The organism is Paenibacillus paludis, from assembly GCF_042610515.1.
Lineage (GTDB): Bacteria > Bacillota > Bacilli > Paenibacillales > Paenibacillaceae > Paenibacillus_AQ.
In genome coordinates this window covers 173,015-288,357 of sequence record NZ_JBGJZP010000007.1, presented here as the reverse complement: position 1 = coordinate 288,357, position 115,343 = coordinate 173,015, and the positions used below count along the sequence as shown (strand labels likewise).

98 protein-coding genes and 1 riboswitch (2 of these 99 running past the window's edge) are annotated in these 115,343 nt (G+C 50.1%); of the genes, 17 read left to right on the top strand and 81 right to left on the bottom strand.

Features of this window, described 5'->3' with window-relative positions:
* From modA to ACAN56_RS16215, 9 genes are all read right to left on the bottom strand, one after another.
* On the bottom strand, positions 1-421 hold the 5' portion of the coding sequence (gene modA / locus ACAN56_RS16255; RefSeq protein WP_379144134.1) for a molybdate ABC transporter substrate-binding protein. 362 nt of this gene lie to the left of the window's left edge; 421 of the gene's 783 nt are visible here — the first part of the coding sequence; it begins with the start codon at positions 419-421; its stop codon lies off the left edge, out of view.
* 211 nt (positions 422-632) lie between these two features.
* Entirely contained in the window at positions 633-1,526 is an 894-nt protein-coding gene (gene nikC / locus ACAN56_RS16250) for a nickel transporter permease (RefSeq protein ID WP_038586603.1), read from the bottom strand.
* An 11-nt stretch (positions 1,527-1,537) separates the two neighbouring features.
* Entirely contained in the window at positions 1,538-2,542 is a 1,005-nt protein-coding gene (locus ACAN56_RS16245) for an ABC transporter permease (RefSeq protein ID WP_038586600.1), read from the bottom strand.
* Between the two features lie 13 nt (positions 2,543-2,555).
* Positions 2,556-4,223 (bottom strand): ABC transporter substrate-binding protein, encoded by a 1,668-nt coding sequence (locus ACAN56_RS16240; protein WP_379144131.1) that lies wholly within the window; start codon positions 4,221-4,223, stop codon positions 2,556-2,558.
* A 265-nt stretch (positions 4,224-4,488) separates the two neighbouring features.
* Positions 4,489-5,478, bottom strand: coding sequence for an ABC transporter ATP-binding protein (locus ACAN56_RS16235; RefSeq protein WP_038586594.1), 990 nt, complete (start codon positions 5,476-5,478; stop codon positions 4,489-4,491).
* On the bottom strand, positions 5,475-6,464 hold the full coding sequence (locus ACAN56_RS16230; protein ID WP_379144128.1) for an ABC transporter ATP-binding protein: 990 nt from the start codon (positions 6,462-6,464) through the stop codon (positions 5,475-5,477). The genes ACAN56_RS16235 and ACAN56_RS16230 overlap by 4 nt, the downstream gene beginning before the upstream one ends.
* 247 nt (positions 6,465-6,711) lie before the next feature.
* Complete coding sequence (locus tag ACAN56_RS16225; RefSeq protein WP_038586590.1) at positions 6,712-7,677, bottom strand: helix-turn-helix transcriptional regulator; 966 nt, start codon at positions 7,675-7,677, stop codon at positions 6,712-6,714.
* Positions 7,678-7,919: 242 nt separating this feature from the next.
* Positions 7,920-8,585, bottom strand: coding sequence for a hypothetical protein (locus tag ACAN56_RS16220; RefSeq protein WP_038586588.1), 666 nt, complete (start codon positions 8,583-8,585; stop codon positions 7,920-7,922).
* Positions 8,586-8,771: 186 nt separating this feature from the next.
* Positions 8,772-9,458: a M50 family metallopeptidase gene (locus ACAN56_RS16215; protein WP_379144125.1), complete on the bottom strand. Its 687-nt coding sequence runs from the start codon at positions 9,456-9,458 to the stop codon at positions 8,772-8,774.
* A gap of 272 nt (positions 9,459-9,730) precedes the next feature.
* Between ACAN56_RS16215 and ACAN56_RS16210 the strand changes: the two genes are divergently transcribed.
* Entirely contained in the window at positions 9,731-10,219 is a 489-nt protein-coding gene (locus ACAN56_RS16210) for a hypothetical protein (RefSeq protein WP_038586583.1), read from the top strand.
* A gap of 60 nt (positions 10,220-10,279) precedes the next feature.
* Positions 10,280-10,984, top strand: coding sequence for an AIM24 family protein (locus ACAN56_RS16205; RefSeq protein WP_038586581.1), 705 nt, complete (start codon positions 10,280-10,282; stop codon positions 10,982-10,984).
* A 160-nt stretch (positions 10,985-11,144) separates the two neighbouring features.
* Here the strand turns inward: ACAN56_RS16205 and ACAN56_RS16200 are convergent, their stop codons facing one another.
* The 21 genes from ACAN56_RS16200 to galU (ACAN56_RS16100) all read right to left on the bottom strand — a co-directional run bounded on the left by ACAN56_RS16200 (position 11,145) and on the right by galU (ACAN56_RS16100) (position 36,550).
* Complete coding sequence (locus ACAN56_RS16200) at positions 11,145-11,600, bottom strand: Dps family protein (RefSeq protein ID WP_038586577.1); 456 nt, start codon at positions 11,598-11,600, stop codon at positions 11,145-11,147.
* 241 nt (positions 11,601-11,841) lie between these two features.
* Positions 11,842-13,314, bottom strand: coding sequence for a potassium/proton antiporter (locus ACAN56_RS16195; protein WP_038586574.1), 1,473 nt, complete (start codon positions 13,312-13,314; stop codon positions 11,842-11,844).
* A gap of 256 nt (positions 13,315-13,570) precedes the next feature.
* Positions 13,571-15,844 (bottom strand): copper amine oxidase N-terminal domain-containing protein, encoded by a 2,274-nt coding sequence (locus tag ACAN56_RS16190; RefSeq protein ID WP_379144121.1) that lies wholly within the window; start codon positions 15,842-15,844, stop codon positions 13,571-13,573.
* Between the two features lie 217 nt (positions 15,845-16,061).
* Entirely contained in the window at positions 16,062-17,390 is a 1,329-nt protein-coding gene (locus ACAN56_RS16185; protein WP_076109976.1) for a UDP-glucose dehydrogenase family protein, read from the bottom strand.
* 44 nt (positions 17,391-17,434) lie between these two features.
* Complete coding sequence (locus tag ACAN56_RS16180; RefSeq protein WP_379144118.1) at positions 17,435-18,778, bottom strand: lipopolysaccharide biosynthesis protein; 1,344 nt, start codon at positions 18,776-18,778, stop codon at positions 17,435-17,437.
* Between the two features lie 28 nt (positions 18,779-18,806).
* Complete coding sequence (locus ACAN56_RS16175) at positions 18,807-19,355, bottom strand: WcaF family extracellular polysaccharide biosynthesis acetyltransferase (RefSeq protein WP_038586568.1); 549 nt, start codon at positions 19,353-19,355, stop codon at positions 18,807-18,809.
* A gap of 3 nt (positions 19,356-19,358) precedes the next feature.
* Positions 19,359-20,423, bottom strand: a complete 1,065-nt coding sequence (locus ACAN56_RS16170) for a glycosyltransferase family 4 protein (RefSeq protein ID WP_379144115.1) — start codon at positions 20,421-20,423, stop codon at positions 19,359-19,361.
* Between the two features lie 17 nt (positions 20,424-20,440).
* Positions 20,441-21,814: an O-antigen ligase family protein gene (locus tag ACAN56_RS16165; RefSeq protein ID WP_379144113.1), complete on the bottom strand. Its 1,374-nt coding sequence runs from the start codon at positions 21,812-21,814 to the stop codon at positions 20,441-20,443.
* Positions 21,815-21,837: 23 nt separating this feature from the next.
* Positions 21,838-22,506 carry a CpsD/CapB family tyrosine-protein kinase gene (locus tag ACAN56_RS16160; protein WP_038586561.1) on the bottom strand — a complete coding sequence of 223 codons (669 nt, stop codon included), beginning with the start codon at positions 22,504-22,506 and terminating at the stop codon, positions 21,838-21,840.
* Positions 22,487-23,236, bottom strand: coding sequence for a YveK family protein (locus ACAN56_RS16155; RefSeq protein WP_379144110.1), 750 nt, complete (start codon positions 23,234-23,236; stop codon positions 22,487-22,489). Before ACAN56_RS16155 ends, ACAN56_RS16160 begins: the two co-directional genes overlap by 20 nt.
* Positions 23,237-23,475: 239 nt before the next feature.
* On the bottom strand, positions 23,476-25,215 hold the full coding sequence (locus tag ACAN56_RS16150; RefSeq protein WP_379144108.1) for a phosphohexomutase domain-containing protein: 1,740 nt from the start codon (positions 25,213-25,215) through the stop codon (positions 23,476-23,478).
* 36 nt (positions 25,216-25,251) lie between these two features.
* Positions 25,252-26,625: a sugar phosphate nucleotidyltransferase gene (locus tag ACAN56_RS16145; RefSeq protein ID WP_038586552.1), complete on the bottom strand. Its 1,374-nt coding sequence runs from the start codon at positions 26,623-26,625 to the stop codon at positions 25,252-25,254.
* A 15-nt stretch (positions 26,626-26,640) separates the two neighbouring features.
* Positions 26,641-27,885 (bottom strand): glycosyltransferase family 4 protein, encoded by a 1,245-nt coding sequence (locus tag ACAN56_RS16140; protein ID WP_038586549.1) that lies wholly within the window; start codon positions 27,883-27,885, stop codon positions 26,641-26,643.
* 40 nt (positions 27,886-27,925) lie between these two features.
* On the bottom strand, positions 27,926-29,053 hold the full coding sequence (locus ACAN56_RS16135; protein WP_038586547.1) for a glycosyltransferase family 4 protein: 1,128 nt from the start codon (positions 29,051-29,053) through the stop codon (positions 27,926-27,928).
* 22 nt (positions 29,054-29,075) lie between these two features.
* Positions 29,076-30,284 carry a hypothetical protein gene (locus tag ACAN56_RS16130; RefSeq protein ID WP_379144105.1) on the bottom strand — a complete coding sequence of 403 codons (1,209 nt, stop codon included), beginning with the start codon at positions 30,282-30,284 and terminating at the stop codon, positions 29,076-29,078.
* Positions 30,285-30,301: 17 nt separating this feature from the next.
* Complete coding sequence (locus ACAN56_RS16125; protein ID WP_052091834.1) at positions 30,302-31,471, bottom strand: glycosyltransferase family 4 protein; 1,170 nt, start codon at positions 31,469-31,471, stop codon at positions 30,302-30,304.
* Positions 31,446-32,789 carry an oligosaccharide flippase family protein gene (locus tag ACAN56_RS16120; RefSeq protein ID WP_379144102.1) on the bottom strand — a complete coding sequence of 448 codons (1,344 nt, stop codon included), beginning with the start codon at positions 32,787-32,789 and terminating at the stop codon, positions 31,446-31,448. The genes ACAN56_RS16125 and ACAN56_RS16120 overlap by 26 nt, the downstream gene beginning before the upstream one ends.
* A gap of 180 nt (positions 32,790-32,969) precedes the next feature.
* The gene (gmd, locus tag ACAN56_RS16115) at positions 32,970-33,965 is read right to left on the bottom strand and encodes a GDP-mannose 4,6-dehydratase (protein ID WP_038586541.1); all 996 of its coding nucleotides are present in this window, start codon (positions 33,963-33,965) and stop codon (positions 32,970-32,972) included.
* A gap of 20 nt (positions 33,966-33,985) precedes the next feature.
* The gene (locus ACAN56_RS16110) at positions 33,986-34,924 is read right to left on the bottom strand and encodes a GDP-L-fucose synthase family protein (protein ID WP_379144100.1); all 939 of its coding nucleotides are present in this window, start codon (positions 34,922-34,924) and stop codon (positions 33,986-33,988) included.
* A gap of 24 nt (positions 34,925-34,948) precedes the next feature.
* Positions 34,949-35,644, bottom strand: a complete 696-nt coding sequence (locus ACAN56_RS16105; RefSeq protein WP_038586535.1) for a sugar transferase — start codon at positions 35,642-35,644, stop codon at positions 34,949-34,951.
* A gap of 3 nt (positions 35,645-35,647) precedes the next feature.
* Complete coding sequence (gene galU, locus ACAN56_RS16100) at positions 35,648-36,550, bottom strand: UTP--glucose-1-phosphate uridylyltransferase GalU (protein ID WP_038586533.1); 903 nt, start codon at positions 36,548-36,550, stop codon at positions 35,648-35,650.
* A gap of 710 nt (positions 36,551-37,260) precedes the next feature.
* Between galU (ACAN56_RS16100) and ACAN56_RS16095 the strand changes: the two genes are divergently transcribed.
* Both ACAN56_RS16095 and ACAN56_RS16090 read left to right on the top strand, forming a co-directional pair.
* Positions 37,261-38,343 carry a glycosyl hydrolase family 28-related protein gene (locus ACAN56_RS16095; protein WP_038586530.1) on the top strand — a complete coding sequence of 361 codons (1,083 nt, stop codon included), beginning with the start codon at positions 37,261-37,263 and terminating at the stop codon, positions 38,341-38,343.
* A 177-nt stretch (positions 38,344-38,520) separates the two neighbouring features.
* Complete coding sequence (locus tag ACAN56_RS16090) at positions 38,521-38,889, top strand: helix-turn-helix domain-containing protein (protein ID WP_076109989.1); 369 nt, start codon at positions 38,521-38,523, stop codon at positions 38,887-38,889.
* A gap of 535 nt (positions 38,890-39,424) precedes the next feature.
* Here the strand turns inward: ACAN56_RS16090 and ACAN56_RS16085 are convergent.
* The 20 genes from ACAN56_RS16085 to ACAN56_RS15990 form a co-directional block, all read right to left on the bottom strand.
* Entirely contained in the window at positions 39,425-41,971 is a 2,547-nt protein-coding gene (locus ACAN56_RS16085; RefSeq protein WP_379144096.1) for a discoidin domain-containing protein, read from the bottom strand.
* Between the two features lie 198 nt (positions 41,972-42,169).
* Positions 42,170-43,684 carry a glycosyl hydrolase gene (locus ACAN56_RS16080; protein ID WP_379144094.1) on the bottom strand — a complete coding sequence of 505 codons (1,515 nt, stop codon included), beginning with the start codon at positions 43,682-43,684 and terminating at the stop codon, positions 42,170-42,172.
* A 208-nt stretch (positions 43,685-43,892) separates the two neighbouring features.
* The gene (locus ACAN56_RS16075; RefSeq protein WP_379144092.1) at positions 43,893-46,226 is read right to left on the bottom strand and encodes a PA14 domain-containing protein; all 2,334 of its coding nucleotides are present in this window, start codon (positions 46,224-46,226) and stop codon (positions 43,893-43,895) included.
* A gap of 12 nt (positions 46,227-46,238) precedes the next feature.
* Positions 46,239-46,319: riboswitch (cyclic di-GMP riboswitch) on the bottom strand.
* Positions 46,320-46,456: 137 nt separating this feature from the next.
* Positions 46,457-47,830 carry a sugar phosphate nucleotidyltransferase gene (locus ACAN56_RS16070; protein ID WP_038586519.1) on the bottom strand — a complete coding sequence of 458 codons (1,374 nt, stop codon included), beginning with the start codon at positions 47,828-47,830 and terminating at the stop codon, positions 46,457-46,459.
* Between the two features lie 428 nt (positions 47,831-48,258).
* Complete coding sequence (locus ACAN56_RS16065; protein ID WP_379144088.1) at positions 48,259-49,599, bottom strand: UDP-glucose dehydrogenase family protein; 1,341 nt, start codon at positions 49,597-49,599, stop codon at positions 48,259-48,261.
* 4 nt (positions 49,600-49,603) lie between these two features.
* Complete coding sequence (locus tag ACAN56_RS16060; protein ID WP_038586514.1) at positions 49,604-50,704, bottom strand: glycosyltransferase; 1,101 nt, start codon at positions 50,702-50,704, stop codon at positions 49,604-49,606.
* A 98-nt stretch (positions 50,705-50,802) separates the two neighbouring features.
* Positions 50,803-51,942 carry a glycosyltransferase family 4 protein gene (locus ACAN56_RS16055; RefSeq protein ID WP_038586511.1) on the bottom strand — a complete coding sequence of 380 codons (1,140 nt, stop codon included), beginning with the start codon at positions 51,940-51,942 and terminating at the stop codon, positions 50,803-50,805.
* Complete coding sequence (locus tag ACAN56_RS16050; protein ID WP_038586508.1) at positions 51,936-53,129, bottom strand: glycosyltransferase family 4 protein; 1,194 nt, start codon at positions 53,127-53,129, stop codon at positions 51,936-51,938. The genes ACAN56_RS16055 and ACAN56_RS16050 overlap by 7 nt, the downstream gene beginning before the upstream one ends.
* Positions 53,116-53,970, bottom strand: a complete 855-nt coding sequence (locus ACAN56_RS16045) for a glycosyltransferase family 2 protein (protein WP_038586505.1) — start codon at positions 53,968-53,970, stop codon at positions 53,116-53,118. Before ACAN56_RS16045 ends, ACAN56_RS16050 begins: the two co-directional genes overlap by 14 nt.
* Before the next feature lie 273 nt (positions 53,971-54,243).
* Positions 54,244-55,629 carry an oligosaccharide flippase family protein gene (locus tag ACAN56_RS16040; protein WP_038586502.1) on the bottom strand — a complete coding sequence of 462 codons (1,386 nt, stop codon included), beginning with the start codon at positions 55,627-55,629 and terminating at the stop codon, positions 54,244-54,246.
* Positions 55,595-57,094, bottom strand: a complete 1,500-nt coding sequence (locus tag ACAN56_RS16035) for an O-antigen ligase family protein (protein WP_038586499.1) — start codon at positions 57,092-57,094, stop codon at positions 55,595-55,597. Before ACAN56_RS16035 ends, ACAN56_RS16040 begins: the two co-directional genes overlap by 35 nt.
* A gap of 40 nt (positions 57,095-57,134) precedes the next feature.
* Positions 57,135-57,908 (bottom strand): WecB/TagA/CpsF family glycosyltransferase, encoded by a 774-nt coding sequence (locus ACAN56_RS16030; RefSeq protein ID WP_038586496.1) that lies wholly within the window; start codon positions 57,906-57,908, stop codon positions 57,135-57,137.
* Positions 57,905-59,251 carry an O-antigen ligase family protein gene (locus ACAN56_RS16025; protein ID WP_038586493.1) on the bottom strand — a complete coding sequence of 449 codons (1,347 nt, stop codon included), beginning with the start codon at positions 59,249-59,251 and terminating at the stop codon, positions 57,905-57,907. Before ACAN56_RS16025 ends, ACAN56_RS16030 begins: the two co-directional genes overlap by 4 nt.
* A gap of 9 nt (positions 59,252-59,260) precedes the next feature.
* Positions 59,261-60,202 carry a glycosyltransferase gene (locus ACAN56_RS16020; RefSeq protein ID WP_256718070.1) on the bottom strand — a complete coding sequence of 314 codons (942 nt, stop codon included), beginning with the start codon at positions 60,200-60,202 and terminating at the stop codon, positions 59,261-59,263.
* A gap of 19 nt (positions 60,203-60,221) precedes the next feature.
* Complete coding sequence (locus ACAN56_RS16015; protein WP_038586491.1) at positions 60,222-60,914, bottom strand: sugar transferase; 693 nt, start codon at positions 60,912-60,914, stop codon at positions 60,222-60,224.
* Positions 60,915-60,956: 42 nt separating this feature from the next.
* On the bottom strand, positions 60,957-61,844 hold the full coding sequence (gene galU, locus ACAN56_RS16010) for a UTP--glucose-1-phosphate uridylyltransferase GalU (protein ID WP_038586488.1): 888 nt from the start codon (positions 61,842-61,844) through the stop codon (positions 60,957-60,959).
* A 29-nt stretch (positions 61,845-61,873) separates the two neighbouring features.
* On the bottom strand, positions 61,874-62,515 hold the full coding sequence (locus ACAN56_RS16005; RefSeq protein WP_038586485.1) for a CpsD/CapB family tyrosine-protein kinase: 642 nt from the start codon (positions 62,513-62,515) through the stop codon (positions 61,874-61,876).
* Complete coding sequence (locus tag ACAN56_RS16000) at positions 62,499-63,239, bottom strand: YveK family protein (protein WP_038586482.1); 741 nt, start codon at positions 63,237-63,239, stop codon at positions 62,499-62,501. Before ACAN56_RS16000 ends, ACAN56_RS16005 begins: the two co-directional genes overlap by 17 nt.
* Before the next feature lie 409 nt (positions 63,240-63,648).
* A complete protein-coding gene (locus ACAN56_RS15995; RefSeq protein ID WP_038586479.1) occupies positions 63,649-64,284 on the bottom strand; it encodes a response regulator in 636 nt (211 codons plus the stop codon).
* A gap of 23 nt (positions 64,285-64,307) precedes the next feature.
* Positions 64,308-65,732, bottom strand: a complete 1,425-nt coding sequence (locus ACAN56_RS15990; RefSeq protein ID WP_231578377.1) for a sensor histidine kinase — start codon at positions 65,730-65,732, stop codon at positions 64,308-64,310.
* Between the two features lie 1,138 nt (positions 65,733-66,870).
* Here ACAN56_RS15990 and ACAN56_RS15985 point away from each other — a divergent pair.
* On the top strand, positions 66,871-68,802 hold the full coding sequence (locus ACAN56_RS15985) for a beta-N-acetylhexosaminidase (RefSeq protein ID WP_379144080.1): 1,932 nt from the start codon (positions 66,871-66,873) through the stop codon (positions 68,800-68,802).
* Positions 68,803-68,882: 80 nt separating this feature from the next.
* On the opposite strand, the gene ACAN56_RS15980 is transcribed toward ACAN56_RS15985, so the two are convergent.
* Positions 68,883-69,962 carry a Gfo/Idh/MocA family protein gene (locus tag ACAN56_RS15980; RefSeq protein WP_379144077.1) on the bottom strand — a complete coding sequence of 360 codons (1,080 nt, stop codon included), beginning with the start codon at positions 69,960-69,962 and terminating at the stop codon, positions 68,883-68,885.
* A 169-nt stretch (positions 69,963-70,131) separates the two neighbouring features.
* Between ACAN56_RS15980 and ACAN56_RS15975 the strand changes: the two genes are divergently transcribed.
* Both ACAN56_RS15975 and ACAN56_RS15970 read left to right on the top strand, forming a co-directional pair.
* Positions 70,132-71,067: a hypothetical protein gene (locus tag ACAN56_RS15975; RefSeq protein ID WP_038586471.1), complete on the top strand. Its 936-nt coding sequence runs from the start codon at positions 70,132-70,134 to the stop codon at positions 71,065-71,067.
* Positions 71,068-71,171: 104 nt separating this feature from the next.
* Positions 71,172-71,414 carry an NHLP leader peptide family RiPP precursor gene (locus tag ACAN56_RS15970; RefSeq protein ID WP_038598665.1) on the top strand — a complete coding sequence of 81 codons (243 nt, stop codon included), beginning with the start codon at positions 71,172-71,174 and terminating at the stop codon, positions 71,412-71,414.
* An 18-nt stretch (positions 71,415-71,432) separates the two neighbouring features.
* Here ACAN56_RS15970 and ACAN56_RS15965 read toward each other — a convergent pair whose 3' ends face one another.
* The gene (locus ACAN56_RS15965; protein ID WP_379144074.1) at positions 71,433-73,343 is read right to left on the bottom strand and encodes an ATP-binding protein; all 1,911 of its coding nucleotides are present in this window, start codon (positions 73,341-73,343) and stop codon (positions 71,433-71,435) included.
* 113 nt (positions 73,344-73,456) lie between these two features.
* Positions 73,457-75,349, bottom strand: coding sequence for a sensor histidine kinase (locus tag ACAN56_RS15960; RefSeq protein ID WP_197073652.1), 1,893 nt, complete (start codon positions 75,347-75,349; stop codon positions 73,457-73,459).
* 291 nt (positions 75,350-75,640) lie between these two features.
* Between ACAN56_RS15960 and ACAN56_RS15955 the strand changes: the two genes are divergently transcribed.
* Together ACAN56_RS15955 and ACAN56_RS15950 are read left to right on the top strand one after the other, a co-directional pair.
* Positions 75,641-75,820 carry a hypothetical protein gene (locus ACAN56_RS15955; protein ID WP_038586461.1) on the top strand — a complete coding sequence of 60 codons (180 nt, stop codon included), beginning with the start codon at positions 75,641-75,643 and terminating at the stop codon, positions 75,818-75,820.
* Between the two features lie 19 nt (positions 75,821-75,839).
* Positions 75,840-76,451, top strand: coding sequence for a hypothetical protein (locus ACAN56_RS15950; RefSeq protein ID WP_038586459.1), 612 nt, complete (start codon positions 75,840-75,842; stop codon positions 76,449-76,451).
* Positions 76,452-76,568: 117 nt separating this feature from the next.
* On the opposite strand, the gene ACAN56_RS15945 is transcribed toward ACAN56_RS15950, so the two are convergent.
* Positions 76,569-77,795: an MFS transporter gene (locus tag ACAN56_RS15945; protein WP_038586456.1), complete on the bottom strand. Its 1,227-nt coding sequence runs from the start codon at positions 77,793-77,795 to the stop codon at positions 76,569-76,571.
* 140 nt (positions 77,796-77,935) lie between these two features.
* Between ACAN56_RS15945 and ACAN56_RS15940 the strand changes: the two genes are divergently transcribed.
* A complete protein-coding gene (locus ACAN56_RS15940) occupies positions 77,936-78,700 on the top strand; it encodes a peptidylprolyl isomerase (RefSeq protein ID WP_052092445.1) in 765 nt (254 codons plus the stop codon).
* Positions 78,701-78,787: 87 nt separating this feature from the next.
* Here the strand turns inward: ACAN56_RS15940 and ACAN56_RS15935 are convergent, their stop codons facing one another.
* From ACAN56_RS15935 to ACAN56_RS15880, 12 genes are all read right to left on the bottom strand, one after another.
* Positions 78,788-79,882, bottom strand: coding sequence for a Glu/Leu/Phe/Val family dehydrogenase (locus tag ACAN56_RS15935; RefSeq protein ID WP_038586452.1), 1,095 nt, complete (start codon positions 79,880-79,882; stop codon positions 78,788-78,790).
* A 185-nt stretch (positions 79,883-80,067) separates the two neighbouring features.
* Positions 80,068-80,397: a hypothetical protein gene (locus ACAN56_RS15930; RefSeq protein WP_038586450.1), complete on the bottom strand. Its 330-nt coding sequence runs from the start codon at positions 80,395-80,397 to the stop codon at positions 80,068-80,070.
* A gap of 36 nt (positions 80,398-80,433) precedes the next feature.
* Positions 80,434-81,135: a pirin family protein gene (locus ACAN56_RS15925; protein ID WP_379144069.1), complete on the bottom strand. Its 702-nt coding sequence runs from the start codon at positions 81,133-81,135 to the stop codon at positions 80,434-80,436.
* A gap of 167 nt (positions 81,136-81,302) precedes the next feature.
* A complete protein-coding gene (locus ACAN56_RS15920) occupies positions 81,303-81,950 on the bottom strand; it encodes a nitroreductase family protein (protein ID WP_379144067.1) in 648 nt (215 codons plus the stop codon).
* 153 nt (positions 81,951-82,103) lie between these two features.
* On the bottom strand, positions 82,104-82,541 hold the full coding sequence (locus tag ACAN56_RS15915; protein ID WP_038586441.1) for an RrF2 family transcriptional regulator: 438 nt from the start codon (positions 82,539-82,541) through the stop codon (positions 82,104-82,106).
* 153 nt (positions 82,542-82,694) lie between these two features.
* Positions 82,695-83,267: a hypothetical protein gene (locus tag ACAN56_RS15910; RefSeq protein WP_081965693.1), complete on the bottom strand. Its 573-nt coding sequence runs from the start codon at positions 83,265-83,267 to the stop codon at positions 82,695-82,697.
* Positions 83,268-83,489: 222 nt separating this feature from the next.
* On the bottom strand, positions 83,490-84,422 hold the full coding sequence (locus tag ACAN56_RS15905; RefSeq protein WP_038586438.1) for a manganese-dependent inorganic pyrophosphatase: 933 nt from the start codon (positions 84,420-84,422) through the stop codon (positions 83,490-83,492).
* A 208-nt stretch (positions 84,423-84,630) separates the two neighbouring features.
* Positions 84,631-85,746: a slipin family protein gene (locus ACAN56_RS15900; RefSeq protein ID WP_379144063.1), complete on the bottom strand. Its 1,116-nt coding sequence runs from the start codon at positions 85,744-85,746 to the stop codon at positions 84,631-84,633.
* A gap of 499 nt (positions 85,747-86,245) precedes the next feature.
* Complete coding sequence (locus ACAN56_RS15895; RefSeq protein ID WP_038586431.1) at positions 86,246-87,664, bottom strand: RtcB family protein; 1,419 nt, start codon at positions 87,662-87,664, stop codon at positions 86,246-86,248.
* A 129-nt stretch (positions 87,665-87,793) separates the two neighbouring features.
* Positions 87,794-88,045 carry a hypothetical protein gene (locus ACAN56_RS15890; protein ID WP_038586429.1) on the bottom strand — a complete coding sequence of 84 codons (252 nt, stop codon included), beginning with the start codon at positions 88,043-88,045 and terminating at the stop codon, positions 87,794-87,796.
* A 280-nt stretch (positions 88,046-88,325) separates the two neighbouring features.
* Positions 88,326-88,472 (bottom strand): hypothetical protein, encoded by a 147-nt coding sequence (locus ACAN56_RS15885; RefSeq protein WP_156130815.1) that lies wholly within the window; start codon positions 88,470-88,472, stop codon positions 88,326-88,328.
* Positions 88,473-88,621: 149 nt separating this feature from the next.
* Positions 88,622-89,428, bottom strand: a complete 807-nt coding sequence (locus ACAN56_RS15880; protein WP_379144060.1) for an AAC(3) family N-acetyltransferase — start codon at positions 89,426-89,428, stop codon at positions 88,622-88,624.
* 200 nt (positions 89,429-89,628) lie between these two features.
* Between ACAN56_RS15880 and ACAN56_RS15875 the strand changes: the two genes are divergently transcribed.
* The gene (locus ACAN56_RS15875; RefSeq protein WP_379144058.1) at positions 89,629-90,612 is read left to right on the top strand and encodes a ring-cleaving dioxygenase; all 984 of its coding nucleotides are present in this window, start codon (positions 89,629-89,631) and stop codon (positions 90,610-90,612) included.
* 109 nt (positions 90,613-90,721) lie between these two features.
* Here ACAN56_RS15875 and ACAN56_RS15870 read toward each other — a convergent pair whose 3' ends face one another.
* A complete protein-coding gene (locus tag ACAN56_RS15870) occupies positions 90,722-91,426 on the bottom strand; it encodes a stalk domain-containing protein (protein ID WP_379144055.1) in 705 nt (234 codons plus the stop codon).
* Positions 91,427-91,526: 100 nt separating this feature from the next.
* Positions 91,527-92,210 carry a YjjG family noncanonical pyrimidine nucleotidase gene (locus tag ACAN56_RS15865; RefSeq protein WP_379144053.1) on the bottom strand — a complete coding sequence of 228 codons (684 nt, stop codon included), beginning with the start codon at positions 92,208-92,210 and terminating at the stop codon, positions 91,527-91,529.
* A 96-nt stretch (positions 92,211-92,306) separates the two neighbouring features.
* Here ACAN56_RS15865 and ACAN56_RS15860 point away from each other — a divergent pair, with 96 nt between their 5' ends.
* Positions 92,307-93,266: an MraY family glycosyltransferase gene (locus ACAN56_RS15860; RefSeq protein ID WP_179091714.1), complete on the top strand. Its 960-nt coding sequence runs from the start codon at positions 92,307-92,309 to the stop codon at positions 93,264-93,266.
* Positions 93,267-93,409: 143 nt separating this feature from the next.
* Here ACAN56_RS15860 and ACAN56_RS15855 read toward each other — a convergent pair whose 3' ends face one another.
* The 11 genes from ACAN56_RS15855 to ACAN56_RS15805 all read right to left on the bottom strand — a co-directional run bounded on the left by ACAN56_RS15855 (position 93,410) and on the right by ACAN56_RS15805 (position 107,499).
* Entirely contained in the window at positions 93,410-94,645 is a 1,236-nt protein-coding gene (locus ACAN56_RS15855; protein ID WP_379144050.1) for an MFS transporter, read from the bottom strand.
* A 154-nt stretch (positions 94,646-94,799) separates the two neighbouring features.
* A complete protein-coding gene (locus ACAN56_RS15850) occupies positions 94,800-95,273 on the bottom strand; it encodes a MarR family transcriptional regulator (protein WP_038586414.1) in 474 nt (157 codons plus the stop codon).
* Between the two features lie 649 nt (positions 95,274-95,922).
* On the bottom strand, positions 95,923-96,441 hold the full coding sequence (locus tag ACAN56_RS15845; protein ID WP_379144046.1) for a mismatch-specific DNA-glycosylase: 519 nt from the start codon (positions 96,439-96,441) through the stop codon (positions 95,923-95,925).
* Between the two features lie 31 nt (positions 96,442-96,472).
* Entirely contained in the window at positions 96,473-97,039 is a 567-nt protein-coding gene (locus ACAN56_RS15840; protein WP_379144044.1) for an RNA 2'-phosphotransferase, read from the bottom strand.
* 63 nt (positions 97,040-97,102) lie between these two features.
* On the bottom strand, positions 97,103-99,718 hold the full coding sequence (locus ACAN56_RS15835; RefSeq protein WP_379144042.1) for a polynucleotide kinase-phosphatase: 2,616 nt from the start codon (positions 99,716-99,718) through the stop codon (positions 97,103-97,105).
* Entirely contained in the window at positions 99,715-101,175 is a 1,461-nt protein-coding gene (locus tag ACAN56_RS15830) for a 3' terminal RNA ribose 2'-O-methyltransferase Hen1 (RefSeq protein ID WP_379144040.1), read from the bottom strand. The genes ACAN56_RS15835 and ACAN56_RS15830 overlap by 4 nt, the downstream gene beginning before the upstream one ends.
* 15 nt (positions 101,176-101,190) lie before the next feature.
* Positions 101,191-102,018, bottom strand: coding sequence for a nucleotidyltransferase domain-containing protein (locus tag ACAN56_RS15825; protein ID WP_379144037.1), 828 nt, complete (start codon positions 102,016-102,018; stop codon positions 101,191-101,193).
* Between the two features lie 328 nt (positions 102,019-102,346).
* Positions 102,347-104,371: a DUF6449 domain-containing protein gene (locus ACAN56_RS15820; RefSeq protein WP_379144035.1), complete on the bottom strand. Its 2,025-nt coding sequence runs from the start codon at positions 104,369-104,371 to the stop codon at positions 102,347-102,349.
* Entirely contained in the window at positions 104,346-105,248 is a 903-nt protein-coding gene (locus tag ACAN56_RS15815) for an ABC transporter ATP-binding protein (protein ID WP_379144033.1), read from the bottom strand. The genes ACAN56_RS15820 and ACAN56_RS15815 overlap by 26 nt, the downstream gene beginning before the upstream one ends.
* Entirely contained in the window at positions 105,241-105,627 is a 387-nt protein-coding gene (locus ACAN56_RS15810; protein WP_038586399.1) for a GntR family transcriptional regulator, read from the bottom strand. The genes ACAN56_RS15815 and ACAN56_RS15810 overlap by 8 nt, the downstream gene beginning before the upstream one ends.
* 195 nt (positions 105,628-105,822) lie before the next feature.
* A complete protein-coding gene (locus ACAN56_RS15805) occupies positions 105,823-107,499 on the bottom strand; it encodes an MFS transporter (protein ID WP_379144030.1) in 1,677 nt (558 codons plus the stop codon).
* Positions 107,500-107,654: 155 nt separating this feature from the next.
* On the opposite strand from ACAN56_RS15805, the gene ACAN56_RS15800 reads away from it, so the two are divergent.
* Positions 107,655-108,272, top strand: a complete 618-nt coding sequence (locus tag ACAN56_RS15800; protein ID WP_379144028.1) for a TetR/AcrR family transcriptional regulator — start codon at positions 107,655-107,657, stop codon at positions 108,270-108,272.
* 135 nt (positions 108,273-108,407) lie between these two features.
* Here the strand turns inward: ACAN56_RS15800 and ACAN56_RS15795 are convergent, their stop codons facing one another.
* Positions 108,408-109,538, bottom strand: coding sequence for a polysaccharide deacetylase family protein (locus ACAN56_RS15795; RefSeq protein WP_379144314.1), 1,131 nt, complete (start codon positions 109,536-109,538; stop codon positions 108,408-108,410).
* 505 nt (positions 109,539-110,043) lie between these two features.
* On the opposite strand from ACAN56_RS15795, the gene qoxA reads away from it, so the two are divergent.
* The 4 genes from qoxA to qoxD are packed head-to-tail and all read left to right on the top strand — an operon-like array spanning position 110,044 to position 113,935.
* A complete protein-coding gene (gene qoxA, locus ACAN56_RS15790; protein ID WP_379144025.1) occupies positions 110,044-111,060 on the top strand; it encodes a cytochrome aa3 quinol oxidase subunit II in 1,017 nt (338 codons plus the stop codon).
* Positions 111,061-111,103: 43 nt separating this feature from the next.
* Positions 111,104-113,047 carry a cytochrome aa3 quinol oxidase subunit I gene (gene qoxB / locus ACAN56_RS15785; protein WP_038586390.1) on the top strand — a complete coding sequence of 648 codons (1,944 nt, stop codon included), beginning with the start codon at positions 111,104-111,106 and terminating at the stop codon, positions 113,045-113,047.
* Entirely contained in the window at positions 113,044-113,640 is a 597-nt protein-coding gene (gene qoxC, locus ACAN56_RS15780) for a cytochrome aa3 quinol oxidase subunit III (protein ID WP_038586387.1), read from the top strand. Before qoxB ends, qoxC begins: the two co-directional genes overlap by 4 nt.
* 1 nt (position 113,641) lies before the next feature.
* Positions 113,642-113,935, top strand: a complete 294-nt coding sequence (qoxD, locus tag ACAN56_RS15775; protein ID WP_081965692.1) for a cytochrome aa3 quinol oxidase subunit IV — start codon at positions 113,642-113,644, stop codon at positions 113,933-113,935.
* Positions 113,936-114,187: 252 nt separating this feature from the next.
* Here qoxD and ACAN56_RS15770 read toward each other — a convergent pair whose 3' ends face one another.
* On the bottom strand, positions 114,188-115,343 hold the 3' portion of the coding sequence (locus ACAN56_RS15770; RefSeq protein ID WP_038586384.1) for a methyl-accepting chemotaxis protein. Its footprint extends 554 nt past the window's final position; only the last 1,156 of its 1,710 coding nucleotides appear in the window; its start codon lies off the right edge, out of view; it ends in the stop codon at positions 114,188-114,190.

Genomic DNA, 115,343 nt, shown 5'->3' with positions numbered 1-115,343 from the left:
CAACCTTCTTGAACGTTTTATCTGTAAGCTGTGTGATTGTTGTAATCTTGGCTTTGGAATCCGAAGGCACAATGAGAACCAGCCGATTCTTTAGAAGTTCCGTATGGTCTGAAATGAGTTTGCCATCCACCAGCGCTGTCATTTGCTTATCTCCTGCTGAGAAGAACAGATCGGCCGGAGCGCCTTGTTCAATCTGCTTCTGCAATGTACCGGAAGCGCCATAGTTAAAGACGAGGTCGATATCAGGATGCTGCTTCTCATAAAGAACGGCAATCTTGTCAAGACTGTCCTGCAGGCTGGCTGCGGCAGATACAATAATTTCGGTTTTCTTCTTCGCCGCCTCTGCCTGTCTCTCAGGTATTGCCGACAAGCCCACAGCAAGCATTACAGTCATGACAACCAACGCTAATTTCTTGAACATTTCCATTCCTCCCATTTATATATCTTGTATATTTAGATGATATTCTAGCATACCTTTTTTCGTTTTTCTATACGTTTGGTTATGTTTGCTTATATTTAGTTATGATTGATACAGATTACACCTTAACATACATTTTTATTTATAATGGGCTTCATAGCAAAAAAGCCCCCAGGCGTGTAAACGCCTAAGGGCTTCCCTGGACTTCGTTATTTTAACTCTTCATCCGCGGATCAAGCACATCGCGCAGTCCGTCTCCCATCAGGTTGAATCCGAGTACAGTCAACATGATTGACATCCCCGGAAAAATGACCGTCCATGGCGCTTTCTGAATGAACTGGCGCGAATCGGAGAGCATCTTGCCCCATTCCGGATCAGGCGGCTGCGCACCAAGGCCAAGGAAGCCGAGGGCTGCCGCTTCGATAATGGCCGTTGCGATGCCCAGCGTCCCCTGTACAATGATCGGCGTCAGGCTGTTCGGCAGAATATGAGTCAGCAGAATACGCGTATTCGTCATCCCGATCGCTCTTGCCGCCGTGATGTATTCCTCCGACTTCAAGCTGAGCACCTTGGCCCGCACGAGTCTTCCATAGGTCGGGATATTAACAATCGCAATGGCGAGCAGCGCATTCCGCAGAGAGGGTCCGAGTATGGCCACAATTGCAATCGCGAGCAGAATACTCGGAAAAGCCAAGAGGATATCAAACATTCTGGAGATCAGCATGTCTACCCACTTGCCATAGAATCCGGCTAGAACCCCCAGAAACGTGCCGACAATAATAGAACCGATCACTGAAGAGAACCCGACCCAAAGCGAGATACGGGCACCGTACAGGACCCGGCTGAACAGATCTCTTCCCAGATCGTCCGTGCCGAACCAATGGTCAGCCGACGGTGCCTTCAGCCGGTTCACCAGCTCCTGCTCCTTGAAGCTATACGGCGCGATAAGCGGAGCAAACAGCGCAATCAGCACGAAAAACAAAATAATACAGAGCCCGAGCATAGCCGTCTTGTTCTTGCGGAATGCCCTCCACGCATCATGCCAAGGTCCGGAGCCCTTTTCGGCAGGCACCTTCGGGGGCGTTACGTTAACTGTTGCCTGTGCCACAGATTCACCCCTCACTTGTAATTGATGCGTGGATCAACGACGGCATAGAGCAGATCCACAAGCAGATTAATGATTACGAAAATAAAAGCAATAATCAGAATGCCAGTCTGAATGACAGGATAGTCACGCGAGCTGATCGCCTCAAATATATATCTTCCCACACCCGGCCATGCAAAGATCGTCTCTGTCAGCACCGCCCCGCCGAGCAGAGCGCCTGTCTGCAGCCCCACCACAGTCAATACAGGAATCAGCGAATTTTTGAGCGCATGCTTGTATACTACGAGAAATTGCGATAACCCTTTGGCTTTTGCCGTACGGATGTAGTCCGAATTCATTACCTCCAGCATGCTGGAGCGGGTCATCCGGGCGATAATCGCCATCGGAATCGTGCCCAGTGCAATGCTTGGCAGGATCAGATGTTTAACAACCGTCCACAACTGGTCCCAGCGGCCTGCCAGTATCGTATCAATCACGTAGAGATTGGTGATGCTCTCCACCGGATTGCGCTGGTCCATCCTGCCTATGGAGGGCAGCCAGTGTAATTTCAGCGAGAATAACAGCTGCTCCATCAGACCAAGCCAGAAAATCGGCATGGACACACCAATGAGCGCTATAATCATTGCGGTATAATCAAACCATGAATTTTGCCGCCAGGCGCTTAGAATACCGGCATTGACTCCCACAACAGTGGCGAACAGCATACTCGCCGCCGTAAGTTCCAGGGTAGCGGCCAGATAAGGCATAATTTCTTTGGCGATTGGCGTTTTGGTACGGATCGAGGTACCCAAATCGCCTTGCAGCAAATCGCCCATATAATTGAAATACTGCTGCAGCCATGGCTTGTCGAGACCCAGTTGTTCCCGCAGCGCCTGCTTGGACTGCTCCGTTGCCTTTTGTCCCAGAATCGTCTCTGCCGGATCTCCCGGAATCGCATGGATAATAGAGAAGACAATGATTGTCATCCCAATCAGCACCGGGATTAAAACCATTACACGTTTTAATAGGTAGGAGTTCAAATCAGCTCACCTACTATTCGAAGTAGATTGCGCTGTAATATTCCGTACCTGTCGGACCTGGAACAAAACCCTTGAGATTGGCTTTGGCAGCCAGCAGCGGAGTCGTGTGCACAAGCGGAATCCAAGGCGCATCCGCTTTGATGATTTCCTGAGCCTGCTTGTACAGGTCGGAGCGTTTGGCTTGGTCCGTTTCCTTCTGTGCATTGATCAGAACCGTATGCAATTCTTCATTAATATAGAAGGAACGGTTGTTGCCCGGAATCGCATCTTTATCAAGGAGCGTATACAGGAAGTTATCCGGGTCACCGTTATCACCGGTCCAGCCGAGCATGTAGATGTCATCTTTTTCTCCGACTTTTGTGTCGTCAAGGTAAGTAGCCCATTCAGGGGACTCGATTACCGTCTTCACGCCAATTTTTTCCCAATCGGCTTGAATCGCCTCAGCAACCTTCTTGCCGTCAGGCATATAAGGACGGGAGACTGGCATAGCATACAAGGTTACCGGATCCGGCAGACCTTCAGGATATCCAGCCTCAGCCAGCAGCGCTTTTGCCTTCTCCAGATCATATTCATAATCCTTCACGGCATCGTTATAGCCCCATAGTGATGGCGGCATCGGGTTAACGGCAGCCGTTGCCTGACCTGAGAAGAACGCTTCGATAATGGCCTGCTTATTCACTGCATGGTTCAGCGCTTGTCTTACTTTCACGTTGTCAAAAGGTTTCTTATTGAAGTTGAAGCCGAGGTACGAGACATTAAACGGCGGGCGTTCAATCTTCTGCAGCCCGGTGTTGCCTTCCAGTGTGGACAGATCATCAGGGCTAAGGTCTTCCATCAGGTCGATTTCACCGTTCTGCAGAGCTGTGAAGCGCGCAGAGTTATCCGGAATGGAGCGGACGATAACTTTGTTCAGCTTAGGAAGCCCTTCTTTCCAGTAGCCCGGATTCTTGTCCAGCGTAATGGAATCATTGTGCTTCCATTCGGTGAACACAAACGGTCCTGTGCCTACCGGCTCATTCTTGAAGTTTTCCTTCTTCTCCTTAATCGCTGTAGGGCTGGCAATCCCGAAGGAGGTCATGGCGATATTCTGCAGGAAAGGGGCCTGCGGCTGATTAAGCACAAATTGCACGGTTGTGGCATCAACAGCCTTCACCTCTTTAATGACACGGCTTCCGTCCGGACCGAACATGGAGTCATAGTAGTCAAAGGAATCGCCTTCGAATTTGTATTCACTTGCCGGATCACTCCAGCGCGTGAAGTTAAACACGACAGCCTCGGCATCAAAGTCTGATCCATCATGGAACTTCACACCCGGATGCAGCTTGAAGGTGTAGATTAAGCCGTCGGCTGAGACTTCCCAGCTGTCTGCAAGTGAAGCCTGCACCTCAGAGGTCCCCGGTTTGTATTCCAGCAGAGAGTCAAATACCTGATGGGCAATCTTCAAAGATTCACCATCGGTTACGATTGCCGGGTCCAGCGAAGCCGAGTCACCGCCGCGCCCCAATATCAGTGTATCCTGTGACGTTGCCGCAGAATCAGGAGAGCTTTCCGGTGCGGCAGTTGCCGCTGTATTGCCCCCCGCAGTTGATTCCGTGCTTGCGTTATTGTTGCCTCCGCAGCCGCTTAACGTTAATACCGCCCCCAGCGTCACTGCCAGTGCAAGACTACTCCATTTCTTCATCTCTAGAAAACTCCCTTCCTTCATTAAAAGTATTAAAGCGTCTATATGGAGCTGCGCCAAAGCGCTGCCATATACCAAGTCCACTAATTGCATTCATGAATGGTTGCTCGCTCTGAATACCAAGTGGAAACGGCTTTGCCGTCCTTTTTAAGGACGGTACCGTTTCAGCGAGAAATAGAAGGATAAGTTATCATGTGAAACATATAATTTCTTATATTTTAAGATAACTCCTGCCGGAGTCTTTCTAAGATGTCGTCAAGTCTTGTTAAGCCAGCCGGGTGTCAGCATCATCATATAAATGGCATGCGGTTAGATGCCCTGGCCCGGTCTCGATCAACGGTGGTCTTACATTGCGGCATACGTCCATCACCCGGGGACAACGGGTATTAAAGGCACAACCGACAGGCGCATTGGCCGGACTCGGCACTTCCCCCTGCAGAATAACCCGTTTCTTGCGGATATCGGGATCGGGTTCGGGAACAGCCGACAGCAGCGCCTGTGTATACGGGTGCTGCGGCTCGGCATAAAGCTTGTACTTATCGGTAATCTCTACAATCCGTCCCAGGTACATTACGGCGACACGGTCACAGATATGCTTCACCACACTGAGATCATGGGCTATAAATATGTAGGTAAGTCCAAATTCCTTCTGTAAATCCTGCATCAGATTAATGACCTGAGACTGGATGGATACATCCAGTGCGGACACAGGCTCATCCGCTATAATCAGCTTCGGCTGCAGGGCAAGCGCCCGGGCGATTCCAATCCGCTGCCGTTGTCCGCCGGAGAACTGATGCGGGTAACGCTGGAGATGTGCCTTCGCCAAGCCGACTACATCAGCCAGCCGCTCGACAGTATCCCTCCGCTGCCTGGCATCGCCAACACCATGTACAATCATCGGCTCTTCCAGAATACGCTGCACCGTATTCCGCGGGTCAAGGGAAGAGAACGGGTCCTGAAAGACAATCTGCATCTCCCGCCGGCGCTTGCGCATTTCTTCCAGAGTGAGCCTGGTGATATCCTGGCCTTCGAACCAGACCTCCCCTGCTGTAGGCTCGATCAGCCGCAGCAGCGAACGCCCGGTTGTCGATTTGCCGCAGCCGCTTTCCCCCACCAGTCCAAAGGTCTCGCCTTTGTTTACGGAGAAGGAAATATCGTCCACCGCTTTGACAGCCCCTTGCACCTTGTTGAAGAAACCTTTATGAATCGGATAATACTTCTTGAGGCCAATAACCTCGAGCAGGTTCTCGCTCATACAGCATCCTCCTGTTGGCTGTCATGCAGCCAGCATCTGCAGCTGTGCCGGTCTTCCTGCAGTGACAGCTCAGGAAGCGACTCGCGGCAGATGTCCATCATATCCGGACAGCGGGGTGCAAACCGGCAGCCCTGCATATCTTTATTGAGAATCGGCACATTGCCGGGAATGGAATACAGCCGTTCCCGGACCTCGTTCATTCTTGGCACAGACTGTATAAGCCCCCTCGTGTAGGGATGAAGCGGATTTTTAAAAATATCGCGCACACAGCCTTCCTCTACGATCTTGCCGGCATACATAACAGCAACCCGGTGGCACATCTCCGCCACTACTCCAAGATCATGGGTAATCAGCATGACCGCAGTGCCTTGTTCTTCATTCAACCGCCGGATCAAATCCAGAATCTGCGCCTGAATCGTTACATCCAGCGCCGTTGTGGGTTCATCGGCAATGAGCAGCTCCGGACTGCAGGAGATCGACATCGCGATCATCACCCGCTGGCGCATGCCGCCCGACAACTGGTGAGGATACTCATCAATGATCGCTTCCGGCCGCGGTATTCCTACTTTGCGGAGCATCTCGACCGCATGCTCCCGTGCTTCTCTTTTCGATAAGCCGCGGTGAAGCCGCACAGTTTCGATAATCTGCTGACCTACCGTAAACAGCGGGTTAAGCGAAGTCATTGGCTCCTGGAAGATCATCGATACCGAGTCTCCGCGGATCTTTCGCATTTCTTTTTCCCTAAGCGGCACAAGATCCTGCCCTTTTAATAGAATGCGGCCGCCTACAATCCGGCCGGGAGGATTCGGAACCAGCTTTAGGATGGACAATGAAGTGACGCTCTTGCCGCAGCCCGATTCACCAACCACTCCAAGAACCTCGCCCGGATCAATATACAAATCGACGCCGTCCACAGCAGGAACCTCTCCACGATCCGTAAAAAAATGAGTATGCAAATCCTCAATTTCCAGAATTGGCTGGATCAAAATGAACCCTCTCTTCTATTAAAAATTGAACAAAGGTCAAATGACTGACAAGAAAATCTCTCTAAAAGAGAGATTCAACCGCGAATACCTTACATAATAAGTTAGTTTTTAGCATTAATTCGACATAGTTGTTATTTAATGTATAACATTACTATATAAAATCATGGTAGACAAGAAAAATTTACAAGATTAACTAACCTCATAGGGTTTAAGGGTATAATTAATGACAAAACAAAAAGATCCTGCTCTATTTGTAGACCAATAGCCACCTTTCCAGTTGAACCCTCATCATATCCCTATAGTAAAACGGCTCCACAATCTCCGCTTCCTCCTCGAATTTCATGATCCAACGAACAAATCCAATATCCTGTTCAACAGCTACCTTAAAGTGGAGAAAGCGGCTCTGGCGGTCCACCTTGCTCGGTTTTACAAACAACTCCTCATATTTGATCCAATCCATCATCCGTTCCGAAAATTTCACCTTGAATTCGATCTCCAGACTGTCTTGGTCCAAACGCCACTTCTGCTTCATAAAAGACTGCAGATCAAATTGCTCCTTGGAAAAAAAACGGTTCAACGGCCTGACACTCGAGAACCCGTTGATGTGAAAAGCCCGGATCATGCCAAAGCGGTGGCAGAAACCAATTAAATGATAGCGGTTCTCCAGCGGAACCAGGCAGTACGGATCGATCTGTATCTCCTTCTCTTCATAGGCATTTTCACTGTAATCCGCCTGAAAGCTTCGCTGTTTCATTATAGCCAGCAGAATTTCCGTCAGAAAAGGCGAAGGCTCCCCCTGCGAAGTCCCCCTCTCTGTCCAATGCTGCCCGGCTTCTTTTTTTACGCTTTCCATCTTCTCTTCCCTTTCCGCCTTCTGCTTATATTCCGCAGCCATGATTTTTTCATAGGCGTCTTCAAAATGCGCAGGCAGCAGTGGCTTAATGTCATTCATAATGCCGCGGAGCTGTGAAAATGCGGCCGATTCTTCTTCCGACAAATCTAAAGGATAGAGTGCAAAGTTCCCGATAAAAGCATATCCCTTCCCGTGCCCCAGGTGGGTAATAGGGATATGCATGGCACTTAGCGCATCCATATCCCGGTATATCGTTCTCTCACTGTTGCCGCAGCGTTCCGCCAGCTCACGGGCTAAAATTCCGGGTTTGGCCTGAACTAGCGTAATGATGCGCATCAGCCGGATTAATCGGTCTGTCATTTTCAGTTCCCCTTGATTTATGGTAAAATAGACCCATTATTTTAAATAAATTAGTTATATATATCTAAAAACAGGGAATTAATAACCTCGTTACAAAAATATAATAGAACTATTTTACTATATTACCACATTAATATATCGCTCTATCTGTCAGCTATTCTGGTTTGCACTCAGCGAAATAGTGCAGTTATGTATATGCCCTAGTTACCGGTTGTTGGATCTTAAACTGTGTATTCCTAGAGTCACCAGACCTGAATCCCAACGTCCAACTGCTTGTACAAAGCCTCCGCCTCTTTAACCAGCTGCATGTCTCCAGACTGGGTTGCCAGCAGCAGCAGATCATCCGCCTGTCTGCGCAACTTATCATAGGAAGCTGGGTCGGATGTCTTAGAACTTAAGGCCACTGCTTCTTCCATCACCATCGCTGTCTTGAGCAGCTCCAAATGCTTGGCTACATGAAAGCAACTGACCGTGCCGAGCACATCGGTATGGTGGGTATACTCTAGGCTTAGCTTATGCAAGGGCAGCTCGCGGATGCGTTCCACCGGGGGTTGTTTATATTGCCACTGCAGCCAGAGTGCTTCATGGTTTCCGGCTGGCATCGCCGCCATAGTGAATTCCAGCGCTATATATTTCCTCCCTCCCGCATGTATTTTACCAAGCTTAAGCAGCAGCGATCTGCCTTCCCCTGCCTCCACTACACATCCATAACATGCCTTCAGACTTACATGCGCTTCAAGCCATACTCTCAGTTCAATTTCACGGGCAACGACTTTGCGGCTTTTCTTGCGGGTTTCCACACCTTGGACCATGCCTTCCCACTCGACTAGCAAAACTACATCTCGAGCAGCTCCTGCAAAAATCCGGTTTTGACTCCATGTAAATATGGGCTGGATACTTGCTTGCATATTTCCACCTCTTTCTTTTTTTGGATCTTCTATTAATGTACCAATAATGGCGGACAACTCCTTGTCATGGAATATATGTTCGGACCTAGAATATCGACAAAAAAAGAGCCACTCCACTAAAAAGTGGATTGCCTCTTTGCGAAAGATCGTTCTTTTGTCTAAAGATGACGAAAAATTCGTGTAATTTCACCTATTCCCCAGTTTGCCGTTCCGGCGCTCTTCCTTGAACAAGAAACCCAGTGCCCCTTTGGCGCATAGCAATGAAAATAGAAGAAACAGCACTGCCCAAAAGATGGCCGGCAAAGGAGTCAACCTCGCCAGATTGGCCGCATCCCCTGCACGGGAGGGTGTAAATGCCGCAGACGATACCAGAAAAAGTGTGCCCACTACGGATTCCTCAAGCGTGAGAAACGCCAGAAACAAGTAATAATATTTGCTGATCTTAGGCCAGAGAAACATCATTGCCAGATTCAGCGCAATAAAGCCGGTCAGCCACATCATGCCGAATCCGCCCCGCACATATAAAATCAGCATAATGAGTGCTATGGCGGTGGACAGCATCAGCCCCCATTGCAGCCGGTTTCTTCTATATAAATAGAACAGCAGCAAAGAGAATAACGAAGCCAGCGGATATCCGGCCAGCGACAACAGTATCGCTTGTGCTCCCGCACCAATGGCCGAATAGGTGACCCCGCTGTGATCGGCGTACAGCTCAATGCGCAGCACACTTCCCGAGAGCAGCAGGGTCATGAGCGCATGGCCGAACTCGTGAACCATCGTATCCAGATTGCGGAACAAGGAAGAGAACGGGATTAACCGCGTCAAAAAGGCAGAACCTGCCAGAAACAATAGCGTCTTGAGCCATTTATTCATCACATCAGCCCCTTTCCGTTCAAAGTATACGATAATTTGTACACCTGTGGTAGCAAAACCGAAACCTGAGTGTCTTTAATGCTGTATTACTTTTATGGTTATAGCCGCAAGCCCCAGGGTAAAAAAGCTTAAGTCCCTTTATATCCAAAACTCGGGACAAAAATGTGCTTTATCCGCCAAATGATGCCAGACTTCCCCTGTAAGGTACCCGGAAGTTGTCCGGCTATGTTAAAATAAAAGTAATATTAGCCTATACCAGGTGGTGATATGTAATGAAAAAACATGTAATGAGCAAATTGATCAAGCTGTTAAGTTCGGCCCTGCTGCTGCTTGGGATAACGGCAGCCCTGCCGGCTCCTGCGGCTCAGGCCAATTACTTCAGCGATATATATAAAGGATTGCAGAATTTCTCGGAATTGCCCGGTGAAGTTAATCAATTGCAGGAAAGCTACCAGCAAACGGTGGATGAGCTCCAGCAGACCAAAAATGAGCTGGGCGAAACAACCCAAGCCTTGGGACAGACGCTGCAGGAGATGGAGACGTACCGTACCCAGAATGAGGCTCTTCAGGAGCAGAACCGCCAATTAAGCCTGGTGGTAGATGAATTGAAAAACGATCGTACGGCCCGGGAAAACTACTATAACCGGATTAAAGTTACGGTCATTACCGGGGTTGCCCTTATATTCGGTTATTTCCTGCTCACCCGGCTGCTTCGCTTCGCGATGCGCTACCGGTCCAGAAGAAGCGACCGGCTGCGGTAGTCCGCAAGGAGAGCGCTACCCGCAGAAACAAGAAGTCACAGGAACAAGGAAGTGTAAGCTATGAACGTTGATGTCCAGGATGAAGGCGACAGCGGCAGCGGACAAGCCGTTGCCTTTACTGTTGGAGAGAACGAAGAGGTTCATGTGCTGCACCCGCAGCAGATTATTGCTTATCAAGGTCCCTCTTCAGGCCGGGCGGACCGGCTGATGGATGTCAAGGGCATGTACCGCAAGCGCAAGCTGATCCGCTCGGATCTGTCCGGGCCCTGTCGGTTCGTTGCCGCACTTCCTCCCGGTTATCGGATCAAAACGCTGCAGCTCGACGGAAAAAGCGATCTGCTCTATGATTTCAGGCATCTCTTCTTCTATAGTAAAGGGGTTACGATGCAGACCCGGGTGCTCAGCATGAAGAATATGCTCGTGACACGCGATGTCATTAAGGTGAAGTTCTCCGGCAGGGGCAGCATCGGCATCTTAACTGAGGGAACGGTATGCGAAGCGGAGCTGCATCCCTTCGATCCGCTGTATGTGGATGCCGGAAGCGTCATTGCCTACCCCGAGAATGCCAAGCTTGAGCTGACCGTCTACGGCAATCATCTGGCCAGCCAGCATATGAGCTATCATTGGAAGATGACAGGCCACGGGCCCGTGCTGTTCCAAGCCGGTCGCCAGAGCCGGCGCTTTGAACGCGACAACAATGAGGACGGGATTATCAAACGGTTTCTCCGTGAGGCTCTGCCATTCGGGGGAGTATTTATTAAGTAGGGATAAATACAAACCTTAATTAGCAAAAAGAGTGCCCGTGCGTATCACGCAAGGGCACTCTTTAATTTACAGACAATGCACACAACCCATAAACCCGGCCACAGCTTCTATACCGGGAATCACAGGCGGTTCCTGATTGTTGCTACTTGGTCACTTGGTCTTATGCCAGGTAGGCATTCAGCATCCAGGCGCTCTTCTCAACACTGCTTCTGATACCAATCAGCAGATCAGCAGTCGGTTGATCGCTCAGCTCTTCTGCTGCCGCGATGGAATGCTTCAGCTCTTCTGCAACAAGGGCAAAATCTTTTACGAGTTGGGTAACCATTTCTTTGGCGCTTTCGCCGCCGACAGCTTCCTTGAGCTCGGAGAGGGCCAGATATTGGGTCATAGTAGAGGCCGGTTGTCCGCCGATAGCTAGCAGGCGTTCAGCCAGCTCATCCACATAACCTGCAGCTTCATTGTACAGTTCTTCGAATTTGGCATGCAGCGTGAAGAATTGCGATCCGCTCACATACCAGTGGTAATGATGCAGTTTCACTCCGAGCAGGGTCCAGTTCGCAGTTTGGCGATTCAAAGCAGCGTGCAGTTCAGTCTGGCTCTTTACTTGTGTACTCATTCTAATAGCCTCCTATGGTTTGTATATATGTTATTGTATTTAGACTTGTTCTAAATATATATACAATATAACATGAAGTTATACTTTTTGCAACGATTACGACGATTTTGTTGCTGCAAATTCTAGCATAACTTTCTGTTATACTCCTATTATTTGTGTCACATTGGAGCATAAGCACCTATATTGACACAAATCACATCATTGCGGCATAAAAAATTACATGAAATACAAGGATCTAAACCTAGGTAGTTTCCGCTTGAGCCGCCTTGCCTTTTCCGCTCCGGAAGATCGCCCGCATCTCGTCGCGTTTAGACTTCGGACTAAGCACATAGACTGTATCTCCTGCCTGAATGACGGTATTGCCATGCGGAGTGACAATATTCTTATCCCGTATGATCGCCGTGAAGAGAATATCATCAGGCAGCCCCAGCTCTGCAATCTGCATCCCGGCAATCGGCATAGAAGGCTGTATTCCAATATGATTGAATTCCGAGTCCGTCTTGCCAAGGGCCACAAGCTCCATGAGGGAAGGCTGCCCCGCTTCTTCCCGCCCGACCAGCTTCAGTCTGGAAGCAAGCGGTGAAATCGTCGTCCCCTGAATAACAGCCGAAGTAAGGACGACGAAGAAAACGACATTAAAGAACAGCCGTCCCTGCGGAAGACCCGCCAGCAGCGGATAGGTGGCCAGTACAATCGGCACGGCGCCGCGCAGGCCAGCCCATGAAATCAGTGTTTTTTCCCGGAAAGAGAATTTGGCAAAGAGCAGGCTTATAAATACCCCGGCCGGCCGGGCAATTACCATTAGGATGACGGATAGCAGCAGCCCGTCCCAAGCGATATTTGCAAGCTCCTGCGGGAACACCAGCAGCCCCAGAAGAATGAACATAGCAATCTGCATCATCCAGGCAAAGCCGTGATTGAAATTCATGATGGTGCGGTGATACATCAGTTCGGAATTCCCCAGCGTCAGGCCAATCACATAGACGGCAAGCAGTCCGCTGCCGTGTACCATGGCTGTAAGGCCATAGGTCAGTACGGCAAACCCTATAGCCATTACCGGATACAGACCGGTGGAATCCAGGTTGATTCTGTTGATCAGATATACGGCCACCTTGCCGATAATGATCCCCAGCAGCAGGCCAATCCCCATTTCCCATACAAAGGACAGCAGCAGGCTCCAGATGGCAGTATCGGGATGCTGGATCCATTCAATCAGCGATACGGTCAGAAATACGGCCATCGGATCATTGCTTCCAGACTCAGCCTCCAGTGTGGAGGTCAACCTTTTGTCGATGTTTTTGCCGCCCAGAACAGAGAATACGGCGGCTGCGTCCGTTGAACCGACAATCGCTCCGAACAGCAGGCTTTCCGCCCAAGGCACTCCCAGTATGAATTTGGCGAAAACGCCTACTATGGCTGTAGTCAGCAGCACGCCCACCGTGGCCAAGGACAACGCCGGCGCCATAATCGGCCGGATATCCTTCATGCTGGTCTGCATCCCGCCTTCAAACAGAATCACGACCAGTGCAAAAATCCCGGCAATCTGGGTCAGGGATGCATTGTTAAAATAGACAAAGTGGCTGAGTACCATCCCCACCGCAATAAATAATACGAGCGCCGGCATGCCGAACCGTGTAGAGAATTTTGTGGAAAGCACTCCTACAAGCAGCAGCACCGCCAGCAGCATAATAATCTGATCTGCAAGATGAGTCATCGTTTACTTCGCACCCTTCTGGTATGAAATCAAGCAGACGTTACCGCTCCTTGTGTTATTTACGTTATTAACCTCAAAAGTCTTTTCTTGAGTCAGCTGCGGTAAAGACTGCCGGGTGCCCTGCTCTGGTCATCTACACTTCCATACTGAATTTATAATGCTCAAACGGCCGTACATCATACATCTCTTCTATTAACTACATAACAAAAGCCTGACCTTGGAAGGTCAGGCTTACGGACTCATTTAACATTGACTATTATAATTCAAACTCCTCCGTTGAATCTGAAAGGCCGCCATTCTGCGTCCCCTTGTTATTTGCCACGGCAAGAATATACAGTTTATATTTTTTGCCTTTAATAATTGGACTACCGTTGACATCTATTGTTGATGCTGTAATTACCGGATTCGTTCCGTTAGGAATGATCGACTTGTAAGAGGAAGCTGTCACCCCAAGCGCATCACCTAAGCCAAAACCCTGCTTGGCCGGAACTACTAATACCCGGTATTCAGAAATATTGGTCTCATTGGACGATTTGGTGAAGCGGGCCAGTATTCTGCTGTCGTTCACTTGATACGTGACGTTGGTTACAGAAACCACAGGGGTTTTGGAAGACAACGTAATGTCCGTGGATGCCTGGGACAAGACATTAGAACCTGAATAATTCCCACTACCAACAGATAATACATACACTTTGTAAGTGGTTCCCTCTTTGATCCAATTGCCGCGCACATCTCTGGAGGATGAATTTAATATTTGACTGGTGCTATTCTCTGATGTGCTCACCGCTGTATAGTTGGAGCTGGATATACGATTGGCTTCAGATACGCTGAAGTTGCTGTAATATGAGGTTGGCACCACCATGATCAGATATTTGCTGATGTACCTTTCGTCCGCAGCATGAGTAAAGGATACTTTCAAATCCCGTCCATCACCATTGTCGCTAACGTCGCTTACTGTTAGATTAGAAACGGCTCCCATACTGAAGTCAGTCAGCAGCGTAATAACCGATGAAGCGCTGGAAAGCACATTTGCACTTGAATTGCTTCCAACCGATAACACGTACACTTGATAACCAGTTCCATTTTTGATCAAATTACCCCGTACGTCTCTGGTTGATGAGGTCAGGATTTGATTGGTGCTGCTTCCTGATGTACTCACCGCTGTATAATTGGAGTTGGATACATTATTCGCTTCAGATACGCTGAAGCCGCTGTAATAAGCTGTAGGTACGACCATAATCCGATACTGGTTAATATTAGCTTCGGCTGTGGGATGGACAAAGGACACTTTCATATCCCGGCCGTCTCCATAGTCATTAACATCACTAACGATGAAGCTTGAGATTCCTGTAGTGGACAACGTAATCGCGGATGACGCAGGAGACAGTACTTGATTGGCCGAATTCCTGCTATCTACCGCCATAACAAACACCCGGTAGCTCACACCCGACTTTATAAGCGCTCCATCGACATCCCTGGATCCTGAAGCCAAGACCTGAGAAAGATTATTTCCCGTCTTGCTGACTTGGGTGTAGTTAGAGCTGGAAACTGCGTTTGCTGCCGCCACATTGAAATTTGTATAGTTCGCTGCTTTAACTACAAATATCCGGTAAGAATTGACCTTCGATTCATCCGGCAACTTGTTGAAGCTGACGGACAAATCCCGTCCATCGCCATTATCCCCGACATCATTCACTTGTATATTGGTTGGTGCGGATACAATATTATTCACCAACGTAAGCGTTGCAGAACTATTCGAAAGGGCACTGGTATTATTCCCTTTGCCTACCGCCAAAACATAAGCAATATACGGCTGATTGACTTTAATTAATTCACCGCTGATATCCCTCGACCCAGCGTTCAGTTTAAACGTAGGATTAGCTCCGATAGACAATACAGTAGAATAATTGGACGGTGCGATCTGTTGGGCGGATGACAAGTTTAATGTGTTCCCCGCTTTCACAATCAATACCCTGTAATGATCAACAATGGACTCATCTGCCGCCCGGACGAAGCTGACCTGCAGATCACGTCCGTCACCGCTGTCACTCACATCCTGCAGGACTACATTGGATGCCGGACTTACGCTTCCACCTTTACCTCCGGAAGTCGTTATGGACACTGTTCTCGCTTTGGAATTCCATACCACTTCCTGACCCAGAGCTTCGCTGACGAACCGTGTCGGAACCAGCGTTCTGCCCTTCAAACTTTGACCAGGCACATCGAGGATAACAGGCTTATTGTTAATCGTGGCAAGTGTGGAGCCAAGCTTCAATATAATCGTTGTATCCTCTTTTGTTGCTGTTACTGTTTTTGTCTGCTTATTCCACGTGGTGGTGGCATCAAAGGCTTCAAAAATGGCCCGTAACGGCACCAGCGTTCGTCCACGCACCGATATGGGGGGTTGATCAGTAGGTAAGGGAACACCGTCAATCACAATTTTGATAGGTGCATCTGCCTGAGCCGGGGACTGCAGCAGCATCGGGAACACCAGCAACCCCGCTAAAATCGAAATAAATAACTTCTTCACAAGCTCACCCTCCTGGATAATAAATAATTCCAATTTCTTGACTATCCCTTTGACGCATCAACCGGTCTAAAAGTTTCTCGATTTATAGGTTAAAATAAATTAATCTAATTTCCATTCCCAGGCTAAGGAATCAGGGATATGGAAACGCAAAAAAAATCCCCGCCACACTTACGGCAGGGATTGATTTCGCGATCCGGCTGGATCGCCCCTTGCAAAGCTACACGACTTCCGGAATTTCAAACGGCTCCTGGAGCGAAGGCCGCCCTACCGGGTAATACCCGAAGCCCAATCCGCTTACCTGCTGCTCCGAGAAGGCGTTTCTGCCATCAATGAGGACGGTGCCGCTCATGGCTGCTTTTACCTCGGCCAGATTGATCTCTTTAAACTGCCTCCACTCTGTCAGCAGGCACAACGCGTCGCTGTCCTTCGCAGCTTCCAGCGCCGAGCTGCACCACTGGATCCCGGGATGATTCCGCAGCCGCCGGAAATTATCCATGGCCACCGGGTCGTATACCTTAGGAGTAGCGCCAAGCTGAATGAGCCTGTCTACGATCTCCAGTGCAGGAGCCTCCCGGACATCATCGGTTTCCGGCTTGAAGGCCAGCCCCCACAGTGCAATGGTTCTGCCTTCCAGGCTGCCCAGTGCCTGATGTAGCTTGCTGATGACACTATAGCGCTGTTCTTTGTTGACTTCCACTACTGATTTCAGCAGCTTGAAATCATAATGTACATTGCCTGCGATTTGGATCAGCGCTGTTGTATCCTTGGGGAAGCAGGAGCCGCCATAGCCAATACCCGCTCCCAGAAACGAGGGCCCGATTCGTGTATCCAGTCCCATTCCCTTGGCTACCTCCGTGACATCGGCCTTTACCTTCTCGCAAATGTTGGCGATCTCGTTGATAAATGAAATTTTGGTAGCCAGAAAAGCATTGGAGGCGTATTTAATCATCTCCGCACTGCGGATGTCTGTGATCAATATTCTGGTGTTCAGCGGCTCATGCAGTCCGCTCAGCAGCTTGGAAGCACGCTGGCTGTCCGTCCCGATGATAATGCGGTCCGGAGCCAGCGTATCCCGGATAGCCGTTCCTTCACGCAGGAATTCCGGAAGCGAAGCAATATCGAACGGCCCTTCGTATAACTCGCTCAGCAGCTCACGGACTCTGTCATTGGTGCCTACCGGCACGGTGCTTTTCACGCAGACTACTTTATAACCGTTCATGGCCGCACCGATCTCCCTTACGGCTGCATCGACGAACCGCAGATCTGCTTCACCGCTCGGCAGCGAAGGCGTTCCTACCGCTATAATCACCAGCTCTGCATCCGCCACTGCACCAGACAGGTCTGTCGTGAAGCGGAGCCGGCCCGCCTCCATATTTGTGCAGGACATCTCCCCAAGCCCCGGCTCATAAATCGGAATGCCGCCACTTAGAAGCAGCTCAATTTTCTCCGCATCCTTATCGACACAATACACCTGATGGCCAAGCTCTGCATAGCATACACCTGACACCAAACCGACATACCCTGTTCCTATCACAGTAATGTTCATGTCTCTGCTCCTCATCAAAGTTTTGTGAGCTTAAATAGAAGAACTTATCCCCTGGCGATATCACCGAGAGCGATCCTCGCCTCCCGCTGCTCCGCCTGTTTGGCAAGTGCCGCCTGCCTGGACAAGGCATGAAGAACCAGCGCAAAGCTGCAGACAAATCTTGTCCCCATCCCGATGCAAATGCTCCACGCGGCGCCGGTTGCCCCATAGACCGGGATCAGCAGGAAGGAGCTTGCGATAATGGATAAGCAGGTCAGCAGAAATACCGGAATTTGCAGCTTAATATAACGGGAGACGGTTAAAGCTGCACTGAGGCAGCCTGTCATATACCAGATCGTACTTGCCAGCATGATAATAATGAAGACATTGTTGTACGCGGCATAATCGGGACTGTAGAGCAGGCTGAGCAGAAACTCACCCATGAAATAGGCAGCGGAAAGACCCGCTAGTCCGAGCAGCAGGCATAGGCCCATGATCTGCAGGAGCAGCCGTTTGAACCGCTGCAGGTTGTCCCGGTAGTAGCGCGACAGCCTCGGACTCGACGCCTGCGTCATTGCATTGACAAAGGTGCCTCCCGCCATCATGATGTAGGCGATCGCAGAATAGTAGCCGAGCGCTTCCTCACCGCCGATATGCTGGAGAAAATAACGCGGAATGCTGCTGTTCAGGGAATCCAGCGTAGCGGTAATACCCAGTGGCAATACAAGCAGGAGCAGCCCCTTGAGCGTAGACCGCTCCCCTTCCCCGAAATCCTTCCAGAGACTCATCAGGCGGCCCTTCTTCAGTCTCCCTTCCGCCGAACCGCTGTGCAGCATGGCAGCCCCGTTCTTCATGTCATAGAACAAGAGAATCCCTAGCCAGGCAAGCGCAAGCGCTAAAGCTCCGGCGGCAATGCTTTGGGTCAGATAGACACTTATCCCAAGCACAAGGACAGAGGACAAGCCTTTTAGAATCATGGATTTCCCGACATACTCCATCCTTTCATTCCGCTGAAATAATCCGAAATAAATATCCGAGACGGATTCGACCATTTTGGCTGCGCAGACGAACCAGACCACAAGAAGCGTATTCAGGGATAGCGGAATGAATGCAGTAACAGCGAGAATGAGGAGGAATACGGCCGTCATCGACAGCAGTCTGAGTGTTAAATATTGCTGGAATGAATACTGGTTGCTGGCATCGGTAGCCTGGAAATCACGAAGCTGGAAATTTGCAAACAGAATGACCGGAGCCGTAATTGACAGAGCCAGCACATACTGGCCGACCATGGCCGGGCTTCCGAGCTTCGCCAGCAAAACCACCATCCCCCATTGGGATAACGAATAAATTAAATTTCCGGTGAACAGCCACGAAAAGTTTTTGCCGGAGGCCTTCTTCATCATTCTCATTGCTACTCTCCTTTAATGGTGCAGCCTTTCAGCTCGTGAATCGTTCTTTGAAATACACGGCGGGAAATCCGACATGAACCTGGTTCGCGGGAATATCTTTCATCACGGTGCTCCTTGCCCCTGCAACCCCCATTTCATAGATTGTTACTCCGGGGTATACAAAGACATGGCTAGCCACCCATGCTCCGTCTTTCAGCTCTATCGGTTTCGTAATGAGACCGAAATGGGGATCATTCAGCTTATGGCTGCCTGTACACAAATAGGCGTTCTGGGATATCACACAATGGTCGCCGATCACGATGCTGTCCAGACTGTACAGCTCCGCATGGTCTCCAATCCATGAATAATCACCGATCTTGACCTTCCAGGGATACGTGAACTTCGCCGAAGGCCTTATCCTTACCCCTTTGCCTACCTGTGCGCCGAACAGACGCAGCAAAGCGCTGCGGAAGCCATGCATATTGTGCAGCGACACTCTGAACACGGTTGCCTGTATCAGCCACCACAGCATTACTACAGCGCCGCTTCTCCCTCTAACGAACCAGGATTGATCATACTTCGCTAAGTTCATCTTCATTGTTCAGACCTCATCCATAATTAGTTCCAACCGCTTTAGATAGTCCGCTTCCTTATACCTGCGTAGAATCTTACTCCGGTTCTCATCAGCCATTTGCTTCATTCCGCTCCGGTCCTGAAGCAGTCCGGCGATGACTCCGGCAATAGCCTCCGGCGACTGCGGTTCGATCAGAAAGCCGTTCTCCTCGGATACGATGTCGGGAATGCCGGCATGTTTCGTCGAGATAATGGCCAGTCCGTTGCCCATTGCTTCAATTATGGAGATCGGCTGCCCTTCATTGGGATAATAGGTCGGAAGCGCAAAGATATCGCAGCGCTCCAGCAGCCGTTTCTTGCGCTCCCCGGTTACCACGCCATGATAAGACACTTTATCCTGCAGCCCATTCTGCTGAATGTAGGCCAGGAACTCCTCCTCATCCTCCCGATTGAAGAAGCTGCCGGCAAAATGAAAATGAATGTCCCGGTCCTTGAGCCGTTCCGCTGCCATCAACAGATCGAAGTATCCCTTGCTCTTAATGAAATTGCTCAGGTATACCACCTCAAGCGGCTTTCCGGTTTCCATCAGCCTGAAGATTTTGCTCTCATATTCCCATGAGGTTAAGAGCTGGCTGTCCTCAATGCAGTTCTCGCAAATTCTGATTTTCCCGGCATCGACAATCCCGGCAAACAGGCATTCCAGACTTTTGCTGAGGACAATCATCACATCCACTTTCGCGAGCAGTTTCTTGTTGATAGCCCGCTGCAGGGGATTAAACTGGCTGTACAGCTGTCTGAAGTAGCCGCCGTGATAATGAATGACCACTTTTTTACCCTTCCTGAACAGATTGGCCAGAATAAGCATATCCCGTAGATTGCCCCACTTGGATTGTGAAATGGTAAAGTAAAAAATATCTGTGTCCTGGCGGTTGATCATGCTCATATGAGCAGCAACCTTCTTATTGTCCTTAATATCCACATGGGTAAGTTCGTATTTTTCGTTAAAAAGCCGGGAATTCAGAAGTGTCTCGAGTGCTTTGGACAATCCGTGCACAGGCGGGGGAAATTGGCCGATAATGCAGATTTTCTTCATTATGATCACCTTCATTGTCACTTGGGATAATGTTCTGACCTCCGCAGCTGGACCCACGGGCCCGAATGCATCTTAGCCATCTTTCTTTTATTCTCTGTGCTCTCCGCCTTGCCAATCCGCAGCCGGGACACCTCCTCGCTCTGCAGAATAGCCACCCAAAAGAGCACCTGGATGAAGGCAAAAGAATCAAATTGCAGAAGCGAATACAACAGCAGGACGACCATCAGCTTCGGGAAATTGCCCTTGTGGCTGAGCCTTACTAAAGAGAGCAATAATAAAATCAGCATAATCCCCAGCAGGCCGAATTCCGACAGCAGCCGGGTGTACATGTTATATTGCGGTAGGGTCAGATTGTATTTAGCGTCCCTAAGCTCCTCGTTCTCTTCAAGGGTGTCAGCGGGAATATGGTCCAAATTATGCATAAAGCCGTAATAGTAATTCCCCATTCCATACCCGAACCACGGCTTATCGAGAAAGGATCGAAAACCCAGGCTGGAGTAAGTGCTCCTGATGCTGAATGAATTATCTTCCGTAATACTGGCAGGATCCTCGTAGATATGCAGAATACGGTAGTAATGATCGGATTTTAATTGAAAGAGATTGTTAACAAACACGATATTCAGCAGAACAGCAGCAGCCGCAAGGTACATCATAAACTTCATGAATAACATCAGGAACTTTTCGGGCTTGCTGGTAACAATGACATACACGACCACAAAAAACAGCAGATCCAGATAGTAACGGATAGACAAGGAGAGCAGCGATAACGGGATAAATATCCATAACAGCACTTTGTCGGATTTCGTTAAATAATTGTATTTCTTCAGGATAAGATAGGCCGGGAACAGCAGCAGATTGGTATGAAGTCCGATGTAGGATGGCTCCGAGAATGTAAAATGCAGCCGTCCTGCGGTGACGTAAGAATCCCTCTGGACGAAAAAACCGATTACACTGCTTAGCGCGCCGCTATGAAAGGCATACATATATACAAGCTGGAGCAGACCGATTATGACGGCCAGCCAATATCCTCTGAACATCCAGCGGAACAAGGTCAGGAATGAATCCTTGCGGTGTTCGCTCGAATGCACATATATTCTGAAGCTCAGATAGATGATAATGCCGGCGGCCAGAGAAACCACTGCATCCTGAAGCCCCGCAAAGGAGTAATTGTTCTGCAGGCCCAGGATTGCGGAGATCAGGACTGCCGATACCAGAACGATAAAGATCCAGATCTCCTTTCTCTGGAACTTCATCCGGATCAGTACCGGAATCTTGAGTACACAATACAGTACGATAAAAATCAGAGAAACCGGCTTGTATGCTCCGCCGAACATATAGGGGAAATTGTCCAGCGGGAGCAATGCAAAAGCGAGATAAATGAAAGCATTCATAGCTATTCTCCTGTACTCTTCTTCTAGTAGATAAAACGGCCGGCATTTTTGCGGTTGACGTTGCTCAGGACGGCCCCAAGCACCCGTGCCTTAACCAGCGCCAGACTCTCTCTGGCCTTAAGCGCGGCGCCATTCTTCACCTTGCCCGGCTTGACTACCAGCAGGACGCCGTCACACTGGGCCGCGATGATCTGGGCATCGCTGTAGGTCAGCAGTGCGGGGGTATCAATCAGGATAAGATCGAACTTCCCGCTAAGCTCAGCCAGCAAATCTTTCATCCGCGGCGAGGTCAGCAGCTCCGCAGGGTTGCCGGAGAGGGGTCCAGCCGGAAGCAGCGTCAATGTTCCGTCAAGCACAGGCACAAGCACTTCCTCCAGCAGAGCCTGGCCATTTAGAACCGCGCTGATTCCCGGGTTTTGCTCTACATTAAATATGGAGTGCTGGGACGGGCTGCGCAGGTCCGCATCAATCAGCAGCACTTTTTTCCGGCACTGCGCGTAAGCCATCGACAGGTTGGCAGCAGTCGTGCTTTTGCCCTCGCCGCTTAATGCCGAAGTAATCATGAGCGTCCGGATGCCTTCATCCTGGTGCGAATAATCAAGAGTAGTCCGCAGCTTGCGGTAGGCCTCGGCAGCCGGGGAATCCAGACTGGGATCCGCAATCAGATAATGCTTAGACTTCGAACGTGACATTCTTCTTCCTCCTCGTCGGCTTGGCTGTATTTCTCGGGGCTGCCACCCGGTCCCGCTGTGTAATCGCCGGGACTGCCGAATACGTAGAGAGACCCAGCACATCGCGGATATCCGCTTCCGTCTTGATCGTATCGTCCAGGTAATCGAGCAAGAACATAAGTCCCGTTCCGATCATCAGGGACAGAACGAGTCCGATAATCATATTGAGCAGCGGCTGCGGTGATGTGGGATCTGGAGTATCAGCCGGATTGGCTTCGCTGAGGACGCTGATATTATCTATTTTCATCACCTTGGGCACTTCTGACTGGAATATGGCAGCCACTGCATTCACAATTGCAGCTGCCTGAGCGTAAGAAGTATCCACTGTCTCCAGGGACATCACCTGGGATTCCTCGACGGCGGATACAGTTACCTTCTTCAGCATTTCATCGGATGTGAGGCCAAGCTGAGGATACTGCTGGACGACCAGATTCATGATCCTCGGCGACATGATGATCTCCTTGTAGGTCGCTATCAGCCGGATGTTGGAGTTGATGGTGCTTAGATCCAGCTTGCCGCCAAGCAGTTCAACCTCCTGCTTGGGGGTTACAATAAGCTTCGTTGACGCCGTATACTGCTTCTCGGTGTATTCAAACGTGTATATTCCCGTGGCGGTAGTAATCACAACAACAAGCAGGACCAGCAGCCATAATCGCTTTCGGATTACGGTCCAATACTGTTTTAACTCCACTCAAATTCCTCCATTCGAATTATTAGAACGAATAAACAAATAATAATTATTCAATACGCGACCTACAAGACATAAACTATTGCTTTAACCCGTTTCCATGCCTCTTTACATACCCGTTTTCAACATTCCGCAATTTCAGACAGTCTCTAAGGGTTTCAAAAAATACCTCGATAAGAGTATTTGTCGACTCAATTATATTCGTTTCGAATAACATTGTAAACAAATAAAAATTTTCAGTTTCACAGCATGCTTTCCAGCATGAACAGCACGTCGGATCGTATAGCTGCAAGCTTCCGCCTGCTGGCAAGGCTGTCAGAAGCATGGCTGCCGAGGAACAGCTGAATGCCCGGCTGTGCAGATACCGGCCGCAGACCATACCAGGACCCGTCCTCCATTATAAATTTGAGCGCGTCATACCGCGGCATATCCAGCGCCAAATGTTTGCCTTTGGCCAGTTGGATATGCTCCCGGGCCCGGAAGTCATACAACTGCTCAACCTTTAATCCGCCCACTACTCTTAACGCATCCTTGCTCAGCCGCCCCATGATAAAGCTCACCCTCTGCCGGCCTTCAAGTCCGCGGTATGTAAGCTCTATCCTGTCATCTGCGAACCAGCCGTGCTCCGCATACAAGTCCAGCAGCTCTTTGCCAAGTGTTCTGCCCCTGGACTTAAAATAGGCTGACATCTCGGCAATCAGCACAGCATACTGAATGGCGTCACTGCCAGCAATGGAGCCCCCGACCGCAAATCCGCCGTCCTCATCGTAACCGAACAGAAAAGGGAGATTGCCCGAGCGGCAAAATTTCCCCAGCGATGCCCCTCCGCCAAAACCTCCGGTAACATTGATCGTCTTAATCCCCTCTTTTCGGGCAATAGACGAGGCAAGATCACTTGTAAAAAAAGACTTAAGCAGCACTCCACCGGCAGTGCTTCCCCCTCTGTTGTTCTTTTGCCGCAAAAGATAGTGGAGAAGCAGCGCCGCCGTTTCACTGTGGCTTAATACAAGATACTTGCCCATTTCCGTCTTAATGGACAAGGCCAGCTCACTATACTGCGGGTTGAACGCCAGAATCAGATCGGCATTCATCTCCGCAGCCGCCTCATTCGCCAGCCGCCAATCGTACAGCTCAAAGTATTGGGAGGACGACTTCGCGCTCTGCAGCTTCGGGTCCTGAACGACATGTACCGAGGTAAAGCCGGAACGCAGAAGCGTGCTGCGCAGCAGTCCTGCCTCCCCCTGCCCCGGCTGGATATAAAGGATACGCACAGAAGCGCCCATGATTTGATTGATTTCCCTGGAGACCGGAATCCGGTCCACATCCTCCAGATAGGCGCTGGCGACTTCCTCCCCGGTAAAGACAAGCCGGCCTGTACGGGCCGCCTCCTCTACATTCATCAATCCGATATGAAGCCCATCTTCCCACTGCTCCATGTAACGGGCCAAGCGCAGGTTGGTCTCCGTCTCTACCGGCATTCCATGCTCATCATAAAGGGTGCAGCCGCTGTAGCCGGAGGCCTCCCCCCCGCTCGACATGAGCAGCCCTCCGGCAGCATGTAAATACCGTACGGCAAATGCCAGTTCACCTGCGGGAGAAGGCTGGCGGAACAGATAACATTTCACCTCATGATTCGCCAGAACAAGCGCCGCCTGCTCCGCAAGCCCTTTGGAAAAGGACGTTGAATCATAGCCGATGGCTATGCCTCTCTGCCCGGCGGCAAAGCCGCGGCTCTTAATCTCCTCAGCCAGTCCCCGGCAGACGCGGCGGATCGTAAATATATTCATCCGGTTCGTTCCAACCCCGGTAATCCCGTAAATGCCATGATCCTCAAGCTGCAAATCCTGATAGAAGCGGTCGATAATTTCCGCAGACTTCAGCTCATTCAGCTCTTTGCTGAGATAAGCGGGCAGCTCTGCATTTTTCCAGCGGTTATAACGCCTCTGAACGATTTCCTCCAGCTGATCGGCGATTGCATGCATGTGTTGGCCTCCTTTGGGTTAGGATGATTCGGCTATTCAGGAGGTTTTGAAGCAATGCTGTGACATCTCATCCCATGTAGGGTACAGCTCAAGCATCCGGTTAGGTTCCCGTACCTGCCCGCTTTGGACCACTATCATCTCCAGGTCGGCAGAAGCTCTGAGCGTATGCAATGTCTTCATCGGAATATGCAGGACATTGCCCGGGCCGATAAGCATGAAATTCCCGTTCTGCACAAACTCTGCCTCTCCCTTAATAATGGTCCAAACCTCTTCCCGGCTGGTGTGCATCCGGTAACTGAGGCTTTTGCCGCCAAGAATGCATACCCGTTTAGTAACGGCACAGCGTCCGTCCTCATACGACTGGTCATCCAGTATTCTTACCCAGCCCCATTGACGCTCTTCATACATCGGTCCCTGATTATAATCAATGTAGTCCTTGATTCTCGGGCTTTCGCTCTTGTCTGTGACTAGAATCCCGTCCGGGCTCACCGCCACGACAATATCGGATAAACCGATAATGGACACGGGGATATCAATCTCATTGATCAGGTGGGTGTTGCTGCAATCCCCGCTGATCGTTCCTCTGCCGATTTGATTGTTTTTCATCTCTTCTGTAAGAGTGTTCCACGTCCCGAGATCCTTCCAATAACCTTCATAGGGAACCACAGTGATATGGGCTGCCTTCTCAACCACTTCATAATCAAAGCTGATCTTGGGCAGCTGGTCATATTGCTCCGACAGCTCCTCGTAGTTCACAGGCAAGCCTTGCCCGCTCAATATATCGATAAGATAGCCGAGCCTAAAGGCAAACACTCCGCAGTTCCACAGGGCGCCCTGGGCAATCAGGTTTTTGGCCTCCTCTTCCTGCGGTTTCTCACGGAAATGGCTGACTTTCAGGCTGCCGCCGGAGGAATCCGCACCGCTTTCAGGGATGATATAGCCGTACTTGGAAGAGGGATACGTGGGCTGTACGCCGATCAGTGCGAGATCCGCTCTCGTTGCCGACACAACCTCCTCCAGCTGCTTGACGGTATCAAAAAAGCGGTTTTCCACAAACGGGTCCACCGGCAGAATGGCGATCACTTCATCCGGATCCACTCCAATAAAGGAATACAGATAGGCCGCTGTAAGCGCGATGGCCGGGAAGGTATCCCTGCGTTCCGGCTCGATGATCAGAGGCACATGCGGGCCGAGCTGGCTGTGCATCATTTCAATCTGCGATTTCCCCGTAGCTACAAACGTGGATGCACCCAGTCCGCTGCGCTCAATCTGCCCCCATACCCTCTGGACCATAGAGACCATTTCCTTCTCTTCGTTCTCCAGTACTTTGAGAAACTGCTTGGAGCGGGAATCGTTGGATAACGGCCACAATCTTTTTCCGGAACCCCCGGACAATAACACCAGCTTCATGAATTCCCCCACCTTTTATGAGATTTTTAAAGACAGCAGCAGCTCTCTATAACGTTCAAGAGACAGTTCCCTTCTTAAATACTGTTCCAAATAGGCTCTTCCCCGCATCCCGCAGGCCTCCAGCTCTTCACTATCCCATTCATAAAAAGCCAGCACGCTGCGGACAACCTCCTCATAACTGTGAGGCTCGACGAGAAGACCGCAGTTGCTTTCCCGAATCAGCCGGTACGCCTCACTTCCGTTCTCAAGGACACCAAGCACCGGCTTGCCTGCAGCCATGACCCCGTAGATTTTACTGGGAACGGAGACACCCTTGATTCCCTTCTGATTAACTACCAGATGTACATGGGCAGCGTTCAGGGAGTACACCAGATCCTCTTTCGGCTGGTAAGGCAGAAAATAGACCTGCGAGAGTTCGTGCTCCGCCACATATTCCTGCATTTTGGCTTTCACTGCTCCCTCTCCGATAAAGACGAAGGCGAGATTATCGAGATGACGGAAGGCTGCCGTCTGCTTGACCAGGTTCTCCAGATCGTAATAGAGTCCGAGGTTTCCGGAATACATCACAATGAATTTATTCTGCAGGCCATGCTTCTCGAGGAAGCCCTGGACCTGTGGATGCTCCCTGCTTAAGGGAATAATCTCCTGTTCATTGGTCCAATTGTTAATGACGGTATTCTCTGTCACCTTCTTGTTGGCAAACCGTCTCAGCAGGGTCTCCTGCATATCCTGGCCTACCGTAATAATGTGATCCGCCAGCTTGCAGTTCAGGGTGTCCACCCATTGGGCAAGCTTCATCAGCCTGGCATTCTGCATGAAGCCGACCGCCTTCGCCTGCTCCGGGTTGAAATCCTGGATATTATAAATATGCTTCGACCGTTTCAGCAGCTTGCCGATCGTTCCGATCAGCCCCCCGAGGATCGGCGGCTGTGAGATCGTATAGATAAAATCCACGTTTCTTTGCTTCAGCACGGCAACAATGGCATAAAAAAAGTAGGTTACGATATATCGCAGCCTACTCCATTTATTCAGCTTATTGACCACAGGAAGACGGATACGGATAATTTCAATATTTTCCAGGTGATCGGTAATGAATCTTCTCTTCTCTGTGTTCGCCTCCCCGGAATAGCCGGGCTGCGAAGCAATGACGGTAATTTGAAAGTCATTCTGCAGATGCAGGCACAGCTCGGTCAGCAGTTGGCCGGTGGAAGCATAATCCGGGTAAAAATAATTGATCACGAACACAATTTTCGGCTTCATAGCCTTGCACCTCTCTCGAAATAATCTTAACCTTACCTTTTTAATGGCTGGGCCGGCTCGCCATCCGGATGGCCCGGACCACTGATTTGGCATAGGTCGTGGGATGCAGCTTCTTCCACATGCTCAGCTTGATCTTCCGGTCTGCTTTTAAATAGGATACATTGTCGAACAGCCACTGCATCGCTTCATCCATACTGGCCGGGTCCAGAGGATCGGCGATGATCCCGTTCTCCTTGTCGACAATCAGATCACTCGTCACGCCGGCATATTTGGAAGCCAGCACGAAGGTGTTAGAGACAAGCGCTTCGTTGACCACAAGCCCCCACACCTCAATCAGCGAAGGGACCAGCAGGCAGTCGGCCGCCGCCAAATAGCCGGTCAGCTCCTCCTTCTGCTTGTAGCCCTCGAACAGCACCTTCTCTTCCATGCCGTACCGCCGGACCATTTCCTTCAGCTTTTTCTCATCCGGTCCCGTGCCGATAATCCGCAGCCTCCAGTTCTCATGGTTCAGCCGGGCCAATGACTGGATGGTCTCCTCCAGGCCCTTCCGCTTGATCAGCTGACCGACAAACAGGAGATTTAGCAGCCCTTCCTCTTCCTTATGGGGCTTAACCGCCAGGCGTTTCCGGTAGTAATAGCGGATATCCACCGTATTGAAGCCGACAGCCATTTTCTCATCCGGAATGCCGTAGTGGTTCAGGCATCTGGCTGAGTCCGAGCCATAGGTTACAAAGGAATCCGCCGAACGGAAATACAATCCGCGCACCGCATTCATCGCCCGGTTCTTCACTCTGCTGCTCTCCAGCGTGCTGCCCCACCAGACGACGAACTTTTTACGGAAGAGCTTAGCGTAGAATAAGCTGACCCAATAGCCAATCGCATCATAACTCGTAGTGATAATCACATCGGGATTCAGACGTACCAGCTTAAAGAATAAACCCGGGTTGATATGCACCCCGAAATCCATACGCTGAATGAACAAATGGAACCCGCGCAGGCAGCTGTACCGGAATCGCATATCCTGATAATCAATATTCCATTCCCGGTTGGCTTCCTTCTCCTCCAGAAACCAGACCGTAAGATCGATATCCTCCGATGCGTCGATCGTGTTATAGACCGGGATACGGTACGGGGCGATCTGATAGGCTATCAATAGTGTTTTTATCATAAGACCCTACCTTTTCTTGATCCTAACGGATGTATTCCAAAGCGGGTTGAACAAGTAATGCCGCCCCTTCGGGTTGTGGTTCCTCTTCGCCCTTATACGGGGCCATCAGCAGCAGATAGAGCAGCGGGGCATCCAGCAGCGGTTGTGAGATCAGCGAAGTCAGAATAATGGGAATGACTGCGAGTAAATACCGCCTGCGGTCCCCGGCGGCAAGCGCCGGTACCAGATAGACAAGCATCGCGAGCAGCACGCCGGCCACGCCGATCATGGAAGAAGCTGCTACCAGGTTGATTCCCGCGTTGGGAATACGGGTGTTGTACATGCCTTCACCGAACGGATTGTTCCCGAGCGCTTCCAGCCCTGCTTCTGTAGCCAAGGTACGGTCCGAGATGGAAGCGCCATGCGTTTCCGTCTTGTCGTTGATCCCGATAAACGGGGCGTACATGACCACCACATAGGTGAAGCAGAGCAAGACGACGCCTCTCATCACTTTTTTATTCATAAAGAGATACAGCACAAGGTTGGCGAAGAGAATCGCAAGCCCTGCCGTTGAGAACGAAGCGATTATCCCCAGCAGCAGTGTTCCTTTAATCCATAACCGGTTCAGCCGGATGGACTTCAGATTGAACAATGACCAGATCAGGAACATCTGCAGAATGCCCGATTCCCTGAACAGCCCCAGCAGCCGCGGAAACCGGATACCATCTACGGTGTAAACGCCGTACATGACGGTGAAGGGGAAATAGGTCATCCCTGAGGAGGGATAGTCCCCGATTTGAATCCGGAATAACTCCAACTGCTCCAGGTGAGTCACAAATACAGCCAGCGCGATGGTCACATAGTAGGACACAATGAATCCAATAAAAATGATCACCATGCTGCGAAAGAAAATATAGTTGGCCCTTGCCTCGCTTAGGATGCAGGCCGCAACGAGAACTACGGTGCAGTTCAGCACTGCCGCTTTCAACACATTCAGCAGGAAGATGGAGTTCATCAGCATAGCGTGGCCCAGCAGGTAGCTGAACAGCAGCAGTACCAGGAACAGCACAAGCCGATGAGGGCCCTGAATGGATATTTTCTTCATGGGATGCACCCGGCAATCAATGAGATGAAACAAAAAGGCAAGCATGGCCGCTGCGATTCCCAGCATGGAGTAGTTCTCTCCCAAAGCCGTGGGCTTGATCAAAAAGGCGGTCAACAGCAGGAATCCGATTTTTAAAACGAACGCCATTTACATTATCCTCCCTCCTACCCGGCAAGCTCCTCGAAATACCGCTGCTCGAAAATACCCGGCGACAGGAGCGCCTTATACTCCGAGCTTTGTGATTTCCGGCGGAGTTCATCCATGTTATGTATGGCATAGACGATTTTGTCGCCAAGATCGCTGATATCCTCCGCCCGGAAGCTGACCCCCAGTCCATAACGCTCAATACAGTACCCGATCTCCCCGTGGCTCGGTCCAATAATCACCTTGCCTCTGGCCGCCGCTTCGGTCAGCGGTCCGCTTTGGCCGGAGAACATTTTGCGGTAAGGCAGTACAATGATATCCGCCCGCTCGAAATATAACGGCACCTCATGATCCGGAATATATTCCAAACATAGCTCTACCTTGTGCTCCAGCCCCTTGTCGCGGATGATCTGCTCCAAATCGCCGCGTGTGAAATCCTGCTCCCTGCCTGCGATGAGGATAGAGAAAGGCTGGCCGGTTAGTCTCCCGGCTGCTTCCAATAGCAGGTCAATTCCCTTGTCATACCGCAGGCCGCCGAAGCAGAGTAAGGTCGGCACGGACTCCGCAGCGCCTTGGCTGGCATGGGTGCCGGGCGCTTGAACGGTTTCCTGCACCACAGCAGGATGCAGGTTGGGATACACGATAGAGCTTACTCTTGACTGCTCCACGCTGGTCAGTTCCAGCACCTGCTTCCTCAGATAATCCCCGTGGACAATAAGCTTGTCGAGATGTTGACGCCGCAGCAGATTCCTCAGCAGCCTGCGTTTGCTCTCTCTTGGCGGATACCAGTGAAGCGTCGCTGTTATTTTCATCCCCCTCAGCGCAGGAATCAGGAACACCAGCGGAATGATCAGCGTATCCAGATATAACAGATGCAGAACGGACTTATGCTTGTAAGCAAAACGCAGCACCTGCAGCAGAAGCAGCGCACGGACCAGCATGGATGGCATATAACGGTGATACCGCCTTTCCACCGCCCGCTGATAATTGATCCCTGCTGCCTCAAGCTCCGCCTGCCTGCTCTCTTCCAGTCTACTGGAATAGTATGTGACTTCACTGGAGGGCGCCCCCTTCAATACCCCCTTCATCACAGCCAGATTATATTGATAATGATGTCCGGTATTCAGCAAATCAAAGAACAGGTACTTCTTCTGATGATTCTCTTCAGATGCTTTCCATCGTCCCTTCACGAACCGGTTCCCTCCTTTGACCGCTGCCATTCAGAACCACTTTCTCCACGTAATACAGGGAGAAGACAACCAGCGGTATGCCGACAAATTTGCCCAGGCCGATGCCTATGGCACCATATCTCGGGATCAATAGAACAAACAGACCCATTGTCACCAGTGTGGTGAGAAGTGAAATGGCAGTATTAAGCCTGACGTACCCGGTTCCATTCAGACAATAATAGGGGACTACACCAAGTGCACCCAGAGATACCGACAATACCAGCACCTGGAACAGCACATAATGGGCTTCAGCAAACTCCGGGCTAATCCATAGGGACAGAATCGGCTTGGCCAGCACAAAGGCTGCCAAACCCGCAGCTCCTACGAATGAAATGGCAATGACCAGTGACTGATGATAGGTCCTCCTGATTTCCCGGCGGTCATCACTCTTGGAAAGTGAACTGAATTTAGGCAGTAAATATCCTCCGGCCGCAGCGGGAATTTCATGGATTTTCACTACCACCTGCATGCAAACCGTGTAGTACCCCAGTACTTTGGCACCCAGAAATCCCCCGATAATCAATTTGTCCATCTGGGCATTCAGCGTGCTGATCAACATTTGGCCCCAGGAATAAATCCCGTAATGAAACAGCCTTCTGAAGCTGTCCCGCTCGAAATAGGGAGCAAATCGAAGTCCGGGAAGCGCCTTGCGTGTAACGAAGACATTGCATACCGCCAGCAGCACCGTAAACACGAACATCCACTGCACCAGCAGATACAAGTCTCCATACATGACGGCCAGTATGGTGAAGCCAATCGAGCTCGCCAGGTTGAATACGATATTCACCTTGCTGTTCAGATCGTAACGCTGCTTAGCCATGTAGGCACCGGAAAGAATACCGTTGATGATCCGAATGCCGATGATTCCGCTAAGAAAATAGGAGACGGACAGCACGGTATCCAGCCCTTCCGCCTTCACCATCAAAGGAAAAATATAAGTGCCGAACAGAAGAAGAAAAAGACTCGCCGACACCGCCAGAATGACCGACAGCGTAAGCGTTACCCGGAAGAGGGCATTAAATCTCTCTTCGCTGTCACTCTCGGAGCCCAGCTTGATCAGCGCATTGCCAAGGCCGAAATTCGATACCGCCAGCACATTAAGCACCGATTGGATAAGAATCCACAGCCCGTACTGCTGATCACCCAGATGCCTGAGCAGCAGCGGTGTTGAAATGAACAGAACGACAGGAGTAATACAATAAGAAAGCAGGCTGTAAATGACGTTATTGAAATCGCGATTGCGTCTCAACCCTGCCAGCCTCAATCTCAGTGCGGTCACAGAGCACTCACCCGCTTTCAGCCTTCACAAGTGGAAACGGCTTCGCCGTCCTCAATAGGACGGTATCCGTTTCAGCGAGAAATAGAAGGATAATTTATAGCGTGAAGCATACAAATTCTATATTTGAATAAAGGACGGCAGCGCCGTCCCCTGTTAGATCACCTATGCTGTATCGAAATATTAGTTCACTAAAGTAAAGGCATCGTGGTAGCGGATCTCAGCAGCGACACGCTTCATATCTTCATCCACCATCATATGAATCAGCTCATGGAAGCCGACTTCCAGCTTCCAGTCCAGCTTGGTTTGCGCCTTGGAGGAATCGCCCAGCAGCAGGTCGACCTCAGCCGGACGGACAAATTCAGGATCGATCACCACATACTGCTCATAATCGAGTCCGGCATACGAAAAGGCCACCTGAAGCAGCTCGCGGACCGTGTGCATTTCACCTGTCGAAATAACATAATCATCCGGCTCCTCCTGCTGGAGCATCAGCCACATCGCCTTGACATAATCCCCGGCAAACCCCCAATCCCGCAGGGAATCCAGATTGCCCATCCGCAGCTCGCTTTGCAGCCCATGCTTGATACGGGCAACAGCGTCGGTCACCTTGCGGGTGACAAACTCCAGTCCGCGTCTTGGCGATTCATGATTGAACAGAATCCCCGAGCAGGCGAACATGTCAAAGCTCTCCCGGTAATTGACGGTAATCCAGTGGCCGTACACCTTAGCAACACCATAAGGGCTGCGCGGATAAAAAGGGGTAGTTTCCCGCTGCGGGGTTTCTACGACCTTGCCGAACATCTCACTGCTTGAGGCCTGATAGAATCTGGCCGTCGGCTTCACAATCTTGACCGCCTCCAGCATATTGGTAACGGAAACGGCGGTGATCTGACTCGTCAGCAAAGGCTGCGGCCACGATGCGGCTACGAACGACTGGGCCCCCAGGTTGTATACCTCATCCGGGTCAGCGATTCTCACCGCTTCAATCAGTGAAGCCAAATCGGTCAAATCTCCGGAAATCCAATGAATGCGATCTTTAATAGAGTACACATTTTCATAGTTGGGCGTGCTCGTTCTTCTCCGCAGTCCGAATACCTCATAATCCTTGGAGAGAAGAAATTCCGCCAGATAGGACCCGTCTTGCCCTGTAACGCCCGTAATTAAAGCTCTCTTCATTGATGAATTCCCCCGCATCATTATTTTTTCACAGCATACGTATGTTGAAAATCAGCGTACACATCATGCAGCCCGTCTTCGAGCCCAATTCTTGCTTTCCATCCAAGGGCATTGATTCTGGACACATCCACCAGCTTCCTTGGGGTACCGTCCGCAACGGATGTGTTGAAGGTGATTTCCCCTTCGTAGCCGGTAACCTTCTTAATCAGCAGTGCAAGGTCTCTGATCGCAATGTCATCCCCTACACCGATGTTCACGATATCATTGCCCTCATAGTGCTCCATCAGATAGAGACAGGCTTCCGCCAGATCATCCGCATGCAGGAATTCACGTTTCGGATTGCCGGTGCCCCACACTTCCACCGACGGGCTGCCCTGTTCCTTGGCTTCATGGAATTTGCGCAGCAGCGCGGGCAGCACATGGGACGAATACAGATCAAAATTGTCATTCGGCCCGTATATGTTCGTCGGCATCACAGAAATGAACCGGGTGCCGTACTGCCTGTTATAAGACTGGCACATGTTGATGCCGGCAATTTTGGCCACTGCGTAGGGCGCATTGGTCGGCTCCAGCTCTCCGGTCAGCAGATATTCTTCTTTGAGCGGCTGCGGAGCCAGCTTTGGATAAATGCAGGTCGATCCCAGGAACATCAGCTTGCTCACCCCGTTACGGTAAGCCGCATCAATGACATGGGTCTGAATGAGCAGATTGTCGCGGATAAATTCCGCAGGTTGTTCGTTGTTAGCTGCAATTCCGCCCACCTTGGCCGCAGCAAGGAATACATACTCAATCTCCTGATCCTCAAAAAAACGGTCCACCTCAGCGCCATTGCGCAAATCCAGTTCTGTTCTGGAACGGAGGACAAGATTATGAAAGCCCTGCTTCTCAAGTGCGCGGACGATGGCCGAACCGACCAGACCGCGATGCCCAGCTACATATATTCTCGAATGGCGATCCATACGCTTCACCCCGTTATAAATGATTTAGAATGCATTTTTCGATCTCACCAGCTGCCAGGCCGTCATAAACATAATCTTGAGATCCAGGCCCAGCGTTCTCTGCTCAATGTAGAGCAGATCGAGCTCCACCATTTGCTTAAAATTCAGTCCGCTCCGCCCGCTCACCTGCCAAAGCCCTGTACAACCCGGTGTGACCGATAGACGAAGCCGGTCGTATTCCGAGTACTTCTCCACTTCCCGTGGAAGCGACGGCCTTGGGCCGACAAGCGACATATCACCCTTAAGCACATTTACCAGCTGGGGAAGCTCATCAATGCTTGTTCTGCGGATAAATCTGCCTACCCGGGTCACCCGCGGATCATTTCTCATTTTGAACATGGGGCCGCTCATTTCATTTTGATTCAACAGGTTCGGCAGAAGCGCTTCCGCATCGGCAATCATCGAGCGGAATTTGTAAATCCGGAACAAACGACCTGCCTTCCCGACCCTGGTTTGACCGAAAAATACGGAGCCGCGGGGGTCTTCCAGCTTGATAACCAGCGCAAGAATAAGGAAAAGGGGAGACAGCACAAGGAGTGCCGCCGCAGATGCCGCAATGTCAAAGACCCGTTTATTAAATAGATATAATGTCTCCGGCTTGCCTCCGGCACGCCGTACTGCCGGATAGTACCTTTTAGCATACAGGGCCGCTTCCTCTTCTCTTTGACTGGAAGGTATCATCTATTATTCACCTCTTGACTTTGCATACGTACTGGTATGTTCTCTATCCACAATTTCCCCGAGAGCACTTAACAGTTCATGCCTCAGATCCTGTCTTCTCAAGGCAAAATCAATCGTCGTGAGAATAAACCCGAGCTTCTCGCCCACATCGTACCGTACTCCCTGGAAGTCATAGGCATATACGCCCTGCTCCGTATTGAGCCTTTGAATGGCATCCGTTAACTGAATTTCACCGCCTGCTCCGGTCTCCTGGCTCTCCAGGAAATCAAAGATGTCCGGCGTAAGCACATACCGTCCCATAATCGCCAGATTGGAAGGCGCCTGGCCTAGAGCCGGCTTTTCCACAAAACGGTCCACCTCGTACAGCCGCCCTCTAGCCCGCAGCGGATCTACAATACCGTAACGGTTCGTTTGATCGGCAGGTACCGTCTGGACGCCAATAACTGATCTCCCAAGTCTTTCGTACTGTTCAATCAGCTGTCTGGTGCACGGAACGTCGCTTTGCACAATATCGTCTCCCAGCAGCACGGCAAACGGCTCATCTCCAATAAAATTGCGCGCACACCATACGGCATGCCCCAGCCCCTTGGCTTCCTTCTGCCGGATATAGTGAAGCGTCACCTGGGAGGAACGCCGCACCTCTTCCAGCAGCTCCAGCTTCCCTTTCTCAAACAAGGTATGCTCAAGCTCAAACGCAATATCGAAATGATCCTCTATGGCGCGTTTTCCTTTTCCGGTAACGATGATAATGTCCTCAATGCCCGCAGCAATCGCCTCTTCCACGATATATTGAATGGTCGGCTTGTCTACGATCGGAAGCATTTCCTTCGGCATTGCTTTGGTAGCGGGAAGAAACCTGGTTCCAAGCCCAGCTGCTGGAATAATAGCCTTTCTTACCTTTTTCATCCCGAACACATCCCTTGTTTCTTTATTGACGAACTGAATTCTTGCAATAAGCGGGCATTTAACCCTTCCTCACGTCACACCCTTGACGATTAACGTCTAAGGTATCAGCACCCACAGCATGACCGAGTGTCTCCAGTGATATAGGTACAGGAGGCATTACCTTTGATCCTGCGAAAAATGCAGGCAATGATATACGGAATCTCAGCGTTTGTCCGCTGTTGCTGCCGCACCAACAGTTGGCGGGGCACATATGCTAATGAAGGTTGACGTCTGCCGCTCTAAAGAGGACTGGCCTCCCTCTCTTGGTTCTCATCGAGAATAAATGTTTAATAATTTAAATAAAGTTATTCATATCGCGACCCAATAACTAAAAAAAATATTCCTTGCCTAATCTCTATCAAGTGGAAACGGCTTTGCCGTCCTTTTTAAGGACGGTACCGTTTCAGCGAGAAATGGAAGGATAAATTATCGTGTGAAACATATAAATTCCTATATTTTTAAAAAGCGCTTATCCCATTTCCTTTCATGTTCCCTTTCATTCTTCACATATTCTGACATCGAATGATTATCGCCATATATTATTCATTAGGAGTATTTGTCAAAATTATTATATTCATTTAGAATAACTTTGTAAACAATTAATGTTTTCTTTTCAGGAAAAAAAGTTTTTCAAAGTTACTCATAAACCATTTCGTTAAGGAGAGGGATTCATGATGCGCTGGAAAATAGCTTTGCCCCTGGTTGCCGTCCTTACTGCAGCTCTGGCTGTGGGACTCATTTGGAATAAGGCTCCGGAAAAAGCCTGGAGCAGCGATACGGGCGCAGGAAGTGTTCAGGCTTTTGCCATTCCGACGTTTAATGTGAAGGACTACGGGGCCGTAGGGGACGGAGTCACTAATGATACAGCGAGTATCGCCAAGGCTGTAAAGGCTGCGCAGGATTCGGGGGGCGGCACGGTTTATTTCGACAGAGGGACTTATCTAATCAACTCTATTCATGTCCCTGAAAATATATCTATTCTAGGTGCAGGCAGAAGAGATGCTACCTTGATCCGCAATGATAACAAGGATGAAGCCGCCCTGCGGCTGCTCGGCAAACAGAGTGTTCAAGGCATCGGGATTAAAGCCCGCATTGGCATTATGCCGAACGGGGACGACATCAACATTATCGACGTCAGATTCGAATGCAGCGTTCAAGGGATTCAGAATGCGGTGACAGTCAACCGGTTAACTGTATTTAACAGTCTGTTCGAAAATTCCGGCTATGGCATTCTGTCGAATATAAATCCGAGCTACGAGGTTAAGATCCTGAATACCCGGTTCGTGAATATCAAAGGTGACGGGATTGAAATCAATGCCCCAAGCCGTGACTGGGTCATCGAGAACTGTGTATTTGATACCAACACCAGCCCTTCCCGCTGGGCGGGATTTGGAGTAGGCGTTGCCTTGTCCGCAAAAGACATTGTCATCAAAAACTCCAGCTTTATTCATATCCGGGGACAAGGTGTTCATGTTGAAGATTATGCGGAGGTAACGATTGTCAATTCAATCTTTAAGAACAACGGCTCCGCCAATTATACCGGTGATCCCAAAGCGGATATCGCGGTATTGTCGAATGCAAAGGTGAAAGTGTACAACAGCAAATTTATGGCCTCTACCGTTGGATACAGCAAAGTGGCTATCTATAATACTGATTTACCTGTGGGGGGAACAATCACCGTATACAATTCCACGTTCCAGAGCAAAACCGTAAACAAACAGGTGACCACTGTTAATTCTATATTTCTCCCTTGAAAATAGAACACTCGTAAAGTACCGGGGGATGTGCGGAGGAGTTTCCCAAGCGGGTTGGCGGCTGTAAAAGGGATGGATGTTCGTTCAGTTATGTTTATGGTATAATATCCAAAAATGATTCAATACGAATTACGCCTATATCCAATCATGTTGGAACCCGCAATTGGAGGCATGCAGATGTTTGCTAAACGGTTGAAACAGCTACGAAAAACAAGAAAATTCTCAATGCAGGAGGTTGCTGAAGCGGTTGGCGTCGCCAAAAGTACGTATGCCGGGTATGAATCCGGATACCGTCAGCCTACCCTTGAAAATACTCAACTGATTGCCAAGAAGCTTCACACTACCTCAGATTATCTCATCGGCCTTACCGATAACCCCGACCCCATGGAAATCACGAACAATGCCAGAGAGATCCTTAACCAGCATCAGCTGCATTGGGACGGCGTTCCTTTGGAAGAGCAGGATTTGGAGCTTGTGCGCATGCTGCTGGAGCGGGTAGTTCAGAACAGGGCGGCCGCCGGTTCTGGCGACAATGGTCAACAATGAATCAATATCCATCATAATCACGGCGGTTCCGCTAGTTAAGGGAGCTGTCGTGATTATTTTTTATTCCTGCTCCTCTTGCAATTCTTATGTATACTTCTCTAGTCTGCTGAATACATTTCAACATATTCCTCTGCAGCCTAGTCAAAAATGAGTAAAATGAGTCAAAAGTACTTAAAATATTAGTTTTATCACCGACACATAGTGACATTCTTTTTTTTGAATTAGTAGTAAAGTAGGCTTACATGAATTACCTAATTTTAGATATTCGCGGAGGAGCTTAGTTGATGAGATTAGAATTTTCTATTCGCAGCTTACTAAACCAGTTAGGAATGAAGCACGAAGGCACAATAGACCTAAAAGAAAGCTTCCACGCGTTGTATAAACACGGACATATCTCCGAAAGTGAATTCATAAATCTTTGCCGCAATTTCGATAAGAACGGAACAGGGCAGTCCTCGGTTTCCTTATAAATTTCTTATAACTTCATGCCCTCATCAGTTCTCTTAAAAATGCGGCCAGCCCAATCCCAACATCTCTATTCTCTTGAAAAAATCTGCAGCTCCTGAATGGACCAGTAATTTCCTCCCGAGCCGGTCTGCAGAATCTTGATGTACCGCGCATTCACCTTGGCAAACTCTATCTTGGTCTTCTCCAGCTTCCCTTTTCCGGAAGCTATGCGCTTCCAATTACTGGCGTCATCCGATACATAAAGCTCATATCCCCGTGGATAATCATAAGAAGATAATGTGTAATCCATTTCCACCGCTTCTATACTATGTTCCTTCCCGAGATCTACCTGCAAATACTCTCCGGAGGCTTGATGTTTACCCGTATCCCAGCGTGTGCGCCGGTCTCCGTCAATCGCATTTCCGGGATAGGACGCCTCGGTATTAACATTGGAGGATACCTTCCACTGCGAACGGTCCAAAGGAACCAGTCCTGTTGCTGTAATCTGTGTCTTCTCCGACATGACGCTGGAACCAGGTACCCTAACCGCGTACGTATATAATGTTCCTTCCTGCAGCTTGCTGTCGGTGTATTCCGTATCCTTTATCCCCGTTGCGATAACCTTCAGGTCTGTGCCTGAGCCGTCGGCCCGGAGCACTTCATAGCTTGCTCCAGGGGCCTCCAGCCAGTTCAATTTTACGGACAAACCTTTGACTGCAGCAGCTTTAAAGCTCTGCGGTGCAGTATCCGCCACCTCGGAGGATGGCTGCAGGATATATTGCACCGCTTCGCCCGGAGCTAAGGTCTCGGTAAACTCCAGTACAGGTGTAGCACTTTTGCCGGATACATAGCTGCGTGCCGCCTCGTATGAATCACCGCTGCCGAACCGTTCACCTTCATACACGGTTTTCTTCGGCATATTTACTTTCACATGAACCGTCTGCGGTGTATCCTCAAAATTGACGAAATTGACCAGCACCTTGTTGGAGGTGGCTTTGCTTCCGGGTTGAGGCTCAAGTGTTGAGGTATCAACAGCACGTACATATAGCAGCTTGTCGGCTAGATCATCCTTATTGGTAATTTCATAACTTAACGGGGCTCCGTGGGTAGCATAAGCCAGGCTGAGCCTTCTCATAATGCTGACCCGGGAATCCTCGCCTTCTTTGGTATAGTAGATCTCTGTTTTGGCCGGATCATGCTCTTCCAGATTGAATCCGTACTTGAACAGACTGAAATTCTTGAAGAAGGCGGCATGCTGGATGAACATATCCGCGTAGCCGATATGACCGCGCATAATCCGGTCGAAGACCGCCGATGTCCGTTCGGCTGCCCCGTATTGGTAAGCATCTACATGTGTGTCTGAAGTGCCGAACTCCGTCGTCAGCATTTTTTTGCCGAGGCCGTCCGCAGTTCCGCCAAAGGTTTTCAGATTCTCGGTAAAGCTTCCTCCATGGCTGAAAATATAGGATTCCCCATAAGAGTGTCCATTCGTTAAATCCGTCACTTCCTCCAGCTCGTTGCGTTGCTCCGAATCACGTTCCCAACCGTCCGGATCGCCGCACTGTTTAAGCGTGCCTTTCTGGTTGCCGCAGGAATCTGTACTATAACTCGGCCAATAGGCCCAACCCGGTGCCACAGTTTGCAGATGGGGAGCTATAGTTTTGCCCTTCTCGTTCAGCCAGTTGGCAATCGCCAGGTTCACTGCCTTCGAACGATTGAACAGGCCGGGTTCATTGTCCACCTCATAATATTGGAAGTACGGGCTGTACTTCTGGAAATAATCAGTCAGTTTCTTCTCGGCGTCATCCGGCAGTGAGCCATCCGCCTTAAGCTTAATATCACCGGTATACAAATACAGCGCAACGGCCTGCATGTTGTAATCCTTGAGCACCTTGTAGTACTCCTCCATATTCGAACAGGAGCGGCCGACATCGCTGGCACAGCTGGTGCGCATAATATTGCCGCTGTAAGCTACTCCAAGCCACTTCATAATATAAGGCAGATGCGTAACTGCACCTTCGTCAAAATAAAATTGCTTATTGTTCACCATGGTGCCCGTCAGTGTGTAGCTGCCATGAATCGGCTCCTTGATTGGGGCATTCAGCGACTCCAGGCTAAGGTCATCCCAGGTCCACCAGTTGTACTTATCCTCCAAATCGGAGGAATAGATCCCGCGGGCCGCCTGCAGCTTTAGTTCGTTGGTTCCAGCCACCAGCTGCTCTTTCGGGATATATAGCTCATACGTTTTGCGGAACGTATATTTGCTGTCTGTACCGGCAACACCTGCAATCTGGATAATCCCCGACAGCTGCCGGTTGGAGAATACGCTCATTTGCGGAATGGATTTATAGGCATCTATGATGCTTACGCGAAATAAGACCCCGTTGACCGGGATCTTATCCAGCTTATACATAATCCTCAGCTCAGGATTAGTGTCGCCTCTAAGACCGGAGGGCACACTTTGGAGCTCCGCAGTCTTGGCCGAAACGGAGGCAACCTTAAATGCCTCCTTAGCGGCCGAAGAGCCGGCAGCCGCAAATTCACCAGCTGTTCCGTCGTGCTTGCCCAGTTGCCACAGCACAGTTCCGTCCGGCAATGCGGGTCCTGCATCTTTCGCTGCGGACAATTTAGACATGTCAACCTCCACCTCGGCCCTCTTCGTCCCGTCATCTCCGAAGATAGAAACAGACAATAGAAACAAGAGGGTTAAAGCTGCGAATTTTAACAGTAGATGTAAAGGTTTATTCTTGTTCTTCTTAGTTCTAGTCCTCATTCCTTGTCCTCGCTTTCTTCCGGGGTGCCTGCCTCACAATGACTTATTGCTTTCATTTCATTATTTGGAAGTCAACGCGCCTTTGGGAATAACCGCCTGCTTCTGGCTTGGGCTCTTCCACATAAGGCGAATACTGGCATCTCCACTGTTCTCGTAATATTCAACCTTGATGTCGTACGAGCTTCCCGCTTCCAGGACTATGCTTCCCTCACGGCTGACACCGCTTTGCTTCTTCCAGCTGTCGATGATCAGTTTGCCGTCGATCCATACACGTACCCCGTCATCCGAGGAGGCTATGAAATTATATTTCTCATTGTAAACCGGCTTGATTTTGCCGCTCCAGCGCACCGAGAAAGCATCCTTGCCAATTCCTGAAGACGGTGAATCTCCATGCCAGTTGAAGTCGATCTTATTGTCGTTGCGGACCAGGACGGCTTTGCCCGACAGATCCATATTATTGAAATATTCTCCCGTCAATCCGGTTCGGGATACCGGGGCCGGGTTATTGTTTTTACCGACCAGCATTAATTTATAATCATCCCGCGACACGGTATAATCATCGCTCATAAAACTCTTAATCTTCTCGAGGTTATTTTTCTCGGTCAGCATTTTTCCCCATGTCATGGTATATACCCATTTACTCTGCGTTCGGGACAATATGAGCGGGTCTGGCAGTTCTCCGCTTTCACCGATCCCGATCGGCTTGCCGTCGGCCAGCTTCAGCAGCTTCTCATAATAAGACTGTCTGTAGTCATTGTTATAAATATCCGCCGCCAGAACGTCAACCTTCCCGGCACCGGGATAATATGGCTCATAGCCATCCGACCACTCATTAGGCGCATTCGGATTCCATACCCACAGGAGATTATCCAGCTTGTGCACATTCGCCAGACGGTTATACATAATGTCCCAAAGTTCGGTGAAGTTGTCCTTCTGCCCCCACCAGAACCAGTTGCCGTTCATCTCATGATAAGGGCGCCATAACACAGGCACTCCCGCATCGCGCAGGTCTCCCAAATATTCGGCTACCTCATCAAGCTCAGCGATCAGGTTCTTATACTGCAGGGTGCCCGGCGTAACATAAGCATCAAAATCCTCTTGGCTCAGGCTCATATGCACATTAGCCCAATCCGGGGAGGTACCCGGCAAATTCTGATGGAAGGTCATCGCCACAATTCCGCCGCCCTGGTGCCATTTGATCGCACTCTTCACGACATTCTGGCGCTGCTTCACGATGGTGCCCTCCGGTTGGTTGTTAATCGCTCCCAGCTCATAACCATGCAATACGGCATATTGTCCGCTTGCATGCTTCAGCTTATTGTTGAATTCATCCGGGGTCTCCAAATAGTCATGCTGCCCGGATATCATTCCCTTGCCTCCAAGATCAACCAGATAGCTGAGCAGATCGGCAGCCTCCTCCGAAGCTGAGGGATTGATGGGAGTGATGGCAGCAGCAGGTGTAACTATCGTCCGGGGAACCGGAAGACTCCTCGCTTCTGACCAGGGCAGCAGGGAAAATATTAATATAAGAGGTAAAATCGTATTAAACAGGCGGTACTTGCGGTAAGTGTTCAAATCGTAATCTCCTTTCTCCAGCGAAATGCCGCCACGGCACACAGGATGAGTTCCCTATGCAGGTTCATACATCCCGAGGCCAAATGGGGGCTATAGCTTAGTAGCCCTGCTGATAAGCAGGGCCACTAAGAGTGGACTTTAGGAATTATAATTGTAACGTCTTAACCAGCACCCGCCGGTGAATACAGTAGCTAACCAGTCGCTCTGCTTAGGAAGCGGAAGGAAGAAACAGGGCGCTCGCAGGAACAGTACCCTTCACTTGGCTTGGGCTTTCCCACATTAGACGCGCTCTGGCATCCCCTTGATTCTCGTAATACTCCACTTTAATATCATATAGCTGCCCGGCATTCAGGCTGATGCTTCCCATGCGTTCGGTTCCACTCTGTTTCATCCAGCTGTCAATCACAAGACTGTCATTGACCCAAACGCGGATGCCGTCATCTGAAGTAGTATAGATTGTGTACGTTTCACTGTAGAGCGGCTTAATCTTGCCGCTCCAGCGTACGGAGAAGAAATCGATGCCGATTGCAGCATCCGGGGTGCCTAGACGCCAATTGAAATCAAGAATGGCGTCGTTACGTACAAGTGCCGGAGTGCCTGACAGCAGCATATTATTGAAATATTCTGCCTTTAGCCCATTCTCAGCAGGTGCTGCTGTCGGTGTTGGTGCCGGCGCTGCTGGCGTCGGTGCTGCTGTTGGCACCGGTGTTGCTGTTGCTGTTGCTGTTGCCGCCGGTGTTGGCGCAGATATCGGTGTTGCCGTTGGCACCGGTGCTGGTGTTGCTGTCAGCGCAGGTGTCGGCGTTGCTGTTGCGGCTGGTGCTGCTGTCGCCGCTAAAACCGGTTTTGCAACCAGGCTGAGTGTACTGTCCAATTCTGTCTGGCTGGCAGCAGCTGCCCCGGCATTCACAAACAATGCGCTGGCCGGAACCGTCCCTTTGACTTGGCTTTGACTTTGCCACATTAAGCGGATATTCGCATCGCCGGCATTCTCGTAATACTCGACCTTGATGTCGTACAACTGACCGCCTGTTAAAGCGATGCTTCCGGTACGCTCGACTCCGCTCTGTTTCATCCAGCTGTCAATGACAGCTTTACCGTTAATATAAACGCGGATACCGTCATCCGAAGTGGTAAAAAACTGATAAGTCTCACTATACGTTGGCTTGATTTGACCGGTCCAGCGGACGGAGAAGGAATCTATACCGATTGAAGGATCCGGCGAACCCTGGCGCCAGTTAAAGTTAAGCAATGCATCATTGCGCACCAAGGCGGGCGTACCGGAAAGCGTCATGTTTTTGAAGTACTCTCCCTTAAGTCCGCTCACCACAGGCGCTTCCACTGAATCATTAGAGTCAGGCGTTGGCATTGCCGTCGGCTTCGACGTTGCTGTTGGCGTTGGTATCGGTGTTGCCGTTGGCGTTGCTATCGGTGTTGCCGTTGGTGTCGGCGTCGGTGTCGGTGTCGGTGTTGCCGTTGGCGCAACGGCTGGTGCACTCCAACTCTTATATTTATTCCGGGTCAGTGTATAGCTATCATTCATGAAACTCTTAATCGTAGTTGTGCTATTTTTCTCATAGAGCATTTTTCCCCAGTTCATCATGAAAACGAAATTTTTCTGGGAGAGCTTCAGTTTGGCCGTGCTGGGCATCTCACCGTTTTCACCAATGCCTATCGGTTTACCGGCAGCCAGACTAAGCAAACTGTCATAGTACTTATTCATATAGTCGTTATCATATATATCTGCTGCAAGAACATCCACTTTGCTTGCGCCCGGATAGGTCAGCGCATAAGGATCAGACCAGGCATTCGGTGCATTGGGGTTCCATACCCACAACAGATTGTTTAATTGATGAACGTTCACGAAACGGTCATACATAATATTCCACAGTTCAGCAAAATTACTTTTCTTCCCCCACCAGAACCAGTTGCCGTTCATTTCATGATAAGGTCTCCAAAGTACGGGAACGCCCGCATCCCGCAAGCTTTTGAGCGACACCGCCACTTTATCCAGATCCGTGATCAGGCTGGCGTATTCTGCCGTGCCCGGCGTTACATACCTGTTAAATTCCGCTTGGGTGAGCGGCTTCTGCACATTGGACCAGAGGTAAGCCGTCCCCGGCAGATTCTGATGAAAGGTCATTGCGACAATGCCGCCGTTCTTGTACCAGTTGATCGCGCTGTTCACCACATTCTTGCGCTGCGATGCAGCCGTACTCTCCGACTGGCCGCTAATTACGCCAAGCTCATATCCGTGAAGAGCAGCATATTCTCCGCTTGTTCCCTTCAACTTGTTGCTGAATTCATCCGGGCTCTCCAAATAATCGTGCTGTCCAGAGATAATCCCTTTTCCGGTAATGGAATAGAGGTTACTAAGCAGCTTGACAGCTTCGGCTGAAGCGTCCGGATTAACCGGCACTGCTGTGCTTGATGAGGCTTCTGCGGTTGAAGGCGACAGCCCAAATCCTAAAGGCATAGCGGTTAACAATACGGCAAGAGACAGCAAGGTGGACAGCAGACGAGACTTACGGTAAGTTTTCAAAATGATCTTCCTTTCGGTAGCCAGGCTGCCACTCTTGCGAAGGCCCTATGGCTTTGCGTCCCTATCTTTCGATTAGGTTTGCCTTTGTCGTTTTGGAAGGATTTATCCCTCTTACCGTAAGTATCGTCCCTATGAAGTTTTTATTTAGAGCATTAATAAAAATAAATTAATAAATGGTTCTAAATGCCTGTTTTGGATCTGCAACAATTGGGTAAATAGACTGTTTAGGCCTAAGAGATAAACTGTTGCAAAGCTATATCTTCCCAATCCAAGGTGATGCGGATGTTATCCTCTTCTACCAGTTCCGAGCCGGTCTGTACCTCGATAAACTCTACATCCGTCAGCGCAAGAATCGCATGTTTGGTGCCTTCCGGTATACGCACCACATCTCCCGCCTTCACATTATGCATCTTCTCATTAATTACAATGCTTGCTTCACCGCTGACAAATGTCCAGATTTCACTGCGTTTATGGTGCAGCTGGTAACTGATATTTTTACCCTCTTCGATAAAAATCCGTTTGGTCAGCACTTCATTTCCCTCATCGTATTTCACATAATCTATGACCTTATAATGGCCCCAGCGGCGTTCTTCGTACATCGGTCTTTGTTCAAAAGACTTCAGCACTTCCTTGATTCTCGGACTCTCCGCTTTATGGGTAACCAAAATCCCGTCCGGGCTGGCAGCGATAATCAGATCCTTCGCGCCGATCACCGTAATCGGAATATCCAGCTCATTAATCAGGCAAGTGCCTTCGGAATCGGCCGTCACGAACCCTTTGCCCACATGGTTGCTGTTCATTTCTTCGGTCAGCGTGTTCCAGGTGCCCAAATCCTTCCAGAATCCGTCATAAGGCTGAACTACGATTTTCTCCTCTTTTTCCACCACTTCATAGTCAAAGCTGATGGAAGCAAGCAGTTTGTACTGCTTCTGCAGTTCCTCATAGTTCAGCGGCAATCCCTTGCGCTGCAGAATATCAAGCAGGTAACCCAGGCGGAACGCGAACACGCCGCAGTTCCAGAGGGCATTCCGGCTGATCAGTTCCTCGGCCTGCTCACGGTCAGGTTTCTCCTGGAAGTGACTTACCTGCAGATAGCCGCTTGCTCCCGCCTCTGCGCTGGTAGGAATGATATATCCGTATTTTTCTGAAGCATGCTCGGGTACTACACCCATCAGCGCCAGGTTCGCTCCGCTCTCCTGCATCGTTTGCTCAAGCTGCACTACTGTATCGAAGAAGGCGGCTTCCACATAAGGATCGACCGGCAGGATGGCCACGGTCTCGCTTGGCGAAACGCCTTCCATGGAATACAGGTAGGCTGCTGTCAGGGCAATCGCAGGAAACGTATCGCGGCGTTCCGGCTCAACGATGATAGGCACCTCGCTGCCAAGCTGGCTCTGAATCATTTCCACCTGGCTGCGGCCGGTAGCCAGATAAGCCGAACCCGACATATTAGCTTCCTCCAGCTGCCGCCATACCCGTTGCACCATGGATTCCGGTTCACCCGTCGGGCTCTCAAGTACCTTCAGAAATTGCTTCGAACGTGAATCGTTGGACAATGGCCAGAGACGTTTACCTGAACCGCCTGATAGAAGTACCAGTTTCATATGGAACCCTCCTCATTATGTGTTGACGCGAAAATACCGGATTGTTATTGTGAGCTACGAGCTAAACAGCAACCTCGAGATGCTAGAATGTTTATAGCGCGCTGTTGCTGCGCGATAGCCTTCAGATACAACTGTTACGGGAGTCACTGCAAGGAATGTTTGGACTTTCGGCCGCTGTTGTCTGCAGATTTCTTGATTTATACCGCTGTCCGCGGTGGAAATCCGCAGACAAAGGCGGACGCATTCGCTCCTACAGTTCCAAAATTCCTCTCCGTTCCATTCCATAACAGCTTACTTAGATGGATTCCAGCTGGGCTATGCGCCCTAGCAAGACATTCACGCCCGCGGCTTGCACCCACAGGCGAAGCACCCTGCTAAAGATCCGGCATTGCCGCTAGTTTGACGGCAGTAAAAGGCAAGGTGTTAGCTTAGATCGCACCAGCCACGCTGGCCGAATACCCGCTCAGTCCGCCCATTTGCGGGCGTCCGACGGAATGGTATTCCAAGCCGGTGCCTTCGATCTGCTCCTTGGAGTAGACGTTGCGGCCGTCGATCAGAACCTGGCGGCGCATACTGCCCGCCAAGCGATGCAGGTCGATATCCTTGAACTGGCTCCAGTCGGTCAGCAAGCATACGGCATCACTGCCTTCTGCCGCCTCTTCCGGCAGGCCGCACCAGCGGAGCTGCGGATGATCGTATTGCATTTTGAAGTTATCGGCGGCAATCGGATCATAGAGCTTCACTGTAGCTCCCTCCGCTACCAGCGCTTCGACGATTTCACGGGCAGGTGCCTCGCGTACATCATCGGTATTCGGCTTGAAGGCCAACCCCCAAATTCCGATAACCGCGCCGCGCAGGCTGCCGAGCGACTCATGAAGTTTGGAAATAATCATAAACCGCTGCCCTTTATTCACCTCAACCACCGATTTCAGCAGCTTAAACTCATAGTCCACGTTACCTGCGATCTGGATCAGCGCATTGGTATCTTTCGGGAAACAGGAGCCTCCATAACCGATTCCGGCCTGCAGGAAGCTTGAGCCGATTCTCCGGTCCATCCCCATGCCTTCCGCCACTTCGGTTACATCAGCTCCCACTTTTTCACAGATGTTGGCAATTTCGTTGATAAAGGAGATTTTGGTTGCCAGGAAAGCATTCGATGCATATTTAATCATTTCCGCACTGCGGATATCCGTTACGAAGATATTTTCAGTGAAGCCTTGATGTAGCTGGCGCATCGTTGGCTCCAAAAGCGGATTATCCAGACCAATCACAATCCGGTCAGGATGAAGCGTATCGCGGATCGCCGAGCCTTCACGCAGGAATTCGGGAGCGGAGACGATATCGAAGGGATGATTCGTGTGGGAAGCAATAAGATTGCGGATTTTCTCATTTGTGCCAACCGGTACGGTCGACTTGGTCATGATGATTTTATAGCCTTCCATCGCTTGCGCAATTTCTGTGGCTGCTCCCTCGATATACGTTAAATCTGCTTCGCCGCCCGGCAGGGAAGGTGTTCCTACAGCGAGGATGACGATATCAGAAAGGCGCACCGATTCCTGCAGATCTGCCGAAAAGGATAATCTGCCCTCACGGAGATTCATTTCGATCAGCGCCTCAATACCCGGCTCATAGATGGGGGATTCCATCCGGTTCAATTTTTTGATTTTCTCCTCATCCTTATCGACGCAGATGACATGATTCCCGTTAAGTGTAAAACATACGCCAGATACAAGACCGACATAGCCGGTACCGATTACTGCCAGCTTCATATAATCATCCTCCTTTAAGAAAATTAACGTAGGCCTGTTCCACATACTGCTTGAACTGAACCATAAACGTCTGTTCATCGAATTTATGCGCATGCCCCATAATCTTGCTGATGTCCCACGCATAGGACTCCACTTCGTGGATAGCCTTCAGCAGATCATCCACTTCCTGATTCTGAAAGAATACGCCATTGACATAAGGAACTATGGTATCCAGCGCCCCTCCGGCCTGATAAGCAATGACCGGTCTTCCTGCGGCATTCGCCTCCAGGGGCGTAATTCCGAAATCTTCTTCTCCCGGAAAAATAAACGCCCGGCATTTCGACATCAGGCCCGTAACCTCTTCATCCTCCAGCCGGCCCAGAAAAGTAACATTATCTTTGGCCATTCCTTCAAGACGCTTACGGTCCGGCCCGTCGCCGACGATATAGAGCTTAAGGCCATTCCGGCTAAAAGCCTCCACTGCCAGGTCGATCCGTTTGTAGGATACAAGCCGGGAGACGATCAGGTAATAGTCGCCGATAGAGCTGGAACTGGTGAAGCGGGCTGTATTGATCGGCGGGAAGATCACATCGGCATCCCTATGGTAATAGTTCTGGATCCGCGTCTTCACTACGGAAGAGTTGGCCACGAACTGGTTTACATTTTTGGATGTCCGCTGATCCCAGGTCTTGAGCCGCTGCATATAGACCTTGAGCAGTCTTTTGAACAGTCCGGAATTCGATTGCCGCTCCATGTACGTGTCATAATCCCAGGCAAAGCGCATTGGCGTATGACAGTAGCATAGATGAAACGTGGATTCGGGAACCTTTATGCTTTTCATAAAAGCACTGCTGGAGCTCAGGACGATATCGTACCCGCTAAAGTCCAAATCACGAATGGCCATCGGATAAAGCGGCAGTACCCCTTTAAAATTGGCCTTCACTCCCGGGATCTTCTGCAGCCAGGAGGCCCGGATATCCGCATCTTTGAGGTTGTCGGTCAGGCGGCTTCCGTTAAAAACCGTCGTGAAGATCGGAGCCTCCGGATACATGTGGTGGAAGACCTCCACAACTCTTTCCGCTCCGCCCATTTGGATTAAGTAATCGTGCGCTATCGCAATTTTCATGTAAATCATCCTCAAAGTTTTATGGAGCAGCATCATCAAGTAGTGAATGCATGGAAGGAACGGTGCCCTTAAGCTTTAGCATTGTCCGGAAAAACAGCTCAGGTTGCGGCGAGCAATCCTTTGTAATAAGCGACGATGTCCTTGACCGTATTCTCGATGACAAAATGCTCTTTTACCCGCTTCATTCCACTTTCCGCCATCCTTCTTCGCTCTTCGGGATGGTTCAGCATCCAGGTGATGGAATCTGCAAGTACGACTGGGTCTCCAGGCTGGATCAGCAGTCCCGTTACACCGGGAACCACAATCTCTACCGGGCCGCCTTCATTGGAGGCGATTACCGGCAGTCCAGCCGCCATGCCTTCGACAATAACCTGGCCGAATGGCTCAGGGGTAATCGAAGTGTGAATCAGCAAATCAGCAGTTTTCATAAGGCCTTGTATGTCATCCACATGACCCAGCAGTTTGACGTTGGTAAGCCCATCCTGCTGCATCTTTTGAATTAATTCCTGTTTATATTCCTCTTCCCCGAACAAGGCATCACCGGCCAGCCAGAACTGGACACGGCTGTCATCCTTGAACGCTTTGGCAGCCTCCAGCACGATATGCTGGCCTTTCCAGTGCGCCAGCCGGCCCACCAGCAGGACGTTGAAATCCTTCTGGTCCCGTCTGCCGATGCTCTCGCCGATTGCTTTGGCAAAAGCGGAGTAGACCACCAGTGTCTTCTTCGAGCGCGGCAGCTCCAGCGCATTCAGTGTGGAATGGGAATTGGCAATCACGCCATTGGGAAGCAGGCGTGACAGCAGCCGGATCGCCTTGGCGACAACCGGCTTCAGGTACGGTGCACCGATATGGTCCCGGATATGCCAGATCAGCGGCACTCCCGCTTTCTTCGCGGCAACTGCACCGTAGAAGGCAGATTTCAGGGAGTTGGTGTGCACACAATCCACCTTTTCCTGTTTGAGCAGCGGCGCCAGCTTGCGGCCGTAAGCCAGCAGCTTGAACGCCGCAGCCGGAGCGCCGAGATTGACGGCATTTCTGCCGCGGCTGCGGATGCTCTCATCAAGCGGGATGATGCGGACGTCGATGCCTTTTTCGCGCAGACGTTCAGCCAGCGCCCCTTCTTCGGCCAGGATGACCAGCGGCTGAATCTCTTTGCCGATGTTGGTGAGAATGTTGAACAGCGCAACCTCTCCTCCGCTCCACTTGGCGGTGTGATCAATATAAGCGACTTTTAGCATCCTGCAGCCACACCCTTTCCCAATGTTTGAAGGAATACCGATTCCACTTGATCGCCCACATGCTGCCAGGTGTATTTCTCCAGCACATGGTTTCTGCATTCGTCACGGCCGGGAAGCAGCTTGCGGTTGCTGAGCATATGAATCATGCCTTCCGCCATATCATCACTGGTCGAACCCTTGAACAGCAGCTCCGGACGGAAGCCCTGCAGAATCTCTTTGTTGCCTCCGACCGGAGTAGCCATAACCGGAAGACCGGAAGCCAGTGCTTCAACAGTGATAAGTCCAAAGCCCTCGAGTGCCTGTGAAGGAACCACGAACATGTCAGCAGCCTGGTAGTAGGAGGCCAGTTCATGATCGGGAATGTAGCCAAGCAGCCTGACTTTGTTACTGAGACCATAATCGGAGATTTTTTCTTCCAGCTCTCCGCGCAGCGGACCTTTGCCTCCGATCAGCAGAATCGCGTTCGGGAACCGCTCGGATACCTGCTTCCAGGCTTCCAAAAGCTGCAGCAGCCCCATCCGGTTCATCAGCCGCCGGACCGTCAGTACCGTCGTTGCTCCCTCCGGCAAATTCAACGTCCGGCGGACAGCCAGCCGGTTGCTGGCAGGGATGAACCGCTCCACATTGGCTGCACCCGGGATCACGATGATTTTGTGCAGCGGCACACCATGCAGACTGTGCAGCATATCGCGGAAATACTCGCTAAGTACAATGAACTGGTCGGCCAGTTTGTAGGCCTTGCGTTCAATAGATTTGGCAATCGTTGTTTTGACCCTGTGTTTAATGCCCTGGCCTTCGATCTTCATCTCTTCATTCCATGGGCCATGAAAAGTCATGACCACCGGAATCCCCCGCTTCTTCGCTTCCATCGCCGGCCCAACGCCGTAGGGTGCGAAGTGGGTATATAGAATATCAATGCGCCCGCTCCCGCTGCCCATCAAATCTGCAGCTTTACGCTGAAAAGCATCCTTACGCTTCCAGATCGTTTCCTTGGGATCTCCGGCGTTATGAATAATCAGTTCCTTCGAGGTGGACGGCGTCTCCTGACTGCAGATCAGCGCATGCACCTGGTTGCGTGAGGAGAGCTGCTCGCAAACGGATTTAAAATAAGTGTTAAGCCCGCCGGGCTGTAACGAAGGCCAACTGAGGCCTGTCGTCATAATGTTTAATCCGTCACTGTACGGCATAGCTTCTCTCCCCTTTCTTTTCTTTCTCGGCCTGCCCCTGTGCGTTGTGCTGGGCCAGCTTGCCGGAGCTGTTCAATTCGTAATGCTTGAAGCCGACCATGAATTCATACATCACCCAAAATACGGATACCGCGAACCCTGCAATGCCTTTCTTGAACAAACCATGCAGAAAATATTTCTGCAGGAACCGTGCCGGCGGCCGCAACAGCAGATTTCTCAGCTTAAACGGCTTGCCGCTCGCATAAGCGCTCTGCGCTTCCAGGTCGGTGTATTTATTAAACCGGGTTACATGGTCATTGATGCTGCGGAAGCCCTGATGCCAGAGCGTTCCGTTCAAGCGAACCGTCCGTTCCTCCAACACCTCGGGCATTTCATGCACCAGGGAGTTGCGGATACCGTACTCCTTGCGGTTGTACAGCCGTACCAGATATTCGCCCTTATCCAGCCATCTGCCCAGAAAATCACCGATCCGGTATAGCGAGTAAGCTACACCCCGGTCCGTCAGCGCCGGCTTGCGCTCAAGAATATCCTTGGCCAGCTCATCGCTGACCACTTCATCGGTATCAATCAGGAAGACCCAATCATGGACGGCGCGTTCCACTCCGAATTCTCTTTGCTTCGCGTATCCGGGCCATGGGTTGACGTATACCCGGCAATCCAGGCTTTCGGCCAATTGCACCGTCCCGTCTTTGCTTCCTCCGTCGATTACAACCACCTCGTCGGCGAAAAGTCGGCAGGATTGAATTGCTTTGGATATTCGAATTTCGTCATCCTGAGCAATGATGACAGCAGATATCGGGTAACTCCCCGGGCCGCCAAGCACGCTTGTCACTGAATCCATGAAGGTTTCCTCCTTTGCTTTGATGGTCCGGTGGTTGTCGTCATTACGAGAAATGTTTGGGCTTTCGATCGCTGTTGTTTTCTAATTTCTTTGATTGGACCGCTGTTTAGCGGTTGAAATTAGAAAACAGCTAATGCTTCCGAAGCGAGCTTTTCTACGAAAAGCTTTTAGGCGAACGCTAACGCTTCTACAGCTCCAAACTTTCTCTCCACTCCTCTCACACCGTCCCTTGTTTATTTAGCAGCTAAGCAGCTCGCATCGTACCTCTGCTCTCTAACTGCTCGTATCCGCGGGTTTTTTATGAATATAGGAATTCATCGTCGTCTTCATCCACTTAATGTCGTCCCCGTTGATCAGCAGCCGCGGCAGCTTGACCTTCAGGTTGTATTTAATATTGAGAATAATGAACAAGAACCGCAGTACAGCCGATGACAACATCGCCACCCCTGCTCCGAACAATCCGAACTTCGGCACCAGCAGGAAGAGCATCGGGATCACCAGGATCAAGCCCACTCCCTGAAGAATGGATACGAATTTCGGTTTGCCAAGCGCCATAAAGACCTGAGCCAGAATCAGTGTGCCTCCGCTGATCGTAACTTCCAGCAGCAGCAGGCGGAATACGGTCAGCGCCGTATTGAAATCCTTCCCGTACAGCAACGGAATAACGAAGGGGGCCACCAGCATCAGGAACACCGCGCCGAGCAGGGTGCAGGTCGTACTGATCCGGAATGCTTTGAAGGTAAGGGCGATCGCTTCCTCCTTCGAGAGCTCAGAGGCCTTTGGAAAAAGCACCACGGTAATCGAGTTCGAGAAGAAGTTGACCATCCGCGACAAGCTCACTGCTACTGCATACAGTCCCAAATCGGCTGGCCGCAGCAGACCGGCAATAATGATCTGGTCGATATAGCCGGAGAATTGGCCGAGCAGGTCATTTCCGTAAGAGCCGAGGCCATACGTGAATAATCTTTTGAAATTCAGGTATGCGTCCTTCAGCTTCACCCTGTAGGTGCGGAGCAGCAAGATTGTCATTCCGATAAACAGCGGTACGGATGGAACCAAGTAAGCCAGTGCCGTAGTAAATGGATTCATATGATCCGTGAGGATCAGAACGCCAATGGCTGCCAGCGTCAGCAGAGGAACCAGATAACGCATCCAGTTAAAGGTCTTGTAATCCCCTCTGAACTGAAATGCCGCGTTGTTAATCTGCGAGATCACAATCAGCGGACACAGGATCATCGACCATTGCGCAAAAACCACCACCTCCGGACTGAAGGATTCCAGCCAGTAGGGTAGGACAAAGATTCCCACTGTCATGGCCACCATGCCAAACCCAAGGCCGATCATCAGCGCCACCCGGTAGAGCACCCCGGCCTCATCCGGATTCTTCTTGGCATTGTAGATCAGCGCCGAGGGAATACCGAAGCTCATACTGAACGCCAGAAACTGGGACCAGTTCACCATAGCTGTCTGTTCCCCGCGGCCTGTCGGCCCGAGATAGCGGGCAGTCAGCACACCCGTCAGCATGTTAACCAGCAGAATCAACACGCTGACGAACATGGTTTTTACGGCTGCCGAGCTGTTGTCCTTGCTCTTTGTGAATTTCTTGAGCGAGGACCAGACTGTGCTAGTGGGAAGTGATTTCGCGTTCAACTGCTGCATGTGGTGTTCCCTTCTTTCTGCTCTCAATAATCTCTTTGGCGCTTAGCCCAAGGCCGATCAGCATCCATATCAGATATCCCTTGAGTCCGGGGAATCCGTTGTCAGACACCAGGCTGACTACCGCCCCCATCCATGCTGCCAGCGATAGCCGGGCATAGGGCTGAAGACTGTCCTTGCTGGTGACTCTGACCACAATCTGTTTAATGACGGCCCCAAGTGCGCCGAAGAAGAATAAGGCGCCCAGTACTCCAAAGGTAAGCAGCAGTGCGATAACGCCGTTGTCCATGTTGCCGTACTCTCCAAGCTCCCCGCCGTTGCCAATCTTTGTTCCTTGGCCTACACTGCCGATTCCCTGGCCAACCGGATTAGCGGCTACCATCGGCAGCATGTTCTGCCATAAGCTGAGCCGTTCATTATAGGAGTGGTCTTCCTGTACGGAGGTAAGTGTCTCCATGCGGGCCACCAGCCCCTCTGCTCCCGGCAGCTTGGGAACGATCCAGATCAGCGCTACGGCGACAAATCCCAGCTGAAGCAGGGTTTTCCACTTCCCTTTGGAGGGAGAAGAGGCGATGTACACCAGCAGCATAACCAGCAGGACCAGCCAGGCGGAACGCACCAGCGTGGTCAGCAGACAGACCACAACGAGCAGGACACCGATCCAGCGCAGCGTGCCTTGCCATCTTTTCTCCAGAATCATCGGGACGAGGGCGAATACCAGGAAGGTCGCCGCCGGTCCGGGAGAATTCAGAGTGGAAAAGACGCGGATTTCCAAGGGATACGGTGTTCCGATGGACATCATATCCGCATTCCTCATCCAGAAAGCGTCCCAGGGAGGAACCGTCAGATATTGGATGATGCCGTAGATCGCCACCAGGACTGCAATATTGGCAAAAGCGTACAGCAGCCGGTCAATATCCTTAGGCTTGAAACGCGTTACCGCGAAGAACGGAATCAGCAGCAGCGGTACGATGTAGTTAGCCAAATCGTATACCGAGCCTATGCCGTTCTTCGCCAGACCGATCAATGCGCCGTAGGCCAACGCTACCGAGAACAGCAGAATAATCCGCGTAGAGGATTTCCGGATTCTGTGGATTTCCTTCAGCACCGGAATCGCAAGTGTTGCTCCCGTCAGCAGAGGCGCCAGGCTGAGCAGGGATACCGAGTGGTAGACCCCTTCGTACCAGTCGGCGATACGCCGCAGCTCCGGGGCCACCGCCCAGATCAGCAGAGTATAGGCGATCAGGTGTTTCGGCTTCAGCAGCGCCAGCAGGAATGCGGGGAATAGAATCCCTGCCAGAATGACCCCCTGCAGACTGCTGGAAGAGCTGAGCTTCGCACTGGCGAAGCCGATCAGCAGCGGAAGCCCCAGGCACATAGCGCAGATCAGCGTCATCATGACGCCTGACTTCACCGAAGTGAGGGATGGCAATGTCAGGTTGCTTTCATTCTGGCTCATCATCTTCATTTCCCCACCTCCGCCCTATGGCCATCCAAATTTCGTATGTTTACTCAAATCTCCCGCCCTTGATCTTATCCCGCTTGCGCAGCTCTTTAAGCAGCAGGACCAGGAACTGGGCATCATCTACAAGATATCTTTTCCACAGGCGTCCCGGTTCCTGGCTCAGCCGCCAGAACCATTCAAGCCCTGTTTTCTGCATAAAGTCCGGCGCCCGTTTGACGGAGCCCGAGAGGAAATCAAACGTCGCTCCCACGCCGATGGAAATCGGCGCCCGGTAGGAGGTGTAATGCCGGTAGATCCATTTCTCCTGCTTCGGTGCGCCCACACCGACGAATACAATATCCGGCTGGGTTTCGGTCAGCATTTGGATAATACGCTGATTCTCTTCCTCGTTGTGCTCAAAACCGTAGGAGGGAGAATAACAGCCGACAATGTTCATGCCGGGATAAGCCGCCTTTAAATTCTTTGTCGCCCGCTCTGGCACACCTTCCGCCGAGCCCAGAAAGAACAGCCGGTACTTTCTTTGCTCGAAGGCGTCACCCAGGCGGCTGAAGAGATCTGATCCGGAGACCTTCTGCTTCAGCGGCTTGCCCAGCATCTTCGAAGCCCAGATCAGCGGCATTCCATCCGCCACTACGGCACCCGCTTCGGAATATACCGCCCTAAACTCTTTGTCCTTGCGAAGCTTGATCACATGATCGACATTGCAGGTCAGGATGTAGGATTGATTCCTTTCCTTAATGGTCTTGTCAATGTATTCAAGCAGATCCATGAAATCATAGTTATCGAAATTGACATCGAACATATTCACTTGGTTCATCGTATCACTTCTTTTTGTGGGGAATCGGTTGGCTGTGAAGATCGATACAGGCAGTTCAGGTACCAACAGAACGGAATAATGGATTGGACCGTCGACAGCGTGTTGTCGGAAAAAGAATAAATTAGGAACGCTGCAATAAAGAGCAGATAGTAAGGTTTGACCGGCGGTGCCAAAGCTCTGTAAACCAGAAGAAACACAGCCAATAAGGAAAGCAACAGCAGGATGGCGCCGACATATCCTCCATCGAAATAAAACCGGATGTACTCGTTGTGCGGAACCACAAAGCCTTTGTACAGCGACCCGTCATTGGCTACAGTCACTGCGCCGAGTCCTCTGCCCGCAAGGGGCGAATCCTCCGCTTTGTGCAGGAAATATTCCCAGGCCTCCGCCCGTCCCGACAAATCAACACCCGTTTCGGTCGTCCGTTCGAAGGAGCGCTTCTTGATGTTGTCCAGCTGCAGATAGACAGCCGAGACAATCAGGAGAAACGAGCACAGCAGCGGAATCAGATATTGCGTTCTCCCCTTTAAGTACTGACGGGAAATGTCGTAAAAATAGTAGAGAACCATCAAAACCAGGGCTAATATCGGTCCCCGCGTTCCTGTTCCGATCAGGATTAGAAAGTTCAGCGCCAGCACGGTGTAGAAAAACTTGATATGCTGCGGGCTCCGTTTCACCTCAATAAATGCGATGCCCACTCCCATAAAAGCCAGCATAGCCAGATGCGCTGGAATGTTCGCCCCCTGTATCCGTATAGCGCCCGTGAACTCGATATCGAGAAATGAATGGATATGAGCCGCCTGCAGCACCACTCCAGCCAGCACGCTGACCAGCGGCAGCAAAGTGATGATGCGGATTTGCTTCTCAGCCACTTCTTTCTTCCAGTTGATCAGGAGAAACACGAAGGGAAGCGACAGACCGATAAAGGCTTTTATGGCAATGGATGAGCTCATCTCCGGCAGCCAGATCGAGAAGCCAAAGGTGATGAACACCAGTGCTACCATGGCCCAGAGCGGAGGACTGAGACGGAACTTCAGGCCGTTGACCAGAATGCAAGGCACCAGAAGCATCAGGATAACCAGCTTGTAGAGGGAAAGAATTTCAATCCCGAACATGCTGCCGTTATACAAGAAGTTAATGGAGATCGCTGTCGTCAACAGAACGAAATAACTGATCAGTTCAGGACGAGAGAGAGAGACAACCAGCAATATAATCAGGAGTACGGCAGCTACCGCAATTGCCGGCTGGTAAATGACCGCTGTTCCGAGGAACAGGGCAGACACCAGGTAGAGCATTCCGTATGGCAAAGCGTTGATTTTTGAGCCCCACCCAAAATTAGTCATTGTCTTCCCTCACCCCGCTGCAGATTGCCTCTTCCGGTTCCAAATCATATGAAGAGTTCCCCGAATACTCTCCAGCCGGCATCTGTTCAGAAGCTTTCTTCCCTTGCTTCTGGAGAGGATCGAATCCGCCATGATATAGACTACTTTGGCGGCCGTCTTGACCAGCAGGATCAGATTGCCCTTCACACCTTCGCTTTTCATAGCGTTGGATATGCCTTGACTGTAATATCTTTTCATAATCCAATCTTCAGTCAGACGGCCTGCCGGTACGAAATGATCGACCGCCATCTGAGGATGATAGAGAATGGAATGTCCTTCTCCCTGTATTTGACCGAATAACCAGGTCTCTTCACCGGAGAGAAGTGAATCTCCCTTTCTTCCGAGCTCCAGAGGAAACAGGCTGATGTCAAATACAAGCTTACGCATAGCCATGTTGGCTCCGCAGGGATGCAGCCGTTTCGGATATTCCCTCACCCGGTCGCCCAGATCTACAATCGTGTAAGGCAGTTCAAATGGCTTAATGAGCCATTCAGGCCGCTTACTTTCAAAGATCGGAGCGATTTTTCCGCCCATGGCCATCACTTCCGGATGTTGTTCAAAACTGTCAACAATCGTTGTTATCCAGGTTCGGCAAGGAATCGCATCATCATCAAGAAAGGCAATGATTGGCGACTTGGAAGCCAGAATCCCCGTATTTCGGGCTGCCGACAACCCCTGTACCGGTTCCAGAAGATAACGGATATCCATCTCTGCTCCTTCCGTCTCCATAAAACGTTTGGTGACGGACGCCGTATCATCCTTGGAGTGGTTATCCACCACGATGATCTCTGCCTGATGCAGATTCTCCAATGACAGCAGCGATTGAAGGGTTTTGACTAGCAAAACCGATCGGTTATAGGTGCAGATAATGATGGAAATCTTAGGTACATCTCCGTATTCAAGCATCGGCATTCACCCAATTTCCATATTTTTAATAAGCATTTTTGGACCCGAGCAGCATCAGGGCGGTTTTCGCAATGATTTTGAGATCCAGCATCGTGCTCCGGATCTGGATGTAGGTTAAATCCAGCTGCACCATCTCGTCGAAGCCGACGCTGTTTCTGGCATTTACCTGCCAATAACCTGTGCAGCCCGGTGTAACTATGAGCCGCTGCTTGTCGTATTCCGAATACTGCGCCACCTCTTCAACGAGCGGAGGACGGGGGCCAACCAGACTCATATGGCCCATCAGCACGTTCCAGAGCTGAGGCAGTTCATCAATGCTCGTCTTGCGCAGAAATCTTCCCGTCCGTGTAATCCGGGGATCATTCTTGATTTTGAACATTGCGCCGCTCACTTCGTTATAAGCCATCAGATTCGCCTTCAGCTCTTCAGCATTAGACACCATAGATCTGAACTTATACATTGGGAACAGCTTCTCTTCTTTGCCTACCCGGGTTTGCCGGAAGAACACTTTGCCTTTCGGATCCTCCAGCTTGATCAGGACAGCAACAAGAGTGAATAGCGGCAGCAGTACGAGAAGGCCAAGAGCGGAGAAAAAAATGTCGATAATCCGCTTCATCACCAGATAGGAATCCATACCTTTATTCCCTTCTTTGGCATGCAGCATGTAAAGTTTCGGCAGGACGGCCTCATAGTCTTCCGGCAGTTTTTGCATGCTCATTTCTCCTCATTCCTCCTAAAGGTTTTGTGGTTCTCCTCATTTTTAGCTAAGCGTGGTTTGTCCGGCCTTGCTGAGCCATTCCGACATGGCATCCATTACCGGATAGCGCAAGTCCTCACTCTGCAGGGCAAATTCCAATGTGGTTAAAATATATCCAAGGCGTTCGCCGACATCGTATCTCGTACCATCAAAGTTATAGGCATATACCCGCTCGCTTTGATTGAGCTTCTGGATCGCATCCGTGAGCTGAATCTCGCCGCCAGCACCTTTTTCCTGCAGGTCCAGGTATTTGAAGATCTTAGGAGTGAACACATAACGGCCCATAATGGCCAGATTGGAAGGTGCTGTACCCAGTGCCGGCTTCTCGACGAAGTTGTTAACCCGGTAGAGTCTTCCATCCTGCAAATCCGGTTCAATAATCCCGTAACGGTTAGTGAATTCATCCGGAATTTCCTGAACACCAATCACTGAGTTCTGTGTTTCTTCATATTGGTCGATCAGCTGCTTCAGGCAAGGAACCTGTCCGGTTACGATGTCATCACCGAGCATAACGCCAAAGGGCTCGTCTCCGATAAAACGTCTTGCGCACCAAACCGCATGGCCCAATCCCTTTGGTTCCTTTTGGCGGATATAGTGTATTTCTACTTTAGAGGAACGCTGAACTTCTTTAAGCAGTTCCAGCTTGCCGTCTTCCAGCAGCCGGGATTCCAGTTCGAACGCATTGTCGAAATGGTCCTCAATTGCACGTTTGCCTTTACCGGTAACGATAATGATATCCTCGATACCGGAAGCGATGGCTTCCTCTACGATGTATTGAATAGTTGGCTTGTTGATGATCGGCAGCATTTCCTTAGGCATTGCTTTCGTCGCGGGAAGGAAGCGCGTTCCTAGCCCAGCAGCAGGGATAATTACCTTTTTTACCTTTTTCATCGCACTTACCTCCTAAAAGTTTTGTGAGCTCATTTACTATGATTCATGGCAATGCCAAGAATTTTGGTTCCGGTCTGATCCATGAGCGTCTTCAGCTTGCGGAGCGCTTCACGCTTCGATTTGCCGTGCCTTGCCACGATGATGACACCGTCCGTCAGCGGGGCCAGGATTCTTGCATCACTGAACTCCACTGCCTGCGGCGAGTCGAGCAGGATAAGATCGAAGCTTGTTTTCAGCTCTTCCAGCAGAGCTGCCATTTTGTCGTTACCCAGCAGATCCGGCGGACTGACAGCGGTAATACCGGCAGGGATCACGGCCAGATTCGCCAAATTTCCGTAAACTGCGACATCTTTGGTTTCCTCAGTGCCGCCCAGATAAGCGGCAAGCCCATGGCTGCCTTCCACTTCAAACACGGAATGCAGTCCGGGATGTCTCAGGTTGCAATCCACAACGGCAACCCTCTTGCCATCCTGAACGAAAGAAACCGCCAGATTGGCCAGAATGGTCGTCTTGCCTTCTCCGCCTTCCGCTGAAGTGAAGAGCAGCACTTTTCCTGAATTTCCGCCAAGCAGTCCCAGCTGGCGGATATAGGTGCGCAGCGAGCGGAAGGATTCGGAGATATGCGAGGACGGATTCAAGTCCGTGATCAAACTTTTATTCAGCCGCAACATAAGCGCCCTCCCCTACTCTCGAATTAGCATTTGCTGCTTTACCCAAATCACGTTTGCGGATGGCAGGAATGCTTGCAATGACCGGCAGACCCAGGTCGAATTCGGCTTCCTTCTCACTCCGGAGCGTTCCATTGAGTGTTTCCATCAGCAGGATAATCCCTATTGCAGCCATCAGCGAAACTACAAAACTGATGATGATATTCATGTTGGCGCCACCGTTGATCGGTCCGGGAACATCGGTTGGGTCAGCAGGCGTCAGGAATGTTACATTATCAAGCTTCATCAGTGTCGGCAAGCTGCGGATGAACGACTGTGAAACCGCGTTTACTATCCCAGCTGCTTTACTGTAGCTTTCGTCCTGCACGCTGATATTGATGACCGAGCTTTTCTCTGAAGATTTCACCTGCAGCTTAGACGCCAGCTGGTCTTCCGTCAGATTGAATTCCGGGTGATCCGCTACAACATTCTTCATAATCGTGGGGGATTTCATGATTTCCTTATAGCTCTCGATGAGGTTAAGGCTGAAGTTTAGATTGTTTAGATTGTTGCTCTCGGGTACATTTGCGGTATTATTGACCAGCAGCTGTCCGGAGGCGGAGTAGACGGGTACGACGAAGTTCTTGCTGACGTAGAAGGTGGTGGCGCAGGAGATTAATACAAACACCATGATTAACCATAACCTTTTCTTTATCAGGTTAATGTAATCCAAAATCGTCTTTTCCACAGTAACCCTCCTTCCGCATTAATTCTGAAAGCAATCATGAAAGTTTCAGATATCTTACTTTTATTCTATCAATCCATACGACTTGCCACATGGGTCATACCATCACTTTAATCTTCACTTTCGTGTGAGTCCTATTGGCACTTTAGTGTACCTCTATGGTATACTTTAGTAGTATACGCTTGGTAAATTGTAACAACTTATGGAAGGAACCCCTACACCAAGTCATCAAATTTGCGGAAAGCGTCCAAGAAAAAACGGCCTCACCGCCCTTTTCAAAAGGAAGGCTCAGCCGTTTACGTGTAAAGTATCCCGGTTCATCTGCAGTCCGGAACCTGGAAAATAATAATTCGCACAAAAAAACACGGACCTCTAAGTCCGTGCTCCATTCTTTAAGCCATCATAGCTTATCTTAATCATACGACATTTCATATTTGGTCAGCCCGACTGCATTGGCATACAATGCTGCCTGCGTCCGGTCAGCAACCTGTAGCTTCGCCAAAATTTGGCTCACATGCTTTTTGACCGTAAATTCGCTGATGAACAGGCGCGAGGCGATTTCCCTGTTGCAGGCACCCTGACCCAGCTCAATCAGCACTTCCTTCTCTTTCGGTGTCAATTCATCTGTCGGACTGCTGCCGCTCATCCGCATTTTATCTTCCATTAGGCCGGGGTCATAATACTTTCTGCCCTTATGGACCAGTTGAATCGCAAACAGCAATTCCTCCGGCAGCGCTTCTTTCAGCACATATCCATCAACCAGCACTTCTTCTGCCTTCAGGAAATCCTCCCGGCTTGCCGATGAGGTCAGCAGAATAAACTTGCTGGTCAAACCGTGCGCACGTGCTGCTTTGATTACGTCCAGTCCCGATTCATCGGCAAGCTTCAGATCAATCAGCACAAGATCAGGCTGCGTCTCCTCAATTACAAGAAGAGCTTCTTGGCCATTCGTTGCCTCGCCGGCAAAATGCAAATTGGGCTGCATTGAAATCACAGCTGCCAATCCTCTTCTCACCAAAGGATGATCATCAACAATGACGATTTTCACTTGAACGACCTCCTGCCTAAAATTTATGCATTTTTTAATTCAGCCACACCGACAGGTATCGAAATTAAAATTTTTGTGCCTGCATTCTCACTGCTGGACAATTGAAAATCGCCCCCAAGAGACTGCGCCAGATATTGCATATTCTTCATCCCCAGTCCGCCTGTGTTATCCTCAGACTCCGTCAACAGCAGACTCGTATCAAAACCTACACCATCATCGATTATGGAAAGTCTTATCCATTTTGGCTTAAGTGACAGTTCAACATCCACCCGGCTGGCCGCACCATGACGAATGGCATTGCCGGTCGCTTCAGAGATAATCCGGAAAAGCGCCTTGTGGTAGGGATACGGGAGACTGAAGTCATCACCCGTGATCTTTAGTTCAATCTCCACATCATTCAGTCTGGACAAGCTCTTCAGATGAGACCTTACCATACCCAGCCAGGTTGGACCGCCGCTCTTCTTGGAGCTAAGACTGTAGATTGTAATTCTCAGCTCCTTGGCCACCTTGGTCGCCGAATCATGGATAAGCTCTATCTGCTCCTCCAGCTCGGAATCAGACATTTTCGGCCAGGTCTGCTTTAGCGAGTGAGTGGCATAGACGATGCCGAATAAACTCTGTGAGACACTGTCATGCATTTCATCCGCAATCCGGTTCTGCTCATTCGTGATGATCAGCCGGTTCTCGATGACACCCAGCTCATGGCGTTCAAGAATAATTGCACTAAGCTCCGACAGAAACATCAACTGCTGGATATACCACCGGCGGCCTTCAAGGCCTTCCGAGGACTCCAGCTTCACGCCGATCATGCCAACAAAGCGGGTGCTCATTCTCACCGGCATCAGCAAAAAATCTCCGAGCCCCGGCAGGCTCTTGAATACAGGCTCGCGCTGTAATCTCCATTCATGCTCATGCTTCTCCAGCTCCGAGAAAAGAAAACGTTCCTCTTCCTGCTGCCAGCCGGTCTGCCGGCTCTGCGGTGCAGGCTCACCGCTCTTCTTGGCGAACCAGAACAAGGCTCTGTCAAGTTTGGTAAGCTTTACCACATAATCCGTAATAACCTGGCCTATGTTCATGAAGTCATGCTGGCTTGATGTTTCCACGATATGATAGAGCGATTTAATGTGCTCCATGGTTTCATTGGTCCGCGCGTTTGCTTCTTCCCGCTGCCGCTTGATCCTGTTAACCATCTGCATAATTATAACCGTAAGTACCAGTGCTAGAAACAGGTTGCCATTTGCCAATGCAGCTTCAGCTAAAGTTTTTCCGGCAGAATTAAGAAAAACATAACAAAATACTGCGAATATACCAATGTATCCAAGCAGCAAACTCCATCCGAAATAGATGGATAACGAACCCGCAGCGATCAGCACAGGGTTAAGCACATACAGTCTAAAGGAGCTGTCATATGCACCGGTTAACAGCGTCAGTGCAATAATACCCGCCATTTCTACACTTACAGCTGCCATAAGGACACGCGGTTTATTCCGGAACCTCCGGTAATACATAGTGAATAGTTGGGCAAATAAGAACAAAATTATTATTAAAAGGGATTTATTAATTACGGAAGGTCCCGTGTGGTCCAGGAGGTACATCAGAGATGTGAGGGACAAAGAAAAGTATCTGTAAAATGCTATCATCTTGTCTTCCGCAGTTGTTTTGATTTTCATCCCACCACCCTATTCTCCATTTTTTGGAAAATTCGAGCTTATTTAAGCTTTGTTAAAAGCATCATACATGAGAAAAATCACAATAACAAGTTTCACTATTTACTGACAGCGTTTTCTTTTCAAATAAATAACAGAATATCATTCATTTTTTTTCGGAGTTTCACTCAGAGTTATCCATATCTCCAAAAGATAGCGTATTCACTTTCAAAAATGGGTGAACAGGCACGTTAAACAGCCTGTCCGCTGAGTGGACAGGCTGTTCGGCTGATATATGAATCAGATGCATCATTAGACCAGTCATTCCGCATTATATTCGGCTGCAGCTGGGAAGGATGTATGCAACTCAGTTAGATTACAGATACAAATTTGATAGCGCTGTTCGCCAACGATATGATACCCGGTGGACAAAATGCGTACGGAGCGGTTTGTTTGTACGTCCACCTTATGGAGACTGCGGCAACTGATGCAGTAAAATTCCCTCATGGCTTCATCTCCGGCATAACATAGTCTTTAAGAACTATCACAAAAATTACTAATATTATCTAGATAATAACATTTAATTTTTGTGAGTGTCAACATAAAGCTGCATGATCCGACATTCATCCGCAACAAAAGAAGAAATATGTCGTCTTATATATAGATACTCCAAAATTGCCAAGAAATAAAAACGATCATTATAATGCACGATACCACATATTACCTTTGCCTGCAGGGAGCCGTTTAGCAGCAAATCCACTTGCGAATGAGGCCAAAAGTCCCTCTACCGTGGCACCTTGCGATCTACGTATTGTACTGGGTAAGGACTGATTATATAATCCATGACCTTGGACGTACTTTGCATTCCTTACTCTGTTTAGGAGTGATATGGTTGTTAGGAAGATGATCATATTCTACATGAATAAGAGGTGTCCACACTATGCCTGAAATTCGCACTTTACAGCTGCTTCCCCATCCACGGACAATCACGCGCTCTGAAGGCTACTTCCGCCTTCCGGCCAAAGCAAGCATTGTTCTCTCCGGTGAGGCGAACCGTTCCGTTCTCCCGGCAGCCCGTAAGCTTCAGCTTGTCATTTCTCAAGTTCTTCAGCTCAGCCTGCCTTTGTCAGTAGGTACACGTCCGGCCGTTTCCTCCGCATGCAGCTTTAGCTACAACCGCCTGCTGCCTGCAGGAGGTTATGAGCTTGTCATCGAAGAGCATGGAATCTTCATTACTTACAGCTCTCCTGAAGGAGCCTATTATGCAGTGGCAACCCTGAAACAGATTCTGGAACAATCCGGCAGAAATATGCCCTGTCTGCATATCCGGGATGAACCGGACTTTGCCGCAAGAGGACTGATGATTGATATCAGCCGCAACAAAACGCCCAAACTCGAAACCCTTTACCGGATCGTTGATCTTATGGCCGATCTGAAGCTGAACCAACTACAGTTATATATAGAAGGTTCTCCTTTTGCCTATGAGTCGTTCCCCCAGGTTTGGGAGCTCGAAACACCTATAACCGGTGAAGAAATTCTGCTGCTCGATGCTTACTGCCGCGAACGTTATATCGAGCTGGTTCCCAACCAGAACAGCTTCGGCCATATGGAAGGATGGCTGACCCGGCCGGAATTCAACGCACTGGCCGAAAGTCCTGAGGGGTTCATGCTGCCAGACCATATGTATGACAGTGATTTATATCCGGATGGGCTTTTCATGGAGCCGGGCACCTTCGATACTGAAGACCCTAAAGTACTCGAGCTGCTGGGCACAATGTATGATGACCTTCTTCCTTATTTCACCTCGAATCAGTTCAACGTTGGCTGCGACGAGACTTATGAACTGGGACTTGGCAAAAGCAAAGCCGCGGCAGATGCAGCAGGCAAAGGCACGCTCTACTTGTCATTTCTGCAGAAGATTCATGAGCTCGTTGTACAGCGGGGAAAAACGATGCAGTTCTGGGGTGATATTATCATCCAGCATCCTGAGCTGATCCCCCAGCTGCCAAAAAATATTATTGCCATGGAATGGGGTTACAGCGCAGACCACCCGTTCGAAGCGGACACCCTGAAATTCCGCGAAGCGCAAATCCCGTTCTATGTCTGCCCGGGAACCAGCTCCTGGAATTCCCTTACCGGACGCACCGGCAATATGCTCGCCAACTTGCATAACGCCGCTGTACACGGCAAGAACAACGGGGCTATCGGCTACCTCATTACGGACTGGGGTGATTTCGGCCATTGGCAGCATCTTCCGGTGAGTTATGCCGGATTTGTCTACGGCGCTGCGCTGGCCTGGAATGTCGACAACAATCTTGATGCCGATGTTGCAGGATATCTGAATACCTCGGTCTTTCACGACCGTTCGGAGAAGATTGGGCAATTGCTGCTCGATCTTGGAAATTACTACAAGCTTGAATCCGGCATTTCCCGCCCCAATGATTCAGAAATGTCCATGCTGATGCGCAGTAATCTGTACAATATCGGGATCGGAAATAAACTCACCGCTGAGCATTTCGATAATCTGGAGCAGTACATCAGCCGTATTGAGGATCAGCTTGAAGATCTTGCGCTGGAATGCACGGATGCCGAACTTGTCATCCAAGAGCTTGAGAACGGCATTCATTTTGTAAAACATGCCGTGCAGCTTGGCCGCATCAAACAGCTGCTGGCTGCGGGACCTGCCGGAATTGATCCGGCACTGGTGGACCACCAGATCCATGATCTCGACCTCCTGCTGCATCATTACCGGCAATTATGGACCCGGCGCAACCGGCTCGGCGGCTTGGAGAAGAGTGTCGCGAAACTTCTCCGGCTGCGCGGCGAGTATACACAATTAGCTGCACAACTATCCGGTTCGCAGCCGTTGTAAGCTCGTACGATTACATGCCAAAAAGCACGGCAGGCGGAAACATCTCCGCCCAGCCGTGCTTTTGAATTACATCTGCTGCTTCAGCCCTGCTCTGACCACGGCTGGCTATGGGAAGTAACCGTTTCTCCGCTCGCCGCCGCCTGCTCCAGCAGCAGTGCCAAATACTGATCCTGGCACCCTTCGGCCAAACTGTAGAAAGAAGGTCCTCCTTGAACATGTCTCTGCATTCGGACAAGGCTCTCTGCAATGGCAATTTCATCGTCCGTGAGCCGGGCCGGGGCAAAGGGATTCCGGTACAGCCATTCGCCGTCTCCCATAATCCCTTTGAGATAAAAGCCCTCCAGGTTTCCGCCATGCCCGGCATCCATCCGCCGCAGCTTGCAGTAGAGCGGCGTATCATAGCTCTGGAGCCAGGACACCTCATCGTTCAACAGTTCCCCCCGCTCCCCGCGCACCAAAATCCGGTTGCCGCGGATCCATGAAAAATACTGGTCGCCGCTGAAATCGAACACACCTAGCCGGGTTCCAAAATCCAGAGTGGCCAGCATCTGCCCCGTCTGAACCATCACCTCGGCAACCGGAGGTCCGCTTCGCTGCGGTCCCTTTATAATAGAAGAACAAAAATTCTGTGCACGAATTATTGGATTCTCGAAGCCGATGCCCAGCAGCTGCCGGATGAGGCTGATTCCGTGATATCCGTGTGCAGCCGATACCTGGGCCTGGCTGATCGTGCCAAGCCTGCCGGAAGCGGCCAGCTTGATTCTTGCCGCATGCATCGGCTGGAACAGATACTGCTCGGCAATCTGGATGACGGCGGAACGGCCCACCCTATTCCATAGCTCCGTCAACTGTTCCAGATCTGGCGCTGGCGGCGTCTCCGCAAGCACCGGAATACCCGCTTCCGCCAGCCGGATGATATACGCTTTGCTGACCTCGCGTTTCAGACTAATTACCGCAAAGGAATAAGTACCCGCTGAGATAAACTCTTCAATTGAAGTGTAGACCTTCACTCCCCACTCCCTGCTTAGGACATAGGCTTTCTCCTTATTGCGCACAAACATGGCGCCCACAGCGAATTGTTCCGGCAGCTGTTTGGCAATACGCAGATAGAACTCCGCCCGCCAGCCGCCGCCGGCCAGCCCAAACACAATCTTCTCCATGTCCATCCCCCTTTAGCAATTCTCAATCCGTGGATAAGATGAATTATAGTACTCCATTACTATATCACCCCATAAATTATCATTGAAATCCCAGGTTAGTAGGACTATAATCATGACGGATAACCCCATTTTTTCTAAAAAAAATAAAATATTGACAGGGGAGCAGCCTATGGATTGGCTTCATGAGTACGATGAGGAGCTCCGCGCGGTATTTGGCGATGCCAGTGTCATCATCACAGGATTTCCAGAACCGCTTCGTACACAAGGTTTGGCCTATCTTCATCAGTTTAACGTATTTAAAGCAGGAAGCCACAAAAATTACATATGTTATTTACTCCCGTTCTGGCTGCGCTCAGAATACGGTCTTACGTCAGAGCAAGTGCATCAGATGTCGCTGGGGAACGTCTTAATTATGCTCTATTTCTTCCTGCAGGATGATCTGATGGACAGCAAAGAGCCAACCGCCGCAGAGCAGCTGCCGCTTGCCAACCTGCTGTACGTGGAATTTCTCCATATTTACCGGCCTCTTTTCGCCCCGGACTCCTCGTTCTGGTCCTATTTCAAACGTTATCTTTTTGAATGGGCAGACAGTGTGGCAGGCGAGGCCAGCAGTGACTATTTCCTGAACGACCGTGTCAAAATTGCCCACAAAGCCAGTCCGCTTAAGCTCTGCAGTACAGCCGTCCTGCTACTTTCGGATCATGCTTTTCTAATTGCGGATTCGGAAGAGATGCTGCATAAGGTACTGATTACACTGCAAATGCTTGATGATTACGAGGATTGGGAGCAGGATTTGGCGGAGGGCAGCTATAATTGCCTGCTGTCTCTGGCCCGTTGCCAGCTTCAGGAGGGTCAAGGCCCGCTTACAGCGGGGAAGGTCAAAGATTTCATCTTTACGGAAGGCGGGCTGGCGTCCTACGCTGAAACAGCGCTCGCCAACCACAGCAAACTCGCAGAATACCGGCTGAAGGCTCCCCATCTGGTAGCTTTCCACCATGTGCTGGTCCAGAATCTCCAGCATATCGCAGCAGCTATCGAAGCAGAGAAACAGCTTTTGCAGGGAGGAGGACTCAGCTACTGGTTATCCAAAAATAGGAATACATAATAAGCACTGCAACTCTATTATGATGATAGAAATAGCAATAGATTAATATAAAATCCTATGTTATGCTCATGAGGTAAATATAACCATTCAGGGGAAGGGTGATTATTTTGTCAGAAGCAATTCTTAGAAATCAAGTGATTCAGAAAGCATGGGAAGATCCAAGTTTCAAGCAGAAGCTGCTCTCAGACCCAAAAGCAGCCCTCAAAGAAGCACTAGGCATCAATCTTCCCGACCATATTACGCTCAAGACGGTAGAGGAAGGCTCCAATGAGTTCTATCTGGTTATTCCTCCCAGTCCATCTTCAGGCATACTGAAGACCGACGTTACTACACTCGGTTCTTGGTAGAACAACAGGTTTAAGAGTTCATAAGGAGTTGGAATCATCCGGAGCTTCTGCCAGCGGCAGAATGATGATGGATTCGGTTCCTGCTCCTTTTTTGCTTATAATGCGGACTTCACCATTCATGGCCTCAATGATGCGGAAAGTGACCATAAGTCCCAGGCCTGTGCCCTTCGACTTGTTCGAGAAATACGGCTCGCCAAGCCGGTTCAATACGCCCGGTTCCATTCCCTCCCCGTTATCCTTCACATGAATATACACCCTGTCCCCTTTGGCATATACCGACATATGAATGGTCCCTTCCTCCCCGAGAGACTCGATACTATTCTTGATGATATTAATAAAAGCCTGCTTGAATTTGGAGGAGTTGCCCTTCACCCAACAATGTTCCTTCACGTCCAGCACCATCTTGCCCCCGTTCAAATGGCATAGCGGAAGCAGGATGCTCTCGATATGCTTGAATTCATCATGAACATTAAGAATCGAGACCTGCTCGAATTCCGGTTTGGCAAAGGTCAGGAAATCCGTAATGATGTTCGCTGCGCGGTCCAGCTCGCTAAGGGCCATGAACAGAAATCTCTGCTCATCTCCGTTCGATTTCTCCATCAGCAGCTGCAAAAATCCTCGCGTAACCTGAAGCGGATTGCGGACTTCATGTGCTACGGATGCAGCAAGCTCGCTGATAATCTCCATTTTTTCCGAACGCTGCAGTTCATTGTTGAACAGCTCCAGCTCCCGGGAATATTTGACCACCTGCTGATGGTTCAGGGCCAGCCTGCGGCCGAGAATAATAATGAGCGAGAGAATGAACACAACCAGCGCCCATTTCCAGTAGAACAGATCATAATTGCCTTGGCGGATATAATACCACACCAGCTCGGCTACTCCAGTAAAGGCTGCAGTTCCGAAGCCGATGGCAAAAATGATCGCATCCTTATTTCCCTTCAAAGAATAGATAATGACACAGGCAATGAGGAGAATGAATTGAAGGATCATTAGAAATCCGATGATAGTGACTGATATAAAATAGTACAGTTCAACAAAGCGGTTATCCGACAGTCCATTGATCACTAGACAAACGATGCAAAATAAAGAATATGCTGTCTGGAATTTGCGGAACTTACGGATGATGCCAAACCTTCCGCCGCCGAATATTTTCTCAAACAGATAGGTCAGCGCAGGCAGAAGCGACAGTAACGCCAAATCCAGAAAGACTATGCTCACCGGACCTAAATAGCTGTAAAAGGTATAAATAAACGGGGAATACGTGATCGACAGCACTCCGGTGGAGGCAATGACGATAGATAAAGAGGCCGCTATCGAAAAGTAATCCTTGTTGAGATAAAACGCGCACACAAACAGGACTATCGCCACAAACAAAAAGGCACCGCCCAGAATAACGTCGATAAGCCCGTTTTTGATATAGTCCTTAATCAGAACTCCGTGTTCCCCAATGATCACTTGATCCTTGATACCGATCCGATCCTTAAGCGTTTCAGTCCATATGTACAGATTCTTCCCGTTGTCCCCGCTGCTTAGGGGCACGAGCAGTGAATAATTATCCTTAATATAACTGCGGTCAGCTTCAAAGATGAGGCGATCCTCCATGTACACTTTTACATGCAGTGCATATAACGTATCGATATAGACTGCAGGTGAGACATATTTGAATTCCGGAAGCGAAATGCGTGTCCATACAGAAGAGATTCCGTCTGGAAGCTCCGGTGTTTTCTGGCCGGAGCCGGCGCTCAGCCACTCTTCTTTATCGGAAACAGGAACTTGATGTCCTGTATCCCCCGCCTTGCTGCCCCATTTGATTTGCCAATTTGTGATTTCTTTAGAAGCATAATGACTTTCCGCTGATACCGTGAGCGAACCGCAGATCATAAAAAGTAAAAAAAATGCTGCTACTATATGTAAACTTTTGACGATCAAGCGCATGTAAGCACCTCAGAAGAAAGTTTCAGAAACAAAGTGTTCTGTATTGGTATTATTTCGCGCTGGCCGTTGCCTATCCCTTCATAAAAACGAAATTTACCAAAAAAATTCTAAATTTTTCCGGCTGATGGCAATTTAACAATCACTTCGGTACCTTCATCTTTTGTACTGTGAAATTGAATGGACCCGTCCATCGCTTCTATAATACGGAAGGTAACCATGAGCCCGAGCCCTGTTCCCTTGGTTTTATTCGAATAGTACGGCTCTCCCAGCCGGGCAAGTTCGCTAACCCTCATGCCTTCCCCGTTATCCTGCACACTGATAATAATATGCTGACCTGATTTCCAGGCGGTTACTTGAATCAGCCCATCCTCCTGAAGCGATTCAATGCTGTTCTTGATCAAATTGATAAAAGCCTGTTTAAACTTGGAGGCGCTGCCCTTCACTTGAAGATCGCTTTGCAGGCGGAGCTCTATCTCACCACCCTGCAGATTGGCCAGTGGCATCAAAATGCCGGACACATGCTTCAGTTCCTCCGAAACCTCAAATACATCCACGGTTTCCTGCCCCGGTTTGGCGAAGGTCAGAAAATCCGTAATAATCAAGGAAGCCCGGTCCAGCTCCTCCATTGCCATTTCCAGGTACTCCTTTTCCTTCTTGCCGGAGCGTTCACCCAGAATCTGCAGAAAACCCCGGGTTACCTGCAGCGGATTGCGAACCTCATGGGCAACCGAAGCAGCGAGCTCACTGATGATCTCCATCTTCTCCGAGCGCTGCAGATCGTTGTTGAATTTCTCCAGATCCCGGGAGTATTCCACGGTCTGTTCATAATTCCGGGCCAGCCTTCTCCCGAGGATAATGATCAGAGAAAGGAGGAACCCAACCACTCCCCATTTCCACCAATACAAATGGTATCTATGTGTGGATGAAAAGTACAGGATCAGCTCACTAAGCGAAGGAACCGCGAAAATAACAAAGCCTATCGTGAAGATAAGAGCTTCCCGGTTGCCTCTAAGAGCATGAATAACCGCAAAAACCAGCAAGTAAAAGAATTGCAGGATCATCATGATGCCGATCACTTGAACACTCATCAGTCTATACAGGTGATCCAAGCGGTAGGAAAGTAATATATTCAGCAGCAGAAAGCCGAGACTGAATCCCGAATAAAGCAGTTGAAAATTACGAAACCGGACCAGCCACAGACTTTTTCCACGTCCGAATATCCGTTCAAAATACAAGGTAAATGCCGGCAGAAGTATGAGTAAAGCCAGATCAAAACAAACCTCAATCCATTGGTCATGGCCGTGCAAGACGAGCTGCAAAAAAGGTGAGTAGGTGATCAGCAGCATACCGAAGGAAGCTATAACAAGCACAAGCCATAAGCCGCCCGAGAAAAATTCCAGCCTGAAAAACAGCAGGCACATCAACAGCGCAACAGCCATAAATATTAGGGCCGCACCGATGACAAGATCGATCAGATTCTGTTTAACATAATGGGCAAGGAGCTTGTCATAATTCCCTACCCTGATGCCGCCTTCTATACCGAAATCTTTGCTGCCGCCGCTGCTCCACAAATAAAGCTGGCCGCTTTTATCTTCTGCTGACAAAGGAATCAGCACTTTGCTGCCATTATAATTGACCATATCTGCCGAATCGTAAATAAGAACGTTATTCTTGTAAGCTTTAAGCGTATTTCCATACACTTTATCTATAAGCAGTGCCGAATTTGCCGCTGTCGGAGGTAAAGTGAAGCGTATCCAGGCTCCTGTCATCCCTTCATTGGTGAGCGGCCTGGATGAACTTGCTGTCTGCTTTATCCAATCCTCATCAGGTGCAGACGCAGCCTCTTCAACATCCTGTATATTTGAACTTCCCCACTTCAGCTCCCATTCCGGCAAGGCAACGCCTGACCGCTCGTCCCACTCCATGACGATACCGATAGGCACTATAGCGATCAAAAGCAGCAGCATGAATATCGCAACTACTCTCTTTGATGATGGCAACTTCATCTTGGCTCCTCAATAAATCATTAGTGGTATTTATATAGTTCATATGATTCTTATTTTCGACAACCTTCGCACTATACCTGCCTAATCTTGCAAAAAACCTCGAATTAAGTAGTTTACCCTTGGTTACACGGTTAAATGGCGCCTGGATTGAATATATTAAGATCAGGCTAAGAATCTCCTCTATACCCGTTCTAATTTCTAATGGACAAGCTGCTCCGGGGTGTAACAGATTCGGCGCCGGATAAACGGGTAAAGAACTATTATAGAAGTCGAGGAGGATAGGCTATGGACAAGAAGGAGAACATCACCGCGGGCCAACCCTCTGATGAAGATGGGCTGGTAACCGAGCGGGATATCGATGAACAGTTCGGCCTGTTTCAGGAAGGGTCATTTCCCGGCGCCCTGCCGGACGACGACCAGCAAGCAGCAATTGACCATGCTGTTCCTAAAAAGGGACAGACTTAAGCAAAGGAGTTGAACGGCTATGGGTAATGAATTTAATAAAACTGAAGCCGATTTTGCATATGAGCGTTATACAAAGATGGGAGAACGCTCCCCGGAGCAGGATATTCCGCTGGAAGAACTGCGTCCGCTCGGCACGATTACCGAACAGAGCACAAGCGGCAGCGGCACGGATCAGGAAGACAGACGGCCGCTCGAATCTGCATTTACCAGCCATGAACCCGTCGGTGCCGCTCCCATTGATTTCGATGGCGTAGTGGATGACGGTGCCGATCCGGCGCTCGTAGAAGACCACATTCTGGCTGCTGACATAGGCCTCAGTGCACCTGAACCTGCTCTTCGTCCGCGGGCTGAACGGCACGGAGAGATAGCCGCTTCACCGGGAACCGGGCGGGATGAGCTACTTGAATCCGATGCCGTCTTAGCCGCCGGGGCTGCAGGACTGACGGGCAGCGTCATTGATTATGCCGGTGACGACGAAATTCTGGACGATGAGGAAGAGGATCTGCCACTGGAGGATATTCCCGACGCCGACGAGCTTCAGCCCGGAACTGCTGTGGACCCTGCCTCACCTCCCCTGGATGTAATGCCCGGGACCGATGTCCTGAACGGATCGAACGGAGAAGAAGAATAATGTAGGACTGACGCCAAGCGCCGCCGGAAGTTGTTCCGGCGGTGCTTTTTCCATTAAGAATGGACCAAGCCGACAGCTTATCCTAATCCGGACCTTACGGCAGCGTAATCCGGCATGCTACTTCTGCATCGCTACCGGTTCTCCAGCATGACGGGCTGCGATGACTTTCGCCTCCAGCTTACGGGTCTTCACCAGCACCGCCGCTACCAGCAGCATCACACCGTTGATGACAAACACCCAGCGGATGGGAATGAACGCGCCGAGCAAGCCGCCGATAATCGGACCGGCCATCGTTGCCAGCTGCGAAGCCGCCTGATTCAGTCCGAATGCCCGCCCGCGGAATCCCGGTTCAATGGTCTGGACTATCATTGCGTTAACCGAAGGAAGCACTCCGGCATAGAACAGGCCATAGGCAAAACGCAGTACCGCAAACTCTACATAACCTGAGACAAAATACTGAAGGATGTTCCCAATCCCCCCGCCGATCAGGCCAATAAACAGGACAAGTCCGAAGCCTTTGCGGCTGCCTATTCTCCCCCATTGCGGTGCCATAATCACAGTAGCAATCCCTACGGCGGAGAATACAATTCCCGAGCTTAGTGTAGCGGTGCTTTTGGAAATGCCCATATCAAGCAAATAAATCGGCAGCAGCGGTTCAAGGATCATTACCGAAAAAGTACTGATGCCGGCCAGTGACAGCAGGGTAATAAAGGCGCGGTTGTTTCTCGCCTCCCGGATGTCATCCCTGACCCGTGATCTGGGTGCAGAGCGGTCGTAGTTCTCCTCTTTGGCGAAGAAAGTAGCGATTAGGGCCGAGACCAGAACGATCGCCGCCGAGAACAAAAAGGCGCTGCGGTTGCTGGTATAATAACTCACTACGCCGCCAATGAGCGGTCCGATGATGCTGCCGGTAGCTCCCGCAGTCGACATGATGCTCAGCGCATAACCGGTCTTATCCTCGGGCGTATTGGTGGCCACCATGGCGATGGCTGCCGGAACAAAGCCTGCCAGCAGGCCCTGAAAAATCCGTACTATCAGAAATACATATGGGTCATGGACGAAGAAATTAATTAAGTATAAGGCCGCCAGACTGAAGCCCGAGCGGATCAGCATCGGTTTGCGGCCATATTTATCAGCCAGTGAACCCCAATAAGGCGAAATTAGTGCACTGGCCAGGAAGGTGATGCCGAAGCTGACCCCCGACCAAATTTCCAAATGACTCGTGACCCCTAATTGGTCACTCAAAAAAATTGAAAGGAACGGAATCGAGATCGAATATGCCGTACTGCAAAAGAAAACACCCACCCAAAGCACGATCAGGTTCCGCTTCCACGAAAACTGCATGAAGCACACATCCCTTCTGTTATACCTTGGAAGCATCTACCTATTCTACCCCTCTTTTGAACTTGTGCCAATCCCGGCCCTCACACCTCACTTTGCAAGAAGTGGGACAAAGAAGGTATGATAATGTGGAAGAACATGAGATGAACAAGGAAAAAGGAGAGATTACGAACGTGAAGCTAACAAGAAAAAAACCCGTCATCCTTCTGATGATGACACTCCTGCTGATCATTGTAGCCGGATGCGGCAACAAACCGGCTAACGGCAATGAAGCGGTGAATTCCGGCAACAACAAAACGTCAGGCAATACTGCAAACAGTGAAGCCAGCCCCGCTCCGCAAAAAGAAGATGCTGCTGCGGCTACCGAAGGCGTCCCTTCTGCAACAGCCAGCCACCCGGTCGTAACTATAGAGATGGATAACGGCGGCATTATCAAAGCAGAGCTCTATCCGGAAGTCGCTCCAAATACCGTCAATAATTTCATCTCCCTCATTAAAAAGGGATTTTACGACGGAACCATATTCCATCGGGTGATTCCCGGCTTCATGATTCAGGGCGGCGATCCTGACGGTACAGGTATGGGCGGACCGGATTACAGCATTTCCGGCGAATTCTCCGGCAACGGGTTCACCAACAACCTGCTGCATACAGAGGGTGTTCTTTCGATGGCCAGAAGCCAGGATGTCAACTCTGCCGGATCGCAATTTTTTATTATGGCAGCCGCTTATCCGAGCCTGGACGGAAGCTATGCAGCTTTCGGCAAAGTTACAGAGGGTCTTGAGGTAGTGGAATCCATCGTCAACCTGCCGCGTGACGATTCGGACCGCCCGGAAGCACCTCCGGTGATGAAAAAGGTTACCGTAGATACGCTCGGCGTCACTTATCCGGAACCGCAGAAGGTACAGTAGCCTTTGAAGTTTCATCTGCTCTGAAAGCCAAAAGCCCATCTCCGCTTAACCGGAAATGGGCTTTTGCTTATTTATATAGAAGAAACGTTATCTTCTGCTGATGGCGTGATGCTCATTCCGCAGGAACGTGCTGCGGCTTGTGCGCAGCAGGGCAATCCGCTCTTCTGCCAGGCGGTCTGCAGCGGCATAAGCCGGTATTCCATTGGCCTGTGAAATCTCCAGCACACGGGTAATGCTGCCATAGATCTTGGCAATTTTCTTAAAGGCTCGTTCCTTGTTATAGCCGTTCAATTCGTCGGCAACGTTGATTACGCCACCGGCGTTAATGACATAGTCTGGCGCGTAAACAATGCCCTTAGCGTGCAGGGCATCACCATGACGCGGCTCCTTCAGCTGATTGTTGGCCGCACCTGCGACAACCTTCGCCTTAAGCAGCGGCAGCGACTCATCATTAATGGTTGCACCGAGTGCGCAAGGGGCATAAATATCGCAAGCTACTGAGAGGATGTCCGCAGGATCAACTGCTTTGGCCCCATAGGCCTCTACTGCCCGGGCCACAGCTTCCTTGTTAATATCCGTTACAATAAGCTGTGCTCCTTCTTCGTGAAGATATTTGCACAGTGTAAAGGACACGTTGCCTACACCTTGTACTGCCACTGTCTTACCAGCCAGCGAATCACTGCCAAAAGCCGCCTTGGCTGCGGCCTTCATCCCTTGATACACCCCGAAAGCTGTAGCCGGTGAAGGATTGCCGGAAGAACCGTAAGTGGCCGAAATCCCGGTAACATAATCCGTCTCCTGATGAATAATATCCATATCCTCTTCCGTGGTGCCTACATCCTCCGCTGTGATATAACGGCCGTTCAAACCTTGTATGTATCTGCCGAAGGCCCGGAACATCGCCTCGTTTTTGTCTTTTTTAGGGTCGCCGATAATCACCGTCTTCCCGCCGCCGAGATTTAGCCCCGCCACAGCATTCTTGTACGTCATACCTTTGGCCAGCCGCAGCGCATCGACAATCGCCGCTTCCTCGGAAGCATAAGTCCACATTCTTGTTCCGCCCAGTGCAGGCCCCAGTGTTGTGTCATGAATCGCAATGATCGCCTTTAACCCTGATGCCTTATCCTGACAAAACAATAGCTCTTCGTAATCGTCCCGCTGCATTGCTGCAAACAATTCCATTTTGTTCATTTCTCCTATCTCATCTCTTTGGTCGTGTTACGTTTCATAACAAAGCTAGTACACCAGGAGCGGATTGTCAATATCATTTGTCCTCTCTCCGTGGATTTTTTGAAAAAAACGACTTTACCAGACACTAACTTCACCTGTGATGTGATATTAGTCAAAGAAATATCAGATTGACTCCGCTATTCCCAATATTGGTCGGGCCGGTACTCAATCTCGGACTGGACCGCTATCGTTAGACATCCTGAAGAGGCGTCGTAATCTACCGCGTTGTCGCCTACATAATACCAATGCTTGATAACCGGCCCCTCCGCAGGCTCCTCGAAGCGGAACACATTGAGCTCGGACTTCAGCTCCACCACTGCTGCCCCTTTATCGGAAGCTACCCCGCAGATCGTAATTACCGTCAATTCGCCTTGCGGATCAAACGTATAGGCCGGGCCGTCCGTGCTGCTGACCAGCAAACGTCCTGTTACCGAATGCTTAACCAGCACTCTCTCCTGCTGCGCCATTATATGTCCCTCCTTGTAACTGTACTTCGTAAGCAGCTACGGTAAATCAATCACCATAACCAGGGTATTCTCTGCAGCGGCAAGACTTAAGGCACTGACCTCTTCAATCCGTGCCGAATCCCCCGGCAGCAGCTCGACATCCCCCTGCAGCTTCAGCCTTCCTTCAATTAGATATATAAAAATGCGCCGTCTCTGCTCCTGTTGAAAAGATAATACCTGGCCGTCCTCCGCCCGGCCGAGATAAATCGTCATATCCTGGGCAATACCCACGACCTCTTCCGAAGGCTCTGCAGCCACCACTGGCAGCAGTTTTCCTTCAAGCTTCGCCGGATCAAATCGGCCGGTGCTGTAAGAAGGTGCCGTTCCGCGGGTACGCGGCATGAACCACAGCTGCAGCAGCCGTACCGGCTCGCTGTCCGAAGGATTATGCTCCGTATGAATAGCGCCGGTTCCAGCCGACATGCGCTGAATGCCGCCGAAGGTTGTTTCTGCTACATTGCCCAAATTATCTTCATGGCGCAGCCTGCCGGACAGCACGATGGAGACGATCTCCATGTCGCTGTGCGGATGGGCGCCGAAGCCCCTGCCCGGTGCGATGGTATCATCGTTGCAGACGCGCATCGGACCAAACGAGGTATTATTAGGATCATAGAAATCACCGAACGAGAAGCTGTGGCTGCCTTGCAGCCAGCCATGATCAAAACGGTGGGCGGATTGTGCCGGATAGACTTGAATCATATGATCCCCTCCTGAAAGTTTTGTGAGCATTCCTTCAAAGATCTGCTTCGAACAAAACCGACTTCGAAAGCATCTGCTAACAATATTTTAGCAGAAAGCACCGCAAAACAAAAAAACCGGCCAGCTTACGCTGACCAGCCCCTGCTTCCCTTGACAGGTGAAGCTATTTAACCCTGAAATCCGTTCCAATGGGTAACCTGCTCCAGCGGCAATCTGACGGTTGGCCGTCCTTCCACCGCTGCCTTGCCCAGAGCAATCAGCATCACTGTTATATAACGCTCAGGGATCTGGAACAGCTCTCTGAAGCCATCAGGGTTGAAGCCGCCCATAGGCACAGTGTCATAACCTTTCGCTTTGGCTGCAAGCATAAGCTGCATGGATACCAGGCCGCCGTCAACACGCGCGATGTTATTCAGCACCTCAACCGGCATGCTGGAATATCCATCCCGGCTTCTCTTCGCCATGGCAGCTCCCACTTCCGGAGTCACATATCCGGCAGCCTCCGCGTACTCGTAAATAGCCTCTGCATTGCGGTATGCCTCGGAATCGCCAAGCACGGCGATAACGGCAGAAGCTTCTACCGTCTGCTGCTGGTTGTTGGCGATAGGCAGCAGCTGTGCCTTCAGCTCCTGATCCGTAATGACGATGAACCGCCATGGCTGCAGATTGGAGGAGGATGGTGCCAGAACCGCCTCTCCTAGAATCTCCTTGAGCTCCTCCTCGGAAATCTTCCAGGATGGATCATATTTGCGCACCGAATGCCGTTCGCGGATCACCTTGTTAAATTCCACTTCCGTTTTCAATTCCGTTGACATCACACTACTCCTCCTCTTCCTAATCCGGTTTATATTCTGTGTTTATTAACACACAGTTAAAAGCAAAAAAATATACTCTCCCTGCGGCAACTCATCATGATGCGTTTAACTGTATTTTAATATGCACAGTATAATTCAAATAAATGAATCCTGTCAACAACCTGCTTTGCGCACCATATCGGCAAGCGTGTACTGCTCCAGCACGCCAAGCACACTGCGATCCATTTCCTCCAAAACATCTCCGCAGGCCGCCTTCATCTGCTCTCCAAAAGCATTGATGCACATCGTATCTTTTACCGCTTTATTGCGGGATTCCCCCACTTCCAGCGCCAGGTATATTTCCGCGAGCGTCAGCTCCTCCGGGGCACGGTTCAGCAAATATCCGCCATCCCTGCCTTCCCGGGTCACCAGGATATGCTCTCTGGTCAGCTTCGCCATCGTGCGTCTCAACAGCGTTGCCTCCGACGAGAGAAGCTCGGCGATCTCGCAGCTTGAACAGGTGTCGCCCTTTTTCGCCAGGATCACAAGCGCCTGCAATACCAGTCCAAACGATTTATATTGAAGAGCTCCGCTGTTTCGCGTTTTTGTCATTATTCCCGCTCCTTTCGGCACATTCATGTAAGCTTAGTATAGAGCCCATCCCCAGTTTTGGCAAAGAGAAAGCCCTGCCGGCATCGCAATACGATCTCGGGAGAGCTTGGCCGTTCGCGGAACCGGAAATTTCTTGATATCCGTACGTTTCGTTTAGATTGTAGAAATTTGGATTTCAGAAACAACCGCCCATTCCTTGGAAGTAGTATCCTTCAGATACACCTGGATCTTATAGTTTCCCTTTGCACTAAAGGTGCTGGAGAACTCAGCGGATTTGAACCAGAAGCTGTCCTTCTTGTCCTTGACCGACGCGGCATCAATATTTTCTGTTTTGCCCTCCGGGTCGCTGATGATTATTTTCAAATCCGATATATCCGTCTTCAGGCTGTCCACCTGCACCAAGACCGAAAATTTATTGCTGACACCGCTTCTGACCTTTCCAAAGATCTTCCCCTGATCATCAAGCAACGCAATGTTAACATTCGGCTTATAGACACGGACAGCCTTGGCGGATTCGTCCCAGAACATAAGCGCCTGCAGCCCCCCAACCAGCTGCTGGGCCGGCAGATAGGTCTCTCCATCAACTGATAATCCTGCTTGTTTTTGCAGCACATTGTTCAAATAGACCGCTATATCCGGTTTGCCGGGCGCGGCATAAAGCATGGTTCCGCCTGAAATCATCGTTATACAAACGGCTGCCAAAACCTTCTTTTTCATCTTCCCCATTCTTGATCCCCCTCTCTGTGACTATGCTGTTTATACCCTTCAGAAGGCAATTAGTTGCATAATATTAGAAAACAGTATAGCCGAATATTTGGTAGATCCAAACGGCGGCAGATGTGTATTGCCAAAAAAACCGGCTGCCCCGTCCTGTTAAGGATGGCACAGCCGGTTTCTCTGAAATCATATGATTAGGAACAGGACAACGTCCAGTCTTCCATGCAATTGTTACAGCTTGGCAATCGTTTCCGTAAGCACTGGCACGATTTGCGATTTGCGGGAAACTACACCCTTCAGAATAGCTTTGTTATCATCCAGCTTTACATTATAAGCCTGCTCTACAGCACCTGCAACGCGGCCCAGAGCCAAACCTACGGAATCGTTGTTCAGGATATCTGTAACAACGAACAGGAACAGATCAAGTCCTTTGTCAGCAATGATCGTGTTCAGCGCAGCTTCCAGCTCTACCTGCTTGGAGAGCACATCGTTCACATCCACCGCATTTACCTGGGCAATTTCCACTTTGTATTCACCCATTTTGAATTCCTTGGCATCCAGGGAAATCAGCTGTGCAATGCTCTTGTCGCTGAGGTCTGCTCCAGCTTTAAGCATGGAAAGTCCATAGCTGTCTGCATCCACACCGGCAATTTCAGCCAGCTCACGCGCAGCTGCCACATCTTCTCCGGTGCAGGTTGGCGATTTGAACAGCAAAGAATCGGAAATAATGGCGGACAACATCAGACCGGCGATTTCCTTCGGAATCGCTACTCCGTTTTCTTTGTACAGCTTGTTCAGGATTGTTGCTGTGCAGCCAACCGGCTCGGCACGGTAGTACAGCGGATGAGCCGTTTCAAAGTTGGCGATCCGGTGATGGTCGATAACCTCAACAACCCGCACCTGATCAATATCATTTGCGCTTTGCTGCCGTTCATTATGGTCAACCAGAATAACCTGTTTAGCTTCGCCTGCCACATTCTCTACCAGACGCGGAGCTGCCACTCCAAATTGATCGAGCGCAAATTGCGTCTCGCCGCTTACTTCTCCCAGACGAACCGGCTCGGCATCCCAGCCCAGTTCTTTTTTCAGTGCCGCATAAGCAATTGCTGAACAAATCGTATCCGTATCCGGATTTTTGTGTCCAAAGATCAATGTTTTTTCCATTTCCAATCTCCTTACTTTGTTTTTTGTGAGAATAATATACCATACATTGATAGGGACTAGCCAGATTGTGCGGCAGAACTTAAGTTTGAGGTCACCATTTATGCTTATAAATTGTATGCTTATACAAGAATAACCCGCCTACGAAAAAAGTCCGCTGGCAGGTTATCCGGCAGTCAGGGAAATGAAAATGCAGAATAAAAACGCCGTACTACTGCTTCCCGTCACCGTCATGGATCAGCAGCTGGCCGAGCCTTTCCGCCAGCGTACCTCCGCCGACCAAAGAGACATTGCCGATCCGCTCACTGATTTTCTCCAGAAACTCAAGCTCCTTCAGACGGTATAGCGTTTTGTTCTCGTCCATCAGCTTTGCCGTGTTCAGCAGACTGCGGGTGGAGGCTGTTTCTTCGCGCCGGGTGATCAGATTCGCCTGTGCCTTCTTCTCCGCCAGCAGCACGGTATTGAGAATATCCTTGATCTCTCCCGGCAGAATAATATCCTTCACTCCGGCGGAGTGGAACTGTACACCATACCCTTCACTCTGCTCCTGCAGCCGGGAGAGTACAAAAGCCCCCACCTCCTGCTTCATCCGCAGCAGATCATCAAGCTTCAGGCTGCCGACGTATTCACGGAGCAAGAGCTGCAGGCTGATATACATTTGTTCCTCCACCGATTTGATCGCCAGCGTCCGCTGCGGATTCACAATCGAATACTGGCAGACAAAATTGAGCCTGAGGCTAACCTTATCCTCTGTCAGCATCTCCTGACCGGTCATATCCATTTGCTGCTGGCGCAGGTCAACGGTTTTTACCGCCACCTTCACCGGACCTCTCCAGAAATCATATTTGCCCGGAGGCAGCTCCCGCTGCAGCATGTTATTGAAATAAAGAATGCCGATTTCATGTGCGGCTACCTCAAAGCTCTGAATTGCATATGGAAAACACGGCAGGATGGAGCGGTCAATCTCCGCCGGAATCTCCGGCTGGCGGCTATCGGCGCGGATGAACCGGTGCGTGCTCAGCTTCGTCCAGAAAGCATGCTGGCCGGGAGGAAGCAAGGTTCGGAATCTTTCGTCCTCATAATGCAGCACATATTCATAATCGGTTACGTTCACAATCTCCAGGTCACGCACCAGCACTTCGTCCTGGATGAAAACTTTCAACGCTTTGCCGGGGACGCTGAACGGCTCGCTTAATTTCAACTTTTCGATTTTCTGATCTGTAAAACCTGTCAACCAGTATGTACCGGGCTCTAAATATTTGTCGTAGCTGCCTTTCTTGAACAGTAGTCCGCGTTCATCGGCAGCAATCGTGATTTTATTTAACATTAGTTCCTCCCGAATCCGCCTTGATTCTCTGACTTGAGGCGGCTCCTCTGATCGTCGACCCCGGCAAGGAGATTCTCCCGGCTGCGGCTGCGGAGCCGGTCTTAAGGAGCGGGAGAGGCAAGTTCTCGAAGGAAGGGTTCACGGCATAACATCTTGGCCCGCCTGCAACCTGAAGAGTTATGCAATGCCTGGCCCTCTATCCGTGCCCGTTCCCGGCTCCGGTATCCGCCGGCTGCATAGCAGCGCTTCCGGCACCTGCCCGAAGGACAGGCCGAGAATCTCCGGCAAAGTCTACTCATGTGTAATGCTCAAATTTTACCAAAGTCGCTTATAAGGCGATGGGGATTCGAACCCCGAAGGAGGATAAGTCCCGGATCTGCTCTGCAGTATACCCGGCCATACAATGGCGGGCACTGCGGGATCATCAGAAATCCCCGCTAAGCACGCAGATCGTAAATACCCAAATCTATTATAATTTGTAAGTACCTCATTAATAAAGCTAAATTCCTTTAATTACAGCCATCGGCTTGCACTTCGCGACCACATCGGCTAAATCCGCACCCGTAATGCTGTCGATGATCTGGTCCACATCCTTATAGGCTTGCGGGCATTCATCCAGAATCGTCTCCAGGGAACGGTGGTTGACGATGATCTCCTCCTCCGTGCCCACCTTCAGTGACTGGCTGAACTCATCAACTGTCACTGCCAGCCGGGTAGCTCTTCTGGAGCGCACTCTTCCCGCGCCGTGGCATATGGAGTAGAAGTTCTTCAAGCCTTCCTCCCGCCCGAGCATGATGTACGAGGAGGTACCCATGGAGCCGGGAATCAGTGCGGGATGTCCTGTGTCCTTATACACAGGTGTGTTAAGGAAATGGCCTGGCGGCAGCGCACGGGTTGCCCCTTTACGGTGCACCAGCATCGGCTGGCCGCGGTGGAACTCCTTCAGCGCGTAGTTATGCATCAGGTCATACAACACCGGCATTTCAAACTGCGGCCCATACAGTTCCCGGAAAGCTTCCTGCACCCCGAAAGCGATCATATGCCGGTTGGTTACGGCAAAATTCAGCGCAGAGTACATCAGGTTCAGGTAGGCCTGCCCTTCCCGGCTGCTGATCGGCGCGTAATTCAGGTTCGGATCAGGATTACTTACGCCCCACAGATGCATCGCTTCCTTAATGGTTTTCGTATGCTCCCGGCCCACCGTTGCGCCCCAGGCCCGGGAGCCGGAATGAATCATCACGACAACCCCGCCGTCAAACAGCCCCCACTTCGCCGCCAGCTCCTTATGCTCCTCAGCAATCTCCAGATATTGAATCTCACAAAAGTGGTTGCCGCTGCCCAGTGTGCCAAGCTGTCCGTGGGCATTCTTGCGGATTTTGGGCGGCAGCTGCTCCAGCGCCGCATGGTCATAGCGGAAATTACTTTCCTCCACATGCGTGATCCACTGCGGCGAAGGAATATATTTATCGGGCAGGCCATTTAGGCCGTTCCGCACAACCTCCATAATGTCGATGTCGGCATAGTTGCTGTTGACGCGCTCGTTCGTCGGCACATACTTTTCAATCGCTTCAATCAGCTTGCGGCGGACCGCTTTGTCCTGCAAATCCTTCTTGAGCAGCGGTGTGGTGTGTACCCGCATCCCGCAGCCGATATCCACGCCGACAATCGAAGGGGAGACCATACCGTCCTTCATATTCCAGACTGCCGTGGTGCCGATGCAGGTTCCTACGCCCACATGCGCATCGGGGGTGTAACCCATATACTTATTGCGCGGAATCCGCAGGTTGTTATCAGCCATCTCAAAGATTTTGTCTTCAAACGATCCGTAAATTTCCTTGTTGGCGAACACATGCAGCGCTCCGTGCGGAAGCTCCAGCTCATAATGATTGCCGCCATGGGTTTTGCTGTTCCAATTCATTTCATTCTCCTCCTGAACGTAAAGCTTATTTTTCGACCCCAAAATAAAAAACTGCCGGTTCACGCGGTTCGCCGTCCTCTTCAGGAGCAGCAAAATCCAGCGTAATCCGGCAGCCTCAGCTCTTGTTCCTCATAGCTGCAGCGGCGCAGCCATGCTGCGCTCTGCAATCGGAATCCCCCTTGTCTTACGCCTCGCAGGAGAGATACCGGGAGGATAGATGCCGCCGGACAAGTAAACATAACGCTCATCTCGATGAACAGCATATAGCGGGCAGGCGGGATCCTGCGGCTGCGATAGCTGTAGCGGTTGCGGTTGCTCCTGTTTCTTTTCCTGACTCTGTTTTTTTATAAATTGTTCATGCCAACTCATCTTTGCGTTCATGGTTCTCTCTCCTTTCACGAATGGGTTCAACCGTGCTGGAATGCTTAAATTTAGGGTAAGCTAGCTCATACACAAGTGGAAACGGCTTTGCCTTCCACAAAAGGACGGTATCCGTTTCAGCGAGAAATAGAAGGATAATTTATAGCGTGAAGCATATAAGTTTTTATATCTACAAAAAGACTGCGTTCCGCCGCCTCTTCCCCCAGCCGTCAAAAGGCCAAAGAAAAAGGCTGCGAGATACGCAGCCTGGGTTCCCAAAAACTCTGTGTACAGTTGCAGGTTATGCCTGCATACTGCCGAGCAAGGGGGAGCTGCGCAATACAATCGTATCGTCACTATAGGAGACAAATGATGGCTCATCACCGGATAGAATTCTCTCGCTGAAGCCTGTTTGATCATTCTGTTCAAAGCGATTTAGTATCATCATTGTTCCTGCACCCCCCCTGGCCCATTCCGACCCGTAAATTTATTGCCAGCTTACCATGTTATTCCAGATGATGTCAACCGCTATATAGTTTGAACTTAAGATCGCGGTTGAAGCCCACAGACAAAGGTTTTTCAGCCACTATGCAGTCATCAAGGTATCTGACTCTTGGTCTTCGGAAGCGCCTCTGGCACTGCTTCGCCGTTCAGCGGTTCGTTATCCGAGAAGAGATCGGGATTCACAGCCAGCATCCGGCTTAGGATTTCAGTCGTTTCTACTGTGCCGCAGATCATTGCCACGGCATCCCCAAAGCTGCCCTTGCGTAAAGCACCGCCCGCTTGAAGCACCTGCTCCACCTTCCAAAAATGCTGCGACCAGGACAGTCCGCAATGTCTACGGGAAGGCACGGCGATTTCTTCGCCTTCGGGCGTAATCGTGTAGAGCAGCTCATGGTCATCTGTCATTCTGCCGGGAATATCCACCCATTCCTCGATTCCATGGATGAACGTATTCCGCCGTAAATCAACGCCAAGCAGCATAATGTCAGCTTTGCGGTCGAGCAGCTTACCATAGACTGAATCCCGTGAGCAAGGCGTATCCCGGCTTTCCTCTCCGGCAATGAACGCCTGCGCATCCTTGCCCAGGGCAGCCACGGAATGGGTCGGATGCCAGGAACGGATCACTCCCGGACGGCGGCGGAACAATTCCGGCAAAATCCCGACGCAGACAGGGGAGTTTAATACATCAAATCGCGGATTAGTGGCATTAATATACGACCAGGTGTGTGTCGGCAGCACAAACAGCCCGTCCTTCATATACTCACTGAGCACATCCAGTACCGTGTCTGCACCTCCCTGCACCTCACCGATGCTTTTTAACGAAGAATGAACGAGCAGTGTCCCCGACGGGTTGATTTCAAGTGCCTTCAACTGTTCAAACAAGCCTGTTTTGGTGTGCATTTTTGCTTCTCTCCTTCACGAAATTGTACAGATCATAAATCCTCTATTGCAAATTAGGTTATTAACTGATAAAATTATAGTAACTTAATAATATTCACAAAAGTTCAAATTTGTATACTCGCCGTTGTGTTCTATCCGATTTCCATATGAACCGAACGATTCCAATACATGCTTAGTCAACTAACAGGAGGTAATATACCATGAGTTTAACATTAAAAGGACTTCACCACGTATCCGCGATTACAAAGAAAGCACCGGAAAATTTCAAATTTTACACCGAAGTGCTTGGTCTGCGCCTGATTAAAAAGACCGTAAACCAAGATGACATCTCCGTGTATCATTTGTTCTACGGGGATGAGCTGGGCAATCCGGGGACAGAATTGACTTTCTTCGAGCTTCCGAATGCTGGACGCAACCGCGACGGCAATAACAGCATCTCTGCCCTTTCACTGCGTGTGCCGGATGATAAGGCGCTTGATTATTGGAAACAGCGTTTAACCGAGTTCAGCGTAGAGCATGATGAAATAACGGAGCGGGGCGGCCGCAAGACATTGGCCTTCCGTGATCCTGAGGGACAGCGTTTCAATCTGGTCTCGGATGAGAACAACCAGGGCGTGCCCGGCGGCAAGCCCTCGGATAAGAGTCCTGTTCCGGCAGAGCATGCCATTGTCGGTCTGGGCCCCGCACATTTAACCGTTGAAACAGCGGAACACACCGCATTAGTCTTGGAGGATCTGCTTGGCTTCCGCCGCAAAGGCAGCTATCCTTCGCCCGCAGCCGGGCAGCCGGACATCATTGTATATGAAACCGGAGAAGGCGGTTCCGGCACAGAGGTGCATTTGGAGGAACGCAATGACCTTCCCCAGGAACATCTCGGACGGGGCGGTGTACACCATGTGGCCTTCCGCGTGGACAACGAAGAGGAATTAAAGCAATGGATCGAGCGCATCCGCACAGTACAGCTGCCCAATTCCGGGTTCGTTGACCGCTTCTACTTCCGCTCCCTCTACTTCCGCGAGCCTAATGGCATATTGTTCGAGCTGGCTACGGACGGTCCGGGCTTTGCCACGGACGAACCGCTTGAGCACCTGGGAGAATCGCTTGCCCTGCCGCCGTTTCTGGAATCGAAGCGCGCACAGATTGAAGCTCATCTGAAGCCGCTTGATACCCGCCAGCAGTCTTAATCCGGCTGTCTGTTAGTTTTTAAATACTGAGGCACGCCTCTTATATAACAAAGCCGCATTCTCTGTGAATGCGGCTTTGTTCATACTGCTGAATTCTGCAGCTGGATATTTAAATATCCGACCAGGTAACGGTGAAAACGTTATAGCCGGGCTGTGCTGTCGAAGCTCGGCCTGAGATGGAGACCGGGCTGATTCCGCCCAGTTTGCCGGTAATCTTCACAGTTGTTGCAGTTACCGTCTCTGATGCATTCTCCGACCGTTTAATCCGGGCATATTCACTATACACGAACCCCATCGTAGCCAATGTCTCCTGGGTCATATAAGTAAAGGAGGCCTTCATGACTCCGCCCGAATCCGTATCCAAAGTTGTTGTAACCACGGCATCTGCCGGAATCGGAAAATCCTTCGGCAGATTAGCAGGCCGCTTCACACCCGCCGCCGGAGTACTTGTGCCGCTGCCGGAGTTCCCGGAACCCGCAGTACCTCCGGTGCTTCCAGAGCTTCCTGACGCTGCTCCAGTTTCGGCCCCGCTGCCGATTCTCACTTTGGAATTAACCGCATCATAGGCAACTGGCACGTCCAGGGCATCTGCGATGGAGCGGATCGGCAAATACGTCGTCCCCTCATAGGTGATCGGAGCCAAGGTTTTGCCGTTGGCATCCTTCAGCCAGTAGGGAGTTCCGTCCACAACAATACCAAGTCCATGGTTCAAATAAGCCTTGATCTGCTGCAATTTACTTCCTGCGTATACGCCAGCAGAACCGGTTACGGCCATGCCGGCTACAATTGTGGCAATCAGACATTTTTTATTCATAGCAATCCTCTCCCGTATATTAGAATGATGTGGAATTGAATTTTGCGCCTTAATACTATTTAACACCGGGAGAGCTTTTCAACCTGTTAACCCTCCAACTTCAGGCGATAATTCCAAGAAGCTCGGACAGATCCCGGATTTCATATGTAGGCTTAATCCCCGCTTCATTGGCTTTCTCCAACGGATTGAACCAGCAGGTGTCGATCCCGTAATTCATCCCGCCCTGGATATCCGATGTCAAAGAATCGCCCACAATCAATACTTTGCTTTTATCCGTAATCCCAAGTTTGGCAAAAGCATAATCGAAAATCCCGGGCTCCGGCTTCTGCGAGCCTGCCTCCTCGGAAATAATAATCTGCTCAAACGTATTGCAGAGTGGCGAACCTTGAATTCTGGACAACTGCACATCTTTGATTCCATTCGTGATAATCGCAAGCCTGCAGCCGGTGAGCCCGCCGCACAGTTCCACCGCCCCCTGAATCAAATAGGTCCCCTCACCCAAAAAGCGCAAGTAGACTTCGCTGAAGGCCTCCGGACTGTATTCGAGCTTGTGGCGCGCAAACAACCGGTTGAACCGTTCTACCCTGAGCGCCGCCGAGGTAATCCGCCCCTGCTCCAGATCCTTCCACAGCGCCTGATTGATCTCGCGGTAGCTGGCCGCATATTCCTCCGCCCCCGTCGGCAGCCCGAAATGGGCAAACACATTTAGAAAAGCCTGTCCTTCCGCCATTCCATAGTCAAACAGCGTATCATCGGCATCAAATAAAATAACCTCGTATTTCATAATTCCCCTCCAGTTTTATGTTTCGTCGACAAACGTTCTGCTTCTGCGATATAATTTAGACAGACCTGCTTAAAAAAATCAACGGTGGTGATTGTCATTTTATACGTTTTATCGTTTCTGGTGTCATTTTTCATCGTCTATTGGCTGATTCCTCCGCTTAGCAAACTGGCTTTCCGGCTTGATTTTGTGGACAAGCCCCGTCAGGATGTCGAACGCAAAATACATAGGGAGCCCATCCCTCTGACAGCCAGCTACGCCATATTTATCGGATTTTTCATTACATATCTGCTGTTTGCCCGTGACTTCTCACTGGAGACACTTGCCCTGTTCATCGGCGGTGTGCTGCTGCTGACTATAGGCACCATTGATGACTGGTACAAAACCAAGGGCAAGGATTTCCCGGCACTGCCCAAGTTTATCGTACAGATTGCAGCGGCGATCCTTGTTTTTCTCTCCGGTAATGCCTTTACCGGGTTCATTAATCCGTTCTCCGGGGATTACATCTCCCTGCCGGTTATTCTGCAGTTCGTGCTGACGATCATCTGGATCTTCGGCGTAACTACTGTCATTAACTTCTCTGACGGCATGGACGGATTAGCCGGGGGACTCACGGCCATTTCGGCAGTCACCCTGTTTATTGTCGCTGTGACCAAGGGGCAATCTACTTCCGCAATTATGGCTATTGCTCTCGTCGGAGTTACACTTGCCTATCTGCGCTACAACAAGGCACCAGCCAAAATCTTCATGGGTGACGCAGGCGCCACCTTCCTCGGCTTCATTCTGGCCGTGATCGCACTGGACGGCGCGTTCAAGCAGGCAACGGTGCTGTCGTTATTCATCCCGATATTAGCGCTTGGCGTGCCGATTTTCGATAATATCTTTGTCGTCGTCAAACGCTTCATCCAAGGCAAATCGATCTATCAGGCCGACGCCACCCAGGTGCATTACCGCCTGCTCAAGGCCGGTCTTAACCAGAAGCAGGTTGTTGCCGTGCTTTATCTGGTCAGCGTGTGCCTGTCGCTGTCCTCGATCATCCTGTTGCTGATCGAGACTTAACAGACGGCGTATACTCAAACTGCCGGGCTTGTACGAGCGCAGAAATAAGAAAACCACCCTTAACATGCAGGGTGTTTCAGACTGTAGACCAATAGGGTTTCAGAACTTGTCCCTGAGTTCTGAAACCCTATTATTATATGTTTTTACATACTTACCTGCGTTCTCTTATATAAAACTGGTATTGCCGCTGCTATAAGGATCATACCCATAAAAGCGGGTGCGGCAGACCCAAGTGATACATAGATTTGACCTCCAATGACAGGCCCAATCATTCTTGCTAAAGCCTGAATAGATTGGCTCCCCCCTTGAATCCTTCCTTGTTCACTAAAATCGGCAGACTTAGAGAGCATCCCATTAAATGAAGGCCCAAAGATCGAATCACCAAAACCAAATATAAACATGCCAGTGATAAAAAGAGGATAGAATGAGAACAAAGCAGATAGCGCAATAAGACTGTAGCCTATAATCTCTGAAATCATTCCAAGAACTGCTATCTGTTTATCACTAAGTTTTGTCAAAAGCTTTGGCATTATGAAACCTTGTGAAACGATGTCTTGGGCGCCCATAATTGAAAACACAAGACCGATTAGTGCAGGCTTCCAACTGAAAGTATCCATTGTAAATTGGGATAAAACCGCCTGTAAAGATCCGTTGGGTATCCAAAGTAAAAACGCCGAGACAAGTAGCCTTTTTAAGTTTTTTGTGGAAAGCAGGTTAGCAAGCTGTGTAAATGGATTCAGTCTAACAAAGGTAATCTCTTTCAGTCTATTATTCTTGCCAAGGCTCTCAGGCATAAAAAAGAATCCATAAACAACATTCAATAAAGTTATTATTGCTCCAAAATACATGGGTACAGCATAACCAAACTTGGCAAGTAATCCGCCTAGAGTTGGGCCAATAACGGTGCCTACACCTACAATCGCACTCACCCATCCAAAGTATTTGGTTCTCTGCTCTTGAGGAATGATATCTGCAAAATATGCGAAGATCGTGCTTATGCTCCCGCCTGTTATACCTTCTATTATGCGCCCGGCAAATAGTACCCATAGAGCTCCGCCTATGCCAAAAATGAAGTACCCGATTGCGGAACCCAAAAGGCATACTAAGAGCAATGGACGACGGCCATATTTGTCGCTCAAAGCCCCAAGTACGGGGGCCGCAAAAAACACGCAGAGGGCATAAACAGAGGTCAGCAGCGTAACAACTATAGCTTGTTCTCCCGGATTGCTTGTATAAGGCTGCACTAAGAATGGGACAACAGGCATTATAATACTGAAGCCTATTCCGCAAAGAAACACAGAGATAAGACCGAATATTAAAGCGTGTTTATCTACGGTTTGTTCTGTGTTCTGTTCATTGTGTGATCTAAATATGGACATTTAAATTCTCTCCTCAAAAGCTGTTATTTCGTTTCCTTGTCAACAAAATAATATCTCCGTTTTGTTTCCTTGTCAACAAATTAAACAGCAAAAAAAAGGCAGCCCGTTCTCAATAGAGCCCGGCTGCCTGTGGTTTCATTTTCATTATTCAAAGTTATTCCGACTTAAAATCTATACCCAGTTTTTTTATTTCTGCATCCAAATGCCTACTATACTTTTCTACGAAGCTAAGCATGCTGTCGAATTGTTCCTCGGTTACCTGCTCAAATACGGCTTTATCCCGCTCTTGAAACTCTTTGTGCAGGTCCTCATGGATTTTATAAATTACTTTCCCTTGCTCAGTAAGCCTAAAATAGATTTCTTTCTTGTTATCCTGCTTCTGGTAGCTTTCGATAAGGCCTTTTTTTATGAGCTTCTTAGTCATTTTACTTATGGCACCGCGGGTCATATAAAAGGACTCCGCAAGTTTTGTTACGTTGGAATCTACGTTTTTTTCAATGTATTCGATGCAATGTACTTCAGAAGACTTGTAACCCTTAAGACTGTCCTCCATCTTATCCTTATTAAGCCAAACCATCTTGTTATATACGTCCCTGAAGCCCATTATGACCTGTTCTTCTTTGTTCACGGTCTGTCCTCCCACCCGCTCAGTGCATTAACAATATAATATAGTATTTTTTGTTTCTATTTCAACATTGTCAAAATAATTGATTAAATAACCAATACACGAATGGAGGGAATATAGTGTGATTTTAAAACAGATTCACAACAAATTTGACAAAGAAAATAGGATTTTGAAACAGAAATAATTCGTTTCAAAACCCTATTTGTTTACAGTCTGAAACACCCTTAACCTACAGGGTGTTTTTTTATTGCGCTGCGTTGCCCCCGCGGCGGCGGGCCAGTTGGCACTGATTACTGCGGCTGCTTTCCGGGTTGGTGCTGACTGCTGCTCACGGGGTTCAGCTTAGACTCTGGACCCATAATTGTACTTCGTACAACTAAATAGGCAGAAATCATCTCTTGTCACGGCTTAGTTGCACTTCCTGCAATTATAATCGCAAGAAAGGCCGTTACAGACGCATATCCTCATTTATAGCTGTACGGAATACAATTAACGCCTACAGCATGCCAAAATCCTCTTATTTAGTTGTATAGAATACAGTTATCCTAAAACACTTACTTTTGGGATAAATCGCCACCTATCATCCTTCCTACCGTCCACCCTCCGATTTCATCCATCCCCACTCCCCGTGTGCTGTCAGACAAACTCTAAGTCAGTCATCCTTATGGGTGAAATCATATAGTCTCCGGTAAATAGCCACAATCTCCGGCAGCGGCATCCGGACGAGTCCGCTCGACGACGGGGCGACGAACTCGCGCACGCCATCCACTACCGGTTCTATATGCTCCTGAAATCCCCAATCTGCTTTTGGTTTACGGCTGAATTCAGTGTACACGCCCTTGCCTACAAAGCAGGCTACCTCCGGCCGGTAGAGCTTCAGCTTGGCACGAAGCAATTCCCGCCCCTCGGTATACTCCTCGCGGGTAATATCCTCGGCCCCGCGGGTCGGGCGGACTACAATATTCGTAAAGCCGTAGCCGAGCTTCAGCAGTTCACCGTCCTCCGAGGCATCATAGAGGCGCGGTGTCAGCCCTGACTGCTCAAGAATCCGCCAGAAATTATTGCGCGGATTCGCATAATGATGCCCCTGCTCGCCCGAGCGGAGACTTGGATTGAATCCAATGAAGACGATCTGCAATCCGTGATCCAGGTGATCCGTCACCTCTTCCATATCACATTCCTCCTGTACTGGAGATTTGGTGCTATTGTTCTTCCGGTGCACTTAATGGCGCTATGCAGGCAGGCGGAACCGGCTCAGCCAGCCATACCTCATTTCCGGCATAATAGAAGGTTACACCAGACTCTACAGCCTTAACCGTATCCACGGCGAGCAAAACAAGCTTGCCTCTGCGGCTTCCGGCCAGAGTTGCGAAATGCAGCCCCTCCGATAAATGCACGTATTGCCTGCCCATCGGCTGCAGCCCCTCTTTTACAATCGCCGGCAGCGCATTCTGGTGAGTGCCATGATAGAGTACGGACGGCGGTGTTCCCGGTTCATAGGCAACTTTGGTGTGGCTGTGTCCGTATCTCGCTTTGATCCGCTCCCCCTCAATGGCGAACCGCTGCTTCTCACTGTTCGTGACCGTTTGGCGGATATCTTCTTCTGTAATATGAGACCACTTCGGGGCTGCGTTTATCACTGCGAGCAGTTCCTCCAGCAGACAGGAACCATCCTCCGGATCAAGTATCAGCCCATACTGCTGCGGAGTATGCCGAAGCAGCTTGGTCATAAATTTGCTGAGCGAAACCTCAGCGCTGTGGTTTAACATAAATTGCACCTCTTATAATCACTTTCGTATAATCAATTTCGTATGGGATTCCATCCCTATAGCTTACAACCGCGGATCCACCGGCTCAGATTCCAGTGCCAAAGCAGCAAGCACACATTCATGAATCCGCTCCAGCGGCTCTTTGCGGATAAAACGTTCCACGGACTCGGCGCTAAGAGCACATTCCATCAGGGCGTGCCGCTCCTTCTTGCCGGTCTTGCGCAGTTTTAACCGTGTCAGATTGTCAGGCTGCAAATAATCGATGCCATATATGATGTGCAGGTATTTGCGTCCCCGGACTTTGATCGCAGGCTGAATCATCGAGCTGCCATTCCGTGATATGAAAAGTTCCGGCTTGATCACGATCCCCTCATGACCATTCTCTGTCATCTCTTCCCACCAGGCGATAACCTCAGCTTCATCGGCTTCACTTGCGACAGTCCGGTATTCAGTCTCCATAAAGAGCGGAGAAACACCCGCAAGTTCGCGGTTTTTCTCCATATGCCAGAGATGGCTATGATCAAAAAAACTCTGGCCGCTATGCGCCAAGGTATGAAAAGGAGCAATCCTGATTCCTTCCAGCCCGCTGACATCCCAGCAGTATTCCTGAAAAGCTTCACGGAACACGTGGGCATTTCGCAGCTTCTCGTCCATTTCCTGAACCCAGCCGGATACATCGCGCCCGTTACTCTCCGCTTCTCGCAGCTTCTCCGCAAGCTGTCCGCGGTCCATTACGGCGGCTTCTGCGACATGCGCGTACTGGGAAGCGATCAATTCACGAGCCTTCAGGTTCCATGGAATAATTTCGGCATCCAGCAGCAGCAAATCCGTATCATGGCGGACAAAATAATCCGCTTTCCGCAAATCGGCATTCAGCTTAGCCAGTACTTCGGACTCCGTTTCCTTGTCAAAGAATGCCCGGCCCGTCCGGGTATAAATCGTACCCAGTGTGGGACGTCCCACATAGGATACTGCCGCTTCCTTGTCACGAAACAGCATCAGGATAGCCCGGCTGCCCATGTGTTTTTTCTCGGCAACCATTGTTTCCACACCCTGTTTGCGATAATAGGCAAAAGCCTCACGCGGATGCTCCAGGTAAGATTCATCTGCGGATACTGCCGGAGCCGGACTCATGGTCGGAGGAATATAAACCAGATCCTCCAGCGGAATCGTAAAATGGGAGACGGTATCAATGGCTGCTTTGACGAATTCACCGCGCACAGAAAGTTCACCATAGGCAGCTGTCATAACGGAGTACCCTTCAACAAACTTCCGCAGGTTAGGCGGAGAGAAACGGCCGCGTTCCCAGCGGATCAGCGGGCTGTCCGGATCCTGGGCGTAATCTCTGTGCGCCTTGACCGCAACAAACTGCTGTTCAGGATACCGGTAAGCCGTCAACGAGCCGCCAAAGACTGCGCCTTGATCAATGTTGACCGTATTCTTAACCAGAGTAGGGTAAGGTCTCGGATCATGCCCCCAGACAATCAGCTCACCGGAGTCATGCTGCACATACCATTCCTTGCGTACAGGAGTGCCCTTCCCCTCACTTCCTTCTGTATCACCGTAGCGGCAAAAGTCCTGAATCCGTTTCGACTGCCTGCCGATATACTCATCGCGGATTCCGGCATGGGCAACAACCACCCGCCGTATACCACCCCGTCCATACACCAGATGACTGGGGGCGGAGAGCAGGAACTGCTTCAGCTCTTCTCTAAGTTTGCTAGCCGCAGCCTCACCCTCTGCCAGTGCATACTGCTCCAGCTCGGCGGCAAACTTCTCATCGCCATGGCTTAAGGTAACCTTGCGTCCCCCAAGATACCGGGCAATCTTCCAGCCGTGATTGCTGTCGACCATACGTGAGATTCCGGCGTCACTGTGCCGCTTCCAGAATCTCAGTGCATCCAGTGATTTGGGACCACGGCTCATTACATCGCCTACAGAGATTAGTTCTCTGCCTTCAGGATGGCGGTACAATCCGCTTTCATCAGCGACATAGCCCAGTTGATCAAGCAGTTCCAACAACTCATCGTAACAGCCGTGAATGTCGCCGATCACATCAATCCCTGCACCAATTTCAATCAGCAATTCATTCTGCTTGCGGACAAACTGCACACTTTCCGTTTCTTTCAACATATATGTGAAATCAAAGCCTTCATCGCGCAGCCCTCTTAGCGAACGCTTGAATTGGCTAAATTGCGCCTTGACCCGCTGCCTGCCGCGAGGCAATTCACGTCCCTTATCCCGTTCAAGCAGGATCTGTTCCGGCAGATCGAGCACCCAGGCCGTACAGGGCAGATCATAATCTGCTGCCATCTCTATATATTTCTTACGGTATTCGGGCAGCAAATGTGTGGCATCCACCACCGTCAGCTTCCCCATCCGGCAGCGCATGGATATCATTGTGTTCATCGCTTCAAAGGCCAGTTTCGACAGCAATTGGTAATCGCCATACAGAATATCCGCTTCTTCACGGGGATGGCCCTTCCAATCAATAAAATCGATATCACCCACTAATGAGCGGTAATCGTCGGAAGAGACGATCTCTGTCTGCAACAATATGCCTTCTTGCACCAATCTGCGGAGCAGAGTCGTTTTGCCGCTGCCGGAAGGCCCCACCAGTACGACGATGCCTCCATGAGGAAACGGAATGACCCGCTGCCTTTCCTGTCTCTCTATCATTGTGATGTTTCCTCCTTCGTAAATATGGCCATCTGCGTCGGGCAACCGAAACCTTCCATGCATTCGCCTATCCCCTTCAGCTCCGCAGAGTAACCAAAGGCTGTCGTCCAGCGGGAACACCAGGCGGAAAATGCTTCTCTTCCCCATTCAAAACGGTGGTCGCCATGACGCATCTCTTCCCGCTCCATCTCGTAGACCTCGTTGTATTCCTTATTCGGGGTAGTTATAATCAGGGTCTTTGGACCATATTCGGCGAAAACAGTCTCCATCACCCGCGCCAGCCGGTGCTCATCGATATGCTCAATCACCTCGCAAAGAATCATTACATCCTTGTTCCGCAGTGACTCGTCGAAATAGAACAGGGATCCGGTTACCGGCTTAGGCACGATAGTTCCTTGCCTGCCTTCCAGCTTGACGAACCGGTCCATGGCTCTCAACTGAGCTGTGGCAGAGGGCTCAACTGCTTTAATATCACGGACACCAGGCACGTTAGCGAGTATGGCAGAGAGCTTGCCTTCCCCCGAGCCAAAGTCAACAATACTGGCTTTAGCTTGCAAAGCTTCAACGGTAGCGGCAATAGCTGCGTAACGCAAATCATTCAACCGGACTTTCGGCTCTTCTAGAGCCTCGGATTCGAAGGATTGATCAGGTAAAGCATTTGGCGCATCCGTTGAACCTTTAACAGCAGCTTCCTTTGCATTTTCATCAACAGAAGCTCCACCGGAATTCTGAGTGCGGCCCTCCAGCGCCTCGAACTGTTTAATTACCCCTGCAAAACGCAGCGTCCGTTTCAGAATCAGCGCTCGCTGAGGATGATCCTGAAGCCAGCCTTCGCCATAACGCCTGATTTTATCAACCTCATCCTCACTGATATAGTAATGCTTGTAATCATCCAATGCGGGAATGAGCACAAAAAGCTGCTGCAAGGCAGTCTGGAGTGTCTGAAATCCTTTTAGTTTAATATAACGGACAGAACTGCGGTTCTTGAGGTCAAAGGAATACTCCGCCTCTCCCCGCTCCAGCACCACTTCATAACCAAGCGCAGTGAACAACTCTTCAAGTGTACGGTCAGGCAAATTGGAGGCTACAGGTCCAAAAGAAAGCTCGAGTGCAAGGCGTTGGCCTACCCAGGACAGATACGCTTCTTTCGGTTTGCCGTTCAATGCAGTACCCAGTGCGGGACGGATATAGGTGCAGAACAGACTGCTGGTTACAAATTCACGGTCATTGATGTATTGCGTGATGTCGTTGTGTGCGGAGGAAGAACCCTTCACCAGCTCAATTGGGTCGGGTGTTACATAGATGACCGCCTCCGTCTCTTCTTCGGAAGAGACTGTGTACACAATACGCACTCTGGCCTCTTTTTCAATCCGGTCATACAGATTATTCGGGTTTTTAGCGAGCAGATGAGAGAGCATTCCTGCTCCTGTTCCTGTCGCCTTGATGATTAAATGCATAAGGTTGATCTCTCCTTAGGTTTCGCTTTGATTTCCCACGCCTGAAGTCCAGCGGCTGTCTTCTCCCCATACTTCCAGCAGCGCGGCCCGGAACAGTTCATCCAGGGCTGCATCCGCTACACCGCCCCCGCTTCCAAATTGCGAAGCCGCAAGCTCGAAATGCGCGATCTGCTGCTCCAGATAAACGTTAATGACTTCCAGACGCGGCTCCAGATCCAGCTCCTCGCCGGACATTTTACGGTGTAGAAGCTCCAGTACAGCCTCTCTAAGCTCGGTTCCTTCAGGAATCAGATCCAGGGCCAGCACATTGAAATCCAGTGGAGGTACCTCCTGGTATTTCTCGATCCAGGCACACGCGAGCAACGGACGGAGAACGTAGAAATATTTCTTAATCTTGACCTCGCTGCCTTGCAGATAGGTCCGGTAATTCCCCCGGGCCATGTTCAGATAATGATAGATACAGGATTTGGGCGAGAAGCTGAGCGGTGATAGCTTGCGGATACTGTCCGCCACCGTGTAATTTTGCTCATACCGGATGGGGGATTGCAGCCATTCCAGCAGCGGCGGATTGGATTTGCGGAAGAGGGTCAGCCCTTTCTTCAGATCCCAGCCGTTAATATCAAGCAACTCGCTGATCGGCCGTTCAATCACATCCCGCTGCTCAAAAATCGAGAGATATGCCTCGGGGCGGCGCAAATACAGAAAGCGGACGTCATAATCACTGTCCTTGGACGGAAACCCCCAAGCTCGGCTGCCCGACTCACAGGCATACAGAATGCGTACATTCTCCTCCGCCTCAATGCCACGCAGCTCGCGGAGGATCAATTGATGAATTTCAGACATGCTTCATTCTCCTTTCGGACTCTGCCGAAATACAAAAAAGCCATGGACTCCATTCGTCCATGGCCGGGCACCATCATATAGCAGAACTACAGTTAGAGTATTCCGGCAACCGCCTTACAGGCTGCTGACCGGAAATAACTAAACGCTGCTAACGCTGAACAGTAACCCAAGGCGGACAGATGAATGGAAGATAGATAATAGCATTATGCGAGTGTAGATTATTCCCTTGTTCAATCATCTGTCCAGACCTCCTGCCGTTCTTGTATTTTCCAAAAGCATAATCCACTCATCCAGTTTCTGTCAACCCGCTGAAGCTAAAACCAGAATCTTAAGGAAGCAGTGATTTTATAGCAGGCGTAAGGTCTTGTTTCCTCAGCGATATATAAGTCACTTCTCCGTACTTATACTTCATCTTTACTACATATTCGCCGGTTTTCCCGCTATAATAGCGTTCTTTTCCCAGAATATCGCCGATAATCTTCTTATCCTTGGTGACCGCCGCAAGACCTTCGCTGCGCGCCAGATCAAAATGCCGCTCAATATTATTCCTGCTTGCCGCGTCAAGCTTATCAATATACCCATCCTTTATAATTTCAGCGGATTCCACATCCTGTGCCTGGGTACGAATTTTATCCGCGTATCTCTTTTCGGCCAGCCAGCCCTCAAGCTCATGATAGGAGGGTTTCCACTCATAGCCATAATAGAGCTGGTAGCCCTTTTCATCCGGCTTGCCTATCGTTTGGATAGAAGCCTTGGAAACCCGGTTGTCCAGCTGATCTTCATAGGACATGTTCAATATCTCCCGTTTCAGAATTTCCTTGAATTCTTTAACCTCTTGAGGATCGGAGATCGAAACCGCTTTACTTATGTTGCTGATTCTCAGACTCTCCACATTATCGCCAAGCCGGGACAGCATATATTCGTTGCGCTTGAACTCCTTGTTCTCCATGATCGCCTTCAGCTCCGGTTCGAAGCCGGCTGATGGAATCCAGTAAGACCGCAGCATCTGCCGCCCATTCTTCAACTGGTACGCAATGCTGAACTGCCTGTTGCCGATAGAATTGCCCAGAGAACGTTCTTCCTCGCCAGGCCGCACAGTGACAAGTGCCTGATGCAGCTTGCGTACAGCCTCAATATAGCTTTTGTCTTCATTGAAGACTTCCTTCTCTTCACAGGGACGGTTCTGAACTTCCATCGGGCCTTGCCCTGGTTCGGTCAACATCCAGAAATTGCTCCCGGCATAAGCCGCCGTGACTTTGTCCGCTGCCGGTACCCTGCTCTCATAGCCGGTAATCCCAGTGACCGGAACATAGAGCAGGAGTCCTAGCAGGATAGTATAGGCGGCGAAGTCAGCGAATACCCTGCGGGTCATGATCTGCCATGTCTTGCGAATGATCATTTCAGCTACAACATAGCCGATGAGTGCTCCGGCAATACAGCCGCCAATAAGCCAGCCTGTCTGCTGCGGCTTCACATTGCCGAAATAAGACACGGAAACCAGCATGGTGCAGAACATCACCCCTGCTTTGAACAACGGATTGAAATAGGTGAAGGCAATCGCCTGCCCAGCCTTTTCGCTATGCCGTTTGCGGTAAAGCACAAAGGATAGCATAATTACTAAGAGAGTGATCACGAAATATATCCATTTCTCTCCTGTACTGACCTTATCGTATGCATTGCTGAGTCTCACAATCTGCAGAACCGGCGACCAATTGACCATTCTATACTCATCATTATAACCGCCTGAATACCCGTACAAATACCTATTAAGATGCATGCCGGTCAGCATTAACAGCGCGGAGGGAAGAACGAGCAGGATATAAACAACAACCCCCTGGAGAATAGTTTGACCTGTACATATCCCAACGAAGGCAGTGAAAACGAACAGGAACAAGGTGAGGATGGTAACCGTCAGGCACCACTCCCAGACTTCCGCTCCTTGGTAAATGTACCTATTGCCGTCCAGTGGTGCCACGATTGCTGTAACTGCGGCAGTTAGCCATACCGGAAGAAGCAGAAGAATCAGGCCGCTCCATGCATGGGCAGCAAGTAAATGCTCCCGGCGCAGCGGCAGGCTGTGCCACAGATCCGATGAAGGTTTAGACTGCAGAAACCGGAAAAGGAATAGACCGGCTACCACTGGAAGCGTAGCGATAAAGAACACTTGCATATCACCGCCGATACCGAACAAACTCTCGACTTTCTCAGGCTCCGCATTCGGATTGCCGCTCAAGAACATCTGGAGCGGAAGAAAGAACATCAGACCTAGCGTGTATATAATTCCGATCCAGCCATGCTGGCGCAAGTTTTGGCGGATTACGCTGCTGTTAAAGAAGAATCGGCTGCGCGTCATAACCGGCATCCCCCATTTCATATATAAAGATTTCCTCAAGTGTCAGCGGCAATAGATCCAGTACATATGGATCGTACACCCGAAAAGCCTGCCCGATCCGCTCGCGGTCCCCTTTTACAATATAGAGATTAACGCTGCCACGCTGTTCCTGATGAAGAATCTGCAGCTTGGCTGTCAGTACCGATGCATGCCGCTCATCCCGGAACGCCACCTGCACTTTATGCGTGTCCGCTTTGAGATCGTCCAGATCCTTCTCCACCAGCATTTTGCCGCCGTGCATAATGCCGACATGATCGCATAGATCTTCAATTTCCCGCAGGTTATGTGAGGAGATGATGACGGTCATCCCCCGTTCGGCCACCTCCTGGAACAGCAGATTCTTGATCTGCCGCCGCATGACCGGGTCAAGCCCGTCGATCGGCTCATCCATGATAAGCACATCCGGGGAGCAGCTTAGGGCGAGCCAGAAGGACGCCTGGCGCTGCATACCCTTGGAGAACCGGCTGAGCTTGCGGCCTGTATCGAGCCGGAACATTTTCCCAAGCTCCTGAAAGTGCGCCTCATTCCACCCCGGATAAATAGAGCGGTAAAAGGCGGCCATGCTCTTGATTGATGCCTGCGGGAAGAAATAAGGACTGTCCGGCATGAAAATGATCCTTTGCTTCACCTCGGGGTTTTCAAAGACCGGCTTCCCTTCAAACTTAACCGTGCCCTCTTCCGGCCGGTAAATACCGGCGAGCGTCTTCAGCAGTGTTGTTTTACCCGCACCGTTCGATCCGAGCAGTCCGTAAATTGCTCCTTTATGTACAGTCAGCGAAATGCCGTCAACCGCTTTTTCTCCCTGAAAAATTTTGCTGACGCTGCGAATTTCAATCATGTTTCTCCCCCTCTCTCTGATCCAGCACCTGGCGGTACAGCGCACCTATCTCGCTTTCGGTAAATCCGAGGTAGACGGCTTCGACCATCAGGCGCAGCAGCTCATTCCGCACTTCCGCCCTCTTGCTCTCGTTCAGACCCTGTTGAAGCGGAGCCACGAAACTCCCCTTACCCTGCAAGGAATAGATGTAGCCTTCCCGCTCCAGCTCCCGGTAGGCTTTCTGAATCGTATTCGGATTTATGGTGAGCTGCGAGGATAAGATCCTCACCGAGGGAAGCTGTTCATCTGCCCGCAAAATACCATGCATAATCATTTCTTTGATCTTGCCGGTCAGCTGCTCGTAAATCGGCTTGCGGCTGCGGACATCCAATTCGAACATGACAGTTCTCCTTTCTGATGTTGTATCACAAACTGTGTCTAGGTGTATTAACTGTACTACTATTATTAGTACAGTTAGATATACATGTCAACCTCAAAACAAATTAGATTAGGCCAACCAGAAATTACCGGCTGACCTAATCTTATAAAGCCCCAAGGGCTTTCTTCTATATATGCACGATATGCACGGAGATCACTATTGCTGCGGCAAAGTAAGTTCCCCAGGAACCCCGGCCCCCTTCCGTTTCCGGCGTTTGTCGCTGAACAGTGCGAATACAGCACCCGGAAGCATAATAAGGCTGGCTAAAACGTAAGTTCTGCTGTATGCCTGTTCAGCTCCATGTTTCATGTCTTCTCCTGCACGTGACAGGACGAGCTCCATCTCCTGGGTTTGCCGGCTCCGGTCAGCGGCAAATGCCTGCTGATCCGAAGGGGCAAGCCGGGCAGCAGCAAGTTCGGCCTCCTTCAATACCTTCTCGGAGGTTTCAGCCGGTGAGCTTTCCACATTTGCCAATGAACCCGCCGCATCAGCAATCACTGTTTTGAGAAAGGGCTGGAGCACAGCATCCTTCTCCACTGCTTTCACCGCGCGGACGGAAGCCGCATGCAGCCCGTCGCTGGTATTTTGCTGCAGCACAGTAACGATAATAGCCACCCCGATCACACCCCCCAGTGACTTTGCCATATTCGTAATCCCCGATGAGATGCCTACCTTCTCCTCTGGCACGTTGCGTACGGCTGAAGACATCACCGGTGCCATGGTGAACCCGGTGCCGATACCGGCCACAACCAGACGGATCAATACTTCCGGAATCGTTGAGTCTGCATGCAGTCCGCTTAATGAATACATCGCTCCGGCCATCATAATCATTCCAACCGCCCCAAACAGCTGGCTGCCGTATTTATTGGACAATGGCCCGGAAAGGGCTGAGCTGACGATCGAGCCCACCGCGATCATGGAAAGTACAAGTCCGGCCCGCAGTTCGGTCATCCCCATCATCCGGGTCAGGAAGAAAGAGGTCAGCAGAGAGATATTCATCAGCCCCGCACCAACAAAAAGCATAGTTAACGTTGCACCGTTGAACGGGGGAATTCTCAGCAGCGACAACGGGAGCATCGGCTCCTTCCCTTTCCACTGTGTGAGGAAAAAAAAGACGAGAAACAGAACCCCTGCAGCCAGCAGTAGCAGCGTCATCCGGGAGTTCCAGCCATAGTCCTGAACTTTAATCAGTGCATAGGTAATAAAAAACATCGCCCCGGTTATTCCCAATGTTCCGCCATAATCAATGGATCGGCCTGCAGTGTCATCTCTGGATTCCTGTATAAACAGACAAGTAAGCACCACACTCAGCACCCCCAGCGGCACATTGACAAAAAAGATCCATTGCCAGTTCAGATTTTGCGTAATAATCCCGCCAAGTGCCGGCCCGCTCGCAGCCGCAACGCCTGAAACGGCCCCCCATATGCCGATGATCAAGCCGTGCATCTCCTTTGGAAAGGTTGTGGTTGTCAGCGGAATGGTAACCGGAACAATGATGGCCCCCGCAAGGCCCTGAAGGACTCTTAATCCAATGAGCATCCCAAGTGAAGAAGCAAAGCCCGCGAGCAGCGAGGTCACAGTAAACAGCACCACACCGATGATAAATATTTTCTTCCGTCCGAATTGGTCGGCCAGTCTTGAAGCCGTGAGAATGAATACAGCAAACGCCAGATTATAACCATTCATCACCCACGAAATTTGCGATACGCTGCCGCCAAATTGCCTCGTCATTTCAGGCAAGGCAATATTTATAATCGTCGTATCCAGCAGCGCCATGAAGAAACCCAGAACAATTGCCGTAAAAGAAAAAGCCCTACGCATTCTGATGCTCAATTTCATCTCTCCCCATATGTGAACTTTAGTTCATGTTTGAATTATATGAACTACAGTTCATGTTTGTCAATAACAAATTTGAACTGTAGTTCAACTTTTATTGACAGTCAAATACTGCTCCTCTACAATCGGTTATAAGGGGGGGGGCTTTAACCATGAGTGAAATGGAAGACAAGACAAGAACACCGCGGCAGGACCGCAGCATCAAGACCAAGGAAGCCATCGTTCAAGCCGCCATGAGGCTTTTCTCGGAGAAGGGCTACCATCAGACCAATACGAAGCAGATTGCTGCTGCAGCGGGTGTATCCACCGGCAGCTTCTATTCCTATTTCATAGATAAACGGGCTGTATTTATCGATGTGCTTAAGAATTACAGTGAAGCGCTGCTGGCAAGGATAGAAGCCTACATGTCCGAGATTAACATTCAGAGCCCTGACAAGTATGCACTGCTGAGCCATCTGGTAGACAGCCTCATCCTCTCGCACGAGGTCTATACCGGATTCCACAAGGAACTGTCTATTATGTATCTCAGCGACGAGGGTATCAAAGAGCTGATGGACGCACAGTATGAAGTCGGACGTGTCCTAACGCTCCAGTATCTGCAAATGGGTAAGGATGAGCTTAAGATCACAGATTTGGAAGCCGCTGCCTTCCTTGTATTCGAATCCATCAGTGCCATAGTGGATGTCATCGCCTTTTCCTCCCATCGTATTGGAACGGACAGAATAAAGACCGAGCTTGTCAGTATGCTCGTAGGGTATTTGTACATATGACAAGGCTATGCTGTCGGGCCTCCAAATACAGACCCCTGAAACCACCGCGCAGCACAAAAAAGCGGCTTAAGCAGAAAACAATCTGCTTAAGCCGCTTTTTACACTCTTTCTACATCTTGCCGTAAACGCTGACGATCAGCGCTTATCCTTCCAGAAATTCAGCGGCTCCATATCCTTCGTAATAATCTCAAAGGTATAGCCTTCCTTCTTCAGTGTTTTGAGTACGTCCGGCAGCACTTTCAGTGTAGCTTTCTGGTCATGCATCAGGATAACAGGATTGCTGTTGGACTTTTGCAGTTTATGGACCTGTTCCATAACCGTATTATAGATCCTGGCGCTGTTCTCCTTGTATTTCCAGTCGTTTGAGTCCACATTCCAATCCCACAGATGGAAACCCTGGCTCAGCACTCTGTCCCTGAAGGATTTGGTGAAATAAGGTTTACTTCCGTACGGCGGACGGATCAGTGTTGTGCTGGAGCCGGTGATCTTCTTCAGCACTGCATTATCAGCTGACATTTCGGCAAGTGCTGCACCCGGAGAAGCATAAAACTTCTCTTTGCGGTGAGTCATGCCGTGGAGTGCGAGTCCGTGGCTTTCCTCTTCAATTCGTTTCACTGCCGACGGATACCGGTTCATATTGGGTCCAAGCATAAAAAAGGTCGCCTTTACCTCATTTTTGCCCAGAATATCCAGCAGTTGCGAAGTCGTTGCCGACGGTCCGTCGTCAAAGGTAAGATACACTATCCTCCCTTGCTTGCCCGGGGTTGTCTCCGGAGCCGGCTTTGCGCTGACAATCGGCTTTAATTCGCTCTTGAATTGGCTTACGAACGCCGCATCATCCAAAGCCGCCGATGTATCCCGCACTCTTAGTAAATATTTATCCGGCTCAAAGGTTATCATATACCCAAGATAAGTACTTATCCGCAGTGGAACCATCAGCGATCCATTCTGCACAAAGGTACTTATTGGAACAATGGTATCATTCTGGAGTTTGGCGCCTCCGTCATTTTTGAGCAGTAAAAGGGATTTGCCGCCTCCGGCGATCTGAACCCCGTCCTGAAGCATGGAAATGTTCCACTTCAGCTTCTGCGCCAAAGCGCGTACTGGAACATAATAGTTACCTTTTACAGAAACAGCTTCTATTTCCGTCAGTGTGTCGTTCACACCAAGACGTAATGAGGCATTCGTTCCGGCTGCGATTGCCGTGTTCTGTAGAATACCGAAACATAAGAATAAAGACATGAATAACAGCATTGTTTTTTTCATTCGCACAAGCAGTAATCTCCTATCTATGTATATTTATCTATACTTTATCACACATAGATAGATTTGAATTTGAGAGATTGTAACCGCCCAAAGAATATCTTGTTACTTTTTCACAGTGACAAAAGACATATTCTTAATATTTATCAAAAAATCGCAATAATCGTCGAAAGCTGTCGCGGCCGCAAAAAGCGGTTAAAATCAGGCTTTATTGCTAAAATTAATTGTGACGAAATTAGTAACATTTGTGAAAAAGTGAACAAAATTTGAACAACCTTAAAATTACCTTAAACCGCACCACTACAGTGATCTTTGTCATACCTTACGACATTTGTAACAATTCGATCACACATATTTAACTTGTTCGCCATTATTAAGGTCTTATGTGTCTTTATTGTTAAAATATGTATTTTGCATTATGGGTAAGTAGTTCTTACTATAGATACAGGTTAATATTTATTGGCTAATGAACGGCAATGAAAAGAAGTATTGAAGGAAGGAGTTCTATATGAAAAAAAAGGGTCCGTTATACGCTTTGTTCCTCAGCCTAATCCTTCTTCTGCCGGGATGCAGTTCGCTCACCGTTCTGAATCCGAAGGGTCCGGCCGCACGCACTTTATCTGACACCATCATCCTGTCCATTCTGGTGATGATCGGGGTCCTGGCAGTTGTCTACATCTTATATATATTCGTACTGGTGAAATACCGGGCGAAGAAAAGCAACGAAGGTTACATTCCAGAACATGAGGAGGGCAACAAGGTTCTCGAAGCCATCTGGATTATTATCCCGATTATCATCGTAACCTTTTTGTCAGTAGTGACTGTAAAATCAACCCATGCGGTTGAGAATGTCGCGGAGGAATACAAGGACCAGAAGCCTTTGGTTATTTACGCCTCTTCTTCCAACTGGAAATGGCATTTCAGCTATCCTGAGGAGGGAATTGAAACCGTAAACTACGTCAATTTCCCGATTCACCGTGCGGTAGAGTTCAGATTGTACTCTTTCGGCACCATCACCAGCTTCTGGATTCCACAGCTTGCCGGACAGAAGTATGCGATGAGCGACATGCTTACAAAACTTAATCTCTCCGCCGACACCGCAGGTTCATTTATCGGCAAGAACTCGAACTTTAGCGGTAAAGGCTTCGCCCACATGGAATTCGAGGCGCTTGTGATGAGCGACAAGGAATATGCCGAATGGGTCAAAGAGGTTAAGGATACCGCGCCTAAGCTTACGGAGGATGAATTCAAAGGCCTGCTGGCTGCCGAACATCTTGGACGCAAAACCTATTCCTCCACCCATTTGGAGTTCAGCCCGCCGCCGGGAGACCATAGCGAGCATATGAGCGGCGATGGTACGGAAATGGATATAGATAACGGAAATATGGATCATCAGGATAACAAGGACATCCACCCTTCTCCTGAACCATCCAGCCAGACCGAATTTGACAGCGAGCCCAACCCTGAGGTGAATGAGCCGCTTCCAAGCTCACCTGTAGAAGAACACACACACGAGGGCCACTAACTCGTTCACAGTTTAATGTAACAACCTGAAAGGAGCTACCCTAATGGATTTAGACAAATTTAAGGTTCACGGCGAACCCCTGATATACGGAGCAATGATCAGTATCGCTCTTGCGACCATCGGGATTCTCGTTGGGCTTACCTATTTCAAGAAATGGGGATACCTCTGGCGCGAATGGCTTACAACTGTAGACCATAAGAAGATCGGGGTTATGTATATCCTGGCCGCACTGCTTATGCTGTTCCGCGGCGGTGTTGACGCCATGATGATGCGTCTGCAAACGGCAGCGCCGGAAATGAAATTCCTCGATGCCCAGCATTATAACGAGGTCTTTACCACCCATGGTCTGATCATGATTCTGTTCATGGCCATGCCGTTTATCATCGGTTTAATGAACGTGATTATCCCACTGCAGATCGGCGCACGAGATGTGGCCTTTCCGCGGCTGAACGCGGTCAGCTTCTGGCTCTTCTTCATGGGAGCTATGCTGCTTAACATTTCGTTCGTAATCGGCGGCTCGCCGGATGCCGGATGGTCGGCTTACTTCCCGCTAGCGAGTCTGGAATTCAGCCCTACGGTCGGTAATAACTATTACTCCCTGGCGCTGCAGATTTCCGGTATCGGGACACTGATCACAGGCGTTAACTTCATCGTGACGATTCTTAAAATGCGTGCACCAGGCATGACGCTGATGAAGATGCCAATGTTCACCTGGTCCGTACTGATTACGAACATTATTATCGTATTTGCCTTCCCTGTGCTGACTGTGGCACTTGCCCTGATGATGTTCGACCGGCTGTTTGGCTCTCAATTCTTCACGATGGCTAACGGCGGGATGGATATGCTCTGGGCCAACCTGTTCTGGGTGTGGGGACATCCGGAGGTATATATCGTTATTTTGCCGGCATTCGGTATTTACAGCGAAATTATCGCCACCTTCTCCAAAAAGAATCTGTACGGCTACACTTCCATGGTCGTCAGTATGCTGCTTATCTCCCTGCTGTCCTTCCTGGTATGGGCTCACCATTTCTATACCATGGGCCAAGGGGTTATGGTCAACAGCTTCTTCTCCATAACAACTATGGCGATAGCTGTGCCTACCGGGGTTAAGATATTCAACTGGCTGTTCACCCTCCGAAAAGGGCGAATAACCTTTACGACCCCGATGCTGTACACATTGGCTTTTATCCCGATCTTCACCATCGGCGGGGTTACCGGCGTTATGCTGGCGATGGCCAGTGCCGATTACCAGTATCATAATACGATGTTCCTGGTTGCGCATTTCCACTACGTGCTGATTCCGGGCGCCGTGTTCGCCGTTATCGCCGGGTTCCATTACTGGTTCCCAAAAGTATTCGGCTTCCGCCTGAATGAACGTCTGGGCAAACATGCCTTCTGGTGGATTATAATATCCTTCAATGTCACCTTCTTCCCACTGTTCTTCCTGGGACTTATGGGTATGACCCGTCGGATGTATACCTACTCAGAAGAGACCGGCTTTGGTCCGCTGAATATGCTCTCCTTCGCCGGTGCTGTCGGCCTGGCGATCGGATTTGTTATTCTGGTCTACAACATCTACTGGAGCACACGCTACATGCCAAGAGACACAACAAGCGATCCATGGGATGGCCGTACACTGGAATGGGCTACACCAAGTCCGATTCCTGCTTATAACTTTGCAATTGTGCCAAAAGTTCAGACGCGTGATGCCTTCTGGTCCGCGAAGCAGGATAATATTCCGCTCTTTGAAGATAAAATTACTAAAATCCATTTACCAAACAATACCGGGAAGCCATTTATCCTGGGTGTCATCTTCTTCTTCCTGGGCTTCTTCCTAGTATTCAGCATGTGGATTCCTGCCATCGTGGCCGGAATAGGCATCATCATCATGCTGGCTGCCATGTCCTTTGACCGGGATCACGGCTTCTACGTTTCAGCTGAAGAAGTTATTGCTACTGAAAAGAAACTGCGGGGTGAGACTGTATGAAAATAGATGCGTCCAAGCCGCTGGAATATTCAACAGAGGAGAACAGCAACAAGATTTTCGGTTTCTGGGTATTTCTCGGAGCTGAGATTCCGCTCTTCGCCACTTTATTCACCGTTTATTTAGTAATGGTCGACCGTTTCGCCAGCGGACCAAGCGGAAGCGAGCTGTTTGAAATCGGCCCGGTGCTGATTGAAACCTTCCTGCTCCTGTCGAGTTCGTTCACGATCGGGCTTGCGATCCATGCTATGCGTCTCGGCTACAAGAAGGCCATGATGGTCTTTATGGCAATCACACTGCTGATGGGCCTCGGCTTTATCGGCATAGAAATTGATGAATTCTTCACCTATGTTCATGAAGGGGCTACACTGCAAACCAGTGGATTCCTATCCAGTCTCTTCGTATTGCTCGGCACGCACGGTGCCCACGTCAGCTTCGGCTTCCTGTGGGGCGCAGCGATTATGATCCAGATCTGGCGTCAGGGCATTAATCCGGCTACCGCCAATAAAGCCTTTATCTTCTCGCTGTTCTGGCATTTCCTGGACGTTGTCTGGATCTTTATCTTCAGCTTCGTCTACCTGAAAGGACTGATGTGACATGATGAAGCAACTGTTCCCAATTCGCCATGTGATGGGTTATCTGGCCTCTCTGGTCCTTTCTGCCGCTGCGCTGGTTGTCATCTATGGTGATCTGTCCGATGGGGCAAATATGGCGGTTCTGCTGATTACAGCCCTTATCCAGGCTTCCCTGCAGCTCTTCGTATTCATGCATATCGGGGAATCCGCAGATACCAAGAAAGAGCTTTATATCAATATCGCTTACGCTTTGTTCGTCGGATTGGTTACCATCTTCGGAACCCTGTTCATCTTCGTATGGGGCTGGTACGCTTAAGAACAAGATAAGCTGGACAACACATTCAGGTCCACTCCGGTCATCCGATCCGGGGCGGGCCTTTTTTTTGTTTTGCAGGATGTTCATAAAAAACATAAATCGCAGTCTCAGATGTCTATTAGTTAGCGTTGGTGAGTGATTCCGGCGATGAAATGAACATTCGGCCATATATAAAAAGGAGAGGCCACCGGAACGTGAAAGTTCCGGTGGTCTCTCCTTATGTAGCCTATATCTGCTGCTGCTGCTCTGTATTTAGAGTTTGAACTTGGCCAGTTCCTTCTGCAGGTCCTCGGCAAGTGTGGCAAGATACTGGGCAGAAAGCGACATTTCCCCCATCGCAGACAATTGTTCCTCACTGGCAGCACTTGTATCCTGCACTTCCCCCGCGCCTTTGCGGGAAATCTCATTGGCGTGTTCCATGGCCTGTGATACGGCCTGCGATTCCTTTGAGACATGCCCGACAGCCTCTCTGATGCCTTCCGTCTGCCGGACGGCATCATTAATTGAATGCTGTATTTCCTCAAACGCCTGCGAGACCACTTCACTCTGCGCAAGACCCTCTGATACCAGTTGTGTTCCCAGTGCCATTGAATCTACCGCACTGGCGGTTTGCTGCTGAATGTCAGTTATGATTCCGGTAATCTGCAGCGAGCTGCTTCCTGTGGCCTCCGCCAGCTTGCGGATCTCTCCGGCAACAACAGCGAAGCCCCGGCCATGCTCTCCGGCTCTGGCCGCTTCGATTGACGCATTCAGCGAAAGCAGATTCGTCTGGGTGGCGACTGCATTAATGGTTGTGATAATCGTACTGATCTCCCCGGACAGATTGCCCAGATTGCTGACTATTCTCTGACTCGATGCAACACTAGAGTCAATTTCCTTCATCTGTGCAAGGATCCGCTCAACAGCTTCTGCGCCGCGGTCTGTCGAGACAGCAGCCCCGGCCATCAGTTCAGCCATCTCATTGCCGCTGCGCTCGACGGCGGCAATATCCTCCGTCATGTTCTGCACGGATGCTGTCGTGCGGCTGATGTTCTCGACCTGGACATCAAATCCCACGGCTATTTCATTCGAGGTTTCGGCGATCATCTGCGAAGCGCGTGCGGTCTGTTCTGCACTGGCACTCATTTCCTCCGACGAGGCCGACAGCATCTCCGCACTTTCCGAGACCCCTTGCATCATCACTTTCAGACTATCCAGCATCGAATTGAAGGAAAGGTTGATCTGGCCGATTTCATCCTTGGCTGTATAGGATGCAGCTACGGTCAAATCGCCCTCTTCTGCCCGCTTCATCAATCCCTGCAATTCTTTGAGCGGCTTCGTAATCAGCCGGGTGATTATAATACTGATCAGAATACAGAGAATCAAGGCGGCAGTAATCAGAATCGTGCTCACAGTTGAGGATGTCTTA

Coding starts and splice junctions, on each gene's coding strand:
- ACAN56_RS15830 (WP_379144040.1), bottom strand. CDS start 101,175: ATGCATTTAATCATCAAGGCGACAGGAACAGGAGCAGGAATGCTCTCT.
- ACAN56_RS15935 (WP_038586452.1), bottom strand. CDS start 79,882: ATGGAATTGTTTGCAGCAATGCAGCGGGACGATTACGAAGAGCTATTG.
- ACAN56_RS16025 (WP_038586493.1), bottom strand. CDS start 59,251: ATGACTAATTTTGGGTGGGGCTCAAAAATCAACGCTTTGCCATACGGA.
- ACAN56_RS16205 (WP_038586581.1), top strand. CDS start 10,280: ATGAACGTTGATGTCCAGGATGAAGGCGACAGCGGCAGCGGACAAGCC.
- ACAN56_RS16015 (WP_038586491.1), bottom strand. CDS start 60,914: ATGAGCATGCAAAAACTGCCGGAAGACTATGAGGCCGTCCTGCCGAAA.
- ACAN56_RS16215 (WP_379144125.1), bottom strand. CDS start 9,458: ATGAATAAATGGCTCAAGACGCTATTGTTTCTGGCAGGTTCTGCCTTT.
- ACAN56_RS16105 (WP_038586535.1), bottom strand. CDS start 35,644: ATGATACCTTCCAGTCAAAGAGAAGAGGAAGCGGCCCTGTATGCTAAA.
- ACAN56_RS15920 (WP_379144067.1), bottom strand. CDS start 81,950: ATGTCAACGGAATTGAAAACGGAAGTGGAATTTAACAAGGTGATCCGC.
- ACAN56_RS15815 (WP_379144033.1), bottom strand. CDS start 105,248: ATGATTGAAATTCGCAGCGTCAGCAAAATTTTTCAGGGAGAAAAAGCG.
- ACAN56_RS16070 (WP_038586519.1), bottom strand. CDS start 47,830: ATGAAACTGGTACTTCTATCAGGCGGTTCAGGTAAACGTCTCTGGCCA.
- ACAN56_RS15985 (WP_379144080.1), top strand. CDS start 66,871: ATGCCTGAAATTCGCACTTTACAGCTGCTTCCCCATCCACGGACAATC.
- ACAN56_RS15895 (WP_038586431.1), bottom strand. CDS start 87,664: ATGAATTGGAACAGCAAAACCCATGGCGGCAATCATTATGAGCTGGAG.
- ACAN56_RS15925 (WP_379144069.1), bottom strand. CDS start 81,135: ATGATTCAAGTCTATCCGGCACAATCCGCCCACCGTTTTGATCATGGC.
- ACAN56_RS16085 (WP_379144096.1), bottom strand. CDS start 41,971: ATGTCTAAATTGTCCGCAGCGAAAGATGCAGGACCCGCATTGCCGGAC.
- ACAN56_RS15930 (WP_038586450.1), bottom strand. CDS start 80,397: ATGGCGCAGCAGGAGAGAGTGCTGGTTAAGCATTCGGTAACAGGACGT.
- ACAN56_RS15950 (WP_038586459.1), top strand. CDS start 75,840: ATGGGTAATGAATTTAATAAAACTGAAGCCGATTTTGCATATGAGCGT.
- ACAN56_RS16235 (WP_038586594.1), bottom strand. CDS start 5,478: ATGAGCGAGAACCTGCTCGAGGTTATTGGCCTCAAGAAGTATTATCCG.
- galU (WP_038586533.1), bottom strand. CDS start 36,550: ATGAAAAAGGTAAGAAAGGCTATTATTCCAGCAGCTGGGCTTGGAACC.
- ACAN56_RS16145 (WP_038586552.1), bottom strand. CDS start 26,625: ATGAAGCTGGTGTTATTGTCCGGGGGTTCCGGAAAAAGATTGTGGCCG.
- ACAN56_RS15945 (WP_038586456.1), bottom strand. CDS start 77,795: ATGCAGTTTTCGTGGAAGCGGAACCTGATCGTGCTTTGGGTGGGTGTT.
- qoxB (WP_038586390.1), top strand. CDS start 111,104: ATGGATTTAGACAAATTTAAGGTTCACGGCGAACCCCTGATATACGGA.
- ACAN56_RS16200 (WP_038586577.1), bottom strand. CDS start 11,600: ATGAGTACACAAGTAAAGAGCCAGACTGAACTGCACGCTGCTTTGAAT.
- galU (WP_038586488.1), bottom strand. CDS start 61,844: ATGAAAAAGGTAAAAAAGGTAATTATCCCTGCTGCTGGGCTAGGAACG.
- ACAN56_RS16005 (WP_038586485.1), bottom strand. CDS start 62,515: ATGTTGCGGCTGAATAAAAGTTTGATCACGGACTTGAATCCGTCCTCG.
- ACAN56_RS15865 (WP_379144053.1), bottom strand. CDS start 92,210: ATGAAATACGAGGTTATTTTATTTGATGCCGATGATACGCTGTTTGAC.
- ACAN56_RS16225 (WP_038586590.1), bottom strand. CDS start 7,677: ATGACAGACCGATTAATCCGGCTGATGCGCATCATTACGCTAGTTCAG.
- ACAN56_RS15845 (WP_379144046.1), bottom strand. CDS start 96,441: ATGGAAGAGGTGACGGATCACCTGGATCACGGATTGCAGATCGTCTTC.
- ACAN56_RS15900 (WP_379144063.1), bottom strand. CDS start 85,746: ATGTTAAATAAAATCACGATTGCTGCCGATGAACGCGGACTACTGTTC.
- ACAN56_RS15980 (WP_379144077.1), bottom strand. CDS start 69,962: ATGGAGAAGATTGTGTTTGGGCTGGCCGGCGGCGGCTGGCGGGCGGAG.
- ACAN56_RS16040 (WP_038586502.1), bottom strand. CDS start 55,629: ATGCAGCAGTTGAACGCGAAATCACTTCCCACTAGCACAGTCTGGTCC.
- ACAN56_RS16130 (WP_379144105.1), bottom strand. CDS start 30,284: ATGGCGTTCGTTTTAAAAATCGGATTCCTGCTGTTGACCGCCTTTTTG.
- ACAN56_RS15800 (WP_379144028.1), top strand. CDS start 107,655: ATGAGTGAAATGGAAGACAAGACAAGAACACCGCGGCAGGACCGCAGC.
- ACAN56_RS16135 (WP_038586547.1), bottom strand. CDS start 29,053: ATGATAAAAACACTATTGATAGCCTATCAGATCGCCCCGTACCGTATC.
- ACAN56_RS15890 (WP_038586429.1), bottom strand. CDS start 88,045: ATGAACGCAAAGATGAGTTGGCATGAACAATTTATAAAAAAACAGAGT.
- ACAN56_RS16045 (WP_038586505.1), bottom strand. CDS start 53,970: ATGGATTCAGTGACAAGCGTGCTTGGCGGCCCGGGGAGTTACCCGATA.
- qoxD (WP_081965692.1), top strand. CDS start 113,642: ATGATGAAGCAACTGTTCCCAATTCGCCATGTGATGGGTTATCTGGCC.
- ACAN56_RS15955 (WP_038586461.1), top strand. CDS start 75,641: ATGGACAAGAAGGAGAACATCACCGCGGGCCAACCCTCTGATGAAGAT.
- ACAN56_RS16065 (WP_379144088.1), bottom strand. CDS start 49,599: ATGAAGCTGGCAGTAATCGGTACCGGCTATGTCGGTCTTGTATCTGGC.
- ACAN56_RS16030 (WP_038586496.1), bottom strand. CDS start 57,908: ATGAACCAAGTGAATATGTTCGATGTCAATTTCGATAACTATGATTTC.
- ACAN56_RS16060 (WP_038586514.1), bottom strand. CDS start 50,704: ATGAAAATTGCGATAGCGCACGATTACTTAATCCAAATGGGCGGAGCG.
- ACAN56_RS15940 (WP_052092445.1), top strand. CDS start 77,936: ATGAACAAGGAAAAAGGAGAGATTACGAACGTGAAGCTAACAAGAAAA.
- gmd (WP_038586541.1), bottom strand. CDS start 33,965: ATGAAGAGAGCTTTAATTACGGGCGTTACAGGGCAAGACGGGTCCTAT.
- ACAN56_RS16095 (WP_038586530.1), top strand. CDS start 37,261: ATGATGCGCTGGAAAATAGCTTTGCCCCTGGTTGCCGTCCTTACTGCA.
- ACAN56_RS16140 (WP_038586549.1), bottom strand. CDS start 27,885: ATGAAGCCGAAAATTGTGTTCGTGATCAATTATTTTTACCCGGATTAT.
- ACAN56_RS15840 (WP_379144044.1), bottom strand. CDS start 97,039: ATGTTAAACCACAGCGCTGAGGTTTCGCTCAGCAAATTTATGACCAAG.
- ACAN56_RS16195 (WP_038586574.1), bottom strand. CDS start 13,314: ATGACTCATCTTGCAGATCAGATTATTATGCTGCTGGCGGTGCTGCTG.
- ACAN56_RS16035 (WP_038586499.1), bottom strand. CDS start 57,094: ATGAAGATGATGAGCCAGAATGAAAGCAACCTGACATTGCCATCCCTC.
- ACAN56_RS15875 (WP_379144058.1), top strand. CDS start 89,629: ATGAGTTTAACATTAAAAGGACTTCACCACGTATCCGCGATTACAAAG.
- ACAN56_RS16110 (WP_379144100.1), bottom strand. CDS start 34,924: ATGGATCGCCATTCGAGAATATATGTAGCTGGGCATCGCGGTCTGGTC.
- ACAN56_RS16170 (WP_379144115.1), bottom strand. CDS start 20,423: ATGAAGAAAATCTGCATTATCGGCCAATTTCCCCCGCCTGTGCACGGA.
- ACAN56_RS15810 (WP_038586399.1), bottom strand. CDS start 105,627: ATGTTCGAATTGGATGTCCGCAGCCGCAAGCCGATTTACGAGCAGCTG.
- ACAN56_RS15795 (WP_379144314.1), bottom strand. CDS start 109,538: ATGAAAAAAACAATGCTGTTATTCATGTCTTTATTCTTATGTTTCGGT.
- ACAN56_RS16180 (WP_379144118.1), bottom strand. CDS start 18,778: ATGAGAATGATGAAGAAGGCCTCCGGCAAAAACTTTTCGTGGCTGTTC.
- ACAN56_RS15990 (WP_231578377.1), bottom strand. CDS start 65,732: ATGGCGGGTATTATTGCACTGACGCTGTTAACCGGTGCATATGACAGC.
- ACAN56_RS16090 (WP_076109989.1), top strand. CDS start 38,521: ATGTTTGCTAAACGGTTGAAACAGCTACGAAAAACAAGAAAATTCTCA.
- ACAN56_RS15910 (WP_081965693.1), bottom strand. CDS start 83,267: ATGGGGAAGATGAAAAAGAAGGTTTTGGCAGCCGTTTGTATAACGATG.
- ACAN56_RS15825 (WP_379144037.1), bottom strand. CDS start 102,018: ATGTCTGAAATTCATCAATTGATCCTCCGCGAGCTGCGTGGCATTGAG.
- ACAN56_RS16210 (WP_038586583.1), top strand. CDS start 9,731: ATGAAAAAACATGTAATGAGCAAATTGATCAAGCTGTTAAGTTCGGCC.
- ACAN56_RS16055 (WP_038586511.1), bottom strand. CDS start 51,942: ATGCTAAAAGTCGCTTATATTGATCACACCGCCAAGTGGAGCGGAGGA.
- ACAN56_RS15915 (WP_038586441.1), bottom strand. CDS start 82,541: ATGACAAAAACGCGAAACAGCGGAGCTCTTCAATATAAATCGTTTGGA.
- ACAN56_RS16185 (WP_076109976.1), bottom strand. CDS start 17,390: ATGAACATTACTGTGATAGGAACAGGGTATGTCGGTTTGGTGTCAGGT.
- ACAN56_RS16160 (WP_038586561.1), bottom strand. CDS start 22,506: ATGTCACGTTCGAAGTCTAAGCATTATCTGATTGCGGATCCCAGTCTG.
- ACAN56_RS15880 (WP_379144060.1), bottom strand. CDS start 89,428: ATGCACACCAAAACAGGCTTGTTTGAACAGTTGAAGGCACTTGAAATC.
- ACAN56_RS15820 (WP_379144035.1), bottom strand. CDS start 104,371: ATGACGCGCAGCCGATTCTTCTTTAACAGCAGCGTAATCCGCCAAAAC.
- ACAN56_RS15885 (WP_156130815.1), bottom strand. CDS start 88,472: ATGATGATACTAAATCGCTTTGAACAGAATGATCAAACAGGCTTCAGC.
- ACAN56_RS16220 (WP_038586588.1), bottom strand. CDS start 8,585: ATGCAAGCAAGTATCCAGCCCATATTTACATGGAGTCAAAACCGGATT.
- ACAN56_RS16150 (WP_379144108.1), bottom strand. CDS start 25,215: ATGCATGCAATCGCCGATCAGCTGGAGGAAATCGTTCAGAGGCGTTAT.
- qoxA (WP_379144025.1), top strand. CDS start 110,044: ATGAAAAAAAAGGGTCCGTTATACGCTTTGTTCCTCAGCCTAATCCTT.
- ACAN56_RS16240 (WP_379144131.1), bottom strand. CDS start 4,223: ATGAAGAAATGGAGTAGTCTTGCACTGGCAGTGACGCTGGGGGCGGTA.
- ACAN56_RS15905 (WP_038586438.1), bottom strand. CDS start 84,422: ATGGAAAAAACATTGATCTTTGGACACAAAAATCCGGATACGGATACG.
- qoxC (WP_038586387.1), top strand. CDS start 113,044: ATGAAAATAGATGCGTCCAAGCCGCTGGAATATTCAACAGAGGAGAAC.
- ACAN56_RS16175 (WP_038586568.1), bottom strand. CDS start 19,355: ATGAAGATGAACTTAGCGAAGTATGATCAATCCTGGTTCGTTAGAGGG.
- ACAN56_RS15835 (WP_379144042.1), bottom strand. CDS start 99,718: ATGATAGAGAGACAGGAAAGGCAGCGGGTCATTCCGTTTCCTCATGGA.
- ACAN56_RS16050 (WP_038586508.1), bottom strand. CDS start 53,129: ATGCCGTACAGTGACGGATTAAACATTATGACGACAGGCCTCAGTTGG.
- ACAN56_RS16020 (WP_256718070.1), bottom strand. CDS start 60,202: ATGCCGATGCTTGAATACGGAGATGTACCTAAGATTTCCATCATTATC.
- ACAN56_RS16165 (WP_379144113.1), bottom strand. CDS start 21,814: ATGAATGCTTTCATTTATCTCGCTTTTGCATTGCTCCCGCTGGACAAT.
- ACAN56_RS15870 (WP_379144055.1), bottom strand. CDS start 91,426: ATGAATAAAAAATGTCTGATTGCCACAATTGTAGCCGGCATGGCCGTA.
- ACAN56_RS15855 (WP_379144050.1), bottom strand. CDS start 94,645: ATGTCCATATTTAGATCACACAATGAACAGAACACAGAACAAACCGTA.
- ACAN56_RS15975 (WP_038586471.1), top strand. CDS start 70,132: ATGGATTGGCTTCATGAGTACGATGAGGAGCTCCGCGCGGTATTTGGC.